Genomic DNA, 112,125 nt, shown 5'->3' on the forward strand with positions numbered 1-112,125 from the left:
GGGAGATTATTCTTTTCCCTCGATGGATCGCCCGTGAGGGAGGCATAAGGTTCGCGGCCAATCTCCCCCCTTGAGGGGGAGATGTCCCGGAGGGACAGAGGGGGGAACTCTCCGCCACCTCAAAAGCCCGCTTCAAGCCGCCAGCGCCACCGCGACCGCCTTGCGGATATCCGGCAGGGTGAACGGCTTGGAGACCACGTCGATGACCTTTCCGGTCAGATTGTCGGCCCGTTCGCGCTGTTCGGCATAGCCGGTCATCAAAAGAATCTTGAGCGATGGAAAGGCGGCGGAGGCACGGTGGACGAGTTCGATCCCATCCATGACCGGCATGCGGATATCCGACAGCAGCAGGTCGAAACCTTCATTGGAAAGGCAGGCGAGCCCCTCGGCGCCATCGGCCGCCTCGACCGTCTGGTGACCATCGAGTTGCAACGCGCGGGCCACGAAACGGCGCAGGCCGTCCTCGTCTTCGGTAATCAGGATCTTCGCCATCATGGCCTCCGTTTCGGCTCCGGTTCCGCCGGGCGGCTCGCATGACACGTCACCGGACCGGCGCGCGGCATCGCCGCAGCGGGCCCAGACCAACAGAGTTTTCTTTGTTTTCCGTAAACGCGAAGAGCCGGCCCGGGGCTCTCCACAGTTCTCTTTGCTATTCCGCGTCGCCGGTGACGATGCCGACGAAGGGCAGCTCGCGGAAGGCATAGGCGACGTCCATGCCATAGCCCACGACGAAATAATCAGGACATTCGAAGCCGACATAGTCGGCCTCGAGATCGGTCTGGCGCTTGACCTTCTTGTCGAGCAGGACGGCGATGGAGACCGATTTTGCGCCGCGCTCGTACATCAGTTCCTTGGCGAATGTGAGGGTGCGGCCCGATTCGAGGATATCGTCGATCAGGAGCACATCGCGGCCGTGCACGTCGCTGTCGATGTCCTTGATGATCTTGACGCCCTGCGAGACCGTGCCGGTTCCGTAGCTCGACAGCGTGATGAATTCGACCTCGGGCGCGAGCCCGGCCGTATGCATCGCCCGGATCAGGTCGGCGGCGAAGATGAAGGAGCCCTTGAGCACCGCGATGACGAGCAGGTCGTTGATCGGCCCGTTTACGATCTTCTCGGCCAGTTCGATATTGCGCGCCGCGATCACTTCGGCGGAATAAAGCGGTTCGATGGTCTTTCCACGGACAACGGGCATGCGGGCAGTCTCCAGAGATATTTTTGTGGAGACGCCGCCTCCGGTTCCTAGCCGCTTAGCACAGACATGACGTCTAATCACTCGCCATGTCTAGGGAAACCGCAACCTCCGGCAGTTTTCCACCTGTGTGTAGAAGCCGGGTGGAAAAGGAACGGCTTTCTCCAGGCTGAAGCACGGTCTCGCCGGACGATATCCGGCTGACGGTCCGCCGCTGGCCGCCGGCGATCACATCGACAAGAACGATCGGTGCCGGCTCGACACGAGGCGAGTGGTTTTCGATGGCGCCGAAGACGGACAACACCTTCATTCCATCGGCGTCGTTCAGCGAAGTGGTGACGCCGGCGAGCGAAAGGGCCGGCGCCGACGCCGATGCCGGCTGATGAGGGGAAAGGCTGGCAAAAAGCAGGAAGACGGGCGCGCAGAGGCAGGTGACCAGGATGGCGAAACCCTTGGGTGATGCCGCCTGGAGCAGGCGCTCAAATCGACCCAAGGCAAGCGTGAAGGCCGTGGCGATCATGGAATCCCGGCTTCGGCTCGGCGTTCTGGATGGCGCGGGGCGCCGATTGTCGTTGAACACCGGGTAAACATTGCGTCGGCTGCCGGCGGGCACCGTCTCGAAATCGGCATCGACGATATCGACGGGGCGCGTCATATTGGCGGCGCGATGAATGCGCACCGGTCGATCGGGCGGCAGGAGATCCATCCGTCGCCGGGCGCCGTTGAAACGGAAAGCGTTCATCGTCTCTCCTTTCGCCGCCCGCCGGGCAGCGCCGGAGTGCCGGCCGGAGACGGCCAGATTCCGGGAATTGAAACAAAGCTTTCCAAAACGTAAATCGAAATGGTTAATGATTTGAAAAGGACGGCCGCGCCGCCTGCGCTTCATGGAAAATTAACCACTGTTTAACCATGTTGAGGCTGTAACAGCGACGATCGCACTCTCATTTCGCACCGCCATCGGCTTGCCTCGAATGCGTGGCAGGCACGCCTGACGAAAAGCTGGACTGACCCGTTGATTCATTTTGAAAATGTCGGATTGCGCTATGGAATGGGTCCGGAAATTCTCCGCGACCTGACGTTCGACATTCCCAGGAAATCTTTCCAGTTCCTGACCGGCCCCTCCGGCGCGGGCAAGACGACGCTGCTCAGGCTGCTGTTTTTATCGCTGCAGCCGACGCGCGGCCTGATCCGCATGTTCGACCGCAACATATCGAGCATCCCGCGCGACGAATTTCCGATGCTGCGGCGCCGGATCGGCATCGTTTTCCAGGATTTCCAGCTGCTCGATCACCTGACGACCTACGAGAATGTCGCGCTGCCGCTGCGGGTGCGCGGCAAAGACGAAACCTCCTATCGCGCCGATGTTCTCGAACTGCTCGGCTGGGTCGGGCTGGGCGAGCGGATCAATGTGCTGCCGCCGGTGCTTTCTGGCGGCGAGAAGCAGCGCGCCGCCATCGCCCGCGCCCTGATCGACCGGCCGGAAATCCTGCTCGCCGACGAGCCCACCGGCAATGTCGATCCGCCGATGGCGCGCCGGCTGCTCAGCCTCTTTCTCGAACTGAACCGGCTCGGCACCGCCGTGGTCATCGCCACCCATGACCTGTCGCTGATGGACCAGGTCGAGGCCCGGCGGATGATCCTTTCCCAGGGGCGGCTCGATATCTATGAGTGATGCACGCGCCACCGACCGACCGCCGCAGGACGCACCGCCGGAGCGCAAATCGGCGCTTCGGGTGCGCCCGACGGCACCGATTGTGCCGCCCGGCAATGTCTCGGGCAATGCGCTGATGCTGGTCATCGCCATCATGGCCTTCCTCGCCTGCCTGACGCTCGGCGCGGTCAGCATGGTGCGTGCGACCGCCCAAAGCTGGCAGAGCGAGATCTCCCGCGAGATCACCATCCAGATCAAGCCGGACGAAAAACTGGACATGGAAAAGGCGCTGGCCGACGCCCGCGACCTGGCGCTGGCCTTCGAGGGCACGACAGACGGCACCATCGTCGACAAGACGGCGACGGCCCGGCTGCTGGAACCCTGGCTTGGCGAAGGCCTCGTGCTCGACGATTTGCCGGTGCCACGCCTCGTCATCATCACCATCGACGAGCAGAACCCGCCCGACTTCGCCGCCATGCGCAAGGCGCTGACGGAGACCATCCCGCAGGCCTATCTCGATGATCACCGGACCTGGGTAGACCGGCTGGTGGCCATGGCGCATACGACGGCGCTGATCGGCACCGGCGTGCTGGTGCTGGTCTTCTCCGCCATGGTGCTGACCGTCATCTTCGCCACCCGCGGCACGCTTTCGGGCAATCGCCACATCGTCGAGGTCCTGCATTTCGTCGGCGCCGAGGCCGGCTTCGTCGCCTCGGAGTTCCAGAAGCATTTCCTCAAGATCAGCTTGAAGGGCGCCGGCGCCGGCGGGCTACTGGCCGCAACCTGCTTTGCCGTTGCCGGTGTCTGGCAGTCACGGTCGTTGGCAACGCCGGAAAGCGACCAGGCGACGGCCATGTTCGGCTCTTTTTCCATCGGCTTCAGCGGCTATCTCGGCATTGCCGCCGTCATGATCATCGTGGCGCTGCTGACCACGCTCACCGCCCGCTTCACGGTGATGCGGACCATTTACGAAATCGACCTGATCAGATCAGATCCGGCACGCATCGACGGCAATCAGGCGTGACGGCAATGATTGCATTGCGTTCCATCCATCCCTTGCCGCAATCTGCCCCTATGGAAGAATCACCATGGCTGGCGGAGTGCCCGAAAACAGAATTGAAGAGGTCATCACGGGACGACGCAAGGGCAGGCTCATGCGGCGGCAGGTAAGCCGTCGCCGCCGGCTCGTGCGGCTGACCTTCTACGTGCTTCTCGTTCTCGCCGGATGCGCCGCCGCGGGGTTCCTCTATTTCGCAGATAGCGTTGCATCCATGCAGCCGCCCGCAGACCCCAAGGCCGACGCGATCGTCGTGCTGACGGGCGGCTTCCAGCGGATAGACCAGGCGGTCGATCTGCTGAAAGGCGGCGCCGGCCGGCGACTGCTGATATCCGGCGTCAATCCATCGACCACCCGCAGCCAGATCCGGCGGAATACCCAGAGTTCGGCGGACCTGTTCAAGTGCTGCGTCGATATCGGCCATGACGCGATCGACACGATCGGCAATGCCAACGAAACGGCCAACTGGATTCGCGATAACGGCTATCGCAGCATTCTGGTGGTCACCAACAATTATCACATGCCGCGCAGCCTGCTGGAATTGCGCCGGGCCAATCCGGACATTGCGTTCATCGCCTATCCCGTCGTCAATTCCGACCTAAAGAGCACCAACTGGCTGCGGAATCCGATGGTGCTGAAGACCATCCTGTCCGAATATGCCAAGCTGACTGTCGCCTCGATCCGCGACAGTATCGGCGCCCATACCGCAAGCGGGCTGCGCAAGGACAAGGACCCAGCCGCGACATCCTCCGAGTAGGATCGCGTGAGGCCCGGACTTGCGACATCCGGACTCGGGGCTGTTTTCCTCCGGGCAATATTCGTGTAGGCAGCGATCTGACCTTTTGTCGATGCGAAAGCCTGCCCGATGATCATCCTGCGTTCCGTCCTGTTCAACATCCTCTTCTATCTCAACCTGATCGCGCAGATGATCGTGATGACGCCCTTCTATTTCCTGGCGCCACGCAAGACAGCCTGGCTCGTTCCGAAAAACTGGGCGAAAAGCAATCACTGGCTGTTCCGGGTCATCGTCGGCACCACCTTCGAGATCGAGGGATTGGAGAATATTCCGAAGGGCGGCTATATCTTTGCGCCGAAGCATCAATCCTTCTGGGATGTCTATGCGCTGCTGCCCTGGCTTTCCGATCCCTTCTTCATCCTCAAGCGCGAGCTTGTCTGGATCCCGCTGTTCGGCTGGTATGTGAAGAAGCAGCGCATGGTGCCCGTCAATCGCGGCGCTCGCGGCAAGGTGATGACGGCGGTGATGGACCGTACCAAAGAGGAAATGGCCACTGGCCGCCAGCTGATCATCTATCCCGAGGGAACCCGCCGGCCGCCCGGCGCGCCGCCAGATTACAAATATGGCATCGCCCGACTATACCGGGATCTCACCGTGCCGGTGGTTCCCGTGGTGATGCATCCCGGCCTGTTCTGGCCGCGACGCAAATTCCTGCGATATCCCGGCCATTTCAAGGTGCAGATCCTGCCGCCGATCGAGCCGGGGCTCGATCCGGACGTCTTTCTCAAACGACTGGTCGATGTGATGGAGAGCGCCAGCGACGCGCTGCTCGTGGAAACAGTGAGGAACAATCCGCATGTGCCGCTGCCGCCGACGGCGGCGCAAAGGCTGCGGGAATTGCAGGCTCAGGCCTGAGAAGGCAGCAGCGCCGCAATCGCCGCCACCTCTTCCAGCCAATGATCGCGAATGCCCATTTCCTTGAGATGCGCCACCGTATTCGTCACATAGTCGCGATTGGCGCCGGATTTCCCCGATGAGGCGGCAACCGTCGCCGCCGCATCCTCTGCGGCGAGGCCGCCGGCATATTGCATATGGGCACGATCGACGATGTAGGTCAGGGCCGGCACGCGCCGTCTGTCGGCAAGCAGCATCGGCATGATCCGTTCCTTGTAGACATGCGTCACCAGTTCGCGCTCACGCAGATAGCCGAGAACCTCGGCCCGGTCACCCGGGGCGACCTTGAACGCCATGCCGCGGCAGGAACCGCCGCGATCCAGCCCGAGGACAAGGCCGGGCCGCGCCTGCGTGCCGCGATGGACACAGGAGCGCACGCAGAGCGAACGCCGGTAGCCGAAAACATGCGCCGTCATCTTTTCGGTAAAGGCAAAGCCGGGGTTCCACATCAGGGAGCCGTAGCCAAAGACCCAAAAATCGTCCATATCCACTGCCATCACGATCACGCCATCCACAAGCGGCCGAACGGCGCGGCACGGAGCCGGCAACGAACCACCCATAAGCTTTCCTAGCGCATCGGCCCGGCGACCGGAATCAAAATCCTCTTTGCCGATCGGGCGAAACGCTTACAACACCCCGTCGTGCCTCAAGGCTGCGGCGTGGATGCCAAGCCAGTTTGGAGCAGACCATGACATCAACCGACACCGCCGAACGTTCGGGCGCAAGCCGGAAAATCCGATGGCTGGCAATCGGCATCCTGCTGTTCATCATTCTTTACTCAGGCGCCTGGTTTCTGGCGGCGCATCTGTTGCAGGGCAAGCTGCAGGCCTTCCTCGGCGATCAGCGGGCGGCACCGGTTTCGGTGGACTGCGGCGGCATGAATGTGGCCGGCTTCCCCTTCCGCATCGGGTTGTTCTGCGACACGGTTCGTCTCGACGACACCGCCCGCGGTGCTTCTGTTTCCCTCGGCGCCCTGCGGTCGGCGGCCCAGGTCTACCAGCCGGGCCACGCGGTGGTCGAACTCGATGGGCCAGCGCAAATCCGCGTTTCGCCCGGCCTCTCGGTCTCGGCCGACTGGTCGCTGCTGCATGCCAGCCTGCGAGCAAGGCTGTCGGGCCTCGACCGCCTTTCGCTGACCTATGACCAGATGGCGGGAACCGCCGTCCTGCCGGCCTTCGACGACGAAGCCGCCCCGGGCGGGACCGACAGGCTGGCCTTCGCTGCCCGGCATGGCGAGGTGCATCTCCGGCAGAACGGCGGTGATCTCGACATGGCGGCAAGTGTCGAGGGCTTCGATGCTAAGCCGGCCGACGGCATCAGCTTCCTGCCACCGCTTGACGGCGGCATCGACCTGACGCTCACCGATCGCGCCGCCCTGATGGAGGCCGGCGGCTTGCGGCCCGGCGCGCTGCGCGGCAGCAAGGGCGAGATACGCAACCTCAAGCTCGACCTCGGCGAAGGCATGGTGGCGACGGCCAGCGGACCTTTCAGCATCGACGATCAGGGGTTGATCTCGGGCGAACTCAGCGTGACGATGAAGAATATCGAGGGCTGGCGGCGCAACCTCGTGAAGACCTTTTCCGACGAGGACGAAACGGCGATGGTCAACAATATCGCCAATATGCTGACGGCGCTGGCGAGTGGCCGGAACGAGGCGACCGTCAAGCTGAACCTGCGCGACGGTATTGCATTCTTGGCGTTCTTTCCGATCGGCGAACTGCCGCGGCTTTGATGCGCGCTTGGAACGCCCCTCATCCGCCCTTCGGGCGCCTTCTTCCCGTTTTGACGGGGAGAAGGGACAAGTGGCAGATTCCAAACTAGTTCCCTCTCCCCGCGCGCGGGGAGAGGGTTAGGGTGAGGGGCAAGCGCTTGAGGACACTTCAGAAAGCCGCTATTTCTGGTCCATCGCATGGCGGCCGAAATCGGCCATCTCGGTGTCCTGGCCGGCCTGGATGATCGAGCGGCGGATAGTGCGGGTGCGGGTGAAGAGATCGAACAGCTTGTCGCCATCGCCCCAGCGGATCGCCCGTTGCAGATAGGCGAGATCCTCCGAGAACCGCGATAGCATTTCAAGGATCGCGTCCTTGTTGTGCAGGCAGACATCGCGCCACATTGTCGGATCGGAAGCGGCGAGGCGAGTGAAATCGCGGAAGCCGGAGGCTGAATATTTGATCACTTCCGATTCGGTCACCGCTTCCAGATCATCCGCCGTGCCGACGATATTATAGGCGATGATATGCGGCAGATGCGAAACGATCGCCAGAACCTTGTCATGGTGCTCGGGGTCCATCTCGTCGACCATGGAGCCAAGCGTTTCCCAGAAATCGCGCAAGCGCGCCTTCGCCGCCTCGTCGGTCTCCGGCAGCGGCGTCAGGATGCACCAGCGCCCCTTGAACAGGCCGATGAAGCCGGCATCCGGGCCGGAATATTCGGTGCCGGCGATCGGATGGCCGGGGATGAAATGCACGCCCTGCGGCATATGCGGCTTCATCTGGGCGATGACCGAGGCCTTGGTCGAGCCGACATCGGTGACGATGGCGCCGGGCTTCAGATGAGCGGCGATCTCGGCCGCAACCGTGCCGGAGGCGCCCACAGGGACCGAGACGATCACCAGATCGGCGTTCTTCACCGCGTCCGCCGCCGATGTCGTGTAACGGTCGCCCAGTCCCAGTTTCCGCGCCCGCTCAAGCGTTTCGGCGCTACGGGTCGAGACGGTGACCGAACCGGCAAGCCTCTTGTCCTTGATCTCGCGGGCGATCGACGAACCGATCAGGCCGATGCCGATCAGCGCGATGGTTTCGAATTGTCCCGCCATCACGCCCGGCCCATGAACTCGGTGAGCGCGGCGATGACGCCCTCATTGGCTTCGGCCGAGCCGATCGTCATGCGCAGCGCATTGGGGAAGCCATAACCGCGCACCGCCCGCAGGATGAACCCGCGGCTAGTCAGGAAGTCGTCCGCATCCGTCGCACGCTTGCCGTCCGTGTCCGGAAAATGGATCAGCACGAAATTGGCCACCGAAGGCGTGACCTTGAGACCGAGCGAGGACAAGGCGCCCGTGACCCTGCCCAGCCATTCGAGGTTGAAATCGACGGCGGCGGCGGCGAAGGCCTGGTCGCGCACCGCAGCCGCGCCGGCGGCAATGGCCGGGGCGTTCATGTTGAACGGCCCACGCACCCGGTTGAGCGCATCGATGATCGCTACCGGCGCATACATCCAGCCGACGCGCAGCGCCGCAAGGCCGTAAATCTTCGAGAAGGTGCGGGTCATCACCACATTGCTGTTGGAGGAGACCAGTTCCAGCCCGGCTTCGTAATCATTGCGGCGGACATATTCCGCATAGGCGGCATCGAGTACCAGGATGACGTTTTTCGGCAGGCCGGCCTGCAGCCGCCTGACCTCCTCGACAGGGACATAGGTTCCCGTCGGATTGCCGGGATTGGCGAGGAACACCATCTTCGTCTTGTCGGTCACGGCGGCGAGGATGGCATCGACCGTGACGCGGCAATCCTCTTCCCTGACGGTGACCGGCGTCGCGCCGGCGCCCATGATCTGGATCTTGTAGACGAGGAAGCCATGCTCGGTAATGATCGCTTCGTCGCCAGGCGCCAGATAGACATGGCAGAGCAGCCCGAGCAATTCGTCCGAACCATTGCCGCAGATCAGGTTGGCGATGTTCAGGCCATGCACAGAGGCGATCGCCTCGCGCAGTTCGATCGCCTGTCCGTCCGGATAGCGCTCGAGATTGCCGGCCGCCTTCCGGAAGGCCTCGATGGCCTTCGGGCTCGCCCCCATCGGCGTTTCGTTGGAGGAGAGCTTGTAGACCTTGGCAACGCCCGGCGCATGTTCCTTGCCCGGCACATAGGCAGCGATATCGAGGATGCCGGGGCGTGGCGAAGGGCTTTGGAGATCAGTGCTCATGGGATCAGCTTTCGGCGACGGGAAATGACGTTCTGCCAATAAAGGGGATGACGGATTTTGTCGAGGGCAGAGCATGTCCGGGGTCGGAGTGTGCAGCATTACCCCCCTCTGTCAGCTACGCTGACATCTCCCCCTCAAGGGGAGATCATTCTTTTCCCGCACATTCCTCAGATTGGGCGTTGTCAGGCGGGCAAATAGGTGCGGCCAATCTCCCCCTTGAGGGGGAGATGTCACGGAGTGACAGAGGGGGGTGACTTGCTCGAAAAGAGATTGTCCTCGAAAAAAATATTGTCGTTACCCCACATCCCGCGTCGTCGGTACACCCTGCGGCGCCAGCACCGGTACGAAGACGCGGCGGGAGGCGCGGGCGGCAACGGGTAGGCCCTGGTACAGCCGTTTCTGCGCCTCAACGATGATGACGCCGGAGAAGACCGGCCAGAGCGAGCGGCCCATCCGCTCGAAGCCGCTGCGCAGATTGAGGACCATCTTCAGCTTCGAAGGCGGAAAGAACAGCGCATCGGCGGACGCGCCGGGCGTGAAATTGGTCTCGCGCAGGAGCGCCGTCAGCTGGCCGCGCGAATAGGGCCGGCCGGAACCGAAGGGCGTATGTTCCATGCGCGCCCAGACGCCGCGACGGTTCGGCACGACGATGATCAGGCGCCCCCCCGGCGCCAGGATGCGCCAGAGTTCCTTCATCGTCTCGCGCGGGTTTTCAGCGAACTCCAGCGAATGCACCATCAGCACCCGGTCGATCGACGAATCGGGCAGCGGCAATTCCTCGTCGAAGACCAGCGCCGTCGAGGACAGTTCGGCGACCGGCCAGTTCACCGCCCCCTGCCCCGCCGGCATGAAGGCGAAGGTTCGCTCCGTATCGCCGCGGAAACGGTCGAGATAGGGAACCGCATAACCGAGCCCGACCAGTCGCTCCTCCGGCAACCGCGCCCAGAGCGAGGACAGCGCCATGCTGATCGATTGCTCGGCAAAGCGCCCGAGGCGGGAATGATAGAACTGGCGGAGATCGACGATATCTGCGTGCATGCCTTGCATGTTAGCCCGGAACGGGTGGACTTCAAGGCACGGCCCGCTACATTCGCGACAAAGCCCTCCCTTTCAGGAACCCAATGATGCCCAATCTCGAAATCGAGCTGTTTTCCTGCCGCACCGACAATTTCGGCGTCCTGATCCATGATCCGGAAAGCGGCGCAACCGCCTCGATCGACGCGCCGGAGGAGCAGCCGATCCTTGACGCGCTGAAACGGCGCGGCTGGACCTTGACCCATATCCTGACGACCCATCACCATCAGGATCATGTCGAGGCCAATCTCGCGCTCAAGGAAGCCTATGGCGCGACGATCATCGGCCCTGAGAACGAGGCGAACCAGATACCGGGTCTCGACATGACCATCGGCGACGGCGGCGATTTCGAGTTTGCCGGCCATAGGGTGCATGTCTATGAGACGCCCGGGCATACGGCCGGACATATCTGCTTTCACTTCCCCGACGACAAGCTGCTGTTTTCCGCCGACACGCTGTTTGCGCTCGGCTGCGGGCGGCTGTTCGAAGGCACGCCGGCACAGATGTGGGCTTCGCTCCGGAAGCTGATGGCGCTTCCGGACGATACGACCGTCTATTTCGGCCATGAATACACGCTCTCGAATGCCCGCTTTGCCCTGACGATCGATCCCGGCAACACCGCCTTGAAAAACCGGGCGGCGGAGATCGAGGCGCTACGCGACAGGGGCGGGTTTACCGCCCCGACGCAGCTTGGCCTAGAAAAGCAGACCAACCCGTTCCTGCGTCCGGATGATGCCGGAATACGCGCTCACCTGCGCATGGAGACGGCCTCGGACGCAGAAGTGTTTGCCGAAATCCGCAAGCGCAAGGACAATTTCTGATGGAGGCTCAACTGCCGCTCTCGGCAAAGGCCGTCATCGACGCGCTGGATATGCAGCGCCACCCGGAAGGCGGCTGGTACATCCAGACCTTCAAGGATGCCGCCGGCGGCCCGCGCGGCCATTCCACCGCGATCTACTACCTGCTGGAGCGCGGCGACCGCTCCCATTGGCACCGGGTTCGCGACGCCGTCGAGATCTGGCACTTCCATGCCGGCGCGCCGCTGGGTCTCAGCATCGCCGAAGAGGGCAAGCCGACTTCAACGATCACGCTCGGCGCCGATATCCTGGCCGGCGAGCGGCCGCAGGCCGTGGTGCCGGCCAATTGGTGGCAATCGGCGACTTCGCTTGGTGCCTGGACACTGGTGGGGTGCACGGTCTCGCCCGGCTTCGACTTCTCAGCCTTCGAGATGGCCCCGGCCGGCTGGCAGCCGCTGCAGACGTAATTATTCGGCCGGCTGGGTGGCGGCTGCGCGACTGCGGAAGATCACGTCCCTGGCCGCCAGTACCGCGCCGCCGGTGACGAACAGGCAGGCAAGTGCGATGCGCAACGACGGCTCGGCAAAACCGAAGACGACAAGCACCAGCGTCGACAGGACCGGCGCCGCATAGCTGGCGACGCCGAGCAACTGGATATTGCCGTTCTTGACGCCATGATCCCAGGCATAAAAGGCGGCGCCGACCGGCAGCAGGCCAAGACCGACAATGGCAAGCCACTGTGTTGCGGCTTGCGGCCAGACGGTCGTTTCGAGACCAAGATGGCAGAGAAGCGACAGGACCGAGGTCGCCAGGCAGAAGCCGGTGACGACATCCGTGGAAACGGCCTCGAAGCGGCGCGTCAGCAATGAATAGGCGGCCCAGGTAAAGGCGCAGGCAAGGGCCGCGCCGTAACCCAGGGCATAGGCCCCGTCGAATTGCACGCCATTGCGCGCCACGATCAGGATCGTACCGGCAAGGCCAAGCACCGCGCCGGCGACATGATGCCAGCGTAGCCGCTCGCCCGGCAAAAGTGCCGAGCCGACGACGATCAGCAGCGGCCAGAGATAGGCGACCAGCCCGGCCTCGACTGCAGGCGCGTTACGAAGTGCTGTGAAATAGAGGAAATGATAACCGAACAGCCCGGCAATACCGACGATCCAGACCTTGGCCGGCTGCTTGAGAAGCGCCAGCCGCGCAGGCTTCAGCGCCAGCACGATCAGGCCGGGAAGACTGCCGATGGCAAAGCAGATGGCCGAAAGCTGGAAGGGCGGCATGGTGCCGGACGCGGCGGTAAAAAGGGCCAGCAAGGACCACATCAGGATCGCCGAGAAGCCGATCAAGCTTGCCTTTGTCTTCATGCCCTGCCCCCGGCGTCTCGAACCTCAGCCGCCGAAGCGCGTGGCCCAGACGGTGACCGGCCCCAACCGCGTCGGGATCCGTACATAGACCGGAGCATATACATTCACCGCATCGGCCTTGGCAAACCAGATTTCCATGGTCTCCAGCTTGCGCAGGTAATCGACATCGTCGCGCCCTTTGCGGTAGCCGGATTTGGGAATGAACTTTATCCCGCAAACGATGACCTCGCCCTCAAAACCATCGGTCTTGAAGGGCTTGGTGCCCTTTGCCGAAAGTTTCAGGTCCATGCGCGATTCGCCGTCGAAGATCGGCACGCTTTTCGGGCAGATGCGCGTATCCGCCGGAAAAATGAGGCCCGACAGCGGATCGACGACATCGCGCATATCGGCGCGGGTGACCGGCACCCAGTTCTTCGGGATCCTCCGCTCCGGCTTCAGCGACGCCGAAAGAACATTGCCGTCACGGAACTGCACATCGATCGCCCGGCCCTTCTTGCCGCTCTGGTAGCGCACCGAATAATCCGATGCGCTCAAGCGGTCGCGGCCGACAATGCCGGAAACCGAGGTCTGGCCGGATGTCTTGGCAAAGATATCGGCGAGACCCGCCGAATTCACCGTGCCGGAGATCGTATAGCGATCATCCTTGAGCTTGGTATGAAAGGATGCTCTGGCCACCGGCAATCCGGCGAGCGAAATCCTGTATTCGGTGTCATGCGTCACATCGGCGGCGCCGGCCGTGCCCGCAAAGAGCCCCGTCGCGGCCGAAACCAGAAGTGCCGAAATAGCGATGCGCCAGTCCATTCCCGGATGTCCTTCCATTGCACCCATATGTCATTAGCGGATATGGCGCGTTTGCGGCATTTCTGCGCCGTCGACGCGCCTTCGTCACAATCATGAACATCGCAAGGAAGAGGGAATCGGACGAGAAAACAACGGCAATGGCGGCGTTAAAATGGGATGGATCACTCACCGGCCGAATATTTACCCGCTTTTCCCAAGAGTTTTCGGCGCGAATGAAGGTTTGGCTTGACGCAACGGCCCTGCCTGACTATAGAACCGCAACTTTCCAATCATGGCCAACGGAATGCGGCCTGGGCTTGATAGCCCGCCAGCGCATGGACCGAAGGCGAAAAGAAAATAGGTGCATCATGTCCCGTAGTTGCGAATTGACCGGCAAGGGCGTCCAGTCGGGCAACAATGTGAGCCACGCAAACAACAAGACCAAGCGCAAGTTCCTGCCGAACCTGTGCAATGTCACGTTGATTTCCGATGCGCTCGGCCAGCGTTACCGTCTGCGCGTTTCGGCTGCGGCCCTGCGTTCGGTCGAACATCGCGGCGGTCTCGACGCGTTCCTGATCAAGGCTGACGAAACCGAACTGTCGATGCGCGCCCGCCTGCTGCGCCGCCAGATCGTCAAGAAGACGGCTGAAGCCGTCGCTGCCTGATCGGCCGATTGCGTCCGACGATTTGAAAGGCTTGCCAGGCAACCGGCGAGCCTTTTCTCGTAGGCGCACGCCTCTCAATCCGTCCGAGAAAATATGAGCCTTGAGCTCTGACATTTCGGGCGTCCGTCCCTCCAACTGGTGGCATCACCCAGGATAAAAAAATGCTGACGAACCGCACTTTCCTTCTTTATGTCGCGCTGATGACCGTTGTGGTCGTCGCCTCCAATGTCCTCGTCCAGTATCCGCTGCCCGGGTCGATCGCCGGCATGCAACTCGGCGATCTCCTGACCTGGGGCGCTTTCAGCTATCCGGTCGCCTTCCTCGTCACCGATCTCACCAACCGTCAGTTCGGGCCGCGTACCGCCCGCAAGGTGGTGGTCGCCGGCTTCGTCGTCGCGATCTTCCTGTCTGTCCTGGTCGCCACGCCACGCATCGCCATTGCCTCCGGCTCGGCTTTCCTGCTTGGCCAGTTTCTCGACATTTCGGTGTTCAACAGGCTGCGGAGGCAAAGCTGGTGGCGCGCGCCGCTGATCGGCTCGCTGTTCGGCTCCCTCCTCGATACGGCGATCTTCTTTTCCTTCGCCTTCGCGTCGGTCTTCGCCCTTTTCGGACCGAACGACCCCTTCGCGCTGGAAAGCGCGCCCATTCTGGGCCTGATGACGGCCGAGGCGCCCCGCTGGGTGTCCTGGGCGCTCGGCGATCTTTCCGTCAAGATCCTCGTCGGCCTGGCGATGCTTTTGCCCTATGGCGCGCTGATGAGCGTCGTGCGGCCAATGCCGGCCGTGAAGGCCCCGGCCTAGACGTTACGAACAAGGCAAAGGCGGCGACTTGGAAAAGTCACCGCCCTTGGTTTGAATGCCGTCCCGGCCCGACGCGTTTTAGGCGCGCTCCTCCCAGACCTTCGCCAGTTCGACCAGGGTCGCTACAGCCTTTTCCATGTCCTGCTGGCTCACCCATTCGAGCGGCGAGTGGAAGGCATGGCCGCCGGCAAAGAGATTGGGGCAAGGAAGCCCCATGAAGGACAGGCGCGAGCCGTCGGTGCCGCCCCTGATGCTGCCGCGCACCGGCTCCATCCCCACACGTCGAATCGCTTCCACGGCGTTGTCGATGATGTCCGGATGACGGTCGAGAACAACCTTCATGTTGCGATATTGCTGCTTCACCTCGAAGCTGTATGAGGAACGCGGATAGCCCGCCATCACCTCCCTGACGATCGCTTCCAGGACCGCCTCCTTGTCCGCGAGGCCCTGTTCGGTAAAATCGCGGATGATGAGGCTGAGGCTGGCCTTCTCCATCGAGCCGGTCACGCCGACCGGATGAATGAAGCCCTGCCGGCTCTCGGTCGTTTCCGGCGCTTCCTCCTTTGGCAGCCGGTCGATGACGGCGCCGGCGATCTTGATGGCGTTCTCCATCTTGTCCTTGGCAAAGCCCGGATGGATGGCGACACCCGTAAAGCCGATCTCGACGCCATCGGCCGAGAAGGTCTCATCCTCGATATGGCCGGCGGTCTCGCCGTCGACCGTATAGGCGAAATCCGCGCCGAGCTTCTTGAGGTCGATCTTATCGACGCCGCGGCCGATCTCCTCATCGACCGTGAACAGGATCTTGATCGTTCCGTGCCTGATCTCAGGATGATCGACGAGATATTGCGCCGCCGTCATGATTTCGGCGACGCCGGCTTTGTCGTCGGCACCGAGCAAGGTGGTTCCATCGGTGGTGATGACGTCGTTGCCGATCTGATCCTTCAGCGCAGGATTGTCGCTGACTCGGATGACCCGGCTCGGATCGCCAACAAGCCGGATGTCGCCGCCCGCATAGTTTCTGACGATCTGCGGCTTGACGCCGGTGCCGCTGAAATCCGGGGCGGTGTCCACATGCGAGCAGAAGCAGATGACCGGGACCGGCTTGTCGGTATTGGCCGGCAACGTCGCATAGACATAGCCATGCTCATCGAGATGCGCATCGGAGAGGCCCATGGCCAGCAGTTCCTCGACCAGCAATCGGCTGAGATTCTTCTGCTTTTCGGTGGAGGGCTGGGCGGGAGATTGCGGATCGGACTGCGTGTCGATGACGACATAGCGCAGGAAGCGTTCGGTAACGGTATCGGTCATGATCGGTCCAGTGCTTTATGGGTGCGCTGGAATGTAACCCCGAGCTGCCTATTGGACCAGCCGGAATTCCAGCATCAGATTGCGCTCGAGGATGGAGTGGTTGTCGTCGGAAACGAGGATGATGCGGATGTCGCCGTCGGGTCCCGCAAGAATGTCGAGGCCTTCCATATTGTCGATCTGATACCCCATATCCGCCTGCATGATCACCTCGCCGTCAACAACGGCGCCCGGCTTGATGTCCTCTCCCCTGATGCGCCGTATCTGCATGCCGATGCCCTCGGCGAAGCTGAAGCGACGCTCCAGCAAAAGCAGGTCGCCATCCGGAAGGAAGGCGCCGTCGGTGACGGCAAAGGGCTCCTTGCGCACGACGCTGAAAACGCCCTTGCGCGGACCGTCGAGGACAGCTGCGTAGAGATGACCGGCTTCGTCGTAGCTCAATTCCGAAACGACCAGCGTGGAACCGCCAAGCGGGCCCGCTGCCGGCGAGACGACGATGGTCTCGAGCCCGCGATTGCTGCGCAGCTCCGCCTGAGGAATGAGGATCGGCAGGTTTTTGAGCGGCCGCGATTGGGCAAAGCCCGGATCGGGATAGACGCTGACCAGATTGGTCTGCTCGAAGCTGACGAGCGCTTCTCCGTCGCGCAGCGCCAGGCCCTCGCTGTCCATGGCCGACTTGACCTGTTCGGTGCGCCCCTTGGCATCGATCATCGAGGTGACCTTGAGGTCGCCGACCTGCGCCAACCGTCCCTCCGCGTCGCGGGCGATCTCGCCTTCCACCCAATGGCCGGTATCCATTACCGCGAGGAAGGATTGCCCATCGGGCCGGAAGCGGATGGAGGATATCGCCCCGAGCAGCGGGCTCGGCGACGAAAGCTCCAGGCCGCCGATGAATTCCAGTTTGCCGAAAACCGTCTGGTCCGAGCCGATCTTGAAGTTTTCGATCTGCCGGCTTCTGACCGGAACAGTCTCCGTCACGGGCAGCGGCGCGGCGACAGCAGGCAGCCCGGCCAAGACCAGGATAAAGGCGGCCGCACAGATCAAGGTCGTTTTCAAGCAAGTCCCTTCCGGCAGGCCCGGGGAGCGGCCGATGCCGCGCCTTGAAAATCAATAAATATAACCATCCGCTCAAACGATCTTCGCCTGGCGAAAACAATATCGCCTAGCCGGCGCGCCGCCGCACCAGTGCCGGACGTCGCCTGGCACTTTCGTCGTCGAACAGCGAGGCCAACTGCTCCGTCATCGCGCCGGCCAGTTCATCGGCATCGACGATGGTCACGGCCTTCCGGTAATAACGCGTCACGTCATGGCCGATACCGATCGCCAGCAATTCCACAGGCGAACGCGTCTCGATCTGCTCGATGACGGCGCGCAGATGGCGCTCGAGATAATTGCCGGGATTGACCGAAAGCGTCGAATCATCGACCGGCGCACCATCGGAAATCATCATCAGGATGCGGCGCTGCTCGGAGCGGGCAAGCAGGCGATTATGCGCCCAGATCAGCGCCTCGCCATCGATGTTTTCCTTGAGCAACCCTTCGCGCATCATCAGGCCGAGATTGCGCCGGGCGCGCCGCCAGGGCGCGTCCGCGGATTTATAGACGATATGGCGCAGGTCGTTGAGACGGCCCGGCGTCTGCGGCTTGCCGCTCGACAGCCATTTTTCCCGCGCCTGGCCGCCCTTCCAGGCCTTGGTCGTAAAGCCGAGAATCTCGACCTTGACGCCGCAGCGCTCCAGCGTGCGGGCGAGAATATCGGCGCAGGTGGCGGCGACGGTGATCGGCCGGCCGCGCATCGAGCCGGAATTATCGATCAGCAGCGTCACCACCGTATCGCGGAAATTGGTGTCCTTCTCGCGCTTGAAGGAGAGCGGCTGCATCGGATCGATGATCATGCGCGTCAGCCGCGCCGAATCGAGATAGCCCTCTTCCAGGTCGAATTCCCAGGAGCGGTTCTGCTGCGCCATCAGCCGGCGCTGCAGCCTGTTGGCAAGGCGGCCGACCGCGCCCTGAAGATGAGCGAGCTGCTTGTCGAGGAAGGCGCGCAGCCGGTCGAGTTCGGCTTCGTCGCAAAGCTCCTCGGAAGAAATGGTCTCGTCGAACTCCTCGGTGAAGACCGCATAATCGACCTTCTCGTTGAAATCGTCGAAGGGATGGGCCGGCCGCTTGGTTTCGCCGGGCGTCTCGCTGTCGTCCTCGCCGTCGTCGGACAGGTCATCCTCGGAAATTTCGGCGCCATCCATCTCGCCTTCGTCCATGTTTTCGTCGGCGGCTTCGTTCTCATCCGCGGGGGCTGCGTCCGAGCCCGCATCCTCGTCGGAACTGTTCTCGTCCTCTTCCTGGCTTCGGGGCTGTTCCTCGTCGGTCGAGCTTTCGGCATCGTCCGGCTCGACATCCTCGTCGCCGTATTTCTCGGCCACGTCCATGGAGGTGAGCATGTCGCGCACGACACGGGCGAAGGCCTGCTGGTCGTTGACGGCGGTGGCGAGGTTCTGCATGTCGCCGCCGGCTTTGTCCTCGATGAAGTCGCGCCAGAGGTCGAGCACCTGGCCGGCAGAGGCCGGCGGCTTCTGGCCGGTCAGCTTCTCGCGCACGATCAGCGCCACGGCTTCCTCGAAGGGCGCATCCGCCTGCTTGTCGATGGCGCCGAAATTGGCGCGCGCATATTTGTCGTCGAGCATGGAGGTGAGATTGTCGGCAACGCCGGCCATTCTCAGCGAGCCCACCGCCTCGACGCGCGCCTGCTCGACCGCGTCGAAGATCGACCGCGCATCGGCGCCTTGCGGCGACATCACCGCATGGATGCGGGCGTCGTGGCAGGCCTTGCGGAGCGCCATCGAATCGCCGAGCCCGCGGGTGACCGAAAGCTCCTGGCGGGTTGGCCGCTTGGAGATTTCCGGCAGCCGAACGCGCTCGCCGGCAAGCCCCGGACGCTCATTGGCAAACACCACCTCGACCTCGGCATCGCCGGCAATCGAGCGGATACAGCCGGTCAGCGCCCGGCGAAACGGCTCGACATCGACGACGCCGGAGGGTCTTGCTTTCGAATTGTCGCCCCGGCCCGCCATGGATCAGGCCGTGGCTTCGAGCACGATATTGGCGGCACTTTCCTTCAGCTCGACGCCGAAGGCGCGCTGGTAATGTTCGGCCACCAGCGCCCGCTCCAGTTCGTCGCACTTGTTGAGGAAGGTGACGCGGAAGGCAAAGGCGATATCGCCGAAGATATGCGCATTCTCGGCCCAGGTGATCACCGTGCGCGGGCTCATGACGGTGGAAAGATCGCCATTGATGAAGGCGGCACGGGTAAGATCGGCGACCCGGACCATCTTCGAAACGGTGTCGCGGCCGCGTTCCTTGGCAAAGCCCTTGACCTTGGCGGCGACGATATCGACCTCGTTGTCATGCGGCAGGTAGTTCAGGGTGGTAACGATCGACCAGCGGTCCATCTGCGCCTGGTTGATCTGCTGCGTGCCATGGTAAAGGCCGGTGGTATCGCCGAGGCCGACCGTGTTGGCTGTCGAGAACAGGCGGAAGGCCGGATGCGGACGGATGACGCGGCTCTGGTCGAGCAAGGTCAGGCGGCCTGAGGATTCCAGCACCCGCTGGATGACGAACATCACGTCCGGACGGCCGGCGTCATATTCGTCGAAGACCAGCGCAACATTGTGCTGGTAGGCCCAGGGCAGGATGCCGTCCTTGAATTCGGTGACCTGCATGCCGTCCTTGACGACGATCGCGTCCTTGCCGACGAGATCGATACGGCTGACATGGCTGTCGAGATTGACGCGCACGCAGGGCCAGTTGAGCCGGGCCGCGACCTGTTCGATATGGGTCGACTTGCCGGTGCCGTGATAGCCGGACACCATGACGCGGCGGTTATGGGCAAAACCCGCCAGGATCGCCAGCGTCGTTTCGCGGTCGAACAAATAATCGGGATCGAGATCCGGCACATAGGCATCGGCCTTGGAATAGGCCGGAACGCGCAGATCGGTATCGATACGGAACACGTCACGGACGGAAACGGTCGTATCGGGAAGATTGGAAATATCGAGGTCTACCTTGCTCATCATGTCTCCAGAACGGAAACCCTGAGCGTTCCCGTGTGTCGCCTGCAATCTCGTGGAAGTAATAAAACGCGTTCCTAGCAGAAGCCAGCCTGTTTTAACAATTGATATGCCTGGATCACGGCGCGAAAACGCTCTTCCGATCCCCTGTCGCCGCCATTTGCATCGGGATGGTGCTTTTTTACAAGCTCCTTGTAGGCGGCCTTGACGTCTGCAGGCGTGGCATTGGCATGCAGGCCGAGCGTTTCGAAGGCTTTTGCCTCCAGCGTCTTCAACTTGCGTAGGCGCGGCTCCTGACGGGGCGCACGCGCCCTTGCCTGCTCGACGAAGCCGAAGGGATCGCGCATCCGCGCCTGGGCGCCCGCCGAACCCGAACGCTGCTGCGACTGCTGCGGCGCATTCTTGGCATTCTTGTTGACGCCCACGGTCCAGGTCGGACGATGGCCGGTGATGGCTTCCTTCTGGTAGCGCGCAATCTCGGTATCGGACAGGCCGGAAAAATAATTATAGCCCTTGTTGTACTCCTTCACATGCTCGAAGCAGAACATGAAGAACTCGTTTTCGGCATTGCGCCCGACCGGTGCCCGATGAACGGCATTTTCCTCGCACCCGTCCCACTGGCATTTGGGTGCCATGGGCTCCGGTTTCTGGTTGACCCTGCGGCGCGTCCGGATTCCGTCGAAATATTTTGAATCAAGTTTCATGTCGCACATTATGGGGTGTGGCGAACGCCACAACAAGAATTGACAAACGGGAATGTTATAGGCTTTGTGAGCCCATTTTGCGTCGCGTGAAACTGAAGCCGGCGCAGGCCTTCCCTAGGCATCGCGCCTATGGAAAAGCCCGAGAAACGGGGCCAAAACATGACACTCCAGAACCACATCGAAACAAAGCTGAGAGCCGCCTTTTCTCCCGAACGGCTGGTCGTGGTCAATGAAAGCCATCTGCATGCCGGCCATCAGCCGGGGTTCGACGGCGGCGGCGAAACGCATCTGCGCGTCCGGATCGTTGCGGATGCCTTTACGGGCATGAGCCGGCTGGAACGCCACCGCGCCATCAACGCGCTCCTGAAGCCCGAGATCGATGCCGGCCTGCATGCGCTTGCGGTCGAGCCGGCGGCGCCCGGAGAGACAACCCGCTGGTAGGGCCTATTTTGCCACCGTTTCCTCGGCCGGGCGAATGCGCAGCTTGGTGATGCGGTTCTTCACCCGTTTCATCACCGTGAAGCGCTTGCCGTAGAAGGTGAAGGCCTGGCGTTCTTCCGGGATGGTCCTTGATTCGTGGATGACAAGGCCGGCGACCGTCGTCGCCTCCTCGTCCGGCAGCGACCAGTCGAGCGCCCGGTTGAGATCGCGGATCGGAACGCTGCCATCGACGACGACCGACCCGTCGGCCTCCTGGCGCACCCCCTGGATCACCAGGTCATGCTCGTCGGTAATATCGCCGACGATTTCTTCCAGAATATCCTCCAGCGTGACCAGTCCCTGTACCTCGCCATATTCGTCGACGACGACGGCGAAATGCGACTTGCGTCGCAGGAAGGCATTCAACTGGTCCTTGAGATTGGTGGTTTCGGGCACGAACCACGGTTTTTGTGCGATCTTGACGATGTCGAGATTTTCCGGCTCGACATCGGGTTCGGCGAGCGCTCGCAGAAGATCCTTGGCATGCACGACGCCGATGATGTTGTCGGCCGAGCCGCGCCAGACCGGCATGCGCGTATAGGGGCTTTCCAGCACGGCCGTGACCGCGACCTGCGGCGGATCGTCGGCATTGATCGCCCGCATCGCCATGCGGTGGATCATGATGTCGGAGACTTCCAGTTCGCCGAGATCGAGCACCCCGCCGAGCCGGTCGCGGTCGGCCTTGATCACCGAGCCTTCGCGATGCAGAAAATCGACCGCGCCGCGCAATTCCTCATGCGCCGTCAGCATCGGCATCTCCGAAGACAGGCTGACGCCGAACAGGCCAAGGATGCGCCGGACGATGCCGTTGACCAGACTGGACAGCGGCCCGACGACGATCAGGATCACCCGCACGAAGGGTGCGACGGCCAGGGCGAAGCGATCCGGCGCGGCAATGGCCCAGCTTTTCGGCAGGACTTCGGAGAAGACCACCAGGAGCGCCGTCATCGCCAGCGTAGCGATCGCCACGCCGGAATTGCCGAACAGGCCGAGAAACAGGCTGGTGGTCAGTGAAGACGCGAGGATGTTGACGAGATTATTGCCGATCAGCAGCGTTCCGATCAGGCGGTCGCGGCGGGCGATCAACGACGTCACGAGTGCCGCGCGCTCGTCGCCATTGCTCTCCAGCGTATGCATGCGGGCGCGCGACGCAGCCGTCAGGGCCGTTTCCGAACCCGAAAAGAACGCCGAACAGACAAGCAGCGCCAGCACCGAGGCCAGTGTCAGCCAATACTCCGAAAGAAAGGCAAGGATCGTCTCAGCGGTCATCCGGATGGTGTTCCTTGAGGAAAGCGCTCACTTCCGATCCCGGCACGTCGTCAGCGACGAAGGCCTGTCCGATGCCGCGCGTCAGGATGAAGGTGAGCTTGCCGCCGCTGACTTTCTTGTCCTGTGCAATGGCATCCATCAGCACGTCCACGGGCGGCAGTGTTCCGGGAATATCGGCTATCCGGGTCGGCAGGCCGACGGCTTTCAGATGCGCCTCCGCGCGGTCCGCATCGTCGGGGCTGGCAAGGTTCATGCGCGCCGAAAACCGGTGCGCCAGAACCATGCCGATCGAGACGCCTTCGCCATGCACGAGCCGCGCACCGTCATAGTGCGTTGCCGCTTCCAGCGCATGTCCGAATGTATGTCCGAGATTGAGAAGCGCGCGTCGGCCGTTCTCCCGCTCGTCGGCCGCCACCACATCGGCCTTGGCCTGGCAGCTGACGGCGATTGCCTCGATACGGGCCTCGCCGCCGGCAAAAACCGCCTGCCAGTTCTTCTCGAGCCAGGCGAAGAAATCCGGCTTGTCGATCAATCCATATTTGGCGACCTCGGCATAGCCGGCCCTGAATTCGCGCGGGCTGAGCGTGTCGAGCACGTCGGTATCGGCCAGCACCAGGTCCGGCTGATGGAAGACGCCGATCAGGTTCTTTCCATGCGGCGAATTGATGCCGGTCTTGCCGCCGACGGAGGAATCCACCTGGGCAAGAAGCGATGTCGGAATCTGGATGAAACGCGAGCCGCGCCGGACGATACCGGCGGCAAAGCCGGTGAGATCGCCGATGACGCCGCCGCCCAGCGCGATCACCGCATCATTGCGCTCGATCCGCGCGCCGAGGATTGCCTCGCAGGCGGGGATCAGATGCTCGAAGCTCTTGGTCTTCTCACCCGCCGGCAGGACCAGAGAGACAGCTTCGATCCCTTTTTCCCTCAGGCTTTCCATCAACGGCGCGAGATAGAGCGGCGCGACATGCGCGTCGGTCACCACCGCCATGCGGCGCCCCTTCAGCCGGCCGGCGATTTCGCCAGCGGCAGCGGAAATCAGGCCCGGGCCGATCAGGATATCGTAGGAACGGTCGCCGAGATCGACGCGGACGGTTTTCTGGGCGGTGGTGCTGGTCATCGGATCACTTCTTCGGCAGGGCGGCGAGAGCGGCAAGGACTTCCTCGACGATCGCCTCCTTCTTCACATCGCGGGAAAGAACGGTCAGGTCCGCCTCGGCATAGATCGGGTAGCGGGCATGCATGAGGTTTTCCAGGGTCTGGCGCGGATTTTCGGTTTTTAAAAGCGGCCGCGTATCGCGCTTGTTGACGCGCTCCCACAGCACGTCCAGATCCGCATTGAGCCAGACCGAAAGGCCCTGCTTCCTGATATGGCGCCGGGTGCGCTCATTGATATAGGCGCCGCCGCCGGTGGAAACGACGCGCGGGCCGGAGTTGAGCAGTCGCTTGATGACGCGGGTTTCGAGTGCGCGGAACTCCTCCTCGCCATAGGCGGCGAACAGATCGCTGATCGTCATGCGCGAGACGCGCTCTATTTCATGGTCGGAATCGATGAAGGGAACGCCGAGCGCCAAGGCCGTCATCCGCCCGATCGCCGACTTGCCGGCGCCCATCAGCCCGACGAAGACGAGGTTCCGCCGTCCGAGCGCGGCTTTCGCCCGTTCGGCCAGCGCTTCGGAAACCGGTTCGGTCACGTCGTTCATGCAGGCTCAATTTCCCCGTTCCGTTCCGGTATCGACAAAACGGCAGGAAGCGTCAAGTCGTGGTCCTTGCGAAACGGCACACAAGACCGGCTGTTCTTGCACTTGCAAACAGGGATGGTCATATAGGCCAAGCCTAGGAGTTCAAAATGCCCACCCTGTTCCGGTTCCTGCTCATCTGCGCCCTGATCGCCGGAGTGATCTACGCGACGATGGTGGCGCTGGTGACCTTCGTCAATCCGGTGGAGCGCGACGTGACGATCCGCATTCCCTCCGAGCGGCTCAACACGACGCCCAAGACCACACCATGACCGATCTCTCCACCGCCCATGTGGAATCCTTCCTGGAGATGATGAGCGCCGAACGGGGGGCCGCCAACAATACGCTCCTCTCCTATGAGCGGGATCTGGAGGATGCATCCTCCTTTCTCAGGCAGCGCGGCATAAGACCGACGGATGCCGCCCCGGATGATCTGCGCGCCTATCTCTCGCATCTTGCGCAGCAGGGCTTCAAGGCCTCCTCGCAGGCGCGCAGGCTTTCGGCCCTGCGCCAGTTCTACAAATTTCTCTATGCCGAGGGACTGCGGACCGACGATCCCACCGGCATTCTCGACGCCCCGAAGAAAAGCCGCGCTCTGCCGAAGGTGCTGAGCATCGACGACGTTTCCAGGCTGATCGGTCAGGCGGAGCAGGAAGCGATCGAGGGCGGGACCGATCCGCTCGCGAGATTGCGGATGCATGCGCTGATCGAGCTGCTCTATGCCACCGGCATGCGGGTGAGCGAACTCGTATCGCTGCCGGCTTCGGTGCTGGCCCAGAACGGCCGTTTCCTAGTCGTTCGCGGCAAGGGCAACAAGGAGCGCATGGTGCCCCTGTCGCATTCGGCGATCCGTGCCATGCAGGCCTATGGCGCCGCCATGACCAGAATGCATGAGACGGAGAAAGAGCCGCCGCCGGATAGCCCCTGGCTGTTCCCCTCCTCAGGCAAGGCCGGCTACCTGCCGCGCCAGGTCTTTGCCCGAGACCTCAAGGACCTCGCCGCCCGCGCCGGCATTCGCGTCGCCGCCATCTCGCCGCATGTGCTGCGCCATGCCTTTGCCAGCCATCTCCTGGCCAATGGCGCGGACCTGCGCGCCGTGCAGGAACTTCTCGGACATTCGGACATTTCAACGACACAAATCTATACACATGTGCTGGAAGAACGGCTGCATCAGCTCGTCCAAAACCATCACCCTCTTGCCAAACAGGCGAAAAAACACGATTAGGAACGCCAAAACCCTTGGCCGGGATACCGGGAGCGTCATGTTCGCGGCCATTGGCGAAATAGGATCGGAAACGCATCACATGCACAATTATCTGGATTTCGAAAAACCCATCTCCGATCTCGAAGGCAAGATTCACGAGCTTAAAAAGATTGCCAGCGAAGACGAGAGCATCGATACGGCGGACGAGGTCGAACGCCTTGAGGTGCGCGCCCGCGAGGCGATGGCCGAAATCTATTCCAAGCTCAATCCCTGGCAGAAGACCCAGGTCGCGCGTCATCCGCAGCGTCCGCACTTCCAGGAATACGCCGCCCGTCTCCTCACCGAATTCACGCCGCTCGCCGGCGACCGCAAATTCGCCAATGACGAGGCGATCCAGGCTGGCCTTGCGCGCTTTCGCGGCACGCCGGTCGCCGTCATCGGCCAGGAAAAGGGCAACGACACCAAGTCGCGCATCAAGCATAATTTCGGCAGCGCCCGGCCTGAGGGTTATCGCAAGGCGATCCGCATCATGGAAATGGCCGACCGTTTCGGCCTGCCGCTGATTACACTGATCGATACGGCCGGCGCCTATCCGGGCATCGGCGCGGAAGAGCGCGGCCAGGCCGAGGCCATCGCCCGCTCGACGGAGATGTGCCTCAACATGCGCGTTCCGATCATCTCGGTCGTGGTCGGCGAAGGCGGCTCCGGCGGCGCGATCGCGATCGCCACCGGCAACCGGGTCTACATGCTGGAACATTCGATCTACAGCGTCATCTCGCCGGAAGGTGCCGCCTCGATCCTGTGGCGCGACAGCACCCGCGCCAAGGAAGCGGCGACCAATATGAAGATCACCGCCGAAGACCTGAAATCTCTGGGGATCATCGACGGCATCATCACCGAGCCCGTCGGCGGCGCGCACCGCGATCCCGATGCCGTCATCGAGCGGACCGGAACGGTGATTGCCGATGCACTCAAGGATCTCTCCGGCCGCAGCGGCGACGAACTACGCTCCGACCGGAGACAGAAATATCTGAGCATCGGACGCCAGCTCTGATCCTGTCAGCCGGGATTTGACCGAAAGCGGGTACAAAGCAGGTGCCGGTCCAACCTTGGCCATATTCTTGCGCTCTGAAACGCTTGGGGCAAGCGGGGTCTGCAAGGTTAAGATTTTGTGAAGTATAAGGACGTAATGATTCCCCGTGACCCGCTGCACGGGACCACGTTCGACAGTTTCTTGATGGGCTTTCCGATGCGTCTGACACATCTTCTTGCCACCGCCGCCATCGCCACGCTGCTTGCGGGCTGCACGAACGACGCCCTCGATAGCGCCGACGTCAATCTCAAGAGCGTTTCCAGCAAGGTCAACTACCAGCTTTCCGGCAAGATCGTCCAGAAGATGCAGGCCATGAGCATGGCCAAGTCCTCGCCGATCATGCTGCGCATCTTCAAGGAAGAAGGCGTGCTCGAGGTCTGGAAGGCCAATGCCTCCAACCGTTTCGAAATGCTGCGCCAGTACAAGATCTGCGCCTGGTCGGGCAAGCTTGGCCCCAAGGTCAAGGAAGGCGACCGGCAGGCGCCGGAAGGCTTCTATCCGCTCTCGCCGGGCCAGATGAATCCGCATTCCAGCTATTACCTGGCCATCAACACCGGCTTTCCCAACCGCTTCGACCAGGCGAACGGCCGCTCCGGCTCCAACCTGATGATCCACGGCGCCTGCTCCTCGTCCGGCTGCTATTCGATGACCGACGAACAGATGCAGGAAATCTTCGCGCTCGCCCGCGACGCCTACAAGGGCGGCCAGCAGACGATCCAGTTGCAGGCCCTGCCCTTCCGCATGACGGCGGAAAACATGGCGCGGCACCGCAATAGCCCCAATATCGAATTCTGGAAGATGCTGAAGCCCGGCTATGACCAGTTCGAGATCACCAAGCGCCCGCCGGACGTCAATATCTGCGAGAAGAAATACGTCTTCAACCAGCAGACGGAAGGAAAGTTCAGCCCGATCGGCCAATGCCCCGCCATGTCGACACCGGCGGTGCTGCAGCCGGCGCTTACGGCCTATAATAGCAAATATAATGCCGAATACGCCAAGGCGATGAACAAGCTTGACGGCATGGTCTGGTACGAGCCGACCGAGGCCGAGCGCAAGGCGATCGTCGCCAAGCAGCGCGTTGGCAAGGAACTCGCCTACGCCCCGACCGGCAGTTCGCTCGATGCCGGCAAGCTGATGAAGGTTGCCGATCTCGAAAAGGAACAGGCCCGCCGACGCGAACTCGAAGAGGCCAAGAAGGCGATCGAGATCCAGAAGGCGGAACTGGAAAAGACCACCAGAAATGGCAAGAACGTGCCTGTGCCCACGGAAAATCCGCTGCCGAAGCCGATCGAACAGGCATCCGTCGAACAGTCGGCGCCGAAGAGAACAGGTCTCTTCAGCCTGTTTTCGAGGAACAGCGCGGACGCACAGGTGATCGAGCCGGCCGCTGCAGCCCCTGTCGAAGTCGAAGCCCAGCAGCAGCCAGCCGATCAGAAGCCTGTCGTAGCGGCCGCAAAGCCGGCCGAAACGGAAACGGTCGCTCCCGCGGAACAGGCGGTTGTCGAACAGCCGAAAAAGCGTCCGTTCTGGAAACTCTGGGGCAATTGATGCCGGCGGAAGATGGGTTGGTCTATGACCTGAAGGGGCTGAAATGCCCCTTGCCGGTTTTGCAGACCCGAAAACGCATGCGCTCGCTTGCCCCTGGCACCCTGGTCACGGTCGAGACCACCGATCCGATGGCCGTGATTGACATCCCGCATTTCTGCAACGAGGACGGCCACAGCCTGGAGAAATCCGAGCCCCTCACCGCCGGCCACCGCTTCGTGATCCGCAAGAAAACGGCAATGTAAGGCTTCAAAGATCGGATTGCCTCAAGCCGCGCCAGAAGTGGCACTATGGCTGGTCTGAAATGTCAAAGCCTGAGCCCCGGCACTGCGAGGGGATTGTCCTCCAGTGCCTGCCGGTCGGGGCGGTCGATGCGCGGCTTGCCGGTGAAGGCGTCGAAGAGATCGCGCACGAAGGCTTCCGTCAGGCCCTTGGTGATCAGGACCATGCGGGTGCGCCGGTCGGCAGGGTCCGGCCAGGCGGCCATGCGCTGCGGCATGTGAAATACGGACTGTACGCCATGCAGCACGAGCGGCCGCTCCGGCTTGTCCGACATGCAGACGATCGCCTTCATCCTCAACAGTTTTTCGCCATGGGCGGAGCGCAAGAGGTCAACGAACATTTCCAGCGCCATCGGATCGATCGGCTGGTCGTGGACGATGCTGAACGAGCGGATATCGTCGCCGTGACGATTTTCCTCGTGGTGATGATGATGGTGGTGATCATGCCCCGGCTGCCCGCAATCACGATCATGATTGTGACCGTGACCATGATGATCATGACCGGCCGCATCCTGCAGCCAGCGGCCGACATCGGCGATCTTGCCCTCCGGATCATAGAGCCCGCATTCGAAAAGCCCGGCCTTGCCGGCCTCCGGCAGATCGCCGTCGATCAGCGGCGCGCGCGGATTGAGCTCCCTCAGGCGCACTGTCAGGGAAGCGACGGCGTCGGGGCCGGCCAGCGTCATCTTGCTGATGACCAGCCGGTCGGCCATCGCCACCTGCTTGACCGCTTCCCCGTGATGATCGAGCGTCGACAGCCCGTTGACCGCATCGACGACCGTGACGACGCCGTCCAACCGGTAATTCTGCGCGATGACCGGATTGCCCATCACCGATTGCAGCACCGGCGCCGGGTCGGCAAGGCCGGTGGTTTCGATGACGACGCGCTTCAACGGCTTGATCCTGCCGGTCTGCATCCGGTCCATCAGGTCGGCCAGCGTATCCACCAGTTCGCCGCGCACCGTGCAGCAGAGGCAGCCGTCCGAAAGCTCGATGATGCCGTCGCTCGACGCCTCCACAAGCAGATGGTCGAGAGAAACATCACCGAACTCGTTGATGATCACGGCGGTATCGGCAAGGTCGGGGTCTTTCAGCAGCCTGTTGAGCAGCGATGTCTTCCCGGCGCCGAGAAAGCCGGTAAGAATCGAAACCGGCACCACATTGAAAGCAGGCGACATTTTTTATCCGATCGGAAGGCGGGACCTAAAGCATGTCACGCAAAACTGTGGAGCGGATTTGCGCGACATGCGTAGAAACAAAGATGAAGTGCGCAAGCGAATCCGGAGACCCGCGACGCGCTTTAGAAGACCGGCCGGGGAAGCGGGATCGGCACATTGGCGACATCGCCTTGTGCATTCGCCATCTTGCCCTGTCCGCTATCCGCCTTGTCGCGCCCCGGAATGAGGCCGGCGGCCACAAGGTTCAAGGGCCGGTTGATTTCGTGGATATAGGGCGAATGCAGCTTCTGGCGGCCCACTTCATCGCGGTTCTCCGACCGGACCTTGGCTGCCTTCGGGTTGCAGATTTCCTTGCTGATATTGGCGACCACATCGCGCGTTTCGCCGTAAGGGGCGATCTGGCCGAGGCCCGGCTTGCCGGCCCCGCTTGATGTCAGGCCAAGCTGCAGGAGCCGCGCCGATTCGTCGGCCCGGTCGGCGAGGCTGTCGCCCCCAAGGACAACCGAGACCACGGAGCGGCCACCGCGCGTGGCCGACGAGACCTGGTTGAACCCGGCGGCGCAGATGAAGCCCGTCTTCATCCCGTCGGCCCCGTCGAAGCGGCCGATCAGCATGTTCAGGTTGGGATAGTTCTTCTTGCCGGTGGTAAAGCCTTCATAGGCGAAATAGGGCGCATATTGCGGGAATTCGCGCTTGATGGTGATCGCCAGCACGGCGAGATCGCGTGCCGTCGTATATTGTCCCGGCGCCGGCAGGCCATGCGGATTGACGAAATGCGACGAGGTCATGCCGATCCGCTTTGCCTCGGCATTCATACGATCGATGAAAGCCGCCTCCGAGCCGGAAACCGTCTCGCCGATCGCCACCGCAATATCGTTGGCCGACTTGATCAGCAGCATCTTCAGCGCGCTGTCGAGCGTCAGTGCCTGGCCGGGCTTGTAGAACATCTTGCTCGGCGGCTCGGCGGCGGCATTCTTCGTCATCACCACCGGCGTTTCCAGCGTCAACTGGCCTGACTTCAATGCACGGAAGGTCGTATAGGCCGTCAAAAGCTTGGTGAGCGACGCCGGATACCATTTCTGGAAGATTTCCTGCTGTTCCAGCACCTTCAGCGAATTGACATCCACCACCAGCCGCGGATTGGCGGCACTGGGCATGGCGGCGGCCAGAAGCGAGGCGCAGGCGCCCGCCATGATGACCCATGCCCTTGCCCCGCCGCCTCTACGAATCACCTTCGTCACCACATCAAACCTCGAAATTTCAGGAATTGCCTCGTATCGTCCGGCTATTTAACCTATATGGCGAGGTGATGGCAAAGACCAATCTTGTGCGCCTCTGCCTAAATCCCGTCCCCATGCCCGCAATGGACCAACAGGAAACCACAATGCCCATCTTGAACCGTGCCGCCGAACTCCAGACCGAAGTCACCGAATGGCGGCGTCACCTGCACACCAAGCCGGAACTTCTGTTCGCCGTCGAGAATACGGCCGCTTTCGTCGAAAGCAAACTGAAGGAATTCGGCGTTGACGAGATCGTGACCGGCCTCGGCCGCACCGGCGTCGTCGGCCTGATCAGGGGCAATCTCGGCGAAGGCCGCACCATCGGCCTGCGCGCCGATATGGACGCCCTGCCGATGACGGAAACCAGCGGCAAGCCCTGGGCTTCGACCACACCGGGCAAGATGCATGCCTGCGGCCATGACGGCCACACCGCCATGCTTTTGGGCGCGGCCAAATATCTGGCCGAGACGCGCAACTTCAAGGGCGCGGTGGCGGTGATCTTCCAGCCGGCAGAAGAAGGCGGCGGCGGCGGCAACGAAATGGTGAAGGACGGGATGATGGAGCGCTTTTCCATCGCCGAGGTCTACGGCATGCACAATATGCCCGGCATGCCTGTCGGCCGGTTCGGCAGCCGCCCGGGCCCGATCATGGCCTCCACCGACGAATTCACCATCACCATCGAAGGCCGCGGCGGCCATGCGGCCCAGCCGCACAAGACCATCGACCCGATCGTCATCGGCTCGCAGATCGTCAATGCGCTCCAGACCATCGCTTCGCGCACCGTCGATCCGCTGGCCTCTGTCGTCGTTTCTGTGACCAAGTTCAACGCCGGCTTTGCCCATAATGTCATCCCCGAGCAGGCGATGCTGGCCGGGACGGTGCGCACGCTGATGCCGCAGGTGCGCGACCTCGCCGAAACCCGCATCAGGGAGATCGTCGAGGGCCTTGCATCGGCCTACGGCGCCAAGGCGAGGGTCTCCTATTCCCGCAATTATCCGGTCACCGTCAATCACCGCGAGGAAACCGTCCATGCGCTGAACGCGGCCGCCAGCATTGCCGGCGAAAGCCAGGTTTCCGGCGAGCTCGACCCGATGATGGGCGGCGAGGATTTTTCCTATATGCTGCTGGCACGCCCCGGCGCCTTCATCTTCATCGGCAATGGCGACACGGCGGGCCTGCACAATCCGGGCTACGACTTCAACGACGAAGCGATCCCGCACGGCATTTCCTATTGGGTGAAGCTTGCGGAAACGCGGCTCGCCGCCTGATCATCAAGGCTGTACCGACCAGGGATCGCGCCGATGCACGACATAGACAAGATCGATCGGCGGATCCTCAACATCCTGCAGGCGGACGGACGGATTACCAATCTGGAATTGTCCGACCGTATCGGCCTGTCGCCCACGGCGACGAGCGAGCGCCTGCGCCGGCTGCTGAAGGACGGTTATGTCTCCGGTTTCGGCGCAAGGCTCGATCCCCACAAGCTGGGGTTCGGGCTCCTGGTGTTTATCGAGGTCATGCTCGACAAGACGACGGCCGAGGTTTTCGACAAGTTCGCGGCCGCCATCAAGCAGGCCCCGGCCGTCCTCGAATGCCATATGGTGGCGGGCGGCTTCGACTATCTGGTCAAGACCCGCTTCGCCGACATGAATGCCTATCGGAACTTTCTGGGGCAGGTTCTCTGGACGCTCCCCGGCGTCAAGGAAACGCGCACCTATGCGGTGATGGAAGAGATCAAGAACGACGGGCCGCTGCCGCTGGTCTAACGGCAGGTGGCAAGCACGGCATCAGAAATGTGCCCCTCACCCTAACCCTCTCCCCGCGAGCGGGGAGAGGGGATGACAGAATTTTCCGCTTGTCCCTTCTCCCCGCACGCGGGGAGAAGGTGGCCGACAGGCCGGATGAGGGGCCTTCGCCCCTACAGCGTTGCCATGTCGATCACGAAGCGGTAGCGCACATCGCTCCTGATGACGCGCTCATAGGCTTCGTTGACCTGGTCCATGCGGATCATCTCGATCTCCGAGACGATGTTGTGCTCGCCACAGAAATCGAGCATTTCCTGAGTTTCCTTGATCGAGCCGATCATCGAGCCGGCAATGCTCTTGCGGCCCGGAACCAGCGAGAAGGCATGCACCGGCACCGGCTTTTCAGGAATGCCGAGCAGCACCAGCGTGCCATCGACCTTCAACAGGCCGAGATAGGCGTTCCAGTCGATTTCCGCCGAAACGGTGCAGAGGATAAGGTCGAAGCTGCCCGCCAGTTTCGTGAAGGTCTCGGCGTCGCCGGTAGCATGATAGTGATCGGCACCGAGCTTCAGTCCATCTTCCTTCTTCGAAAGCGTCTGGCTGAGCACGGTCACCTCGGCGCCCATCGCATGCGCCAGCTTGACGCCCATATGCCCGAGCCCGCCCATGCCGACGATCGCCACCTGCTTGCCGGGGCCGGCGCCCCAGTTGCGCAGCGGCGAATAAAGCGTGATGCCGGCGCAAAGCAGCGGCGCCGTCGCCTCGAAAGGCAGGTTTTCCGGAATGGAAAGCACATAGCCTTCCTTGACGACGATATGGTCGGAATAACCGCCCTGGGTCGGCGTCTTGCCGTCTGCTTCGACGCCGTTATAGGTCACGACGAGGCCGGGCATATATTGCTCGCGATCGACATCGCGGCTGGCGCAGGTCGTGCAGCTATCGACGAAGCAGCCGACGCCGACACGGTCGCCGATCTTGAATTTCGTCACCTTGTCGCCGACTGCGGTGACGATCCCGACGATTTCGTGGCCGGGAACCATCGGGAAAGCCGAATTGCCCCATTCGTTGCGAGCCTGATGAATGTCGGAATGGCAGACACCGGAAAACTTGATGCTGATGACGACATCGTCTTCACGCGGTTCGCGCCGTTCGAAGGTGAACGGCTGTAGCGGCTTCGACGCATCCGTCGCCGCATATCCTCTTGCCAGGGCCATGGGTCACTCCTTTATGTTGTGAGGTGGAACTGGAGGCGCCAAGCGGCCTCCTTCCCATTCCTACTATGCAACGTCGCGCGGGCGGGCGTTAGCGCAATCCTGCAAAATTATTGTACGATCCTGCAAAACATGCGCTCCGCCTTTTGCAAATTTATGGCGAGAGACTACCTGTCGGCTATCCGGAAGAAATCTAAATGGCTGGAAAGACTTTTGATTATGACGATTTCACGAACCCAATCCAGCCGTGAGCTGGCCGATCTCATTGCTCGTTTCGCCACGGAAGACGGTGATCACCCGACAATCATTCCCGGCCTGAGCGTTCACCGTCGCTCGGCAACCGGCGTGAAGGCCTGCGGCTCCTACAAGCCGAGCCTGGCATTGATTGCCCAAGGCGCGAAGGAGGTGCTGCTCGGCGACAATATCTACCGCTATGGCGGCGCCGATTACCTGCTCACCGCGATCGACCTGCCGGTAACCACCCAGATCGTCGAGGCGACGACGGAAAAGCCCTATCTGAGCATGACCTTCCAGATCGACACGGCCCGGATCGCCGGCCTGGTGGAACTGGTGGAAAAACAGACTGGCTCCGCCGCCCCCTCCGCGCGCGGCATGGAAGTCAGCGTCGTCACGCCGGAACTTCAGGATACGGCCATAAGACTGCTTCGGCTTCTCGACCGGGAGGCGGACATACCCGCCCTGCTGCCGCTGATCGAACAGGAACTCGTCTACAGGCTCCTGACCGGCCCGGAAAGCGGCCGGTTACGCCAGATCGCCATGGCCGACAGCCAATCCTATCAGGTCAGCCGCGCCTGCGCCTGGCTCAAGGAACACTACGCCCGTCCGCTGAAGATCGAGGAACTTGCCAATCGCGTCAGCATGAGCGTTTCCTCCCTGCATCATCACTTCAAGTCGATCACCGCCATGAGCCCGATGCAGTACCAGAAGCAGTTGCGGCTGCAGGAAGCGCGCCGGCTCATGCTGGAGGAGATGCTCGATGCCGGATCGGCTGGCCATCAGGTCGGTTACGACAGCCAGTCCCAGTTCAGCCGCGAATATGCCCGCCAGTTCGGCGAACCGCCCCTGCGCGATGTCGGCCGCGTGCGCCGCAGCCTGCTCGACCGGCTCACCGGCGGCGTGGAAATGCTCAGCGAAGGATAGGTGGAGCCGCGCAGCCTAAATTGGCGATTTCACGCCATGATCAAGAAGTGATTCCGTAGAAGCAGCTCGGAAGAGCCGTGCTTTCCTTCACGGAGCAAAAGACATCGCGAATATTAGGGATCGACGTCGAATCGATACGTGGCGAAAAGCCTCCGATCCGGAGGATGAACATCAATGATGCCTGTTACAGTCAAGATGAGCGCATGGCAGCAGGACCAGCTTGTCCGGGAGCCGACCTTGCTGACGGCAGTCGGCCTGCGCGAAACCCTGCTCGTTACGCTCGACTATGACGAGGCCCGGGTCAATTTCGTCTGCCGCCGCGTCGAGGAAACAGGCACCTATGAACTTGAGGGGCTACCGGACACAGTGGTTTATACATTCGAGAAAATCCTGCATTCCTGAACAGCCGAATACGCATATTCCACGACGGCCGGCAATTTCCGAAGTGAAACTGGCGATTATTAGAATTGTCGCATTTTCCCCGATGGCTTCTTAACGGGACAGGCCTATCTTGCGATGGTGTGAGATGAGGATCATGCCATGTCGGACCGATTGAGAGATGCCTATTCGGCCTTTGCGGAAGATCACCGGGAATTCGGCGTTCCGAAAACCGGGCTCGCGCCGACCCTCCGCCTGAAGGCCATTGTCGTGGCCCTCGCGATCGGCGTCGCCTTCTGGGGCGCGGTCGCCTATTTCTTCATCGGCTGACATCAGCGCGCATCGCACCGACATCCAGGCAACGATACCTGCGTGAAGCGGCGCACCACTATTTCTTCCCGACAGACTTCTTCCTGCCGCCGGTCTTCTTCTCCGCAGGGGGCTGGGCCTGCTCCTGGCTCAACCGCAACGCCCTTAGCGTCGCCGTCTTCTTTTCGCGTGCGCGCAGTTCCGCCTGGATGATGCCGAGAGCAGCCTGTGTCGTTTCGTCCGGATTTCGCCTGACGGCGGGTTTGGCCGGGGCCCTGACTGCGTCTTTGTCTGCCAATGTCATCCACTCACATCCTTTTGAAGAAGGTGGAAACCGGACCGCGCATGCAAGCGCATCCACGGGTCTGGTCTCCACATGAAGGGAAATAGGGCTGAGGATCGGAATTGGAAGCAGCGGCGGCCCGTTATCGTCCAATCGGGGTCGCTTCTATCGGCTTTCCACCGAAAGGCTGAGATAGGTCGGGTCGAATTGCGCGAGCTTGATCAGTTGCGGCCAGTCCAGGATGGTCAGCGTCTGGCTTACCCAGGTCAGCAGCCCTTCCTTGCGCAGGATCTGCAAGGTCTTGTTCAGATGCACGATCGAAATACCGAGCACATCCGCCAGTTCGAGTTGCGTCAGCGGGAAATGAAAACTGAAGCCCGTGGTCTGCTGGACGACCCGCAGCCGCACATAAATTTCGCAGAACAGATGGGCGATATGTTCCTTTTTCGATCGCCGCCCCATCGCGACGATCCATTCGCGGTGAATGGCGCCATCGATCACCGTGTCGAGCCATAGAAGACGGGTCAGATGCGGCTCGGTCTCGGTGATCCGCTTCAGGTCCGAATGCTCCATGAAGGCGACATGGCAAGGCGACATCGCCACGATGCCATGATCCATCGTCTTCAACAGAAATGCGTGCAGATCAACGAAATCGCCGGCGACATGCAGAGAGGTGATCTGGCGCGTACCATCGGCCATATATTTATAGCGGGCGGCAAAACCCTCGACGATCAGCGTGCTGTGGGTCGGCCGCGAGCCTTCGGCGACGATATCCTCATCGACTTTGAACCGGCGGTCGCGGGTGATCATGCCCCGCAACAATGCCTGCTCGCGCGGCGACACGATGTCGTGGCTTTCCAGGTTGAGCAGCAGCGATTCTATCAATTTATTTATACCCTTGGAGAAACTGGCGCTTCCGCCTAACCCAAGATGCGGCCGGTCACATTTAACATTGACATAGGAGGGGATGAATACTGTTGTTTTCAGGAACAAACGCTTCACCCGCGGCTTACTTACCGAAGCGTCCACATACCGGCGCGATGCGATACCGAGAGTGACATTTATGAGCCGATATTTTTTCGACCTGCATAATGGTGGTGGACCGACACGAGACGAAGAAGGAGTGGAGCTGAATTCCCGCGACGACATTGCCCGGGTCATCCGGCGCATATTGCTCGATGTCGCGACCGACGAACTGACGGAACTCCAGCGAGGCATGATTTCGGTCACCGTGCGCGATCACACTGGCCAGCCAGTCTGCGTCTCGAGCCTCAGCTTCAACTATGAATGGCTTAAATAGCGGCGCTCGCGAGGGCAATTGCGCGCGTTCGGGCAAGGGGCTAGCATGGCGTCGGCTTTCCTATGCAAGCCGCACGTCCGCAATTTCGATGCCTTCAATTTCGATGCCTTGAGGAGAAACGAGCATGATTCATGTTGTACCCCCGACGCGCCCTGTCGGACATCCGGACCGAACCCTCGATTGTGAGGAAGCGCTCGAAAAAGCCGTGCACGCGCTGGACACGGACGAAACACTGAGCGAGCGGGACATCGAAGCCAAGCTGATCGAAGGCGGCCTGGCGGCCGGGTGGACACGCAAGGAACTCGGCACTGCCATCGCGGACCTGCGCCGCAACGCCGCCGTACAAATGCAGCGCCAGGCGGAATAATGACCGTGAGCATGCGGACCGCCTGAACGGCGCCGCGCGAGGCTATTCCATGATCAGAGCGGACTTCGGACAATCTGCATTAGATGCATTTATTGCATATAACCCCTTCCTGTTGCATGTCTTTGCATTAGACATTCCTCTATTCCGGGCGGTAAATGAGGCTCCTTGATAACTAGGTGACCATCATGAATCTTGCTCGCTTTCCCCGTGTTTCGCTGGCCCATCTGCCCACACCGCTGGAGCGGCTCGACAATTTGACCCGGGCGCTGAATGGCCCTGAAATCTGGATCAAGCGCGATGACTGTACCGGGCTTTCCACCGGCGGCAACAAGACGCGAAAGCTTGAATTCCTGATGGCCGCCGCCCAGGCTGAAGGGGCCGACACCGTCATCACCCAGGGCGCGACGCAGTCCAACCATGCGCGCCAGACAGCAGCGGCGGCGGCAAAGCTCGGCATGGGCTGCCATCTGCTCCTGGAGGACCGCACCAAGAAGACCGAATTCGACTACACCCAGAACGCCAACGTCCTGTTCGACGCGCTCCATGGCGCGGTCATCGAAAGATGCGCGCTGCATCCGGACATGAACGGCGAGATGATGAAAATCGCCGACAGGCTGAAAGCCGCCGGGCACAAGGTCTATGCCATTCCGGGGGGAGGATCCAATCCGATCGGCGCCTTGGGCTATGTCGATGCGGCGATGGAACTCGTCATGCAAGCCAATACCGCGCGCCTCAAGATCGATCACGTCGTTCACGCCACGGGTAGCGCCGGCACGCAGGCGGGCCTCGCGGCGGGGTTTGCCGGACTGCACAGCGACATCAAACTTCTCGGGGTCGGCGTGCGTGCCCCCCGGGAAAGGCAGGAAGCGAATGTCTTCCAGCTGGCCTGCGCCACCGCGGACCTGCTCGGCATGAGCGGTGCCGTGAAGCGGGAGCATATCATGGCGAATTGCGACTATGTCGGCGAAGGCTATGGCTTTCCGGCGCGTAGCACGATCGATGCGATCCGGATGCTGGCGAAACTCGAAGCCATCCTGCTTGATCCCGTCTATTCCGGAAAAGGCATGGCAGGCCTCATCGACCTTGTGCGCAAGGGCTATTTCAAGAAGGGCGAAACCGTCGTCTTCATCCATACCGGCGGGCAGATTGGCCTCACCGCCTATGCAAGCGACTTCCTGACCAATGGCTGAGGCCGCCGCACCAAAGCGCCGCCCCCTTGTCGGCATCATCGGCGGCATGGGGCCGGAGGCAACCGTCGATCTCATGCGCCGCATCATCCTGGCAACCCCTGCCCGGGATGACGCCGACCATATTCATGTGCTGGCCGACAACAATCCGGCGGTGCCCTCACGCATCAAGGCGTTGATCGAAAAGACAGGCCCCAGCCCGCTGCCGGAGCTTGTCAGGATGGCCAAGGGGCTCGCCTCAAGCGGCGCCACGATGCTGGCCATGCCATGCAATACCGCGCATTATTATGCCGGCGACATTGCCGCTGCCGTCACGATCCCGCTCCTCGACATGATCGTGCTGACGGCTGATCGCGTCGCCAAGATGGTTCCGCCAAAGGCGACCATAGGCATGCTCGCCTCGACCGCCGCAATCGATATTGGCCTGTATGAACGGGCACTCCGTGGCCACGGACTGGAGATCAACACCCCCGACCGCCAGGGCGATGTGATGGCGATCATAAGAGCAGTCAAGGCGGGAGATACCGGCACGGCGCAGCGGGAAGACCTGAGCGACATCGCCGATGAACTGATGCAAGCCGGAGCCGACATCGTGCTCGTCGCCTGCACCGAACTGTCGATCCTGACGGACAGCATCACCAAGACCGTGCCCGTCGTCGATGCGCTGACCGTGCTGGCCGAGGAGATCGTCGCCCGCACACGCGCGTAACGACCGCTGTCGAGCCTCAGGCGCCCTCCGGCCTTTGTTCGATCAGAGCCTGGAGATCGACGGATTGCAGGCAATCCAGAGCGGCAGCCGTCAGCGCGCTGGATTCCTGCACGCAGGAATAAACAGCGACGCCCAGCGGATGAAACATCGTTTCCGGGTCGAGCTGCACGATCTGCCCTTGCGCCAGATCATTCAGCACAAGGCTCTTGGGAAGCCAGGCAAATCCCAGCCCCGCCAGCACCATTTCGCGCAATGCGCCGCTGAGCGAACTCACGCAAATGGTTTCGCAGCGATAGCGGGTCATCAACAGTGGCATGGCCTTTTCCCAGATGACCTCGCCGAAGAAACTGCGCTGGGGGTAGGTCAGAAGCGGCACGGCCTGATCCCCTGACGGAACGAGGGCGGCGGGGCCGACCAGGATCATGTCATCCCTGGCACTTGCGACACGCATGGCGGTCGTGGAGGGCATCGGATCCGGCGAGGGATGCATCTCGTAGCAGATCATGAGATCGACCTCGCCACGGATCATCATCTCCACGCATTCGGCACGATTTGCGCAATTGAGATGGTATGCGGGCTGATAACCTTGCCGCCGAAGGTTTTCCACAAAACGCGGGAAAATCGAAAAGGCCAGCGCGTGCTGGACGGCAACTTTCAGGCGCGACGTTCTCGTCTGCTCGCCACGAACCTGGCTGCGCAACTCATAGAGCTGATTGAGCGCCCTCTGGAAGTCGCCATAATTCTCGGCTGCAACAGGCGTGAAGCGATGCGGCCGCACGCTTCTGTCGATCAGCGTGACACCGAGCCAGTCCTCCAGCGATTGAATGCGCCTTGAGAAGGCGGATTGACTGACATTGCGTCGCTCCGCGGCCGCCGTGAAGCTTCCGAGCTCCCGCAAGGCCAGAAAATCTTCAAGCCAGCCAATTTCCATAAATCCTCCTTACATGCAATTCATGCATAATATGTCCCGCTTTTTGTGATTGACCCCCGCCTTTTAGCCAGTACGTATGTATCACAGGAATTGGCCCATTCAAGCGGCTACAGACGACAGACATGCCGAGTTTCGGGTATTCGGCGGGAGAATTCGCGACCGGTGGCGAGACTGACAATAACGGCTACACGCATACAACAAAAAAGGGGAAACATCATGTATCGTTCTGCAACCGCAATTTTTCTATCGCTCCTGATGGTCGGCGCGATGCAACCTGCCATGGCGCAGGAAACGACGGACACGCTGTCCAAGATAAAATCGTCCGGCGAAATCGTGTTTGGCTACCGGGAGACGTCGATACCTTTTTCGTACATCGAAAAGGATCAGACGCCGAAGGGTTATTCGATCGATCTCTGCATGCGGATTGCCGATGCTGTGAAGGAAAAGATCGGCAATTCCGAACTCAAGATCCGCTTCGTGCCTGTATCGCCGCAGACAAGGATTCCGCTCCTCGCGAATGGCACGATCGACATGGAGTGCGGCTCGACGACGAACAATCTGACACGCCAGGAACAGGTCTCGTTCCTGCCGACGACCTTCATTACCGGCACCAAGCTGCTTGTGAAGGCCGATAGCCCGATCAAGAACGTCGATGACCTTGTCGATCATCGTATCGCCCTGCCGCAGGGAACCACGAATGAACGGGCAATCAAGGAATATATCGAAGCGAACAAGCTGGATGTCGATATCCTCAACGTGAAGGATCACGCAGAAGGGTTTCTCGCACTGGAAAGCGGCCGGGTCGATGCCTATTCCACCGACCACATCCTTTTGGCCGGCCTTCTGACAAAGGCGTCTCAGCCCGAGGCCTTCAGGATTGTCGGCGATTTCTATTCCTACGATCCCTATGCCCTGATGATCCGCCGCAACGACGCCGAGTTCCAGTTGCTCGGCACCAAAGTGCTCGCCGGTCTGTTCCGTTCGCACGAAATCGAGAAGATCTACCAGCATTGGTTCCAGCCCTTTCCCAACAACGAGAAGGTGTCCGAACCGCCCAGCGATCTGTTGAAGGCATCCTGGCAGCTGAATGCCCTGCCCTGAGACCGGGCGCGTTACGAGGCGATCACAAGGACGTTGGGAGGTCATATGCACTACAATTGGGACTGGTCCATTCTCCTGCAGGAACCTTATCTGCAATGGTTGATATCGGGCACCGGATGGACAATTGCGGTTTCGCTCGCCGCCTGGGTTATCGCGGTGACGGTCGGTTCGCTGATCGGCATCGCGCGCACGCTGCCAAACCGGATGGTGGCGGGCATTGCGACGGCCTATACCGAAATCTTCCGCAACATCCCGCTGCTGGTCCAGCTGTTCCTCTGGTATTTCGTTCTGCCGGAAATAGTGCCGGAGCCTTTGGGACACTGGATAAAGCGTGACCTGCCATTGCCGGAATATACGACCGCGGTGATAGGCCTCGGCTTCTATACCGCGGCCCGCATCTCTGAACAGGTTCGCGCCGGCATCCAATCGCTTTCCCGCGGCCTCAGCATGGCTGGCTATGCGCAGGGCCTGACACTGACACAGGTCTATCGCCATATCCTGTTGCCGGTGGCATTCCGGCTGATCGTGCCGCCTTTCACCACGGAATTCCTGACTGTCTTCAAGAACTCCTCGCTGGCACTGACCATCGGTGTTCTCGAACTCACCGCGCAAAGCGGGCAGATTTCCGAATATTCCTTCCATAGCTTCGAAGCCTACACGGCGGCCACCGTCATCTACATCCTGATCACGATGGGCGTCACGGCCGTCATGACGGTCATCGAGCGCCGCCTGCCGGTTGCAACCTGAGGGAGAGCGACGATGAAAGATCTCGAACTGATCGTCGATTCGATGCCGTTTCTACTGCAGGGACTGGGCCTGTCATTGCTTTTGGCAGCCCTTGCCGCCGCCGGAGGCATCATGATGGCGGTCGTGCTGGCGCTGCTGCGGCTGTCCAGCAACCGTTTCCTGTCGGGGGCGGCGGCCGTCTATGTCAATTTCTTCAGGTCGATGCCGCTGATCCTGGTGATCTTCTGGTTCTTCTTCCTTGTGCCCATGGTAATCGGCAGACCGGTCGGAAGCTTCTATTCGGCGTTGATCGCCTTCACTCTTTTCGAAGCCGCGCATTACACGGAAATCATCCGGGCCGGAATCCTGTCGGTCTCTCGCGGACAGGGCTGGGCTGCCGCTGCCACCGGCCTCACCTATGGCCAGAGCCTGCGCCATGTCATCCTGCCACAGGCCTTTCGAAACATGACCCCGTTGCTGCTGACGCAGGGCATCATCCTGTTCCAGGATACGAGCCTCGTCTTCGTCGTGTCGCTCAGCGATTTCCTGACCACGGTGACGATCGTCGCGCGCAACGAGGGCCGCCTCGTCAGCATGTATGTCTTCGCCGCACTCGTCTATTTCGCACTCTGTTTTGCCGCGTCACGGGTCGTTGGCGGGCTCCAGAAGAAAGCTATCCGATGATCAAACTGAGCAATATCGACAAATGGTACGGCGCGTTCCACACCCTCAAGGACTGTTCCGTCAATGTTTCGCGCGGCGAAGTCCTTGTGATCTGCGGCCCCTCTGGATCGGGTAAATCCACGCTGATCAAATGCGTCAACGGACTGGAGCCGTTCCAGGGCGGCGAGATCACCGTCGACGGCGTATCGGTCGGCGCCGCCGGAACCAATTTACCCAGACTCAGGGCAAGGATCGGCATGGTGTTCCAGAATTTCGAACTCTACCCGCATATGTCCGTGCTCGAGAATATATGCCTGGCGCAGTTGAAGGTGCTGAAGCGTCCGCGCGACGAAGCCGAAGCGCGGGCATTTGCGCTCCTGGAGCGGGTCGGCCTGAAGGACCACGCCCGGAAACTGCCGTCGCAGCTTTCCGGCGGCCAGCAGCAGCGCGTCGCCATTGCCCGCGCCCTTGCCATGGACCCGATCGCGATGCTGTTCGACGAGCCGACCTCAGCCCTCGACCCCGAAATGATAAACGAGGTTCTCGAGGTGATGGTCCAACTCGCCCAGGAGGGCATGACGATGATGGTCGTCACGCATGAAATGGGCTTCGCGCGCAAGGTGGCCGACCGGGTCGTCTTCATGGACCAGGGAGAGGTGGTCGAGGATGCCGCGACGGACCAGTTCTTCAGCGCGCCCAAAAGCGATCGCGCCAAGAGCTTCCTGTCGAGGATTCTGCAGCATGTCTAAAATCGCCTGATTGGAGCAGGCGTCTTGATGCAGATAGGCGGTGTCGCGGCGGAATGCGCGATCATGTCAGGCTACCCGGTCGATGATCTGCTTTCGCTCCTGATAGGCTTTCACCGCCGCTCCGAACGCGGCGAATATGCCGCGCGAGAGGCTGTTGCCGGCGCCGTCATATTCCGGATGCCATTGCACGCCGAGAATGAATGCCGCCTTCGCCACGCTGATCGCCTCGACCGTTCCATCATCCGCCGTCGCTTCCACGATGAGCCCCTGCCCCAGGCGGTCGATCGCCTGAACATGGACGGAATTCACCGACGATACCCTGTCCCTGGTGAGGCCGTGCAATTGCCCACCCTGCATGATCCGGATCTCGTGGGAGGGGCCGTAGACGATGTGCGGCAGGTCGTTCGGGGTCCAGGCGGGATGGCTATGCGAGTTGGGATCATCGATGATCCCGGCCTTCAAGGTTCCGCCGCAGGCGACGTTGAGTTCCTGCAGACCGCGGCAGATCGCCAGGAGAGGAATATCGCGCTCGATCGCCAGCCGGCTCAAGGCGAGTGCGATGCTGTCTCGGCCCTCGTCGACGGGCGCATGCCGGTCCTGTTCGACGCGCGGATCGAAATGGGCAGGATGGACGTTGGAGACGGCGCCGGTGAAGAGCAGTCCGACCCTCCCCAGCCTTCACCACTATTTATCGATCGATGGGAATAAACGCCCGTCCTGTGAGTCTCCCTCCTGTCACCGCAACTCGTCGGGCCGACGGCGCTCCGATCGCTCACTCGTCCGCCCGAGCACCCGATTCGGTCACGCCGAAGCTCAACCGTCTGAAACCGGGACGCCAAAGAAGAGATTTGACATGCCCATCTATCGTCCACCCAGGATTCCAGCCTCGGAAATCACCCCGCGCGGCATTTATCTGAAACGACGCGACCTTCTCGCCGCCGCAGCCCTGTTCGGCCTCTCGGTGCACGCGGACGCAGCGCCGCTCTCGGTGAAAAGCCGCAAGTCCACCGTTTCCGACGAACCGACGCCGCGCGAAGACGTGACGAGCTACAATAATTTCTATGAATTCGGCACCAACAAGTCGGACCCGGCGGAACATTCCGGCAAGTTCCAGCCATCGCCATGGACGATCGCGGTCGACGGCCTGGTCGCCAGGCCGGGTACTTTCGACCTGGAGCAGATCATCAAGGATTTCCCGATCGAGGAACGCATCTACCGGATGCGCTGCGTCGAGGCCTGGTCGATGGTCATCCCGTGGAACGGCTTTTCGCTGTCGATGCTGCTGGACAAGGTCGAGCCGCTCGGAAGCGCCAGATATGTCGCCTTCGAAACAATCGTGCGGCCCGAGGAAATGCCGGGGCAGAACGGCCTGTTCCAGCCGCTGGCATGGCCCTATATCGAAGGCCTGCGGCTGGACGAGGCGCGCCATCCGCTGACGATGCTGGCGGTCGGCCTCTACGGCGAAACACTTCCCAACCAGAACGGCGCTCCCGTTCGCCTGGTCGTGCCCTGGAAATACGGCTTCAAGGGCATCAAGTCGATCGTCCGCATGACCCTGACCGAGACGCAGCCGGACAATACCTGGAACCTCCTGGCACCGAGCGAGTATGGATTTTACGCCAACGTCAATCCTGAGGTCGATCACCCACGCTGGAGCCAGGCCACCGAAAGGCGCATCGGTACGGGAGGATTTTTCGGGTCCGAGCGACGCCCGACCCTGATGTTCAACGGCTATGGAGAAGAGGTCGCCGGCCTCTATTCCGGCATGGACCTGCGGAAATCCTTCTGATGGCTGCCGGGAAAACGAACGCAGGCCAGCGCAAGAACATCCCGGTCTGGCTGGTCTATAGTATCGGCTTGGCTCCGGCCGTCTGGCAGTTCTGCCGGGGGGCGACCGGAAATCTCGGCGCCGATCCCGTCAAGGCTTTCGAGCTCTTTCTCGGCCTCTGGGCCATCCGCTTTCTCATCCTGACGCTCGCCGTCTCGCCGGCACGCCAGTTGTTCGGCCTGAACTTCATGCGTTATCGCCGCGCGCTCGGCCTGTTGTGCTTTTACTATGCGTCGATGCATCTTGCCGCCTATCTCGTCCTCGATCAGGCGCTGATGTTGTCCGCGATCCTCGAAGACGTCCTGAAGCGCCCGTTCATCATGTTGGGCATGGCGGCTTTCGTTTTGCTCCTGCCGCTCGCGCTGACATCGAATGCCTTCTCCATCCGCCGCCTGGGCAGGAACTGGGTTAGGCTACACCGGCTGGTCTACGCCATTGCCATCTGCGCAGGGGTCCATTTGGCGCTGGCCACCAAGGTGCTGTCCGCCGACCAATATGTCTATCTCGGCCTGATCGCATTGCTGCTCGGCTACCGGCTCTTCCGCCCGGGCCTCAAACCACGACGCAAGCGGGCTTCGAACGCCGCACCGCAGGCCTTCCGGCCTCGCGTTTCCCCCTCAAACACGCAATAGGATTCTAAGATGATCAGCCCGATCGATCGCCGCAATTTTATGGCCATCGCGGCTTTGCTGGCTTCAAGCGCGGCATTGCCGGCCTCTGCCGAAGAGCAGGCCAAGGACGGCCATGAGCAATCCATGATGAAAACTCCGCCCGATGCGCCGAAAGTCGCCATGCTTATCTATCCCAGGATGGTGGCGCTTGACCTGATCGGCCCGATGACGGTCTTCAACATCCTGCGTTTCAACGTGCAGCTTGTCTGGAAAGACAAGGCACCGGTTTCCACCGATGTCGGGCTTTCGTTTGCGGCAACGCAGACCTTCGAGGAGTGCCCGAACGATCTGGACATCCTGTTCGTCCCGGGCGGCATCCTGGGTACGATCGACTGCATGAACGATCCCGAAGTTCGCGCCTTCCTTGCCGATCGCGCCGCGCGCGCCAAATGGGTGACAAGCGTCTGCACCGGCGGGCTCGTGCTTGCGGCAGCGGGGCTTCTCCAGGACTACGACGCGACGGCCCACTGGGCGGTCGCCGATCTCCTGCCTCTCATGGGCGCGCGCCATATCGACAAGCGCATCGTTCGCGACCGCAATCGGATGACCGGCGGCGGCGTCACCGCCGGCATAGACTTCGCGCTGGCGCTGGCCGCCGAAATGCGTGGAGAAGAAGCCGCGCGGCGGGTTCAGTTGATCATCGAATATGCGCCGGAACCGCCGTTCAGGAACGGAACGCCGCAGGAGGCAGGGGCCGAGCGGGTCGCCGATATGCGCAAGAGCCGCAAATGGATGGACGATCAGGCCCGAATGGCGGCCGAACTGGCCGGCAAGCGAATTGGCATCTAGCCGGCGCTCCCACAGCGTAAAAATCAGCGATCGTGATGGCAGCGCATCAACAAAGCCTCGTCTCCGTGTCCCGTCCTGCGGACAGAATAGAGCAAACTGTCGCATTGACGGCATTTGCAGGCAAAGTTAGACAAATGGCGAATGGGAGACAGGAGCGAGATGCGAAATGCATCCGTCATTCTAAGGGGAATTTTACATCTCGCCTGCGTGATGGCGCTGGTGATGATCAGCTTTGCCCACAAGCCCCTTTCAGCCTATCCGCTTGACGCACAAATCCCGAACTACCAGTTGCCCGACGGCAGTTTTGCGTCCATCTGCTCCGACAACCATGCCGCCAAGCCGAACAGTGCGAAGGACTTCGGCTGCGAAGCCTGCCGGCTGGCCAATGGAGTTCCAGTCCCGACGCCGCCCAGCCTGGGCAGTATCGCCTTGGCGTTTTCACAAGAAGTCAGGGTATTCGAGCGGCGCCAGCTTCTTGTCGTGGCGCGCTATCTCCCGAGTTCAGGCCCCCGTGCCCCACCCATCAGCCTGATGTTCGTTTAATCGGCGCAACGGTTTGTCCGTTACGCCAGAGCATCACGCGGCCTGCCTTCAGCGGCTGCCAAGCTGGTATTTATCATGGCAAACCTCACTCTGGATTCCGCCCCCGCAACGAATGTCGGGCAGGTTTCCCTCTATCGCGCGATCTGGCGCTGGCATTTCTTCGCCGGCCTGCTCGTCATTCCGTTTCTGCTGAACCTTTCGATCACCGGCAGTCTCTATCTCTTCAAGGACGAGATCAACGACACCATCTTTGCCTACCGCAACATCGTCGCCGATGGCCCCCGGTCCCTCAAGCCCTCCGAGATCGTTGAAAACGCGACCGCCGCCGTCCCGGGTACCGTCGTGAACTATCGGGAGCCGGCCGACAGCACCCATTCCGCCCTCGTCACCATATCCAGCGATGCCGGAAACACCCTCGTCTTCGTCGATCCGCATGACGGCCGGATTCTCGATCATGTGGCCTCCAACAATGAATTCAACTGGGTGGTCAAGAAGATACACAGCCTCGAATATTTCGGGACCTACGCGAACCACCTCGTCGAGATCGTCGGAGGCTTCGCTCTCATGCTCGTGGTCACCGGCCTCTATCTCTGGTGGCCTCGCCAGCGGACCGGCGGCGTGCTCAGCGTTCGCGGAACGCCTTCCAGGCGCGTTTTCTGGCGCGACACGCATGCGGTCACCGGGGCCGTCGCCGGCCTGTTCATCTTCTTCCTCGCTGCTACGGGAATGCCTTGGTCCGGCTACTGGGGCGCAAACGCCAATGCGTGGCTGACGACAAACGGCTACGGCTATCCCGCCGAACTGTTCGATGCGGTTCCCGCCTCCGCCCTGTCGACCCATCACGTCGTCGAGCAGCCGGGCTGGATCGTCGAGAATGCGCCCGTTCCGGAATCCGATACCCACGCCGGTCATGCCATGGCGCAGCCGATCGGCCTCGATGCCGCAGTCGATATCGCCAGGAACGCCGGCATGGCTGCGGGCTTCGACGTGGCGATACCCGGCGACCGGAACGGCGTCTATACGGCCTCGATCTTTCCCGAAGACCTCTCGAAGGAACGAACGATCCATATCGACCAATATTCCGGCGAGCCGCTGGTCGATATTTCCTACGACCAGTTTCCGACCGTCGGCAAACTGATCGAATGGGGCATCAACGTCCATCAGGGACAGGAATGGGGAAGGATCAACCAGATCCTGATGCTGGTTACCTGCCTGGCGATCATTCTCATGTGCATGTCTGCTATCGTCATGTGGTGGAAGCGCAGACCCTCCGGCAGCCTCGGGGTTCCTCCCATGCCGCCCAGGAAGAGCGTCTATATCGGGCTCTGGACCATCGCGGCCATTTTCGGACTGGCTTTCCCGATGTCCGGGATTGCCATCCTCGTCATGGTTCTGGTCGACCAGGTCGTCCTTCGCCTCGCCCCGCCGCTGAGACGTGCCTTCGCGTGAACCGGCGCGCCCGCCGTTCTGGCGGGCGCAATCCCGTGTCAAACGCTGCTCAGTAGCAGGCTCGTTTCGCTGTTCGACACCCCGTCGATCATCCTGACTTCCCGCAAGACACGGTCGAACTCGCCAAGGTTCGCCGCACGGATATTGGCGACGAGGTCCCAATTGCCATTGGTCGTATGCAGCGCATGCACTTCCGAAAAACCACGCAATTTGCGGATGACCTGCGTGGTCGATTTTCCGACGACCTCGATCATCATGACCGCATGGACCGCATTGTCGTCGTAATCCTCGCGCGCACGCACGGTAAACCCCATCAGGGTTCCCGTCGCGACAAGCCGGTCCAATCTGTTCTGGACGGTGCCGCGGGAGACGCCGACGACTTCCGCGAGTTTGGCCAGCGAAGCGCGACCGTCCACGCGCAGATGTGCGATGATCATCCGGTCCAACTGGTCCGGCCTGTATTTGGCGACATCGTTGCTCATCGCGGAACTTTGGCAGATTTCACAATCGGGTTGATCATATTTTGTATTCGCGGACGTTTTGTAAGGCGTTAATGCGATTTTGTTCAGTATGACTTAGCCTTAGGCTGGCTGCAATGTTCCAGTTGCGCAGGAGAACAAGCATGTCCGCCCCCCTTCCCTCCGAGAAGGCCATGGTTCCTTTCGTCAGTGTCGAAAACATGATGCGGCTTGTTCATCACGTCGGCATCGAGACGATGCTGTTCGAATTGACCGATGTCATCGAAAACGACTTTCGTCGGTGGGAAACATTCGACAAGACGCCGCGGGTCGCCAGTCATTCGCATGATGGCGTCATCGAACTGATGCCCACCTCCGACGGCACGACCTACAGCTTCAAATATGTCAACGGTCATCCGAAGAACATGGCAGAGGGATTGCAGACGGTGACGGCGCTCGGCCTGCTCGCCCATGTCTCGACGGGCTATCCGGTGCTCCTGACCGAGATGACCCTGCTGACGGCGTTGCGCACGGCGGCAACCTCGGCGATGGCCGCCCGTCACCTCGCGCCCCACGGCGCGCGCACGATGGCCATCATCGGCAATGGTGCCCAGGCTGAATTCCAGGCGCTGGCAATGAAGGCCGTCTGCGGCATCAAGAATGTCCGGCTCTTCGACATCGATCCGCGGGCGACGGCAAAGGCAAGCCGCAATCTGGAAGGCTCGGGCCTCGCCATCACCGCCTGCAAAACGGCGGAAGCGGCCATCGAGGGCGCGGAAATCGTCACCACCTGCACGGCGGACAAGCAGTACAATACCATCCTGACCGACAACATGATCGGCGCCGGCATCCATATCAATGCCATCGGCGGCGATTGCCCCGGCAAGACGGAACTCCACAAGGACATCCTGCTGCGCTCCGATACCTTTGTCGAATACCCGCCGCAAACCCGCATCGAGGGCGAAATCCAGCAGATGGACGCCGATTTCCCCGTGACGGAGCTTTGGAAGGTCGTTACCGGCGAGGAGCCCGGGCGAAAGGATCACCGGCAGATCACGCTTTTCGACAGCGTCGGCTTTGCCATCGAGGATTTTTCGGCGCTCTGCTATGTGCGCAACCGCATAGCGGGCACCGACTTCTTCCAGGATCTCGACATCGTCGCAGACCCGGATGATCCGCGCGACCTATTCGGCATGCTGCAGCGCGCCCGATAAGGGTGGATGGCCAGGATGGACAAGCGTCCGGCGATCTTCGCCAGGCCCTGACGTTGCGAATGTGTTGTCTAGGGCGCAACACCTCGTTGCACCCCGGACGGCTAGCACTTTCCGTCGGTTCCCCGATACTCGGCGCGTCCGCAACGGTAGGCGTACAGTTGCCTGGACAGGGGAGGGAAACCTATGACGAAACAACGCGCCGCCTTCAGCGGCATCTATCTTCATTTGACCGTTCTGGCGATCGTGATCGTCGCCGAGCTCATCGGCATCATCAAACTGCCCATCGGCATCGGCACCGTGATTTTTCTGCCGATGCTCTATGCGTTTGCGCTCGGGGTCGTGTTGAACCCGAACATTCTCAAAGCCACCGGCAAGTTCCTCAGCCATGACAGCGTCAAGCTGTCGGGCACGATGATCACCGTCGCGATCATGCCTTTCATCGCCAAATTCGGAACGACGGTCGGCCCGCAGATCGAGGCCGTCATCGCCGCCGGCCCGGCCCTGATCGTGCAGGAGATCGGCAATCTCGGCACCATCGCGCTCGCCTTCCCGGTTGCCGTCTTCCTGTTGCGCATGGGACGCGAAACCATCGGCGCCGCCTTCTCCATCGACCGCGAGCCGAACCTGGCCCTGATCGTCGATAAATATGGCCTCAACAGCCCCGAAGGCGCGGGCGCAATGGGCGTTTACGCGACCGGCACCCTGATCGGCACATTCGTCTTCGCCATCATGCCGCCGCTGGTCCACGGCTTGGGCGTTTTCGATGTGCGTGCCCTTGCCATGTCATGCGGCGTCGGCTCGGGCAGCATGCTCGCAGCCTGCACCGGATCCCTGGTTGCAAGCGTTCCGGACCAGAAGGACCTGATCCTCGCCCTGGCCGCCGCGAGCAACATCCTGACCTATGCCACGGGACTGTATGTCGGCGTCTTCGTCGCACTTCCGCTGACCGAATGGCTTTATCGGAAAGCGCGTCCCAACGACATCGGCAACCCGGCTTGAGGGAGAGATAAGATGAGTGCTGCAGACATCAAAAACACCGAACTTCCAGCCCAGCCCGAGGACGAACGCAAGATCGACATCGCCGGACATTCCGGGCTTCTGCTCGTGGCGGCCGTCATGGGACTGATCGCAAACTGGGTGGCGACGGGGGTCAGCCCTGTGGCTGCCTTGCCGGGCATGGTGATCCTCTATGTCGTCTCCGTCATCGGCCTGGCGCTGGCGCGCTTTGCGCCCTTCTATCTTCCGAGCGTTGCCTGGGTTTCGCTGGTGGCCATCCTGATCACCATTCCGGGCGTGCCCGGCGCAGCCTATGCCACCGAAAAGGTCGAGGCCTTGAACTTCCTTGCCCTGGCAACGCCAGCACTCGCCTATGGCGGCCTCGCGCTGACCCGCAACGAGTTCCAGATCGCCCGCCATTCAGGCTGGAAGATCGTCATCGTGGCGATCTGCGTGATGTTCGGCACCTATATGGGCTCCGTCGTCATCGCCGACCTCATGCTGCGGATCGGTGGCTGATACGTCAGCCCCCAAAGTTCAGAACGGAATGAAACCCATGTTGACGGACGGTATCTCAGCGATCGAAATCGAGGAGGCCGTCCGTTGGCGTCGCCATCTTCATGCCCACCCCGAACTCGCCTTCGAGGAAAACGAGACAGCGGCCTTCATCGCGTCCCGACTTGCCGAATGGGGATATTCCGTTCGGCAAGGATTGGGCCGCACGGGCCTCATCGGTACACTGAGCAAGGGCATGTCGGGCCGGGCGATCGGCCTGCGGGCCGACATGGACGCCCTGCCGATCGCCGAACAGACCGGCCTGCCTTACCAATCCACGCGACCCGGCAAGATGCACGCATGCGGGCATGACGGTCATGTGGCCATGCTGCTGGCGGCGGCGCGTGTGCTGTCGCGCCTCCCGTTTGACGGCACGATCCATTTGATCTTCCAGCCGGCGGAGGAAAACGAGGGCGGGGCGCGCGAGATGGTGCGCGACGGGCTCCTGCGCGAATTTCCGATGGACAGCGTCTATGCCGCGCATAACTGGCCGGCGCTCGATATCGGCTCCTGCGTTGCCCGTGACGGCGCCATGATGGCAGCCTTCGGCACTTTCGAAATCAATGTCATCGGCAGCGGCTCGCACGGCGCCATGCCGCATGAAGGGGCAGACCCTGTGCTTGCTGCCAGCCATGTCGTCGCAGCACTGCAAAGCATCGCCAGCCGCAACATCTCGCCGCTCGATGCCGCGGTGGTTTCGGCGACCCAGATTCACGGCGGCGATGCCTGGAACGTCATTCCCGAACGGGTGGTCATTCGCGGCACCACGCGCTGGTTCTCGGAAGAGGTGGGCAAGAAAATCCCACGACGCATCGCAGACATTGCCACGTCGGTTGCGACCGGCTTCGAATGCCGTGCCGAAACCCTCCACGATGCGCGCTATCCGGCGACGCTCAACGATGCGGGCTGCGCAGCCCTCGTGCGTGCTGCCGCGAAAGACCACGGTCTCACGGTCATCGACGCCCTGCCCAGCATGGCCGCCGAAGACTTCGCCTTCATCCTGAACGAAAAACCGGGATGCTATTTCTGGCTCGGAAGCCGCCGCACGGATCGAAACCCGGGCCTGCATTCGCCCTATTTCGATTTCAACGACGAGCTTCTGCCGATTGGCGCTGCATTCTGGACACGGCTCGTTCTCGCAAGCCTGCCGGCATGAGCATTGTCCGGCAGGAATCACGAGGCATACAGGCGGGTAAAGGGCAAACTGACTTGACCCCATTATCGGCATAAAGCAGATTGAGCCCGTGGAGACTTTGGACGCCAAGGCACTGCGAATCTCTTTATGGCGGTCGTCCGCATGGGATCGATTCGCAGCGCCGCGCAATATCTGGACGTGGCGCCCTCCGTGGTCAGCCGGCAGGTGGCCGACACGGAACGCACGATCGGGCTGCCGCTTTTCGATCGCACCGCCCGTGGCGTCATTCTCACCGAGGCCGGAGAGCTGGTCTTCGAGCACGGCAAGCGGGTACTTGAAGACAATGCCCTTGTCGCCGAACAGCTCGATCAATTGCGGGGCATCCAGCAGGGGCGCGTCCGCGTCTGCTGCGGAGAAGGCTTCCTGTCCGATTTCATCCAGAACGCCCTGCGCGGTTTCGTGGAGGTCTATCCGGCCGTCCGCTATGTCTTGCAGGTTGGCGGCACGGACCGCATCCTCGACGCCATCTCGAACGGCGATGCCGATATCGGCGTCGTCTACGATCCGGTCACCAACACGAAAGTGCGTTCGCTCGCCATCGCGCGCCAGCCGCTGTGCCTGATTGCACCGCCCGGCCATCCGCTGCTTTCCCGGGGGCGCGTCGCGCTGGCCGATTGCCTCTCCGACCGCTTCGCCATCGTCAACAAGAGCCATGGCGTAACCCATCTTGTCGCCCGCGTCGCCGCCGATGCCGGCATTGCCGTGGCGCCGCTGGTGGAATCGGATTCGATCGACGCGCTGATCCGCTTCGTCACCTCCGGGATAGGCGTGTCGTTCCTGCCGCGTTTCGTGGTCGAGGCGGAACTTGCCAGCGGCGTGCTGGGTGCCGTCGAGCTTTCCGACCCGCTGCTTGCCGGCGCCAGCGCCCATGTCATCGTCAGGGCCGGGCGCCGGCTGCCGCTCTCCGTCGATCGGCTGGCCGGCTTCATGACCCGCGAAATGGCGGCGCTGCGCACGCATGATGGACAATAGACGAGCCGGCGCCGATGTTGCGTGCATGGCAACACGTTGTCCCGCCCAAGCCACCTAGCAAGCCGCCTCCACCGATGACAACCTTCCGACCACGGCCACGAGGGGCCATCAGAGGAGGGTTATCGAATGTCCGAAAAAGCTGGCGTCGGAGTGATCGGTCTCGGCAGCATGGGTCTGGGGATGGCTCGGACACTTGCCGCCAAGGGCTTCAAGGTCAAAGGCTTCGACCTCGCCCCCGCACGCAGGGATCTGGCCGCCGAGGGCGGCGTGCATCCGGCACAGACGATTGCCGAAGCGTTCCGCGATGTGAGCTTCGTGGTCTTCTCTCTGCCCACGGCGAGCGACGTCGAAACGGTCGTCACCCAGCATGCGGACCTTTTGGGAGGCGAAGGGCGCATCGTCATCATCGATACCTCCACCTCGGAGCCGGATGTCAGCCGCGCGCTGGCGGAAAAACTCGACCTGGCAGGCCACGGTTTCCTCGATGCGCCGGTCAGCGGCGGCCCCGCCGGAGCGGCGTCTGGCACGCTGACGATGATGATCGGCGGCAAAGACGGCGATCTTGCGCTTGCCCGTCCCGTGATTGAGGCGCTTTCGTCGAAGATATTGCATGTCGGCCCAAGCGGTGCCGGCAATGTCGCCAAGCTGGTGAACAACATGCTCGCCGCCGCGCATATGGTCACGACTGGAGAGGGCCTGAAGCTGGCGCTCGCCGCCGGCATCGATCCCGAAGCAGCGCTGCGCGTCGTCAACGCCGCTTCCGGGCGATCGATGATCAGCGAGGTTCATTTCCCGACATGGGTCATGTCGAACCGCTTCGACAGCGGCTTTTCCATGGGATTGATGCGCAAGGACGTCCGTCTTGCCCATGAACTCGCCCAGAGCACCGGCGCCGTCACCCCCTTGAGCGATCTGGTGGCGAAACTGTGGGGCGAAGGCAGCGAGGAATTGAGCGACCAGGACGACTTCACGCGCATGGGCGCCTTTCGCGCAGACAGATAGGAAGAGACGATGAACACCATGAATCTCCACGGCGAGCCCGAAGCACGGATCCGCAACATCCTGCATTCGTTCCTTCCGGGCAAGGACATCGGCAGTTGGGTGAATGGCGAAGTCCTGCAGGGGAAAGGCGAGAGCCTGACCCTCACCGATCCTGCCACCAGCAAGGCATTCGCGCATTTCAACGATGCCGATCAATCGGTGATCGACGCCGCGATGACGGCGGCCAGGAAGGCGCAACGTGAGTGGGCGGCGCTGACGGCATCGGCGCGCGGCAGGGTGATGTATGAGATCGCCCGCCAGATCCGCGCCCACGCCGCCGACATCGCCGAACTGGAGAGCCGCTCCGCCGGCCGGCCGATCCGTGATATTCGCGGCGAGGCGGTTCGGGTCGCCGAGATGTTCGAATATTACGCCGGCTGGTGCGACAAGCTCCATGGCGAGGTCATTCCGGTGCCGACCTCGCATCTCAACTACACCCGCTACGAGCCAGTGGGCGTGGTCGTGCAGATCACCCCCTGGAACGCGCCGCTCTTTACCGGCGGATGGCAGATCGCCCCGGCCATCTGTGCCGGCAATGCAGTGGTCATCAAGCCGTCGGAACTGACCCCACTCAGCACGCTCATCCTTGGGGTGCTGTGCGAGAAGGGCGGCGCGCCGCGCGGCCTCGTCAACGTGATCGCCGGCCAGGGAAAGACCGCCGGACAGGCGGCGGTTTCGCACGCCGATACCGGCCTTGTCGTGTTCGTCGGCTCGGCCATCGCCGGCTCGGCCATCGCGGCGGCGGCGGCGAAAAACACCGTGCCGTGCATTCTGGAGCTTGGCGGAAAATCCGGCAATATCATCTTTGCCGATGCCGATATCGACCGGGCGCTGGCCGGCGCGCAATCCGCCATCTTCAGCGCCGCCGGCCAGAGCTGTGTCGCCGGCTCCCGCCTTCTCATCCATCGGTCCATCCACCAGGAATTCACGGAACGCTATGCGGCAGCCGCAGAGCGCATTCCCGTTGGCGATCCGATCCTGGAGGGCACCCAGATCGGCCCGATCAACAATGCCCGTCAATGGGGCAAGATCGATGAAATGGTCCGCCAGGGTCTCGGTGAAGGCGCCTCGCTGGTCACCGGCGGCGGCAAGCCGGCAAGCCTTGTGGAGAGCGGCGGCTTCTATTTCTCGCCCACCATCCTCGACAAGGTTACGCCGGCCATGACGATCGCAAGGGAAGAGGTCTTCGGACCGGTCGTCGGCGTGACCCCGTTCGACGACGAGGAGGAAGCCGTCGCCCTGGCGAACGGAACGCCCTATGGCCTTGCCGGCGCCGTCTGGACGCAGGATGTCGGCCGCGCCCACCGCGTGGCTGCAGCCGTCCGGGCCGGGACTTTCTGGATCAACGGCTACAAGACCATCAATGTCATGTCGCCCTTCGGCGGCTTCGGACGCAGTGGCTACGGCCGATCCAGCGGACGCGAGGCGCTGATGGCCTATACGGTGACAAAGAGCGTGTGGGTGGAGACGGCGGCAGATCCAGCCGTGACCTTCGGCTATTCGCCGGATGGCGCGTAGGCGCGCACACCCGGTTGAGGCCGCAGCCAGTGGAAAAGAGGCGTCGGATCATTCAACTTTGGCATCATCTGCGGCAGGCGGACTGAATTCCGGTTCAAAAATTCCGGGTTTTGTTCTATCAGCGCCATCAGGCCCTGTTCGGGCAATCTGCAATCCGGAGATGAAAATTGGTCAAATTGGACGAGAAGCTCGAGCCGATCCTGAATGATGTTCTCAGGCGCAATGCCGGTGAACTGGAGTTTCACCAGGCCGTGCGTGAGGTTCTGGAAAGCCTGGGGCGCGTGATCGCGAAGCGCCCGAACTATGCCGACAATGCGCTCATCGAGCGCATCTGCGAGCCGGAACGGCAGATCATTTTCCGTGTTCCCTGGGTCGACGACAAGAACCAGGTGCAGATAAACCGAGGGTTCCGGGTGCAGTTCAACTCGGCGCTCGGCCCCTATAAGGGCGGCATCCGCTTCCACCCCTCGGTCAATGTCGGCATCATCAAGTTCCTCGGCTTCGAGCAGACGTTCAAGAACGCCCTCACCGGCATGCCGATCGGTGGCGGCAAGGGCGGATCGGATTTCGATCCGCGCGGCCGTTCCGACGGTGAGGTCATGCGCTTTTGCCAGTCCTTCATGACGGAGCTCCACCGCCATATCGGCGAATATACGGACGTACCCGCGGGCGACATCGGCGTCGGTGGCCGCGAGATCGGCTTCATGTTCGGCCAGTACAAGCGCCTGACCAACCGCTACGAGGCCGGCGTTCTCACCGGCAAGGCGCTTTTCCACGGCGGCTCGCGCGCCCGCCGGGAGGCCACCGGTTATGGTGCCACCTATTTTGCCGAGCGCATGCTGGCAACGAAGGGGGATAGCTTCGAGGGAAAGCGGACAGTGGTTTCGGGCTCCGGCAATGTCGCGATCTACACGATGGAAAAAGTCATCGAGTTTGGCGGCAAGGTCGTGGCCTGCTCGGATTCCGGCGGTTATGTGGTCGATGAGAACGGTATCGATCTCGACCTCGTCAAGGACATCAAGGAACATCGTCGCGAACGGATCTCGGAATATGCCCGCCGTAAGGGAACCGGCAGCCACTATATCGAGAATGGCTGCATCTGGGACGTGCCTTGCGACGTCGCCATGCCGTCGGCGACCCAGAACGAACTGACCGGCAAGGATGCAAAAACGCTGGTCAAGAATGGCGTGATCGCCGTTGCCGAAGGCGCGAACATGCCGACGACGCCGGAAGCCGTGCGTATTTTCCAGGATGCCGGCATTCTCTTTGCGCCGGGCAAGGCCGCCAATGCCGGCGGCGTCGCCACATCGGCGCTTGAAATGCAGCAGAACGCATCGCGCGACAGCTGGACTTTCGAGCAGACGGAAAAGCGCCTGGCCGTGATCATGCACAATATCCACGACCTGTGCGCCGCCACGGCCGACGAATATGGCACGCCCGGCGATTATGTGCTCGGCGCGAACATTGCCGGCTTCGTCCGCGTGGCGGAAGCCATGGACGCCCTCGGCGTCATATAAACTCGCCACATGGCCTGTCGCGCAGACTTATGGCAGTCTGCGCGACAGGTTCGATCGCCATTCCGGCCTCATTCGGGTTCCGCACCGGAGATCCTCGGCCTCCTTGTCTGTTCAGGTCTTCATTGCATATCGCCATGCGGCAGGCGTCGTGCCGACGAACGACTTGAACATCCGCGTGAAGTGGCTTTGATCGGCAAAACCGCAATTGATGGCGACTTCCGCCAGGCTCGACGGGGTTCGCGCAAGCAGCGATTTCGAATATTCGACCCGCCGGCGCAGCATCCAGCGGTGCGGCGGATCGCCTGTCGATATTTTGAACGCCCGCACGAAATAGCTGACGGAGAGCCCGCACTCGGCGGCAAGCTCCTTCAGCGAAATATCCTCCGCAAACAAACTCATTGCCTCGGTCGCACGCCGCAACTGCCAAGGCGCGAGCCTTCCGACCCGATCCCGGGCTGGACGCAAGCCCCCGAATGCCTGCGCAAAATAGGTGTTGGCGGCGAGCATGACCTGCTCGGCGTAGAGGCTGCCGACTTCATTCGGACGCTCCAATGCCGGCAGAAGCGCATTTCCAAGATGCCAGACCGTCTCGTCAAACACGCCACCCGGCACACAATAAAGCTGATCGATACGCGCACCCCCACGCTCTCCAGCGATTTCGTCGAGGGCCATCTGTGGAACGGTGAAGATAAGATTGTCAAAAGGGCTGAGCAGGTTTGCGGTCGGTTTTTCCTGATGATTGACGATGCTGGTCGTGCGGGCCGCATAGGCGCCGCGATGGATGCATTTGCCATCCATGAACAGTTCGCGTTTGGTCTGCTCGCGAAGCTGCAGGAGAACCGAGAAGACCCCGCCAAATCGGTAGTCGGGCGGCGCAGCGAGCCCATGGCCGGGCGTATCCCTGCGCAGGCGTGAAACGAGGAGCCGTGCTTTCCCGGGACCGGCAGTCAGCAACTGCGAGACCGAATCCGCCTTGAAGTGGCTGACGAAGCTCTGGCCATAGGAAGGATCGGACTGCACGCATCGCCTCCCGCTGAAAACAGCAAACCTGAATTGAATATTGCTTCGCTAGATCTTCGGCTGGCTCAACTCCGCATATCGCCAGCATTTCTATATCTCATAGTATTCCGTCTGCTCGCTCGGGTCGCGAACATCATGAACTCACTTGAAGAAATCTGCAGTGCAAATATCACGGGCATATGGAGGGCCGCAGTTTATCCGAGGCGCGCATTTTGATCAAGAAAAGCTTCGAACGTTCAAGAAATCCAGGGCGCACTTGAAGAAAATACCTTCTCTCGCGGGAGGTTTATCAATGACGAAAGCCCTACTGACGATTGTCGCGCTCTTTGCTCTTGCCGCGGGCGCGCTCGCAGATTCGACGAGTTTTCCGGGTTCGTTTCGTACCGAGGAAATTGCGGCCAACGGCACGACCATTCATGTGCGCATCGGCGGCAAAGGACCTGCCGTCGTATTGCTGCACGGTTTCGGCGAGACCGGCGACATGTGGGCGCCGCTGGCCGCCGAACTCATGCGCGACCACATGGTTGTCGTGCCCGATCTGCGCGGCATGGGATTGTCGGCCATCGCAACGGACGGCTTCACCAAGAGGAACCAGGCCGAAGACGTGGCGGAGGTCATGGACGCCTTGCAGGTGCCGCAGGCGGATATCGTCGCGCATGACATAGGCAACATGGTCGCCTACGCATTCGCCGAAGCGTATCCCGACCGGACCACGCGTCTCATCGTGATGGATGCGCCCGTGCCCGGCGTAGGGCCCTGGGAAGAAATCCTGAAGAACCCGTTGCTCTGGCACTTTCGCTTCGGCGGCCCCGACATGGAGCGCCTCGTGGCTGGCCGCGAACGCATCTATCTCGACCGCTTCTGGAACGAATTCGCCGCCGACCCATCGCATTTCGCGGAAAGCTCGCGCCGCCATTACGCGGAACTCTATGCGCAGCCCGGACGGATGCATGCGGGGTTCCTGCAATTCGCCGCATTCGACCAGGATGCGATCGACAACCGGGCGGCGGTCGCGAAAGGACGTTTGCAGATGCCCGTGCTGGCGGTCGGCGGCGACCATTCGTTCGGCACTACCATGGCACATGTCATGCGTTTTGCCGCCGACGACGTGCATCAGGAAGTGATCGCCAATTCCGGCCACTGGCTCATGGAAGAGCAACCTCAAGCAACCATTGCCGCCATTCGCGCCTTCCTGGACGGTCCGAATCCGGAGCTGGCATTGAAACCGATGCGTTTGAGCGCCTCTCAGATCGAAGCGCTCGCCAAGGAGCGCGGCGGTGTCGGAACGTCGCAGTTGCAGGGCGTGGACATGATCGTTCTTTCCGGAAATCCGAACGAAAACGGCCCCTACGCGATCGAACTCCGGGTGCCTGCACATACGCGCATCGCCTCCCATACGCATCGTGACAACCGCACTGCGCGCGTCATTTCCGGCCTATGGCATTTCGGCTACGGGCCGAAGGCGGAGGATGCAGCGACCATGGAACTTGGGCCGGGCGGCTTTTACACCGAGCCGGCAAGCATGGCCCATTTCGCCTTTACGGCCAATCAGCCCGCCATCCTACACATCACGGGCCAGGGCCCAAGCGATACCCAGTATGTCGATGCCGCCGACGATCCTTCACATCAATAGGGGAAAGCCATGACGTCGTTTGCGAATCCGAGAGACCCGGGCGGTGATCATCTTCTTACGCCGCAGAATGCAGCAGTCGTCATCATTGATTTCCAGCCCGTGCAGGTGTCGTCCATCGCCTCCCGCCCCAAGCGCGAACTGGTCGCCAACATCAGTACATTGGCGCGCATAGCCAAGCTCTATGAGATGCCGGTCGTGCTCTCGACGGTCAATGTGACGACGGGACGCAACCAGCCCACAATCCATCAGATCACCGATATCCTGACCAATGTCGATCCAATCGACCGGACCTCCATCAATGCCTGGGAGGACGAGGACTTCAATTCGGCGGTGAAGGCGACGGGACGCAAGAAGCTCGTCATGGCTGCGCTCTGGACCGAAGTCTGCCTCGTACACCCGGCGCTCGATGCCATCAATGAAGGTTTCGAGGTCTATCCAGTGGTGGATTGCGTCGGCGGCACGTCACTGGAAGCGCATCAACTGGGCCTGCAAAGGCTCGTGCAGGCCGGCGCCAAGCCGGTCTCTTGGGTGCAATTGATCTGCGAACTGCAGCGCGACTGGAATCGCGAAAAGACGGTGCCCGGTTTTGCCGAGATACTCTTTGCCGTCGAGGGCCACTGAAAACATCCAAGCGCGGGAAGATGACCGGGCATCCGGCTCATTCCACCTGCCGGCGCCGTTCAGAGACGCCCATGCCAGCGCGCCGCAAAAGGGGCGAGATTTGGGATGGTTTCCGTGATGTCCCGAATGTGGACACGAGGCTCGACACCGGCCAGGACGGCCGCGCCAAGCGCGGTTCCGGTCGAGCCCTGGGCGGCGAAGACCGGACGGGCAAGCAGGGTCTTCAGCGCTTGCAGATAAATCCCGTTCGATGCGAACGGCCCCTCGACGATGACAGGACCATCCGCACCGATGAGATCGAGGCAGACAATCGTCATCAATGCCACGTAAAGCGAGGCTGCGGCCCGGATTTCGTGGGCGTCGCCCGGCTGCGAGATCCAGCGTGACGCCACGGCGGGAAATGGCCCGGAGCCCTGCACGACACTCGGCATCAGCATGACATCCCGCGCGAGGACACGATCCAGGGCGTCGGCAAGTTCCTCATCGCCTGAGGGCGGAGCTTCTGCCGTCAGCATTTCGAATTCACGCCCTCCCATGAAGCGCGAGGAGGCAACGGGTCTGCCATAGGCATCGACATTAACCAGCGTATCACGGACAGGATCCAGTGAACCGAAGGCGGCACCGACACTGAAGAGAATGGCCCAGGTTCCCGTCGAGACGACGGCGAAGGGCGGTTGCCGGCCGATCAGATGCGGCAAGAGCGACGCATTCGAATCATGGATGCCGCAATAGACGGGCACGGCTCCGCCAAGCCCGAGCTCGCCGGCCAGGTCGGGCGAGACGAAGCCCAGCGCATCGAAGGCGGAGCGGATGGGCGCCATGAGACCGCGAATGCCAAGCGCGTCGACCAAGCCGGAGAAACGGCCGGCAACCGGCTCCCACAGATCCGTATGGCAGCCGAGCGAACTTGCCTCGTTCGCCCGGACACCCGTCAGCCGGAAGGCCCAATATTGCGGATAGGTGACGATCGACGAAACGCGGGCAAACTCCCGTGGAAACCGCGTCTGCTGGTAGTGCAGCTGCGCACCCAGATTGAGGCCTCCCGTCAGGGCGGGCGAAAAGGTTTCCGAAAAGGCCGGGCGCAGCCGCTGGTAGGCCTCCCGGATCTCCGATGGATAGACGTATTCGTAATCGAGGACAGGCAGGGCAAGCGCCCCATGTTCATCGAGCAGTGCAGCGCTCGCGCCATGCGTGGTGATCGAGATCGCCTGGAACCCCGGGGTTTCGGCAAATTCTCTCAGTGCCTGCCGAACGAATACCCACAAGCCATCGACATCATAGTGCGGGTAAGGTGGCTCATCGACAACATGATTGGCGATCTTGCGCACGGCGATCTCCGCGCCGCTTGCACCGTCGATCACCACCACCTTGGCGTTGGTCTTGCCGATATCGATGACGGCGATATGGCGGTATCGGGGCCGGCGGTCTGCCCCTGTCATGGCAGATGAAACACCGGCACCAGGTCCTTGGCGACCGGCGAATTGTCGGGGTTCGAAGCCATGATGTCGGCCATATGCGCCCACCAGCGTTTCATCACCGGCTCGTCCGGCAGCGCGGCCATCCGGTGGTTCTTCGGTCGCGTCAAAAGGCCGAAGAGAATGTTCGTCTCGGGATCGAGATGGATGGAATAATCGCTGACGCCGGCTCGATGCAGGAGATCGACCAGTTCCGGCCAGATTTCGTCGTGGCGCTTCCTGTATTCGGCCTCCATGCCGGGGTTAAGCTGCATCTTGAAGGCATGTTTCTCTGTGTCGGACATCAGGCTTTACTCGCATCCCTCACCCGGCGGGCGATGATCGGAAGGGCGATGGTAACGATCAGAAGCAGGCCGATGAAGATCGACATGACGATGCCCGGCACGTTCAAAAGGCCAAGCCCAAAGGTTACCAGGCCCATGACGAAAGCGGCAATGACGACGCCGACGATGGTGCCGGCGCCGCCAAGGATGGAGACGCCGCCAAGCACGACCATGGTGACCACCTCGAGTTCCCAGCCCTGCGCGATCGAGGGGCGCGTCGAGCCGAGACGGGAGGTGAGGCAGACGGCGGCGATGCCGCTCATCAGGCCGGTGAGGAGGAAGAGGATGAATTTCACCCGCTCGACCGGGATGCCGGAGAAGCGGGCAGCCAGAGGATTGTTGCCGATGACATAGACATGACGGCCGAAATTCGTCCTGTGCAGCAGGATGCCGAACACCAGCGCCACGGCAAGGAAGAGGACGAACTCGAAGGAGAAGACCCAGAACACATAGCCCTGGCCGAAATAGGCGAAATCGGCCGGATATTTTCCAAAGGCCTGATCGCCCAGCACGATGTAGGAAATACCGCGGAAGAGACTCATCGTGCCGATGGTGACGACGATCGACGGCAGGCGCAGCACCGCCACCAGAAATCCGTTGAAGGCACCGCAGGCGAGTCCCGTGGCGAGACCGATTGCCACCAGTCCCGGTGTTCCGACGCCCATCTGGACGGCATAGCCCATGGCTGTCGAGGCAAGCGCAATGATTGCAGCGACCGAAAGATCGATTTCACCGGCAATGATCAGTAGCGCCATCGCAAAGGCGATCATCGCCTTCTCGGTGAAGTTAAAGGTCGCGTCCGACAGGTTCCAGGCATCGAGAAAGTAAGGCGATGCCAGCGAATTGGCGATGAAGATCAAAACGGCGACACCGAACAGCAGGACCTCCCAGCTGCCGAGCAGGCGGCGCAAGGGCGTTCCCAGCCGATCCGGTATGACGCGTTTTTCGCGGGGTTCCATTTTCCGGATGCTCATGCCGACACCTCGCTTGCGGGCGCGCGGTCGCGCAGGATGATACGGCCCTTCCTGCGCTCGGCACGGGCATTGAAGACGACGGCCAGCACGATCACGATGCCGGAAATGGCCATCTGGGCAAAGGGCGAAATGCCGATGACCGGCAGCGCATTCTTGATGACGCCGAGAAAGAGAGCGCCCAGGACCGTGCCGATGACGGTGCCGATGCCGCCGGCGATCGAGACCCCGCCGATCACATTGGCGGCGACGCTGTCCAGTTCGAAGCCGATGGCGATATCGACATAGGCGACGGCATAGCGCGAGACCCAGAGATAACCGGACAGGCCGGCGAGCGCACCGGAGAGCACGAAGGCGAGGAAGCGGGCGCGGCCGACATCGATCCCGGCATAGGCGGCCGCGACCGGATTGCCGCCCGCCGCATAGGTCGAGCGGCCGAAGGGCGTACGCGTGAGGATGAAGCCGACAAGGATGACGACGACGATCGCGACCCAGGACAGGATCGGCAGGCCCAGCACCAGCATACGCGGAATGCCTAGAAAATCGGGCTGCATCTGGTGCGCATTGACCCAGGCGCCGCCGGACAGGACGAAAGTCATACCGCGATAAATGGTCAGGGTTCCTAGCGTGACGACGATCGGCGGAATTTGCAATATCCATACAAGCAGGCCGTTGATCGCACCGAGCATGGCGCCGATGCCGATCGCCAGCACGACGAGCAGCGCCAGCGGCAGGCCGGGATAGGCCGCATCGAGCATCGCGACCGCCATGCCGGTAAAGGCGAGGTTCGCGGCCACCGACAGGTCGATCGACTTGGTCAGGACGACGACCATCTGGCCCAGCGCCAGAATGATCAGGATCGAGGTGTCGTTGAAGATATTGGCGAGATTGCCCGGCGAGGCAAAATTGTCGGCCCGGGTGGAGAAGCCGAGGATCATGCCCACGATGATCAGTCCCAACAGCAGTTCCCGGTTCTTCAGGAGATTTCTCATGATGCCACCTTTAAGCATTGCCGGTCGCCGCCCTTACCAACGTCTCGGCCGACAGACCCTCGCGCTCGTAGAGACCGGCCGACAGGCCTTCGCGCATGACCAGAACGCGGTCCGACATGCCCAGGATTTCCGGCAGTTCCGAAGAGATCATGATGATCGACAGCCCCTCGCCGGCAAGCTCGGAAATGAAACCGTGGACGGCCGCCTTGGAGCCGATATCGATGCCCTTGGTCGGCTCGTCGAGGATGATGACCTTGGGCGCCGTTGCCAGCCATTTGCCGATGACGACCTTCTGCTGGTTGCCGCCCGATAGCGTACCCACAGGCACCGACAGTGCAGCAGCCCGCAGGTCGAGGCGCTCCGCATAGCGGCGGGCGAGAGCCAGTTCATTGGTCGTTTTCAGAAAGCCTGCCAGGGATGTCCGGATCAGCGAGGGAAGCGACATGTTCTGATAAATCGGCATTTCGAGGGCGAGGCCATGGCGGCCGCGCTCCTCCGGCACATAGACGATACCGGCGGCAATGGCGTCGGCGGGCGAAGAGATCGTGATCGGCTTGCCCTCGAGCGACAGCGATCCGGCGGCCGGTCGGGTCATGCCGAAGAGCGACTGCCCGAGTTCGGAACGCCCGGCACCGATCAGGCCATAGACGCCGAGAATTTCGCCCCGCCTGAGATCGAAGGAAATGTCGCGGAATTCGGTTTCGTGGCTATAGCCCTTAACGGAAAGAACCGAAGGGCCGATCACGGCCGGCATCTTCGGAAAGACATCGTGGACATCGCGGCCGACCATCAGCCGGACGATCTCGCCCTGCGGCGTCTCTTTCAATATTCCGCTTCCGACCATGCGGCCATCGCGGAACACGGCGTAATTATCAGCGATTTCGTAAAGCTCGTCGAATTTATGGCTGATGAAGAGAATGGCCTTGCCCTGGCGCTTCAGGCCTTCGACGATACGGAAGAGATCATCGATTTCCTTGCGCGAAAGAGCGGCCGTCGGCTCGTCCATGATGACGATCCGGGCTTCCACAGAAAGCGCGCGGGCGATCGCCACCAGATGGCGCTGGGCGATCGAGAAATCCTTGAGCTTGGTCGTGGGATCGATGTCGCTCTCCAGCGCCTGCATCAAGATACGGGAGCGCTCGTTGATCTGGCGCCAGTCGATCAGCCCGAAGCGGGTCCTCGGGGCATGGCCGAGAAAAATGTTTTCACCGACGGTCAGTTCATCGAACAGAACCGTTTCCTGGTGAATGGCCGTCACGCCGGCATGGATGGCGGCCTGCGCATTGGCAAAGGTGACCGGCTTGCCGTCGACGAGAATCTCGCCTTCATTGGGGCGGTAGATACCGGTCAGGATTTTCACCAGCGTCGATTTACCGGCGCCATTCTCGCCGATCAGGGCGGTAACCTGGCCGGGATGGAGCGCGATGCTCACGCCGTCCAGTGCCTTGACGCCCGGAAAAACCTGCGAGATGCCGCGCATTTCGAGAATGGGCGTGTCGGCGGGCAAGGCGCCCGTGCCGATTTTTGAAGCTTGAGCGGTCATCGTAACGTGCACCAGAATTGGAAAAGACCCGGCGGCTGGCGCCGCCGGGTGTCAGGCAGTTCGGAGATCAGAAAATCTTCGCGAATTCGTCGATGTTCGACGAATTGTAGACGAAGGGGTCGGCCATGGCGGCTTCGCCATTGTCGCCGATCTTGATCTTGCCCATGCGGCCTGCCTCGATTTCCGCGCCCGGAGCGCCGTCGGTGTCGCCCTTGACGAGGTGATAGGCGATCTGGGTGGCCGAGTAACCGAGGTCGATCGGGTTCCAGATCGCGAATTCCTTGGTGGCGCCGGACTTGATGGCGCCGGCCATTTCGGACGGAAGGCCCAGGCCCGTGACATAGACCTCGCCGATCTTGCCGGCATCCTTGACGGCCTGCGAGGCTGCGAGAACGCCAACGGTCGTCGGCGCAACGATGACCTTGACGTTCGGCTGCGAGGACAGGAGGCCCTGCGCTTCGCGATAGCTCTTATCGGCAAGATCGTCGCCATAGACGGTGGTGACCAGGTTGAGGCCGTCGAAATCCTTCAGCTGCTTCTTCATTTCCTCGATCCAGATGTTCTGGTTGGTCGAGGTGGTGGTTGCCGAGAGGATGGCGAAATCGCCCTTGCCGCCTTCAAGATGATTTGCAGCGAGCTGCAGGCACATCTTGCCGATCAGTTCGTTGGAGGACGGGTTGAGATGAAGGATACGGCCCTCCGCCGCGACGCCGCTATCCCAGGAGATGACCTTGATGCCGCGCTGGGTGGCCTTCTTCAGGGCCGGGACCACAGCGTCCGGATCGTTCGCCGAAATCGCGATGGCATCGACGCCCTGCGCGATCAGCGAATTGATGACTTCGATCTGGCCTTCCGCCGTCGTCGAGGTCGGGCCGGTATAGATGATCTCGACGCCGCCGAGTTCCTTGGCGGCTTCCTCGGCGCCCTTGTTGGCAGCCTCGAAGAAGCCGTTGCCGAGCGATTTGACGACCAGTGCGATCTTCATGTCGGCGGCCTGCGCGGCCGATCCCATGGCGGCGATGGCAAAGACCACGCCAACAAGCAATGTCTTGGACAGTTTCATGATTTCCTCCCAGGTTGATGAACTGCTGAATTCCTCCCCGCCAGCCGCTGAAAATTCAGGCGGCTGACGTGGCATTTGCCTTTTCCGATGAAGCCAACGGCTTCACGGCAATCAGTTTTATGCCGGCATCGGTGACCATGGCGGCCGCCTCGTCGGTAATCCTGTCGTCGGTAATGATGGTCGAGACCTTGTCGAGCGGGCAGAGGATGAGGCTCGAGCGCTTTGCGAACTTGCTGCTGTCGACCATGACGATCAGCTCTTCTGCCTGGCGGACCAGCTTCTGCTCGCTCTGGATGACCAGGGCATCGGATTCCATCACGCCGAGCGCGTTGATGCCTTGCGCGCCGATGAAAATGCGGCGGGCGTAGAAATTGTGGATGGCGTCATTTTCGAATGGCGACAGGATCAGGCTCTGGTCGCGATAGATCGCGCCGCCGGGAACCGAGACATTGCATTTCGAGTGCTTCACCAGATGCTCGGCAATGGCGAAGGAATTGGTCATCACCTGCAGCCGGCGGGCGGACATGAAATGCACCATCTGGAACGTCGTGGTACCGCCGTTGATGATGACCGAATCGCCCTCCTCGCACAGATCGACGGCGGCGCGTGCAATTGCGCGCTTCTTGTCGATATTGACCGATTCAGACACGCGAAAAGGACGGGCAGCGAGGTTTCCAAGCTGCGGCGGATGCACGGCCTCGGCGCCCCCGCGGACACGGCGAAGCTTTCCCTGCACATGCAGGGCTGCGATGTCACGGCGGATCGTGGCTTCGGATGCCTCGGTCAACTCGGCAATATCCTGCACGGTAACCACCGGCTTTTCCTGGATCGCGCTCAAGATGATGCGATGGCGTTCGCGTTCGTGCATGGCTTCCTCCTCAGCGCGATTTAGTCGGATTGCTTTTAAACTGTCAATCAGAAACGATCAAAAAAGATAATATTGCAGCGCACAATGAAAACTGATGATCGAAACTGATTGACAATGGTCGATTTGATGCGCGATATCCTCGAACAAGAAGGAGATGGGTCCGTGCGTTTCGGCCCCCTGCACACTTACCTTGGGAGGATGTCATGACGGGCCAAACCCGCCTTCTCGATAATCGTTGGGATGATGCCCATGCCGAAGGGCTCGGCGAGCCCGGCAAGCTGCTTTATCGCTCGAACCTGCTCGGCGCGGACAAGCGCATCACCAATTACGGAGGCGGCAATACCTCCGCCAAGGTCATGGAAACCGATCCGCTCACCGGCGAAAAGGTCAAGGTGCTCTGGGTCAAGGGCTCCGGCGGCGATGTCGGCACGATCAAACTCGATGGTTTCGCCACGCTTTACCAGGAAAAGCTCGACGCCCTGAAAGGCATATACAAGCGTGTGCATGATGAAGACCGCATGGTCGGCTTCCTGCCCCACTGCACCTTCAATCTCAAGCCGCGTGCCGCTTCGATCGATACGCCGCTGCATGGTTTCGTGCCGTTCACCCATGTCGATCACATGCACCCGGATGCGATCATCGCGATCGCGGCCTCGAAGAGGTCAAGGGAACTGACACAGAAGATCTTCGGCGCGGATATCGGCTGGCTGCCCTGGCGCCGCCCGGGGTTCCAGCTCGGCCTCGATCTCGAGGCCTTCGTGAAGGCCAATCCGACGGCCCGGGGCGTCGTCCTCGAAAGCCATGGCCTGTTCACCTGGGCAAACGATGCCAAGGACTGCTACCTGCTGACGCTCGAGATCATCAACAAGGCGATCGAATGGTTTGCCAAGGAGACGGAAGGCAAGACGGTTTTCGGCGGCCCGGTCGCTACGAGCCTGCCCTTGGCGGAACGCCGTGCCATCGCGGCGCGGCTGATGCCGGAAATCCGCGGGCGCATCGGCAAGGCCGAGCGCAAGCTGGGCCATTTCGACGACCAGGACGCCGTGCTTGAATTCGTCAATTCCAGCGACCTGCGGCCGCTCGGGTCTCTCGGCACCTCCTGCCCGGACCATTTTCTGCGCACCAAGATTCGTCCGCTGATCGTCGATTTCGACCCGGCAAAGCCGGATGTCGATGCGGTTCTGGCCGGCCTCGACAAGGCGCTCGAAGAATATCGCGCCGACTACACCCGCTATTACGAGGCCTGCAAGCACGACAATTCGCCGAAAATCCGCGACCCCAATCCGGTGATCTTCCTGGTGCCCGGCGTCGGCATGCTGTCCTTCGCCAAGGACAAGGCGACGGCCCGGATCGCCGGCGAATTCTACGTCAATGCGATCAACGTGATGAAGGGCGCCTCGACGGTTTGCGAATATCAGGGCCTGCCGGAGCAGGAAGCCTTCGATATCGAATACTGGCTGCTGGAGGAAGCAAAGCTTCAGCGCATGCCCAAGGCGAAAAGCCTGGCCGGCAAGGTAGCACTCGTCACCGGTGGTGCCGGCGGCATCGGCCGGGCGACGGCCGAGCGTCTTTTATCGGAAGGTGCCTGCGTCGTGCTGGCCGATATCGATGCCAAGGCGCTCGCCGACACCACGGCTGATTTTACCAGGCGGTATGGCGGCGACGCGGTGCGCTCAGTCCAGCTCGACGTGACCAAGGAAGATGCGGTCCTGCAAACCTTCGTCGACGCGTCGGTCGAGTTTGGCGGCGTCGACATTCTGGTCTCGAATGCCGGCATCGCATCCTCGGCGCCGGTCGAAGACACGACGCTTGCCATGTGGAACAAGAATATCGACATTCTCGCAACCGGCTATTTCCTGGTCTCGCGCGAGGCCTTCCGCCTGTTCCGGCGCCAAGGCCTTGGTGGCAATGTCGTCTTCGTCGCCTCGAAGAACGGTTTGGCGTCGTCGCCGAACGCTTCGGCCTATTGCACGGCAAAGGCCGCGGAAATCCACCTGGCCCGGTGCCTGGCACTGGAAGGCGCCGATGCCGGTATCCGCGTGAACACCGTCAATCCGGACGCTGTGCTGCGCGGCTCGAAAATCTGGAACGGCGAATGGCGCGAGCAGCGTGCGGCCTCCTCCAAGATCGAGGTGGATGATCTCGAGGAGCACTACCGCAAGCGCTCCGTGTTGAAGCTGAACGTCTTTCCCGAAGACATTGCCGAGGCGATCTACTTCCTGGCGTCCGACGCATCGGCGAAATCGACCGGCAACATCATCAATGTCGATGCCGGAAACGCCCAGAGCTTCACGCGCTGAGCAGGCTTAGGTTTCGCCCGCCGCCGGTCCCTCCCATGATCGGCGGCGGGCGCCTACGGGAACAAACGAGCGTTCCGGCCTCTCCAAGAGCGCGGAACTGAACGGGCGGGGAAGACAATGACCGATCAGACAATCGCAGCCGACATCGTCTCGGCAGACAATGACAAGCGCCAGCCCGCGCTGGCGGCCGACTATGCGGCGCTGGGCGAAAAGCTCGCGCGCGATAACAGCGATATCGAGGCGATCACGCAGAAGGTATCGGAGTTCTTCGTCGCCGTGCCCTCCTGGGGCGTCGGCACCGGCGGCACGCGCTTCGCCCGCTTCCCGGGCTTCGGCGAACCCCGCCATATCTTCGACAAGCTGGACGATTGCGCGGTGATCCAGCAACTGACCCGGACAACGCCGACCGTGTCGCTTCATATCCCCTGGGACAAGGCGGACCCGAAGGAACTGAAGGCCAAGGCGGATGCGCTCGGCCTGCGCTTCGATGCGATGAACTCCAACACCTTTTCCGACCAGGCGGACCAGGCCCATTCCTACAAGTTCGGCTCGCTCTCCCATGTCGACGCCGGCACCCGCCAGCAAGCCGTCGAGCACAATATCGAATGCATCGAGATCGGCAGCGCGCTCGGCTCCAAGGCGCTGACGGTCTGGGTCGGTGACGGCTCCAACTTCCCCGGCCAATCCAGCTTTACGAGAAGCTTCGAGCGCTATCTGGACTCCATGCGTACGGTCTACAAAGCGCTGCCTGACGACTGGCGGCTGTTTTCCGAGCACAAGATGTACGAGCCGGCCTTCTATTCCACCATCGTGCAGGACTGGGGCACCAATTACCTGATTGCGCAAACGCTGGGCGACAAGGCCTTCTGCCTCGTCGATCTCGGCCACCACGCGCCCAATACCAATATCGAGATGATCGTGGCGCGGCTGATCCAGTTCGGCAAGCTCGGCGGCTTCCACTTCAACGATTCGAAATATGGCGACGACGACCTCGATGCGGGATCGATCGATCCCTATCGCCTGTTCCTCGTCTTCAACGAACTGGTCGATGCGGAACATCGTGGCGTCAAGGGGTTCCACCCGGCCCATATGATCGACCAGAGCCACAATGTGACGGATCCCATCGAAAGCCTGATGTCCTCGGCCAACGAAATCCGCCGCGCCTATGCGCAGGCGCTTCTGGTGGATCGTGCCGCTCTGGAAGGCTTCCAGGACGGGAATGATGCGCTGATGGCGAGTGAAACGCTGAAGCGCGCCTACCGCACCGATGTCGAGCCGATCCTGGCGGAAGCCCGCAGGCGCGCCGGCGGCGCCATCGACCCGGTCGCCGCCTATCGGGCCAGCGGCTATCGCAAGTCCGTCGCGGCACAGCGCCCGGCGGTCAAGGGTGGCTCGGGCGGCATCATCTGAGACCGAAGAGCGGCATCCTGCGCAGGATCGCGGCGGCATCCACGCCGGCCGCGATCAGGACGCTGCCGCCTTCACGCCTGTTGCCGCTTCCTAAGCATGAAACGGGACAGCACGACGACAAACCCGACCAGGAGTGTCGCGGCAATGAAGAGGAAGGCTGCTGCCGCAATCGCCGGGCTGATGTTTTCGCGAATGCTGGAGAACATCTGCCGCGCCAGCGTGCGCTGGTTGGGCCCTGCGACGAAGAGCGTCAACACCACCTCGTCGAGCGAGGTTGCGAAGGCGAGCACCGCGCCGGAGAGCACGCCGGGCATGGCAAGCGGCAAGGTCACGCGTCGGAAAACCGTTGCCGGCGAAGCGCCGAGGCTTTCCGCGGCGCGCTCCACCCGCTCGTCGATGCCGGCAAGCGCGCCGGTGATGCTGACCACCACGAAAGGCACGGCGACGACCGTATGGGCGATAATGACGCCGGCATAGCTGTTGGCAAGACCGAAGCGCGCGAGCAGCACCTGCATGCCGACCCCAAGAACGACGGCCGGCACCACCATCGGCAGCAGGAAGAGCGTGCGGATCGAGCCGCGGAAGAAGATGAGACGGTTGCGCAGCCCAAGCGACGCGGCGGTGCCGAGCACGGTGGCAAGCAGGGTCGTGCCCGTGCCGATGATCAGGCTGTTGATGATCGCCCGCCGCCAGGCATCCGCCGTGAACAATTCCTCGAACCAGCGCAATGACCAGGACGGGATCGGATAGGTCAGGATGACGCTTGAGGTGAAGGCAAGCGGCAGGATGGCGATGAGCGGCGCGACGAGAAAGAGGATCGCCAGCACCGCAAAGACAAGTTTGCCGAGCTTGATTGCCATGGTCTATCGCCTCCCCGGCTCTTCGGCAGAGAGCCGCGCGTAGACGCTGTAGAGCAGAAGCGTTGCGACAAGAAGCACGACGCCAAGCGCGCCGGCCATGCCCCAATTTGCAGAACCGGTGGCGTAGAAGGCGATGATCGAGGAAATCATCTGATCGCCCGGCCCGCCGATCAGCGCCGGCGTGATGTAATAGCCGATCGCCGAAATGAAGACGAGCAGGCCGCCCGAGGCGACGCCGCGCAGGCTGAGCGGCAAAAGCACCCGCAGGAAGGCGCGCAGCGGATGCGCGCCAAGCGAAGCCGCCGCCGGCATCAGGTTCCTTGGAATGGTGATCAGCACCGAGTAGATCGGCAGCACCATGAACGGGAGGAGCACATGGGTCATGGCAATGATGACGCCCGTGCGATTGAAGATGAGCCGCAGCGGCGCTTCGATGAGACCGGTCGCTCTCAGGAAATCGTTGATGAGACCCTGGTCCTGCAACAGGATGAACCAGGCGGCGGTACGCACCAGAAGCGAGGTCCAGAGCGGCAGGAGCACGGCGGCAAGCATCACGTCGCGCTTCCAACCGTCTAGCGATGCCGCGATGATGGCATAGGGATAGCCGATGCAGGCGCAGGCGAACGTGACGAGGGCAGCGATCCAGAAAGTGCGGATGAGAATGACGCGGTTGACCGACTGATCCGCCGACAGATGCTCGATCTCACCGGCGGCGTTGCGACCAAGATCGACGGCGGCGAGCAGGTTTCGATCGGTATAGGGTGAGAGCGCGCCGGCGATCGCCCGCCAGAATTCGGGCTTCTCCCAGCGTTTGTCGATGGACACCAGATCGGTCGGTGGGTTTGTCGTATCATCAAGCGCACTCATCGTCTTCGACATCAATGTGCGAAAGCCCGACCGGGCGCTGTTGAGGCGGCGAACCATGTCGCCGAGCGCCTGGTCGTCGTCGACGGTTTTCAAATCCTCCATGAGCGCGGTCTGCATGGGCATGGTCGGCGGCGACTGGCGGTCCCAATCTGGAAGCACTTCGGCACTGCGCGGCAGCAGGCGCAGCACGGCCGGATCCGATACGGCCTGCGACATCATGCTGAACAGCGGCCAGACGAAGAAGCCGAACAGGAAGACCAGGAGCGGCGCCAGCAGAAGAAGCGACCGGCCGGTCCGCGCAGAGCCCGTACTCATGACGCGACAACTCGGCAGTCACGGGCGGAAAAGGCCGCATAGACCTTGGTCCCCGGCTGGAATTCGCGCGATTTCCGGCCAAGCTTGGCAATCAGCGGATGGGCGGCATTCTGCAATTGCACGCGCAGGTGATCGCCCTGATAGACGGAATCCGTCACCTCCGTTTCGAGCACGTTGCGTGCCTCGCCCCGGGTCTCGGTGAGATCGACCCGTTCCGGCCGGATGGAGAGAAGCACGGGTTGACCTGAGGTAACGGCGCCGGAAATCGCCGAGACGATCTGCACCCCCGAGGGCAGGCGCACGGTCGCCTCTTCACCCTGCACGGTTTCGACGACGCCTTCGACCAGATTGGTTTCGCCGATGAATTCGGCGACAAAGCGCGTCGCCGGCTCGTCATAGACCTGCCTCGGCGTACCGATCTGCTCGATCTTGCCCTTGTTGAAGACCGCGACGCGGTCCGACATTGTGAGCGCCTCCGACTGATCGTGCGTGACGAAGACGATCGTAAGGCCCAGCCGCCGATGCAAATCGCGGATATCCAGTTGCATCTGCTCGCGCAACTGCTTGTCGAGCGCGCCCAGCGGCTCGTCCATCAACACGACGCGCGGCTCGAACACCAGGGCGCGGGACAGCGCCACCCGCTGCTGTTGCCCGCCCGAGAGTTGCGATGGCCGGCGGTCGGCGAGCGCGGAAAGCTGGACCATGTCGAGCGCCCGCGCCACCCGCTCACCGATCTCCGCCTTGCCCATGCCGCGCATCTGCAGCGGAAAGGCGACGTTTTCGCCGACGGACATATGCGGGAAAAGCGCATAGCTCTGGAAGACGACGCCCATATCCCGCTTGTGAGTCGGGACATCGTTGATGGCGACGCCGTCCAGCAGGATAGTGCCGGCGGTCGGTTGCTCGAAGCCGGCGAGCATCATGAGGATCGTCGTCTTGCCGGAGCCGGAGGGGCCAAGCAGGCTGACGAACTCGCCCTTGTCGATGCCAAGGTCAAGGTTTTCGACCACGCAGAGCGGGCCGTAGAATTTGGTGATGCGGTCAAATCGAATGAACTCGGCCACAGAGGTCTCCATCGCTAGAGGCGAAGGATGCGCTACGCCGGAAAGCCCGTGAATACACACCCAGCCGGGCAGAAGGGCGCCGGTTGTCCGAGCGCCCCTCACCGAGGTGTTCTTACTGGGCAAGCCAGGCGTTGAAGCGCTGCGTCAGCGTTTCGGCATTGTCGATCCAGAAATCGACATTGAGCGCGATCGAATCCGTCATGTTCGCCGGATCGGTCGGCAGGTCCTTGGCGAATTCGGCCGGAACCTGTGCCGCCGCTTCCTTGACCGGCAGGCCGTAGGCGACGAATTCCGGAAGCTTGGCCTGATGTTCGGGCAGGCTCGCAAAGGCGATGAAGTCCTGCGCGGCATCCTTGTTTTCCGCATCCTTCAGCACGACCCAGCTGTCGACGGCATAGATGCTGCCCGGGAAGACCACCTTGAAGTTCTTGCCTTCGGACCGGTTGATACCGGTGATGCGTCCGTTATAGGCGGAGGTCATGGCCACTTCGCCAGAGGCGAGGAACTGCAGCGGCTGGGCGCCGGATTCCCACCAGACGATATTCGGCTTCAACTCGTCGAGCTTCTTGAAGGCACGCTCGACGCCTTCGTCGGTTGCCAGCACGTCGTAAAGCTCGTCCTTCGAGACGCCATCGGCAAGCAGCGCGAACTCCATCGTGTATTTCGGCCCCTTGCGCAGCGAACGCTTGCCGGGGAATTTTTCGACGTTCCAGAAGTCCGCCCAGGAGGCCGGGCCTTCCTTCAGCTTGTCGCCGTCATAGGCGATCGCGGTCGACCAGACGATGGCGCCGACGCCACAGTCGTTGACCGCGCTGTCGAGGAACTTGTCCTTGCCGCCGATCTTCTCCCAGTCGATCTTCTCGTAGAGACCATCGGCGCAGCCAAGCGCCAGTTCTTCCGCCTCCACCTGCACGGCATCCCAGTTCGGCGCGCCGGCCTTGACCTTCGACTGGATGACGCCGATGCCGCCGTCCCAGGCTTCATCGAGCACCGGCTTGCCGGTCTTCTCGGAGAAAGGCTTGAAATAGATTTCGCGCTGCGCGTCCTGATAGTTGCCGCCCCAGGAGACGACGGTCAGGTCCCGCGCGAAAGCCGGCGCGACAAGGCTGGCGGATAGCATGACGGCAGCGGCGGTCAGAATTCCGGATTTCATGAAAGTCTTCATTGCACTCCCCTTTTCTTCGTTTGTGAAGGAACCGGAAGGCCGGCTCCGATGACGATCCCATGCGGACCGCTGGCCTGCCCTCGCCTTTGGCGTATCGGCGGTGCTGCGGCCTCTCCGGTCGTCGCGCTCTTTCCCCTGGGCGTCTCGACCAATTGATGCATTCTGGTCATTGCCAGTCAACGGGATTTTCCCTTTTTGACTGCTGTCAGACGTGCTGCCCTCCATTGATGTGGATTTCAGCGCCGTTGATGTAGGACGATGGTTCCGTGCAGAGGAAATAGATGGTCTCCGCCACCTCGCGCGGATCTCCGAGCCGGCCCATCGGCACTTCCGCCGCCACCAGTTCATCCGTCCCCGGCGAAAGGATCGATGTGTGGATTTCACCGGGCGCGATGGCATTCGCCCTTACGCCGCGGCGGCCGAATTCATGCGCCATTTCCCGGGTCAGCGAACCCAGCGCCGCCTTGGAGGCCGCATAGGCGACGCCCGCGAAGGGGTGGACACGGGTCCCAGCGATCGAGGTGACATTGACGATCGATCCCTTCGCTGCCTCCAGTTCCGGCATCAGCGCGCGGGCGATCAGCGCCGTCGAGACGACATTGACGTTGAGGACCTGCGTCCAGGCATCGGCATCCGTTTCCATGACGCCGAGGCGGCTGCGGTCCGGGCCCTTCGGCGAGATGCCGGCATTGTTGACGAGCGCGTGCAGCCGGCCGTTCGGCAGTCGCTCTCGCACGGTCGCGGCCAGGCGATCGATCTGGGTTAGGTCGGCAAGGTCTGCCTGGATGTGGCTTTCGCGGGCGGACGGCCAGGCGCATTCTTCGGAAAAGGCTTGGCGGGAAACGGTGAGGATGCGCCAGCCTTTCGACTGGAACAGCTTGACCGTCGCATGGCCGATGCCGCGGCTCGCTCCCGTCAGCAACATGTAGCGGCGTTCTTCGGTCATGCGAGCATTTCCCTTTGATGCTTGATACATCGTAATCGGCGGCTCGCGAAATGCAAGCCCCTCTTCAAGCCGGCATCAGGCGCGGCGCGCCTCACGTTCCTGGCCCCGTTCGATACGCTCCAGGATCGGCTTTCCGCCAAGCAGGATATCGTCGACGATCGCCATGGAAGCAGCAGCTGGATCGTGCCGCTTCAGCGCCTCGATGACGGGATAATGATGGTCGATCATCGCCCGGCCGCCCTCGATATAGGCATCGGAAATATGCGGCCCCATCTGCAGCCAGAGCCGCCGCAAAATGGTGTTCAGGACCGGAAGAGCGGCAATTTGCGGCAGCATGAAGTGAAATGCCTGGTTGAGCTGCGTGCCCTTCAGGCGATCTCCGACCTCGATAGCCCGCTCGTTCTCCCGTAAAATGTCCTCTAAAGCCTGGATATCGGCGCTTGTCGCGACCTGCGCGGCTGTTTCGGCCGCTAGGCCCTCCAGCCGGATGCGGATCGCCCGGATTTCCCGGTAGCGGGTTTCGCTCATTTCCGGAATGCGGATGTCGCGCGGCGACCGGAAGGTGATGGCCTCGTCATTGGCGAGACGAAGGATCGCATCGCGGATCGGCGTGACGCTCGTGCCGAACTGTTCGGCGAGAGCACGGATCTTTAGCCGGTCTCCGGGCTGAAAGCGGCCCTGCATCAGGGCATCACACAAAGCACCATAGACGACGCTGTTGAGGTTTTCATGTTCCAGTGTCGTGAATTCAGCCATGGAACTTGCCCGCAAAAACAAATAATAAGATACTTGATGCATCTTTTTTGATTTATTTCAAGCTTGCCACGCCTTCACCCTCATTGCGGAAGCGATTTGGCATCGCAGGCACCGGGTAGCAGGCAGGGGTAGGACGGATGAGGAATATGCCGGAAACCGCGCGAAGGGAGCAGGAATGACGCAACAGCCGGCCGCCAAGAAGACCGATTCCATGTCGGCGACATGGAGCGAGACATCGCTGGCCGACGCGGCGGTCGCGACGGCGGAAGTCTATGGCTTTCACGGCACGGCAAAGCGGCTTTCCAGCGAGCGCGACGAGACCTTTCTCTTTATCCGCACGGACGGAACGGATTTTGTTCTGAAGATCGCCAATCCCGCAGAGGACCCGGCCGCGCTGGAATTCCAGGACGGCGCGCTCCTGCATCTGGCATCCGTGGCACCTTCCGTGCCGGTGCCCCGCCTCGTTCTCACGAAAGAGGGCGCGCCGAGCCATATGCTGTCCACGGCGGACGGTCCGCGTATCCTTCGTCTGCTGACTTTCCTTGGCGGCGAATTGCAGTACCGCACACCCGCATCCGAAGCGCAGAGCCGCAATGTCGGGCGTGCGCTTGCGGAGCTTGGCCTTGGCCTGGAAGATTACGATGGACGCCCGCCGGCCGGAAAACTGATGTGGGACATTTCCCACACGCTCGATCTTGCAGCCGTCGTCGGCGATGTCGCTGCTGAGCGTCGCGCGCAGGTGGAGGCCGTGCTTGCCGAATTCGAGCGGTCGCTTCCGGCCATCTGCGCACTGGAACGCCGGCAGATCATCCACAATGATTTCAATCCGCACAACATTCTGCTCGATCCGGCGGAACCGGCACGGGTCGTCGGCATTATCGATTTTGGCGACATGGTCCATGCCACGCTGATCAATGACCTCGCCGTCGGCATCTCCTATCACATGGCGACCGACAACTGGGCCGCCCGCACCCGCGCCTTCCTTGAGGGCTTCCGTTCGGCGCGTGCCCTGCAACCGGCCGAAATCGAGCTTCTGCCTCTTCTCATGCGCTGCCGCCTCGCCATGTCGATCATCATCGCGGAATGGCGTTCGGCCCGGTTCCCGGAAAATCGGGCCTACATCATGCGCAACCATGCCACCGCCTGGCGCGGCCTGCAAAATATTGCCGATCTTACTGCGGCCGGGCTGAAACAGCTCGTGCCCAACCTTTCCGAGGCCTGAATCATGTCGATGGTGAATGCGTTTTCGCGTGAAGATTTCGAACGGCTCGACGAGACCGAACGGGCACTGATTGCCCGCCGGGAAAAGGTGCTCGGCCCCGCTTACCGCCTGTTCTACGAAAAGCCGCTGCATCTGGTCCGCGGCGAAGGCGTCTTCCTCTATGACACGGCAGGCGAAAAATATCTCGACGCCTATAACAATGTCGCCTCGCTCGGCCATTGCCATCCCCGCGTAGTGGAGGCAATCACCAGCCAGACGGCGGTGCTCAATACCCATACCCGCTATCTGCACGAAGGCATCGTCGATTATGCCGAGACCCTGACCGCCACCTTCCCGCAGGCATTGAGCCAGGCCATGTTCACCTGTACCGGCAGCGAGGCGAACGACCTTGCCCTGCGCATTGCCCGCCATGTCACCGGCGGCACCGGCATCATCGCGACGGACCTCGCCTATCATGGCCTGACGGGCGCGGTTGCCGAATTCTCGCCCTCGCTCGGGGAATCCGTAACACTTGGCGCGCATGTGCGCACCGTAGCCGCGCCAGACAGCTACCGTCATTCGCCGGAAGAGATGATGGAGAAGTTCGGCCGCGACGTGAAGGCGGCGATCGTCGACCTGAAACGCCACGGCATCAAGCCGGCCATGCTGATCACAGACACGATCTTTTCCAGCGATGGCATCTTTGCCGGGCCGAAGGGATTTTTAAAACCCGCGGTGGATGCAATCCACGAGGCGGGCGGCCTCTTCGTCGCCGATGAGGTGCAGCCGGGTTTCGGCCGCACCGGCGAGGCGATGTGGGGGTTCGAGCGCCACGGCGTTTCGCCCGACATGGTGACGATCGGCAAGCCGATGGGCAACGGCTACCCGATGGCCGGCATCGTGCTGCGACCGGAAGTTATCGCGGAGTTCGGCCCGCGGGCCCGATACTTCAACACATTCGGCGGCAATCCGGTCGCCGCCGCCGCCGGCAAGGCGGTGCTCGATACGATCCGCATCGAGGGCCTGCAGCAGAATGCACTGGAGGTGGGCGGCTACCTGATGGACCGCCTGAAGAGCCTTTCCAAGCGCAATCACGCCATTGGCGACGTTCGTGGCACCGGCCTCTTCATCGGCGTCGAGATCGTCACCGACCCGGCTGCCAAACGCCCCGATGCGGCGCTGACAACGCGGATCGTCAATGGCCTGCGCGAACGCCGCGTCCTGATCAGCGCCTCCGGCCCCAACGGCAACGTCCTGAAAATCCGCCCGCCCCTGGTCTTTTCGCGGGAGAATGCGGACATGCTGGTGGATGCGCTGGGCGAGGTCCTTCAGTCGCTCTGACGCCAAACGGCCGCCTGGCTCGCTTTTGGCACGGGCGGCCATTTCGCATCACCGGCATTATCGATGGACGTTTTCGCGGAATATCGTCACGGCGTCCGCCACGAGGCCCGCATTCCCTTCGGCAAATTCACCTGTAACGCAAAGGCAGCCATCCTCCAGACCGACGCGCGTGGACCAGCGGCGCTCACGCGCGCGTTTCACGAAATGCCAGACGGTGGAATCGACGCCGTGCAGGAGGATCGGACGGGCTACGGCCGCCGCCTGGAGAACCTGGATGATCCCGTCGCAGGCCCTGTCTGCCGCACCCAAATCCTGCTCCCCGATTTCGATCAGGATCCGCATCACGTGGTGGCAATCCGGCAGGCCGACAAAGCGCCTGGCATCCTCTATGGTCGCGAGCCCAGCCTCGACGCCGACACCCATATTGCCAAGCAGGGAGAGGATGGCCGGCGAGTCCCGTTCCGAAAGATTGACGGAAGCGTAATCGGGGAGCATCCGCCAGGAGGATATGTATCTTCGTGTGAGAGCCTCGTCCGCCTCGATCCAGGCGCCTGTGGAAACACCCACAAATGTCCCGGGACAGCTGTTGCGCACGGCGGCAATGAGCGCGTCAACGGACGCCAGGCTTTCGCGTCCGTCCAATCCGCGCGGATGGATATGAAGCTCGGCGGCCCCGGCATCGAGACAGGCCATGCTGTCCCGCACCATCGCCTCGGTCGTCAGCGGCAAGCGGGGGTGATAGCCGATTGGGCGGGCGCCATTGATGCATGCCTGAACGATCATGAATTCCCTCCACATCTTGGCCGTAGGATATCATGGTCCGGCAGGTCGTATCAGTAGGCCTCGGCCTGAGCCGCCGATTTGCGAAACGCGGTCAGCAGGTCCTGCACGGGCGCCCGCAAAGGCTCGTTTCGCCTGTGGAACGCGATGATGGAGACATCCGGAATATCGGCAATCGGGCGCCAAACCAGCCCGTGCATTGTATAATCGCGCGCCGTCATGGCATCGACGATGCCCACGCCGCCGCAGGCGCGGACCAGGCTGCATACATTCGCGCAAAACGGCACAGCGCAGGCCGGGTCGTAGCTGAGCCCCCGCGCCGCAAAGGCATCCCTGATCATGCTGCCCATGGGGGACCAGTCGGCATTGTAGCAAACCAGGGGATGCAGGGAAATTGCCAGGCAGGTCAGCGTTTCGAACCGCGCCAGCGGATGATCTGTCCGAAGGACCGCCACGAGAGGCGTCTGCCCGACCTTGTGCGCCTGGAATTCGGCCTTCGGCGGCAGGGCCATCTGCAGGCCGATATCCGCATCCTCCCTGCGAAGATCGTCTTCCGGGGAGTGAACCCTCATCACGATACGCTTTTTCCAGTTCTGATATCCCGCACGAATAAGGATCGGGCCGATAAAGCTTTCGACAAGAGCCGGCGTTGCCGAAACCGACACCGGCCGCGAGGCCAGATTGCGCAATGTCGGCAGTTTGGAACGAACAAGCGCATGCGTATTGAAGATCGGGATGGAGAGCGCGAAAAGCTCGTTGGCCTCATGCGTCGGTTCCAGCCGGTTTCCAGTGCGGTGAAAAAGGGAGAAACCGAGCCTGCTTTCCAGCCGTTTCAACTGCCCGCTGACGCTGGGCTGGGAAATACCGAGAAGCCGCGCTGTTTCCGTGGTGGTGCCGACACGCATCAATGTGCCGAAAAGTTCAAGTTCGCGAAGATCCATTATCAACCTGCTGATAGAAGCCAATGTATTTATTATTATTCGAAGACAGTTCCGTTGTCTAACATCGATCCGGTCAACAGAAGGCGGCGGCGCAACCCGCAAGATCGCTTCAAGACGTCCCACGCAAGGTTAGGAGGACCTTCATGCTTCCCCGACTCAATTTGAAATGTCTGCTGCTTGCCTCGGCGTTTTCGCTCGCGGGTATGGTCGCCCATGCGGAAACACTGCGCGTTGCGATCGGCTATGATCCCATCAGCCTCGATCCGATCGCCACCAGCGACAATGGTTCGATCTGGACGCAGCTCCTGATCTTCGACACGCTCATCCGCCCCGACAAGACCGGCGAGGGCCTGGAGCCTGGACTGGCGGAAAGCTGGACCGTTTCGGACGATGGGCTGACGCTGAATTTCAAGCTGCGCGACGCAAAATTCTCCGACGGCACCCCGGTCACCGCCGCGGATGTCCAGTTCTCGATCGAGCGCGCGGCTTCGGAAGCCTCCGGCTGGGGACGTTTCTATCGTCCGATCACCAGCTTCGAGATCATCAGCGATCGCGAGATCACCATGAAGCTTGCCGAGCCCTTCACACCGGCCTTCAACAATCTGGCGCTTTTCGCCGCGGCGATCCTGCCGAAGGCACAGGTCGAAGCCAAGGGCGATGCGTTTTTCGATGCCCCGGTCGGCTCGGGCCCGTTCATGCTCACCTCCCGGGTCCGCGGCTCGCGCGTCAATCTGGCCAAGAACCCGCATTACTGGCAGCAAGGCAAGCCCTTCGTGGACGAAGCCGTGCTCGAAGTCGTCACCGAGCCATCGGCCCGCGTGATCAAGCTTGAAGCCGGCGAAGTGGACGTGGCGCTGGATCCGCCATTGAACCAGCTCAAGGAACTGGATGCCAAGGATGGGATCAGCGTCGGCCAGACCATTCCCTACCGCGCCGACTTCGTGCAGTTGAACACCACCCGCAAGCCCTTCGATGACGAGCGGGTGCGCCTGGCCTTGAACCATGCGGTCGACAAGAACGCCCTCGTGCAGGGTGTGCTTTTCGGCGCGGGCAAGCCTGCAGCCTCCGCCATGCCGGTCATGGCCTATGCCGATCAGAACCTTGCGCCCTATGACTACGATCTGGCTAAGGCCAAGCAGTTGCTGGCGGAAGCCGGTTACGCGGATGGGTTCGAGGCGCAGCTCGTCGTCGATTCCGGCGCCGCCACCAGCCGCAACGCCGCCATCGCGCTGCAGGCCATGTTGCAACAGGTCGGCGTCAAGCTGAAGATCCAGATGCTGGAAGGCGGCACGCAGTGGGAAACCACCAAGGCCGGAAACTACGACATGTCGGTCTCCTACACCACGTCCGACACGATCGACCCTGACCAGATCATCGGCTTCGTCGCGGTCAATCCGGAGCGGGCGAACGCCTATCATACGGAGTGGAAGAGCGACCGCCTGAACGCGCTTTACGTCGAGGAACGGAAGACCGTGAACGGGGACGCGCGCGGCGCCATGTTCAAGGAAATGATCCAGATCCTGCACGACGGCGCGCCCTATATCTTCCTCTATCATCCGGCTTCGGCCTGGGCGGTGCAGGACAAGGTGAAGGGCTTCGAGATTCTGCCGACCTCGAACTTCCGCCTCGAAGACGTTCAGATCGAAAACTAAAGCGACCGCCTCCGCCCCCGCCAGGGCGGAGGCCCCGTTAACCGCAGCGGCTAACCGCCGGTAGAAAATTCATGTTCCTCGCCATCTCCAAACGTCTGCTGATGCTTATACCGGTGCTGATCGGGATAACGATGATCAGCTTCCTGCTTCTGCAGATCATGCCGGGCGATCCCGCCTCGCGCGCCATGGGCACAAGGGCCAGCCCCGAGGAACTGCAGGCCATGCGGGAACTCTGGGGACTGGGGAAGCCGCTCTGGGTCCAGTATCTCTATTTCCTGCGGGACTGTGTGACCGGCAGCTTCGGCATGTCCATCTTTCACAAGCAGCCGATCATCGATCTCGTGGCGGAGCGCCTCCCCTTCACGCTGGCCATCGTCGGCTATTCGACGGTGATCGCGCTTCTGATCGCCCTGCCCTTTGCCATCCTCGCAGCGGCAAACCGCGGGCGCATGCTCGACAATGTCATCCGCCAGATTTTCGTCGTGGTGGTCGCCATGCCGCCCTTCTGGCTGTGCTACGTCCTGATCCTGTGGCTGGCACTCCGCATGGGCTGGTTTGCGACCGGCGGCGTCGGCGATGGTTTTGTGGCCAATATCGGCCGGCTGTTCCTGCCCTCGCTCGTGGTCGGCCTTTCCACCGCAGCCCTGATCCAGCAAAGCCTGCGAGCGGCGCTGATCGACACGATGAAGGCCGATTATATCGACACCGCAAGGGCCAAGGGCCTGCGCGGCCGCGAGGTCTTCCTGCGCCACATATTGCCCAACAGCCTGATCTCGACGATCTCGATCATCGGCGTGCGGGTGAGTTGGATCATTGGCGGAACCGTGGTGGTGGAAAAGATCTTTTCCGTACCCGGTCTCGGCAGCCTGCTGATCGACGCGATCGTTTCTCGGGACCTGCCGGTGATCCGGGGGCTGACCGTGTTCTTCGCCATCATGGTGGTGATCGTCAACCTGATCACGGACATCTGCTACGCGCTGGCCGATCCGCGCGTTCGGCTGGAGTAGACGATGCCCATGCTTCGCAAATTGTTGCGCACACCCGCCGGCGCCATCGGCCTGCTGATGCTGGCGATCACCCTTGCGGCAACCCTCATGACCCCGATCCTGTCGCCTTACGATCCGCTGGCGCTGGATTTTGCCGCCGCCATGCAGCCGCCCTCGGCCACGCACTGGTTCGGCACCGACAATTTCGGGCGGGACATCTTCACGCGCATTCTTGCTGGTGCGGTCTTCGATCTCAGGCTGGCGCTGATCTGCGTCTTCGGCCCGATGATTATGGGCGTCATGATCGGCCTGATTGCCGGCTTCTACGGCGGTATCGTCGATGCGGCGCTGATGCGGCTCACCGATGTCGTCTGGGCCTTCCCCTTCTATGTCCTGATCCTTGCGATCGTCGGTGTGCTGGGGCCGAGCGAGGCCAATCTCTACATCGCCTTCTTCATCGTCAATTGGATCGGATATGCCCGCATCGTGCGCGGCGAGACGCTGCTGGTGTCGCGGCTGGAATTCATCGAGGCGACGCGCGTCCTGCGCTTCGGCAAGCCCAGGGTGATGCTGCGTCATATCCTGCCCAATGTTGTCACCCCCGCGCTGGTCTATTCCATGTCGGACGTGGTGCTGACGGTGCAGGCGGTGGCGGCCATGTCCTTCTTCGGCCTTGGCGTACAGCCGCCCGCGCCCGAATGGGGACTGCTGATCGTCGAGAGCATCGATTACATGCGGGAAGCACCGTGGATGGCCATTTTCCCCGGCCTCGCCATCGTCTGGATCGGCATCGCCTTCTCGCTGCTTGGCGAGGGTCTCGCCACAGCCCTGAAGCCGAAGGGGTAATGTCATGAGCCTTCTGTCCGTACGCGATCTGATCACCGAATTCGAAAGTCCCTCAGGCACGGCAAGGGCGGTGGACGGTGTCAGCTTCGACGTCAAGCCCGGTGAGATTTTCGGCATTGTCGGCGAATCCGGCTGCGGCAAATCCGCGACCTGCCGGTCCATCCTACGCCTGTTCGGCGGTGCTTCGGCCCGGATCGCCAATGGCCGGATCACGCTGGAAGGCGCCGGGGATCTGGCGCAGATGCGTGAGCGCGATCTGGCCCAGGTGCGCGGCCGCGACGTCGCCTTCATCTTCCAGGACCCATTGTCCGCGCTGAACCCGACGATGCGGATCGGCAAGCAGATCGGCGAGGTGATCCGCCGCCATCGCAAGGCTTCCCGCGCCGAGGCGCGGGCCGCCGCCTTGCAGCTCCTGCGCGACGTGCATGTCACCTCGCCCGAGCGCAGGCTGGATGCCTATCCGCACGAACTGTCCGGTGGATTGAGACAGCGCGTCGTCATCGCCATGGCGCTTGCGCTGCGTCCGCGCCTCATCATCGCCGACGAACCGACGACGGCGCTCGACGTCACGGTCCAGGACCAGATCCTGCGCCTTTTGAAAGAGCGGTGCGACAGCCTCGGCACATCGATCATCCTGGTCACCCACGATCTCGGCGTGGTCTCGCAGATCTGCGACCGGATGGCGGTGATGTATGCGGGGCGCGTGGTGGAAACGGGCGCGGTGCGCGATGTGCTCGACGCGCCGTCCCATCCCTATACCCGCGCGCTGCTCGCAGCCTTGCCGGGACAGGTCAGCCGCGACAGTCAATTGATCCCGATCAAGGGCGCGCCCCCGAGCCTGATTGACCCGCCGGCCGGCTGTCGCTTCGCACCCCGCTGTACCTTTGCCCAGCCGCAATGCACCATCGGCACGGCGCCGGGCTTGCATCCGCGACCGGCCGCTGCCGAGGGACATTTCGACGCCTGCATCCTGAACGAGGTGTCCCATGCCGCTGCTTGATTTCCAGAAGGTCGAGCGACGCTTCCCGGTGAAGCGCAGTTTTGGCGATCTGCTCGCCAACCGCAAGCAGATCTATCTTCACGCCGTGCGGGGTGTCGATCTGGCTGTGCATCAGGGCGAGATTCTCGGCATTGTCGGCGAGTCAGGCTGTGGCAAGAGCACGCTGGCACGCATCGGGATAGGCCTTCAGCCCAGCGATGGTGGACAGGTTCTGTTCGACGGCCGGCCGCTTGAAGGGCCGGATCGCGAAGGCCGCCTGCAAATGGTGTTTCAGGATCCCTATTCCTCGCTGAACCCGCGCATGACCATCGGCGCCCAGTTGGAAGAGGTGGTTGCGCGTTATCGCCCGCAAATGCCGCGCGCCGACCGGCAGGTAGAGGTGCAGCGCATTCTGGCCGAAGTCAGTCTCGTCCCGGAAACCGCGCTGAAATTCCCGCATGCCCTTTCCGGGGGGCAGCGTCAGCGCGTATCCATCGGCCGCGCCCTTTGCGCCGATCCGCAGATGCTGATCGCGGACGAACCGGTTTCGGCACTCGATGCCTCGGTGCAGGCCCAGATCATCAATCTGCTGAAGGGCCTCAACCGGGACAAGGGCCTGACGATCGTCTTCATCTCGCACGACATGAATGTGGTGCGTTACCTCTGCGACCGCGTGGCGGTGATGTATCTCGGCGAGATCGTCGAACTGCAGGAATGCGCCAGCCTCTTCGCGGCGCCGCGGCACCCGTACACGCAGGCGCTGATCGAGGCTGTGCCGGATGTGCGCCGGCCGCAGTCCCTGCGCGAGCCGATTACCGGCGAGATACCCGACCCCTTCGCCGTCCTGCCCGGCTGCCGCTTTGCGCCGCGCTGTCCGCTCGCCGAGGCGGCCTGCCAGGCGCCTCAGCCGATGCAGCCTCTCGACACCGGCGGTCTTGCCCGTTGCTGGAAGACCGCCCGCCTTCTTGCGTGATCCGTTACCCGTAGAAAGAACTTCCGATGTTTTTCAAATCCAATGCCGATTGGTCCGGCCGTTGCGAAAGCATTTCCTCTCGTCTCCTCACCCAGTTTGGCGAACAGGGCCTGACCTCCGACAATTTTGGTTTTGTCGCCCTGCGGGAAAATGGCCTCGGCGAAATGCCCGATGGCTTTGCCTATCGCGGCGACTGGCGGTGCTATCCCTGCAGCCTCGTCAAGGTGTTCCATCTCGTGCACGCGCTGAACGCCATCGATACGGGCCGCGTCGCCGATCATGAGGAATTGTCACGTGCGATGCGCGACATGATTCTCTGGTCGTCTAACACCGGCACCAATTACGTGATCGACGCGATTACCGGCACGAGCGGCAACACGCTGCTCGACGATTCCGAGTTTCAAGGTTGGCGCGAGAAGCGCGAGGCGCTGAACCGGTTTTTCCAAGATCTGGGATGGCCCGAATTCGAAACCTGCAACATCACGCAGAAGCTGATGGACGATATTCGATACGGCCGCGAGGCCCAGTATGCCGGCCGCTCCGGCGAGTATCTGAACGCCCTCACACCTCTGGCTGCGGCACGGCTGTTTCACGAAATCTTTTCCGGTGCGGTTCCGCTCTCCGATGCGTCGCGCGCCCGCGCGCAAAAAATCCTTCTTCGCGACCGTGAAAGCATGGAAGCAAGGCAGCCGCACTTTCAGGTCAATGATTTCCTCGGTGGCGGCGTGCCGGCCGAGGCCGATATCTGGAGCAAGGCCGGGAAGAATTCCTGGACGGGCGATCCTCGCGCGTCCTACTACAAGCATGATCTGATCCGTATCGCCGCGCCGGGCAAGCCAGCCATCATCGTCTGCCTGATGACGCAGGGAAAAGGGATATGCGAGGATCATCCGAAAGTCTTTCCGGAAATGGGGAAGATTTTTTATGAGATACTGCTGAACTGATGCGGCAGGACAAGATGTCCTGTTCTGACCATGAAACGCCCGGGATGAGCGCGATGCACGAGAAGCGAACAGTCTATCTGAATGGGGAATATCTTCCTGAAGACGAAGCCAGGATTTCGATCTTCGATCGCGGCTTTGTCTTCGCCGATGCCGTCTATGAGGTAACCTCGGTGATCGATGGCAAGCAGCTGGATTTCGACGGCCATGTCGCCCGGCTCAAACGGTCTCTCGCGGAACTCGATATTCGCGAGCCTTTGACACGCGAGGCCCTGCTGGACATTCACCGCGAGCTGGTGGCCAGAAACGACATCACGCAAGGCCTGATCTATCTGCAGATTTCACGCGGCAATCCGGGCGATCGCGATTTCCTCTTCCCCTCCGAGGACGTGGCGCCGACCGTCGTGCTGTTTACCCAGTCGGTGCCCAATCTGGTGGATGCGCCCAAGGCACGCACCGGCATCAAGGTCATTTCCATACCCGATCTGCGCTGGGACCGCCGCGACATCAAGACCGTCCAGCTGCTCTATCCCTCCATGGCGAAAATGATGGCGAAGAAGGCCGGAGCCGACGACGGATGGTTCGTGCAGGACGGCTTCGTGACCGAGGGCACGGCCAACAATGCCTATATCGTCAAGGACGGCACGATCATCACCCGTGCCCTGTCGAACGATATCCTGCACGGCATCACCCGCGCCACTCTGTTGGACTATGCCCGCGAAGCGCAGATGAAGATCGTGGAACGGAACTTCACCATCGAGGAAGCGCAGAGCGCCGATGAGGCATTTATCACCGGTGCCTCGACCTTCGTGACGCCGGTCGTCGAAATCGACGGTACAGCGGTCGGCAGCGGTGAGCCCGGCCGCATCGCCATCCGCCTGCGCGAGCTTTACATCCAGGAAGCACGCAAGGCCGCGATCTGACCTGCGGGACACGCAGGATCGGCAAAGCGGTCAATGCATGAGGAGGAAGCCAAACCCGGTTTGGCTTCCTCCATCGGCCTAGATCAGGGTCAGCAATTTTGCCGCGCGCGCGCCTGACTCGAGCGCTCCATTGAGCGACGCGAAATGCGTATGCTCCCCGGCAAAGGCAATCCTGCCGACAGCTTGGCTGAACACATTGTCCTGTTCGGGTTCCCAATCCAGCCCCGGCATGGAATAGGCGCCGCCGGTATGCGGATTGGTGCCCCAGTTGGTGAGGATGTAGTCATCGCTAACATTGAGGTCGGTTCGATAGCGACGGGCCTGTTCCAGCCAGTATTTTCCGCCGTCATCGAGACGCAGCGTGTCCATCGTCGCCTTGCCGCCGGCATAGACGGTCAGCGCGCCGCGGGCCTTGTAGCCTTCATTCGCCTCCGTGCTCCAGGACCACCATGGCGCGCCGGGCGCCTGCATGCCTCTCGGCGGCGCATCGCCGCTGACGACGATGTTCAGCTTCGCCGCCGCCCCCATCACGCGCCCCTCGATCGCCATGCGCATCAATGGCGGCAGATCCACCGTGCCGATCAATTTCTGCAGGCGCGGCAGCGGCACCGCAATGACGGCCTGGTCGCCGCGGAAAACCTCCCCGGAGGCGGATGTCATCCGGACGCCAGTATCATCCTGGGTGATCTCGACGATCGGCGTATTGAAACGGACAATGTCACCGATACGACGATGGATTTCCTTCGCCACGGCATCATTGCCTGCCATGACCCTGCCCCGGTGCTCGATATATCCCTTGGAATGCCCCTGGAACATTCTGGCGATGGCGATACCATTCACCTTGTCCGGGTCGCAGGTGGTGGTGGCGAACAGCTTCTGGCAATAGGGAAGGCTTGCATAGTCGGGTCCGTAGGCCTCGCGCGCAACCTCGCGCAACGAGGTCCGGTAACCCTGCTTTTCGACCAGCCGTTCCGCCGCCTCGGTCAGGTTGCGGATATTCTCCGCAAGCTCGCCGGAAGACATGATTGTGCCATCGACCTGCCAGCGACGATCGAACGTGATCCCCAGCGACACGATCGGCAGACCGAATTCAGCGCATAGCCGGCGTATCGTATGGTCGTTGACGTCGATGAACTCGCCGCCATGCTCGATCACTTCGCCGTTCGACAGCGTTTCCGACCAGCAGCGCCCACCGACGCGATCGTTGGATTCAAATACTTCGACGGAATGCCCCGCCTTGACCAGTTCCCATGCCGCGTTCAGCCCGGCCAGACCCGCACCTGCTACCAGAAATTTCATCTTACCTCTCCTTCGCTTTCACCGCGATCGTTTGCGTTGCCGTTTGATATGAAGTAAAAATTGCGCAACCTATCAGTATAGCGACGCCAACAAAGGTTGCCCTGTCAGGGAATTCATTGAAAAACCACAGGCCCGCCAGCGTTGAACTGACGATTTCAGTATAGGAAAGCGGCGCGATCAAAGAAGCTTCGCCGAATTCATAGGCTTTTATGATGAGGAATTGCACCGCGAGCCCCAGCAGTGTCAGTTCGCCAATGAGCAACCAACTCCCCCGGTCCATCGCGTCCCAGGCGAAGAACATAAGAGGGGCTGCAACAACCGTTGCCGCCGCATGGGTATAAAACGTCGTGGTGAGCGCCGAGTTTGATCGGGTAGTGGTTCGCACCGTGATCGCATAGAGAGCCATGAAGGCGCCGGACAGCAGGGGGAGAATGCTTGCCGGCTCGAACGCGTCGGAACTGGGGCGGATGATGATCAGGGTTGCCGCAAAGCCGATCGCCACCGTCAGCCAGCGCCAGGTGCTGACATGCTCCTTCAGAAAATACTTGGAGAGAATCGTCACCAGAAACGGCTGGATGAACGTAATCGCCAAGGCGTCGGCTATGGCAAGAAATTCGAGGGACAGGAAGAAGAACGTCGTCGCGCCGACGATCGACAGACCCAGCACCAAAACCGGCAGCGGCTGAGCGACCTTCCCCAGTGCGCGGGGATTGTAGATCCTGACCAGCGGGAGCAGAAGGATCGTTCCAAACAGCATCCGCAGAAATACGGTCTGCAGCGGAGAAACTCCCTTTTGCACCAGGATTTTGGCCCCCACATCCGCGAGGGGCACCACGAACATCGCGATGCACATCAAAATGATGCCGAGGACCGACCGCGAACCGGCCGTCGGGTTTGCTTGATTGATCACGGAGGTGCCTTTTCAGACGGTTAGTCGCGCCACCGCGCCGCCTTGTCGAGAAAGCGGTAATAGGTTCCGACCATGGGCAAGAACCAGGGATGCCCGTTGTAGAAATAAAGCCGCGGGAAATGGGTGTTGACGACACCCCGATCATGGCCGGGAAGCCCAAGCAGCATTTCCGCGCTCCGGTGGCCGAGATAGGTCATCATGGAGATGCCGCCGCCATTGCAGCACGACGTATAATAGGTGCCGTCCGGCATCTTCCCGACATGCGAGCAGAAATCATAGGCAAAGCACACATTGCCGAACCAGGAATGGGTGATCCTGGCCTTTTCCAGCGACGGGAAGGTGTGAAGCATGAACTCCCTCAGGCCCACGGCCGATTCCTCGGCCGTCGAGGTACGGAATTTGGCCCGGCCGCCAAACAGGATCCGCGTTCCATCGGGCGAGCGGCGGAAATAGTAGAGAATGTGTTTCGTATCCCCAACGACGCGGTTGCCGGGGATAAGCTCTTCCATCTGGGCCAGAGGCAACTGCTCGGTTGCGATCATATAGCTCTGCACGGGGATTGTGCGCTTGCGCAGCCAGGGCAGTTCCGAACCGGCATAGCCGTTCGCGCCGATCAGGACCTTTTCGGATGAAATGGTGATCGATTTCCGGTTCGCGACAGCCTCCAGACGGACATCGTGCCGCCCGGCATTGTTCGACACGCCCATATAGCGGAATCCGGTGAAAATGCGGACACCCAGTTCGCGGGCACGATTTGCCAGCGCGCGAACATATTTGGCGGGATGGATCGAGCCCGTATGATGATTGATCATGACGCCGCGATAGATATCGGTCTTCAACGCCCGATGCTCCTCGCCTTCGCTCAGGATCTCCAGCCCCTTCCGCTTTTCTTCATCGACCCCGTTGCGATAGGCGATCAGGTTTTTCAGATCCTTGCGGGAATGGGCGCCGACGATGCTGCCGCACATCGACAGATCGAAAGGGTCCTTGAGCGTCTTCGCCCGTTTCAGCAGGAAATACATGGACTGGTCATAGTCATCCATGATCTCGCCTGCCCGTTGCGCGCCGAACCGTCGGGTCGCCTCGGCCAGGCTGAATTTCGGGTTGTTGCCAATCTGGCCGCCATTGCGCGAGCTTGCGCCCTCGCCGATCCTGTGGGCGTCGACGACAAAAACATCCTTAACCCCGGCCTCGGCCAGGGTGATGGCGGCACTGAGCCCCGAGTAGCCGGACCCGACGATGAGGACCGAACAGGTGTTCGTATCGAAATGGCGTTCACCGTGGGCCGGCTCGGCTTCGTCCCACCAGAAAGGCGTGGTTTTCATGGTTGTTCCTATGATATCGGCGCTGTTCAGGGATTACTGGCGCTGCCAGCGGGTTTAAAATTCGACGAAGAAATAGACTTTCTTCACCGTGGAGATCGTCCGCCAGGTGCCGCGGAAATTCGGCTCGATCACGACAAGATCGCCGGCGCCGAAGCGCTTCGGCTGGCTGCCTTCCTCGGTCAGTTCGACCTCGCCTTCCAGAATGTAGAACTGCTCGAGGCCGGTCTCATCACGTTCGACCTTGTGCAGGCCCGGTGTCGCAGCCCAGATTCCGGTATGGACCTTGCCGCCATCCCGGCACGGCCAGCTTCTGAATTCCGGATTGCCTTCAAGCAGTTTTTCCGGCCCAGGCCTGTCGACGATCGGTTCGCCGGCATCGGAGGGGCGGAGATGTTTCAGTTTCGACAAGAGATGTCCTTTCGAATTTCAACCAAGGAGAATTGTATTTTCGGGTGCAAAGCCGGCGAACACATCCGCACCGTTCGCATGAACCCCGGAGCGGGCATTGCCGTAGGCAATGAAATGGGTTCCGTCAGCGAGCGTGAGTGTGTAGAGCGCGCGGTCTCCGGAATAAGTGGAACTGGCAACTTTGGCGGACAGGAATACGCGACCGTCCGTCACCGGGGCGGTGAAGATGTCGGCATCTTCGGGGCGCACCATCAGCGAGACATTGCCGGCTTCCATGGCGGCTACCGGATCGATAACCGGCATCTTGAAATTGGCCGACGTGAAGACGCAGGCATTTCCGGGTTCGCTGGAAATCCTGCCTTGAAAGATATTCGACTTGCCGACGAATTCGGCCACGAACCGGGTCTTCGGCTTGCGATAGAGGGCATGCGCGGTATCGTAAGCCTCAATCCGGCCCAGGTTCACGACAGCGATGCGATCAGACATATGCATCGCCTCTTCCTGGTCATGGGTCACGTTGATGAAGGTCGTGCCAAGCGTGCTGTGAATATCGCGCAGCTCCTCCTGCAGGTCGTGGCGAAGCTTCTTGTCCAACGCCGACATCGGCTCGTCGAGCAGCAGAAGATCGGGCTTGAAGACCAGCGCCCTGGCGAGAGCCACGCGTTGCTGCTGCCCGCCTGAAAGCTCCTGCGGCTTGCGGCCGGCATATTTTCCCAGCTGCACCAGCTCCAGCAGCGCCTTGACGCGCTCGTCTATTTCCGCCTTTGGCCGCCGCCGCACGCGCAACGGATAGGCGATGTTGTCGTAGACCGACATATGCGGAAACAGGGCATAGCCTTGAAACACAAGGCCGAAATTGCGCTTTTCCGGCGGCAGCGAGATGATGTCGCGCCCTTCCATCATGATGGCCCCGGAAGAGACCGGCTCGAACCCGGCCAGGATCTTGAGCAAGGTCGTCTTGCCGGAGCCCGACGGTCCGAGCAGCGTTACAAATTCCCCCTTGCGAATGGACAGGGAGACATCATGCAGCGCCTGGAAAGCGCCGTAGTGTTTGCAGATATTCTTGATTTCTAGCGAAGACATGAAGGTCACTCCTGGAAATGCTGGTCACAGCACGGTTTTGGTGCCGCGCTTTTGCAGCCTGTTGATCAAAACAAGGACAACAAGGCTCATGAGTGACAGCAGCAGAGCCACCACGACAATACTGGGTTCAAGCCGGTCGCGCAGGCCGGCAAAGAGGGCGATCGGCAGCGTTGTCGAGCCCGGGTCGGCCAGGAAAAGCGCCATAACGACCTCATCGAACGATGTAATGAAGGCAAAGAGCGCACCGGCCGCAAAGCCCGGCGCCGCCAAAGGCAGCGTGATGGTGGCGAACCGGTAGATGCGCGACGCCCCCATGGAGGCGCCTGCCAGATCCAGGTTGGGGTCCAGTCCGCGCAGCGATGTGATGACCGACAGGAATACAAGCGGCGCACCAAGGATGGAGTGCGCCAGCATCAGCGCGATATAGCCGCCACCGATCCCCACCCGACCGAAGGCATAGGCGAAAGCGACGCCGAGAACGACGGTGGGCACCACGATCGGCGAAACGAACAGCACGCTCAGCACCATCTGGGTGCCGCGCCGGGTCAGCATCACGCCGATCGCAGCAAGGCCACCGATCAGCACAGCGAAGATCATCGACCCGATGGCGACCTTGGTGCTGTTGAGCAGCGCATTCGTCCAGGTCGGCTCGGTCAGCACCTTCCTGAACCAATCGAGGGTAAAACCCTCCATCGGATAGGTGAGGAACGAACTTGTGTTGAAGGCCAGCGGCCAGACCAGCACGAGCGGAAGGATCATGAAGCCGGTGCAGAAGCAGACGCTGCCCCAGTATATGACGCGCGACATCACGCAATCCCCTTTCTATTGGACATCATCCATTGGCCGATGCGGGCAGCCGCAACCAGAAGGACGACGGTGGACAACAGCATCACCGAAAGGGCCGAAGCCATTCCCCAGTTCAGGGTCTTGTTCACGAAGTCGGCAATGAAATAGGCCAGCATCTGGTCATTCGGGCCGCCGGTCAGCGCCGGAGTCACGTAGAAGCCGAGCGCCAGGATAAAGACCGTGCCTCCGCCGACCAGGACGCCGCGCAGGCTTTGGGGGAAATAAACCCGCAGAAAGGTCTCGATCGGCCCCGCGCCAAGGCTGCGCGACGCATCGGATTGCGATTTTGGAATGGTCCGCATGACATTCATCATCGGCAGGATGGCGAAGGGCAGCAGAACATGCGTCATGGCGACAAGGGTTCCGAACCGGTTGAAGATGAGCTGCACCGGCTCCGATGTCAGCTTCAACCCGACAAGCAGCGTGTTGATCAAGCCGTTGGTCTGCAGCAGCACGACCCACGCTGTGGTGCGCACCAGAACCGAGGTCCAGAAGCTCAGGAGAACAATGGCGAGGATGGTCCCACTGACGCGGCGCGTGCCATTGGTCACGCCGTAGGCGAGCGGGTAGCCGATCAGAAGTGTAAGGATCGTGACCTGCAGCGTTATCAGCAGGGTGCGGCCCATGACCCGAAGATAGATGTCGTCACCCTTGCTGATGGTGAGATCACCATTCGCATCCACTTTCAGACCCGTCGCCTTCTGATAATGGCGCCAGGTGATCTGGCCGATGTTCCGATCGATAATTCCCCAATATTCCTGATCAGCCCATCTCTTGTCGAAACTGACGAGCCCATCCATCGTCGGAGCGATGGTGTCGGCCTCTTTCCCCGTTTTCAGGATCAACGAGCGGAACCCGGTCTTTTCCTGATTGAGCATACGCGCGGTTTCGCCCAACTGCTTCTGCTCCATGGCTCCAAGATCGGTAAGGAGCGCCTGGGCACGCCGGTCGGCATCGCCATCCTCGGTCGCTGCCCGCAAAGTCGCAAACCCCGTGCCCAGCGCCGAATTATCGAGACTGAGGGACACCACCGAGGCCAGCGGCGTAAGGAAGACAAGGATATAGAGAGCAACCGGTATAGACAGCAGAATCAGGGCTGCCAGCCGGCTGCCGTGCGGATTACGCAGAGCGTTCGACATTATGCGTCCTAGCTTTTGGGGAATTCCCGGCCGCCAGCAAGCTGGCCTGGCCGGGGGAACCAGACGGCACTGGGATCAGAGGCTATTGGACGACCCAGTTGCTCCAGCGCTCTTTCAGCGAATCGTAGTTTTCAATCCAGAAACTGTCGGAATAGGGCAGCGCTTCCGCGATATTCTCGCCCACCGGCAGGTCTTTGACCGTTTCCGGCGACATCAGCTTGCCGGCATTCACATTGGTCGGACCATAGGGCATTGCGGCGGAGAATTTCGCCTGCGCTTCCGCAGTGTTGGCGATTTTCAAAAACTCCAGCGCCTGCTCCTTGTAGGGCGCCCCCTTGGGAATGGCCCAGACATCGATGTTATAAATGTGATTCTTCCACACAAATTCGAGCGGCTTGCCTTCCTTCTTCGCCGTAATGATACGGCCATTGTAGGCGCTGCTCATGGCGACGTTGTTGGCAACGAGCCATTCGACCGGCTGGGATCCCGCTTCCCAGAATTGCAACTCGGACTTGATCGTGTCGAGCTTTGCAAAGGCACGGTCCACGCCCTCGGGCGTCGAAAGCACCTCATAGATCTGATCGAGGGGAACACCATCGGCCATCAGGGCCGATTCGAGATTCATATAGGGATTGTTGATGAGCCCGCGCTTGCCGGGAAACTTCTCGAGATTGAAAAAGTCCGACCAGTCCTTCGGCGCTTCTGCAGCGAATGCCTCGGTATTATAGGCAAACCCGTTGCCGATAACGACATTGCCCGCCGCGCAAGGCTGGACCGCCGCCGGAAGCAGCTCCTTGCCGCCGCCCAGAGCATCCCAGTCGATTTCCTCAAGGAGCCCCTCGTCGCAGGCGAGCTGGGCGTCGGTGCCGCCAGACATGACCAGATCCCAGGTGACATTCCCGGTATCGCCCATCGCCTTCAATTCGGCCAGGCCGCCCAGATAGGTGGTTTCGACGAATTTAAGACCCTGCGCTTTGGCAAAAGGATTGAAATAGGCCTCGCGCTGCGCATCCTGGTAGTTTCCGCCCCAGGCCGCGATCGTGAAATCACGCGCCATCGCCGGGCTTGCACAAAGTGAGACGACAACGCTTATCCTGGCAACCTTCAGATAATTCATAGTTTCTCCTCCCTCTATCGATGATCCGCTTCGCCTCATCGGCAGGCGGACGCCGAGCTTGAGCCCGACAACTTCTCCTCCACCGGAAGACGCCGAGCGCGTCGCTGTCGCCTCACACGACAGCAAATAAATGATAGCCAGACTAAAAAATTTGTAAAGTTATTTTAGTATTTCTTTTTTCCGCGCCACAGATATGATTGGTCGTCCTCTAAACCCGGGGTAGGTGCGATAGGTGATGACGAAGTTGGCCTGTGAAGATGGAAGCGGAATGGTGCGGTGCCTCGACATTCCTGTCGTTGACATGCCGGCCAGTCATTTTGAGTGTAGGCAAGCCAGCGCGGATTCTACGACTTTGGCAAAGCTTGCCGTCTGAGCTATGTCGTTTTGGTGCTGACCAATTTCCATTTGGTTCTGTCGCCACGATAACTGCGCTTGCTTGACGAATTTTTGAAACGGATATTTTGGTTTGGACCTTATGACGAAGGCAATTCATGGCGACGATAAACGTCGGATCGGCGAGCGACTGAGACTTCGCCGCAAACTGCGCGGCATGGCATTGAAGCATGTCGCTGAAAAATCAGGACTTTCCGTCGGCATGCTGAGCCAGGTCGAGCGCGGGCTGATAACGCCATCGATAAAATCGATGCGCTCCATCTGCGACGCCCTGGAAATGCCGGTTATCTGGCTCTTCGAGGGTCCGGCGGAACAGTCGGACGATGACATAGAATTTGTCGTGCGCCGCCCGTTTCGTCGGGACATCTCCTATGAAAACGGGGCGATCCTGAAGGAAATCCTGACGCCGGATACCCAGCCCAAGATACAGATGCTCCGCTTTGTCCTCGAGCCCGGCGCCGATTCAGGCGAGCCCTATTCCAATGCCGAAGGCGGCAAATGTGGACTCGTCCTGCGAGGCACGCTGGAACTGGAGTTGAACGGTCGCAGGTTGAACATTCGCGAGGGTGACAGCTTTGCATTCCCCGCGCAGGCCCTCGTCCGATTTTGGAACGAAGGGCAGCAGCCCTGCGAGGTGATCTGGGTGGTTGCCCCAGCCACCGTTTGACGTCTTCACAGGCGGAAGCGCGTCGGCCCTCCGCAGCAGGGCTCGGGTCGGAGGAGCGCGTGATGCGGGGGTGCCTACTCCGCTGCCTTCGGAACATATCGGGCGGCGGGTTTATCCCGGGACAGGTGCGGAGCGAGGGCTTGTCTCGCCTCGTCGAAAGACGACCACAGGCCGTCATCGTCGAGCGAGGGGATCGTGACGATCTCGCCAATGTCGAATCCTGCCAGCGCGGCATCCACCATCCGGTCCGCGTCCATCATCATGCTCGCCGGAATGCCGGAACTGTCGACGCCCGCCCGCTCGAATATCTCTGTCCGCGTAAATCCGGGCAGCACGGCCTGGATGCGCACGCCCTTGGGATCGAGTTCTAAGGCCAGCGACTGCGTAAGCGTCAGGACGAAGGATTTGGCGGCGGCGTAGCTCCCATTGAATTTCTCTGGCATGAGCGCGACGACCGACGCCAGATTGACGATCGCTCCACGGCCACGGGCACTGAACGCCTTTGCGGCGGCGGCCGTCAGAGCATGCAGGACATCCACGCCGAGAAAGACCATTCGGTCCAGATCCGCCTCGGATGACGCGAGCACGCTGCCTGAGGCAGCCACCCCGGCACTGTTGACGAGGAATTCGATGCCGCTGTCTTCACGGAGCCGCCAGGCGACCCGTTCCAAATCCTCCGGCTTGCCAAGGTCGGCGGGCAGCGGCATGGCTGCGACACCGTGTTTCTCGCTCAGTCTGTTGGCGCTCGCGCGTAGCCGCTCGAGATCGCGGGCGACAAGGATGAGATCATAGCCGCGCGCCGCCAGACGGTCTGCGTAGACGGCCCCTATTCCCGAGGAGGCGCCTGTTATCAATGCGATGGGCCTGGTCATAAGGGTCTACTCCTGTTCGAAGACGATGGTGAGGGAAATCCCCGGCGAGTGCGGTCCTGGCCCACACATTGGATCGGTGCGTAGCCGCCCGGGCGTCAGCCGACCGGTTTCAGATCGCCTATGAGTGTCGGCACGAGTTCCGAGACCGTCGGATGGATGGGCACTGCCCATCGCAGCGTTTCCGTCGTGGCCTGCAGATTGATGGCGTCCAGTATGCTGTGGATCGCCTCGTCCCCTCCAGTACCGAGAATGGCCGCACCGAGGATGCGGTCGGTCTCGTAGTCGGCGACCAGCTTCATGAAACCCTTCGTCTCGCTCTTTTCCACGGCTCGGCCCACCCGGCTCATCGGGCGGGTCGAGACCTTGATCTTGTGGCCCGCTTCCCTGGCCTGGCGCTCCGTCATCCCAACGCGGCCGAGCGGCGGATCGATGTAAAGGCCATAGCCGAGGATGCGGTCGGACAGCTTGCGATCGCCGCCATCGAGCAGGTTGGCCGCCACGATTTCGAAGTCGTTGTAGGAGGTGTGCGTGAACGCGCCCCGGCCGTTACAGTCGCCAAGCGCCCAGATTCCCTCGACATTGGTGGACAGACGATCATCGACGGTGATGTAGCCGTGTCGGTCGGCTTCGATACCCGCGAATTCAAGGCCGAGGTCGTCGGTGTTCGGCTGCCTGCCGAGGGCAACGAGAACATGGCTGCCTTTTACCTCGCCCTGGTCCGTCCTGACCACAATGCCGCCGCCGGCCCGCCCCACGGAAACCAGTTCGTGGTTGCGCAGAACGTCAATGCCGTCGCTTATGAGAATGTCGGCGATTGCTTCGGATATGTCTTCGTCTTCGCGGGATGCCAGTTGCGCGCCACGTTCGATGACCGTTACCCTTGCGCCGAACCGCCGATACATCTGGGCGAATTCAAGTCCTATATAGCTGCCGCCGAGCACGACAAGATGTTCCGGCAATTCCTCGAGCGCGATGATCGACGTGCTCGTCAGATAGGGTATGTCGCTCAGCCCAGGCACATCTGGAATGTGAGGCCGCGCGCCGACATTGATGAAGATTTGCGGGGCCGTATAGTGCTCGCCGTCCACGGACACCGTCTTCGGGGCCACGAACCTGGCCTGACCGAAGATGACATCCATGGACGCGAGGCCTTCGAACCAGGATGTGAGGTTGTTTCGCGCATCCTCCGTCACCTTTCGGGCCCGGGCGGCGACGGCGGTCATGTCGACCATGATCTCGCCTGCGAGCTTGATCCCGTATTCCGACGAGCGCCGCGCGACCTCGGCGGTCTTGGCGCTGGCGACCAGCGCCTTCGTCGGCATGCATCCGGCGTTGACGCAGGTGCCGCCGAGATATTTCTGTTCGATGAGGGCCACCTTACGGCCCATAGACGCCATGCGCGCAGCAAGGAACGGTCCAGCCTGGCCGGCACCTATGAAAATTGCATCATACGTCCTCATGACACGGCCGCCGCGGTGATCGCTGCAAGAGCGATGGCGACGACATCCTCGATGAGGGCGGCCGGAAGATCGCGGCCGAAGCGATTTGCCAGAGAGGCACGGCCCGCTGCGCCGGCATAAGTGCCGACCACGGCACCGACGATGCCCGCGACAAGGCCGCCTGCAAGCCCGCCGCCTGCAGCGGTGATCGCAGCGCCGCACAGTGCGCCCATGACGATACGGGCACCAAACTGCATCGGCACCTTGCGCGACGGGGTGCCGGGAAGCTGGTCGGTCACGAGTTCCACGACTGCGAGTATCGAGAAGATTGCGACGGCCCATATCGAGCCCATGAACGCAAGGGGGCTCTGGGAAATGTCGAACCATCCGAGATAGGCACCCCAGGCGATGGCGGCGGGCGCGGTCATGGCACGCAGGCCGGCAACGACACCGATGAGTATTGCGAGAAGTATGAGCATCTGAAATTCCCCTTGTTTGAAACACCGTCGCCGACAAACGAGGAAATGTGCCGCGGATACGCGGTCAGCGGGCGGAAATGCAGTCTAACATCCGCGGCACGTTTCCGGACAACGAGCGAGCGTCAACTCTGGAAGAAAGCGAGAAGGTCGGGGTTCGCCACATCCGGATGGGTCGTGCACAGGCCGTGCGGCAGGCCCTTGTAGGTCTTCAGCGTGCCGTTCCTGAGAAGTTTGGCGGCGAGCGGCGCCGAGTCGGCATAGGGTACGATCTGGTCGTCGTCGCCATGCATCACGAGCACGGGCACCTCGATCTGCTTGAGGTCTTCGGTAAAGTCGGTTTCCGAAAAGGCCTTGATGCAGTCGTAATGGGCTTTCGCGCCGCCCATCATGCCCTGCCGCCACCAGTTCTGGATGACGCCTTCGAAAGCCTGGGCATCGGGGCGGTTGTAGCCATAGAAGGGGCCGGCCGGAACGTCGCGGAAGAACTGGGCGCGGTTGGCGACCAGTGCAGCGCGGAAGCCGTCGAACACCTCGATCGGCAGGCCGCCGGGATTTTTCTCGCTCTTGACCATGATCGGCGGGACGGCACCGATCAGCACCGCTTTGGAGACACGGCCGGGCTTGGCACGGGCGACATAGCGGGCGACTTCGCCACCTCCCGTGGAATGGCCGACATGGATCGCGTTCCTGAGGTCGAGCTTTTCGGCCAGTTCGATGACGTCGGCCGCATAGGTGTCCATCTCGTTTCCGCTATCGGTCTGCGTCGAGCGCCCATGGCCACGGCGGTCATGAGCGATGACGCGGAAGCCCTTCTCCAGGAAGAACATCATCTGGTTGTCCCAGTCGTCGGCTGACAGCGGCCACCCGTGATGGAAGACGACGGCCTGCGCGTCTTTCGGACCCCAATCCTTGTAGAAGATCTCCGTGCCGTCCTTGGTGGTGATAAATCCCATCTGCATATTCCCCTGTTCGATTGCGGTGGACTGAATGGCGGCCGAGGCCCATTTCGGAAGTAACGCAGCGACCAGCGCCGCCCCTCCAGCCAGGAGGATATCACGCCGGGTGGTGCTCGGTTCTATTGCGAGGACGATGCTGTTCATCTCTGTCTCCGTGGAAGCAATGCCTCTATTGACGAGGTCAAACATGCCCGACAGACGGCCGTAAAACGAGTTAAGCGTCGTAAATTGATGAAAATCAGAAATCTCGCCGTTGCGAGGGCAAGCAAGGGACAGGAACCGCCCCTTGGGACAATATGGATATTTCAGGCAGATACAAATTTATAGGCATCGCCACGACGCTCGGCATAGCCGACGCCGGGATAGGTCCAGTGGTAACCGAGCAATTTGAGCTTTTCGGACGCCGCGCGGTCCAACAGCTTTTGGCGGCTGGCGAGCGCGGCCTCGGTATCCGTATCGAAGCCGAAATGCCAGTCCGGTCTGGCGAAGAAGATCGTGTCGCTGGTGCAGGCATCCCCCGTTATGAGCAGATTGTCCCTGCCCTCGAGTTCGAGGGAGATGTGACCCGGCGTATGACCGGGCGTCTCGACGACAGACATTCCGGGAACGATCTCGTCGCCCTCCCGGACCCGTATGATCCGGTCGTCCACTGCAAACAGGTCGCGCTGGGCGCCCTTGGCGAAGCCGTGCAAACCCGCCGGCCTGCGAGCCTCGAATTCCTTGTCGGTCCAGAAATCCCACTCGGCCTGGCCGACATAATACCGGGCGTTGGGATAGAGCAGCTTGCCGTCGATAGTGGTCGTCGCCCCCGAATGATCCGGGTGGACATGGGTGAACACCACCTTGGTGATCTGTTCCGGGGAAATACCCAATGTTCCAAGATTGCCCACCAGCTTGCCGGCCGTAGGCTGGAAGTTGGTTCCCGATCCGTTGTCGATGAGAATGAGGTCCTCGCCGTGACGGATCAACGGGATGTTCGCCTGCACGGCAGCACCCTTCTCCCCGGCTCCGAGGCGCTTCAGAAAGTCCGCCCGCTCTTCAGGCCCGGCGTCCGGAAGCAGGACTTCGGGCGGAAGAATAATGAAGCCGTCGCTAACCACGGTGACATCGAAAGCTCCATGCTCGAATCTGTGGAACGAAGCGGCGAAGACATCACGGGGCAGAGCCATCGCGGCGGCGACGGCGGCAGAGCCGGCGAGCAATTGCCTCCTGGTGGCGTGAACATTGGTGTCGAAGTCGAACATGCCCTGTCTCCTTTTGCGTTCGCCGATCGATCGGATCATGGGGTCGAGATGCCGAAGCGTAGGCGCGGGCGCGGCTGCGGGCGAGTTAAGCGTCGTAAATTGGTGAAAAGCCCAGATGCAAGAGCGGTCAGACACCGCCGCCGCGGCGCATGTCTGCAACGACGTTGATCAAGGCGCGCGCGGCGCAGTGCGGCGAGTCGCCTTTGTCGCCGAGGATCAGCAGCCCGTTCCCCGCGCCCTCCGGCGCGACGAGCAGATGTTTTCCGGGGATCAGGGCCACAGGTTTGCCGGCGCTCAGGAATGCCCTGACCAATCCGGCAGCGCCTCGGTCGTCATCCGTCCAGATCGGTCCGGAGAGACCAATGCTGAAGGCCGCCGCGAAATCCTCGACGACGATCTGATCAAGGGCAAGGGTGTCGGCCAGTTCGTCGCGGGCAGCCCGATCGCTCTTGAACCTTCGTACCGCGTGATCCGATACCTCGGCAGACCGCATTCCGTCCATGATCAATGGCGAGCCGCCGAGCGGTGTGGCCATGACGACCTCCGAACCGAAATCCTTGAATGCGTAATATGGCGGGGCGATCCTCGCCAGGTCCACCTCGGCATTGCCAACCTCTTCCTCACCTTCGACGATCAATATCAGAAAGCGGATGGCGGCCTCGTTCATATCGTTCTCCTGCTCTGCGCTTATCATCAGGCGTGCGAGACAGTAGAACGAGTTTAGAGTTGTAAATCCGTGTAAATTCGCGGCCCCTCAGGGCGCTCAAACATTGCCTTTGGCGGAGGAGCCGATGCCGGCGTTACACAAAGACAGGGTCGCCAGATCGCGATCGATACGTCTTTTCCAGGCATGAGCACCATCCTGGCATCCAGCCTCGGCGCCCTGCGCTAGATGCTCCATTGCCAGCGCAACTGCGTGATCGGCATCCTGCGACAGGAGTATCTGCGCCTTCACTCGATGGGGTTCGGGCAGGCACCAGCGTTCGCCGGACCTGCCGGAATGCCCGATGGCCTCGTCGATCAGCCGCAGGGCTTCCGAATGGCGCGAAAGTCTGGCCATGGCGCTGGCGGCGATCGACTGGAAGTAGCTTTTGAACAGGGTGAAGCCGGCTGATGACAGCGTTTCCATTCCCGCTGTCAAAGTCCGGAGGCATTCCTCCGCCCTGCCCTCTCGCATCATCAGTTCGGCCTCGAAACAGTCGGCGTAGCAGTGCCAGACATCGAGCGAGAGCGCCTTGGTGTGCTCCCTCAATTGCGAAATGTAAACGGTCGCGAGATCGTCTCGACCCGAGAGGAGTGCGATCGGGCACGCGGCTTCGGCCAGGACATTGGAGAGGGACAGGGTATGGCCGATGTCGAGAGCATATTCGACGGTCTCGCGCACCTCGCCAAGCGCCTCTTCCCCCTCGCCCATGGTCCACATCGCCCGTGCCAGGATGATGCGGGCGGTCACGCGCTGGTCGAACTGGAACCGTATGGAATGCCGGCTTCCCCGCAGGCCTGAATATGCGCTCAGCATTTGCCGCAGTTCGTCACGAGATTCCGCATGGCGGCCAAGCCAGTGCAGCGTTGCACCGCGCATACGCCTGCCTATGATCGCGTCGGCCGGATCGGTCGAGGCTCGCGCAAGTTCGGTGAATTTCTCGGCGAAATCCATGCCCAGCAACGGTTCGGCACGATTGACGGCATCGACCCACAAGGCCCAGACGGCACGCAACTGATGGTCGAGGTCGCCGAGTTCCCCGGCGATCTTGAGCGCGGTGGACCAGGCCTGGATTCCGTTTTCAGGCGCCTCGGTGGCCCGCATCTGCGGCCAGCCAAGTGCGGCATACAGTTTCATGCGGCTATGCTCATCCAGTCCCGGACGCGATTCCAAGACGTTGATCGCCCGGGTGACCGCCACGAGGCATTCGTCCAGGAGAGACTGCCGGAACAGGAGGGGGAGCCCCGCCACGGTGAGCCTCACTCCGAGCAATTGATCGCCCTGTTCGCCGAACGACCAGTCGAGTGCTGCTCGCAGGTTCGCCACCAGCGAGGCATAATCTTCCGACCAATCGTCCACGGCAACGGAATAAAGCTCCTGCTCGGCGCGGGTCAGCCTGCCTTCCAGGTACTCCGCGAGCCGTGACATCGCGCGGTCCACGCCGTTGCTCTCCGTCAGTTTCTGGGCGGCGTAGATGCGTGTCGTGTCGAGAAGCCGATAGCACGTACCGGCGGATTGCGTGTCCGCGCTCACAAGCGACTTCGACACAAGCGAAGCGAGATCGTCGTCGGGCAATTCGCCCGACATCACCTCGACCGCGGCATCTCCGCCGAACCAACCCCGGAAAACAGAGAGCTCCTGCAGCGCCAACCGCTCCGACGGCGAAAGTATGGCATAGCTCCAGTCCAACGTCGCCCGGAGGGTCTGATGCCTGGGCAAGGCGGTGCGTCGCCCGCGCGTCAGCAATCTGAAGCAGTCCGACAGCGAGGCCGCCAGGCCCCGCACGCTGATCGCCTCCAACCGTCCCGCGGCCAGTTCGATGGCGAGCGCTATCCCGTCCAGCCGCGAGCAGATATCGACGACATAAGGCGCGTCCTCATCGGTGAGCTCGTAGCTCCCGAGGCAGGCGTCGGCCCGCTCGACGAACAGCTGGACCGCAGGAGATGCCAAGGCCTCGCTTGCGCCGCCGATCTTTGACGGCAGCTCCAGCGGCGGCAGCCGATGAACGCGCTCGCCCTCCGCTCGAAGCGGTTCTCTGCTGGTGGCGAGGATGCGCGCGGACGCAGACATGGCCATGATGGCCTCGACCGTGGGCGCGACGCCATCAACCAACTGTTCGCAACTGTCGAGCACCAGAGTGACATCGTTGCCGGCGAGATGGTCGACAATATCGCAGATGATATCGTCGCTCCTGGTCGGAATACCCAGCGCCGACGCGATCGCAGTCGGGATCAGGCCTGCATGGGAGACCTCCGAGAGATCGATCCAGACTGCATCGGGCATGGCGCCGCTCGCCATCGCCGCACGCGCCACCGTGGACTTTCCGATGCCACCCGGCCCGACAATGGTCAACAGGCGAGACCGGTGCAACTGGGTGGCAATCAGAGCGATGGACTGCTCCCGGCCGAAAATGCGGGGTGCGGATGGAAGATGTGCCGGGCGCTGGAGTGAAGCCGCCATCCGGGCACTGTGTTCGTCCGTGTCGAAGGACAATTCTGCGACAAAGGTGTAGCCCCGTCCGGGAACGTTCGCGATGACCTTCGATACCCGCTGGCTGTCGTCCAGGGCCTTTCTCAATGCAGAAATATGGACGCGGAGATTTGCCTCCTCGACGAACGTATCGGGCCAGACATGCTTGACGATTTCGGCATTGGTCTTCAGCTCACCGGGATGCGACGCGAGGAAAATGAGAATGTCGGCCGCACGGCTGCCAAGCGGCATCACCTGCCCGTCGCGCAGGAGTGCGCGCCGGGCAGGCACAACCGTGAACGGTCCAAAACATATGTCGCTCACCGTTAGTCTCTCTCAAGGACAGGAACGGATTTCTCGATCTGTGATGTGCATCGATCAGTCGCCGGCATCATTGCAAGCCCGCATACGGAGTTGCAACGGGAACAATGGAAATTGGACGAAAGTCTTATGTTACTGGGAGCCCTTTTGTACTTTCGGTCGTCCGAGCAGGGGCTTCCGCCCTCTCGCACGAAGACACCACGGGACTCATTTTCCGCGCCACGCAGATTCGACGCGAAAATAGTCCGCTTCCGCGCTCCTATACGCATTTCGATATCCGGCTTTGAACGACAGGCGCCACTACAATCGCAGCAGCGTTTTTCAGGAGCCGCAGCATGGATCTCGTCCCGATCATCGACATTATCGGAGAAAACAACACGGCTCTCGCCGGCGGTGCGGTTCTCGGCCTGCTCTTCGGCTTTTTTGCCCAGAAGACGGCATTTTGCACGCGTTCAGCCGTACTGGACCTGACCCGGCATCGGGGCGTCTCGGCGCTTGCCATCTGGTTCATCGGTTTCGCCGTCGCCATTCTGGGCGTACAGGGTCTCCTGTCGAAAGGTGCGCTCGATGTTACGGAAACACGCTTCTTCTCGACCGCGCAGAGCCTGTCCGGCGCCCTTGTCGGCGGCCTTGTCTTTGGCGTCGGCATGGTGCTGGCTCGCGGCTGCGTTTCGCGGCTGCTGGTGCTCGGCGCCTCCGGCAATCTGCGCGCGGCTTTCACGATCCTGATCACCGCACTGGTCGGTCTCGCCACCTATGACGGCCTGCTCGTGCCGCTGCGCGATGGCATTGGCGGCCTGTGGAACACCGCCGCCATCGGTGGCAACGATCTGCTTGCCCATGCCAACCTGCCCTCCTCCGCCGGCCTTTGGATCGGCATCGTTCTGGCGCTCGGTGCGCTGGCGCTTGCCGTCACGGCGCGTCTTCCGGCATGGAAGGTTGTCGGCGCGGCCGTCGTCGGCCTCACCATCGTTGGCGGCTGGTACTTCACCTATACGCTTTCGACCCAGGTCTTCGAGCCGATCCAGGCCGAAAGCCTTTCCTTTATCCGTCCACTCGCCACGACCGGCGCTTTGGCTACGGGTGCATCCGCTGGCTTCGGCCTCGACCAGGGCCTGCTGATCGGCACGATCCTCGGCGCGTTCGCGGCAGCCCTCGTTTCACGCCAGTTCCGCATCAAGACCTTTTCGGAAGCCGGCTCGCCGTCCATCGCCCGCTACGCCGTCGGCGGCGTGCTGATGGGCTTTGGCGGCATTCTGGCAGTCGGCTGCACCATCGGTGCCGGCCTGACCGGCGGTTCCGTGCTCGCAGTCTCTTCCCTCACCGGCCTTGCCGCCATGATCATCGGCGCAGCCGTCGCCGACCGGGTCATCGACGGGGTGCTGAGCGCACCCCGCATCGAAGCCTATCCGCACGCCGCCGAATAGCCAGCATCTTGCTTCGGCCATCGGGTCGGCCTTATACACCATGATCTAAATATATCGATCGGGAGTAGAGGGCTTTGCAAATTTGCATGCATAACGCATACGCCAAATCGATGTCGCCCCAGCCTTCGGCATCCAACAGGCGGAATTGCTCAGTTGGTCTCTAGGGCAGCACTCAAAGAAATCGAAACTTTCGCAATCCGCCGCAAGGCATGACACATCACTGCGCTCTGGCCATCCAGAAAAGCAACACAGTTGTGGCCATCTGCCGAGACCGCCGATGCACTGCAGACCGGCCGTAAAAACTTCGCGAAAACACCGAAGATCGGTCGCTGGACGACCAACGCGCTGGATACTTGGCTGGTCAGGGAAGAAAAGCCCGACTCTACGGTGAAGTTCGCTGCCGCTCGATAATCGGGCTCCAAAAAATCCTCGACCATTTTTAAATATCGTCTAAAGTACGTCTTTCTTAAATTCCGTACTGATCGAGAAAATAACCACTGGGAGGATCACGTCATGGCATGGCAGTTTCCAGCAAGCTTTTCTACGAATGTAACGGCGGTGGATCTCGGCACGACCGATGATGTCTATATCGGCACCAATGTTTCCATCGCAACCACGTCTACCTATACCATCCGCGGGACAGGGTCGGGACATGAGGTCGAGATCGATGGGTCTGTCGCCGGTTCCTATGCAGTTTACCTGGGAAATTCCAGTGACATCGAGCATGATCAGATCATCACCGTTTCCGAAACCGGACGCATTTTTGCACTCAGCTATGGCGCCATTGCTGTCGGTTATCATTCAGAAATCAACAATGACGGATCGATCAAGTCCAAGACGACCGGGGTCTATTTCAGTGGCTCGCCCGCCGACCTCACCGTTGAATCGACATTCAACAACAGCGGCGTAGTTGACGCCAGATTTTATGGAGTCGAGGCCTACGGCACGCAAAAGCTTCACACCGAGAACACCGGCATCATAAAAGGCGGCTCGTATTCGTATGTCGGCGGGAATGGCGTGGATGAAATCTTCAATTCCGGGAAGATATACGGTGCCCTTTCCATGGGGAGCGGCAACGATTATTACGACGGTCGCCAAGGCTTTGTCGACAGCGACGTCACGGGTGGCAGCGGCAACGACAAGATCTATGGCGGAACGGAAAACAATCTCTTCCACGGCGGAGCCAACAATGACCGCCTCTATGGCGGCAAAGGCGCTGACAAGCTCTACGGCGAAGCCGGCGCGGATACATTTGCGTTTCGGGCCATAGCCGAGTCGACAACAAGCGGGGTTGGTAGAGATACGATATACGATTTCTCTCACGCCGACGGCGACAAAATCGACCTGGCAAACATTGACGCCAATACCACCGCGTCGGGAAATCAAGCTTTCAAATTTATCGCCAATTCAGCCTTCACAGGGAAAGCTGGCGAGTTACAGGACTATACGTCTGGTTCCGGGCATTTCATCAAAGGTGATGTCAACGGAGACGGTCTCGCCGATTTTGCAATTCAGATCACCACGAACAATGTGTTTGTGACAGGTGACTTCATTCTTTAGCTCTTGGGACCAATCGTGCGGCGGCATTGCTACCGTTTGCTGAACCTAAGCTGGCCCCGCTCGCCCACGAAGCAAGCGGGGCCTTGTCTTGTGAAGACCAATCCTCCGCCGGCCAGTCAACAATATCGTGCAGCACGATATTACGCGCAACGCCTCGCACTCGGGCGGTTCAGCAAACGGTTCGTTGGCGACAAACTTCATGGCGGCCTGTAGAAATGCGTCATCCACTGCCCGAAGATATCGGCTCGACATAGGCAAACTTCCTGCCAGCATCGCCCCATGCCACCGACGATGGCAGAGACCTTGCTGATCATTGCTCCACCGCCTCCTTGATTGACCGGACGGGGCGAACAATCCATTCCCGCCGAGCAGCATCAACGCCACGCGGTCGTAGCGATCCATCGGTGGACAGTTTGACGAAACGGTGCGATCTTCCGAAATTACCTGAAATCACTCTTGGCTCCATATGAAGGCGGCACGAAGTGGGCGTAGAGAAACCATTCAAGCTCGTCGTCCTTGCGACATTTGATATCGATGACGAAGGCTGCCTCAGGCCCGCGGTTGAGCCACAGCAGATCGAAACGGAAGAACGGGCCGTCCGATTGGCAAAGCTGTTGGCGTCCAAGCACGCTGGCGTGGTGGTGTGGAGCCGGACCGCGGATTCGACCTTGGGGGAGTATGGACCTCCAGAAGTACTGTTCCGGAGCGGCGAGATACCGGAAATGGCTTAATCACAGTTTTCCATCTGGAAATTGAGGCACTGCTTGATGCACAAATAAAAGGGTGCAATCTATGCGCCGCGTGAGAAACCATTTTATCAGGGGACCGGAATGAAGCGTGCACCACTCGCAGCGGCGATCAAAAACTGGAAAGGCGGCGACAACGGGAAAGACGCGGTTTTCCGCATTGGCCAGGTCTTGAAGGATCGAAAGCACATTCTCCCTGGCTGGTCTCCCGCTTATCTTGCCAATCTTGGAAACATCAAAACAGTCGTCGATGTCGGCGTGCTGCGTGGGAC

115 protein-coding genes and 1 pseudogene (1 of these 116 cut by a window edge) are annotated in these 112,125 nt (G+C 61.4%); 58 read left to right on the forward strand and 58 right to left on the reverse strand.

Features of this window, described 5'->3' with window-relative positions:
- Positions 1-132 precede the first annotated feature (132 nt).
- From ASD31_RS22300 to ASD31_RS22310, 3 genes are all read right to left on the reverse strand, one after another.
- Positions 133-492, reverse strand: coding sequence for a response regulator (locus tag ASD31_RS22300; protein WP_056339464.1), 360 nt, complete (start codon positions 490-492; stop codon positions 133-135).
- Positions 493-649: 157 nt separating this feature from the next.
- The gene (hpt, locus tag ASD31_RS22305; protein WP_056339262.1) at positions 650-1,195 is read right to left on the reverse strand and encodes a hypoxanthine phosphoribosyltransferase; all 546 of its coding nucleotides are present in this window, start codon (positions 1,193-1,195) and stop codon (positions 650-652) included.
- 73 nt (positions 1,196-1,268) lie between these two features.
- A complete protein-coding gene (locus ASD31_RS22310) occupies positions 1,269-1,934 on the reverse strand; it encodes a hypothetical protein (protein ID WP_056339264.1) in 666 nt (221 codons plus the stop codon).
- 270 nt (positions 1,935-2,204) lie between these two features.
- Here ASD31_RS22310 and ftsE point away from each other — a divergent pair, with 270 nt between their 5' ends.
- The 4 genes from ftsE to ASD31_RS22330 all read left to right on the forward strand — a co-directional run bounded on the left by ftsE (position 2,205) and on the right by ASD31_RS22330 (position 5,551).
- Positions 2,205-2,864, forward strand: a complete 660-nt coding sequence (gene ftsE / locus ASD31_RS22315) for a cell division ATP-binding protein FtsE (RefSeq protein ID WP_082520667.1) — start codon at positions 2,205-2,207, stop codon at positions 2,862-2,864.
- A complete protein-coding gene (locus tag ASD31_RS22320) occupies positions 2,857-3,867 on the forward strand; it encodes a cell division protein FtsX (protein WP_056339267.1) in 1,011 nt (336 codons plus the stop codon). Before ftsE ends, ASD31_RS22320 begins: the two co-directional genes overlap by 8 nt.
- 64 nt (positions 3,868-3,931) lie before the next feature.
- Entirely contained in the window at positions 3,932-4,657 is a 726-nt protein-coding gene (locus ASD31_RS22325; protein ID WP_413813829.1) for a YdcF family protein, read from the forward strand.
- Positions 4,658-4,765: 108 nt separating this feature from the next.
- The gene (locus ASD31_RS22330; RefSeq protein WP_056339270.1) at positions 4,766-5,551 is read left to right on the forward strand and encodes a lysophospholipid acyltransferase family protein; all 786 of its coding nucleotides are present in this window, start codon (positions 4,766-4,768) and stop codon (positions 5,549-5,551) included.
- On the opposite strand, the gene ASD31_RS22335 is transcribed toward ASD31_RS22330, so the two are convergent.
- Positions 5,542-6,087: a gamma-glutamylcyclotransferase gene (locus ASD31_RS22335; RefSeq protein WP_056339468.1), complete on the reverse strand. Its 546-nt coding sequence runs from the start codon at positions 6,085-6,087 to the stop codon at positions 5,542-5,544. The genes ASD31_RS22330 and ASD31_RS22335 overlap by 10 nt on opposite strands.
- A 191-nt stretch (positions 6,088-6,278) precedes the next feature.
- Between ASD31_RS22335 and ASD31_RS22340 the strand changes: the two genes are divergently transcribed.
- Positions 6,279-7,322 (forward strand): DUF2125 domain-containing protein, encoded by a 1,044-nt coding sequence (locus ASD31_RS22340; protein WP_056339272.1) that lies wholly within the window; start codon positions 6,279-6,281, stop codon positions 7,320-7,322.
- Positions 7,323-7,481: 159 nt separating this feature from the next.
- Here ASD31_RS22340 and ASD31_RS22345 read toward each other — a convergent pair whose 3' ends face one another.
- The 3 genes from ASD31_RS22345 to ASD31_RS22355 all read right to left on the reverse strand — a co-directional run bounded on the left by ASD31_RS22345 (position 7,482) and on the right by ASD31_RS22355 (position 10,558).
- Positions 7,482-8,408: a prephenate/arogenate dehydrogenase family protein gene (locus ASD31_RS22345; RefSeq protein WP_082520668.1), complete on the reverse strand. Its 927-nt coding sequence runs from the start codon at positions 8,406-8,408 to the stop codon at positions 7,482-7,484.
- Complete coding sequence (hisC, locus tag ASD31_RS22350; RefSeq protein ID WP_056339276.1) at positions 8,405-9,511, reverse strand: histidinol-phosphate transaminase; 1,107 nt, start codon at positions 9,509-9,511, stop codon at positions 8,405-8,407. The genes ASD31_RS22345 and hisC overlap by 4 nt, the downstream gene beginning before the upstream one ends.
- 294 nt (positions 9,512-9,805) lie before the next feature.
- The gene (locus tag ASD31_RS22355) at positions 9,806-10,558 is read right to left on the reverse strand and encodes a class I SAM-dependent methyltransferase (protein WP_156392764.1); all 753 of its coding nucleotides are present in this window, start codon (positions 10,556-10,558) and stop codon (positions 9,806-9,808) included.
- Positions 10,559-10,635: 77 nt separating this feature from the next.
- On the opposite strand from ASD31_RS22355, the gene gloB reads away from it, so the two are divergent.
- Together gloB and ASD31_RS22365 are read left to right on the forward strand one after the other, a co-directional pair.
- A complete protein-coding gene (gene gloB / locus ASD31_RS22360; RefSeq protein ID WP_056339472.1) occupies positions 10,636-11,406 on the forward strand; it encodes a hydroxyacylglutathione hydrolase in 771 nt (256 codons plus the stop codon).
- Positions 11,406-11,849, forward strand: a complete 444-nt coding sequence (locus ASD31_RS22365) for a cupin domain-containing protein (protein ID WP_056339278.1) — start codon at positions 11,406-11,408, stop codon at positions 11,847-11,849. The genes gloB and ASD31_RS22365 overlap by 1 nt, the downstream gene beginning before the upstream one ends.
- Here ASD31_RS22365 and ASD31_RS22370 read toward each other — a convergent pair whose 3' ends face one another.
- Positions 11,850-12,740: a DMT family transporter gene (locus tag ASD31_RS22370; RefSeq protein WP_056339280.1), complete on the reverse strand. Its 891-nt coding sequence runs from the start codon at positions 12,738-12,740 to the stop codon at positions 11,850-11,852.
- A gap of 24 nt (positions 12,741-12,764) precedes the next feature.
- A complete protein-coding gene (locus ASD31_RS22375; RefSeq protein ID WP_082520669.1) occupies positions 12,765-13,541 on the reverse strand; it encodes a DUF3108 domain-containing protein in 777 nt (258 codons plus the stop codon).
- A 347-nt stretch (positions 13,542-13,888) separates the two neighbouring features.
- Here ASD31_RS22375 and rpmB point away from each other — a divergent pair, with 347 nt between their 5' ends.
- Entirely contained in the window at positions 13,889-14,185 is a 297-nt protein-coding gene (gene rpmB / locus ASD31_RS22380; RefSeq protein WP_056339282.1) for a 50S ribosomal protein L28, read from the forward strand.
- A gap of 161 nt (positions 14,186-14,346) precedes the next feature.
- Positions 14,347-14,985, forward strand: coding sequence for a queuosine precursor transporter (locus tag ASD31_RS22385; RefSeq protein WP_056339283.1), 639 nt, complete (start codon positions 14,347-14,349; stop codon positions 14,983-14,985).
- A gap of 78 nt (positions 14,986-15,063) precedes the next feature.
- Here ASD31_RS22385 and pepT read toward each other — a convergent pair whose 3' ends face one another.
- The 5 genes from pepT to ASD31_RS22410 all read right to left on the reverse strand — a co-directional run bounded on the left by pepT (position 15,064) and on the right by ASD31_RS22410 (position 21,069).
- On the reverse strand, positions 15,064-16,296 hold the full coding sequence (gene pepT, locus ASD31_RS22390) for a peptidase T (protein ID WP_056339285.1): 1,233 nt from the start codon (positions 16,294-16,296) through the stop codon (positions 15,064-15,066).
- 48 nt (positions 16,297-16,344) lie between these two features.
- Complete coding sequence (locus tag ASD31_RS22395) at positions 16,345-17,337, reverse strand: esterase-like activity of phytase family protein (RefSeq protein ID WP_162251177.1); 993 nt, start codon at positions 17,335-17,337, stop codon at positions 16,345-16,347.
- Between the two features lie 118 nt (positions 17,338-17,455).
- Positions 17,456-19,360 (reverse strand): cobaltochelatase subunit CobT, encoded by a 1,905-nt coding sequence (gene cobT / locus ASD31_RS22400; protein WP_056339287.1) that lies wholly within the window; start codon positions 19,358-19,360, stop codon positions 17,456-17,458.
- A 3-nt stretch (positions 19,361-19,363) separates the two neighbouring features.
- Entirely contained in the window at positions 19,364-20,359 is a 996-nt protein-coding gene (gene cobS / locus ASD31_RS22405; protein WP_056339289.1) for a cobaltochelatase subunit CobS, read from the reverse strand.
- A 74-nt stretch (positions 20,360-20,433) separates the two neighbouring features.
- Positions 20,434-21,069 carry a J domain-containing protein gene (locus ASD31_RS22410; protein WP_056339291.1) on the reverse strand — a complete coding sequence of 212 codons (636 nt, stop codon included), beginning with the start codon at positions 21,067-21,069 and terminating at the stop codon, positions 20,434-20,436.
- Positions 21,070-21,219: 150 nt separating this feature from the next.
- Between ASD31_RS22410 and ASD31_RS22415 the strand changes: the two genes are divergently transcribed.
- Complete coding sequence (locus tag ASD31_RS22415) at positions 21,220-21,501, forward strand: BolA family protein (RefSeq protein WP_056339479.1); 282 nt, start codon at positions 21,220-21,222, stop codon at positions 21,499-21,501.
- 3 nt (positions 21,502-21,504) lie between these two features.
- On the opposite strand, the gene ASD31_RS22420 is transcribed toward ASD31_RS22415, so the two are convergent.
- The 3 genes from ASD31_RS22420 to ASD31_RS22430 are packed head-to-tail and all read right to left on the reverse strand — an operon-like array spanning position 21,505 to position 24,512.
- A complete protein-coding gene (locus ASD31_RS22420; RefSeq protein ID WP_056339292.1) occupies positions 21,505-22,809 on the reverse strand; it encodes an HlyC/CorC family transporter in 1,305 nt (434 codons plus the stop codon).
- Positions 22,799-23,929 (reverse strand): 3-dehydroquinate synthase, encoded by a 1,131-nt coding sequence (aroB, locus tag ASD31_RS22425; protein ID WP_056339294.1) that lies wholly within the window; start codon positions 23,927-23,929, stop codon positions 22,799-22,801. Before aroB ends, ASD31_RS22420 begins: the two co-directional genes overlap by 11 nt.
- A 4-nt stretch (positions 23,930-23,933) precedes the next feature.
- Complete coding sequence (locus tag ASD31_RS22430) at positions 23,934-24,512, reverse strand: shikimate kinase (RefSeq protein WP_056339295.1); 579 nt, start codon at positions 24,510-24,512, stop codon at positions 23,934-23,936.
- A gap of 146 nt (positions 24,513-24,658) precedes the next feature.
- Here ASD31_RS22430 and ASD31_RS26395 point away from each other — a divergent pair, with 146 nt between their 5' ends.
- The 5 genes from ASD31_RS26395 to ASD31_RS22450 all read left to right on the forward strand — a co-directional run bounded on the left by ASD31_RS26395 (position 24,659) and on the right by ASD31_RS22450 (position 28,635).
- Positions 24,659-24,820, forward strand: coding sequence for a hypothetical protein (locus ASD31_RS26395; RefSeq protein WP_156392765.1), 162 nt, complete (start codon positions 24,659-24,661; stop codon positions 24,818-24,820).
- Positions 24,817-25,773 (forward strand): site-specific tyrosine recombinase XerD, encoded by a 957-nt coding sequence (gene xerD / locus ASD31_RS22435; protein WP_056339296.1) that lies wholly within the window; start codon positions 24,817-24,819, stop codon positions 25,771-25,773. The genes ASD31_RS26395 and xerD overlap by 4 nt, the downstream gene beginning before the upstream one ends.
- A gap of 79 nt (positions 25,774-25,852) precedes the next feature.
- Entirely contained in the window at positions 25,853-26,806 is a 954-nt protein-coding gene (locus tag ASD31_RS22440; RefSeq protein WP_056339481.1) for an acetyl-CoA carboxylase carboxyltransferase subunit alpha, read from the forward strand.
- A 195-nt stretch (positions 26,807-27,001) separates the two neighbouring features.
- The gene (locus tag ASD31_RS22445; RefSeq protein ID WP_056339483.1) at positions 27,002-28,393 is read left to right on the forward strand and encodes a L,D-transpeptidase family protein; all 1,392 of its coding nucleotides are present in this window, start codon (positions 27,002-27,004) and stop codon (positions 28,391-28,393) included.
- On the forward strand, positions 28,393-28,635 hold the full coding sequence (locus tag ASD31_RS22450; RefSeq protein ID WP_056339298.1) for a sulfurtransferase TusA family protein: 243 nt from the start codon (positions 28,393-28,395) through the stop codon (positions 28,633-28,635). The genes ASD31_RS22445 and ASD31_RS22450 overlap by 1 nt, the downstream gene beginning before the upstream one ends.
- 62 nt (positions 28,636-28,697) lie before the next feature.
- Here ASD31_RS22450 and ASD31_RS22455 read toward each other — a convergent pair whose 3' ends face one another.
- Together ASD31_RS22455 and ASD31_RS22460 are read right to left on the reverse strand one after the other, a co-directional pair.
- On the reverse strand, positions 28,698-29,849 hold the full coding sequence (locus ASD31_RS22455; RefSeq protein ID WP_056339299.1) for a CobW family GTP-binding protein: 1,152 nt from the start codon (positions 29,847-29,849) through the stop codon (positions 28,698-28,700).
- 122 nt (positions 29,850-29,971) lie between these two features.
- Positions 29,972-31,045: a D-alanyl-D-alanine carboxypeptidase family protein gene (locus ASD31_RS22460; protein ID WP_056339485.1), complete on the reverse strand. Its 1,074-nt coding sequence runs from the start codon at positions 31,043-31,045 to the stop codon at positions 29,972-29,974.
- Between the two features lie 188 nt (positions 31,046-31,233).
- Here ASD31_RS22460 and ASD31_RS22465 point away from each other — a divergent pair, with 188 nt between their 5' ends.
- Complete coding sequence (locus tag ASD31_RS22465; RefSeq protein WP_056339301.1) at positions 31,234-32,397, forward strand: M20 aminoacylase family protein; 1,164 nt, start codon at positions 31,234-31,236, stop codon at positions 32,395-32,397.
- A 33-nt stretch (positions 32,398-32,430) separates the two neighbouring features.
- Entirely contained in the window at positions 32,431-32,895 is a 465-nt protein-coding gene (locus ASD31_RS22470; protein WP_056339305.1) for an Lrp/AsnC ligand binding domain-containing protein, read from the forward strand.
- 152 nt (positions 32,896-33,047) lie between these two features.
- Here ASD31_RS22470 and ASD31_RS22475 read toward each other — a convergent pair whose 3' ends face one another.
- Positions 33,048-34,088 (reverse strand): NAD(P)-dependent alcohol dehydrogenase, encoded by a 1,041-nt coding sequence (locus ASD31_RS22475; protein ID WP_056339306.1) that lies wholly within the window; start codon positions 34,086-34,088, stop codon positions 33,048-33,050.
- A 216-nt stretch (positions 34,089-34,304) separates the two neighbouring features.
- Between ASD31_RS22475 and ASD31_RS22480 the strand changes: the two genes are divergently transcribed.
- The 3 genes from ASD31_RS22480 to ASD31_RS26120 all read left to right on the forward strand — a co-directional run bounded on the left by ASD31_RS22480 (position 34,305) and on the right by ASD31_RS26120 (position 35,954).
- Entirely contained in the window at positions 34,305-35,246 is a 942-nt protein-coding gene (locus tag ASD31_RS22480; RefSeq protein ID WP_056339308.1) for an AraC family transcriptional regulator, read from the forward strand.
- A 174-nt stretch (positions 35,247-35,420) separates the two neighbouring features.
- Complete coding sequence (locus tag ASD31_RS22485) at positions 35,421-35,648, forward strand: hypothetical protein (RefSeq protein ID WP_056339310.1); 228 nt, start codon at positions 35,421-35,423, stop codon at positions 35,646-35,648.
- 138 nt (positions 35,649-35,786) lie between these two features.
- Positions 35,787-35,954, forward strand: a complete 168-nt coding sequence (locus ASD31_RS26120; RefSeq protein WP_156392766.1) for a hypothetical protein — start codon at positions 35,787-35,789, stop codon at positions 35,952-35,954.
- 58 nt (positions 35,955-36,012) lie between these two features.
- Here the strand turns inward: ASD31_RS26120 and ASD31_RS22490 are convergent, their stop codons facing one another.
- Positions 36,013-36,237: a hypothetical protein gene (locus ASD31_RS22490; protein WP_056339312.1), complete on the reverse strand. Its 225-nt coding sequence runs from the start codon at positions 36,235-36,237 to the stop codon at positions 36,013-36,015.
- A 144-nt stretch (positions 36,238-36,381) separates the two neighbouring features.
- Positions 36,382-37,101, reverse strand: coding sequence for a Crp/Fnr family transcriptional regulator (locus ASD31_RS22495; protein ID WP_056339315.1), 720 nt, complete (start codon positions 37,099-37,101; stop codon positions 36,382-36,384).
- Positions 37,102-37,279: 178 nt separating this feature from the next.
- Here ASD31_RS22495 and ASD31_RS22500 point away from each other — a divergent pair, with 178 nt between their 5' ends.
- From ASD31_RS22500 to ASD31_RS22515, 4 genes are all read left to right on the forward strand, one after another.
- Positions 37,280-37,516 carry a DUF6894 family protein gene (locus ASD31_RS22500; protein WP_056339317.1) on the forward strand — a complete coding sequence of 79 codons (237 nt, stop codon included), beginning with the start codon at positions 37,280-37,282 and terminating at the stop codon, positions 37,514-37,516.
- A 124-nt stretch (positions 37,517-37,640) separates the two neighbouring features.
- Positions 37,641-37,883, forward strand: coding sequence for a hypothetical protein (locus tag ASD31_RS22505; RefSeq protein ID WP_056339319.1), 243 nt, complete (start codon positions 37,641-37,643; stop codon positions 37,881-37,883).
- A 185-nt stretch (positions 37,884-38,068) separates the two neighbouring features.
- Positions 38,069-39,073 (forward strand): D-cysteine desulfhydrase, encoded by a 1,005-nt coding sequence (locus tag ASD31_RS22510; protein WP_056339487.1) that lies wholly within the window; start codon positions 38,069-38,071, stop codon positions 39,071-39,073.
- Positions 39,066-39,779, forward strand: a complete 714-nt coding sequence (locus ASD31_RS22515; RefSeq protein ID WP_056339321.1) for an aspartate/glutamate racemase family protein — start codon at positions 39,066-39,068, stop codon at positions 39,777-39,779. Before ASD31_RS22510 ends, ASD31_RS22515 begins: the two co-directional genes overlap by 8 nt.
- A gap of 16 nt (positions 39,780-39,795) precedes the next feature.
- Here the strand turns inward: ASD31_RS22515 and ASD31_RS22520 are convergent, their stop codons facing one another.
- Complete coding sequence (locus ASD31_RS22520; RefSeq protein ID WP_056339323.1) at positions 39,796-40,710, reverse strand: LysR family transcriptional regulator; 915 nt, start codon at positions 40,708-40,710, stop codon at positions 39,796-39,798.
- Positions 40,711-40,926: 216 nt separating this feature from the next.
- On the opposite strand from ASD31_RS22520, the gene ASD31_RS22525 reads away from it, so the two are divergent.
- Genes ASD31_RS22525 through ASD31_RS22540 form a run of 4 tightly spaced genes read left to right on the forward strand, consistent with a single transcriptional unit; the run spans position 40,927 to position 43,949 of the window.
- Positions 40,927-41,811, forward strand: a complete 885-nt coding sequence (locus ASD31_RS22525) for an amino acid ABC transporter substrate-binding protein (RefSeq protein WP_056339325.1) — start codon at positions 40,927-40,929, stop codon at positions 41,809-41,811.
- 45 nt (positions 41,812-41,856) lie between these two features.
- Positions 41,857-42,558, forward strand: a complete 702-nt coding sequence (locus ASD31_RS22530; RefSeq protein WP_056339328.1) for an amino acid ABC transporter permease — start codon at positions 41,857-41,859, stop codon at positions 42,556-42,558.
- Positions 42,559-42,570: 12 nt separating this feature from the next.
- Positions 42,571-43,221, forward strand: coding sequence for an amino acid ABC transporter permease (locus ASD31_RS22535; RefSeq protein ID WP_056339330.1), 651 nt, complete (start codon positions 42,571-42,573; stop codon positions 43,219-43,221).
- Complete coding sequence (locus ASD31_RS22540) at positions 43,218-43,949, forward strand: amino acid ABC transporter ATP-binding protein (RefSeq protein ID WP_056339332.1); 732 nt, start codon at positions 43,218-43,220, stop codon at positions 43,947-43,949. The genes ASD31_RS22535 and ASD31_RS22540 overlap by 4 nt, the downstream gene beginning before the upstream one ends.
- 66 nt (positions 43,950-44,015) lie before the next feature.
- On the opposite strand, the gene ASD31_RS22545 is transcribed toward ASD31_RS22540, so the two are convergent.
- On the reverse strand, positions 44,016-44,624 hold the full coding sequence (locus ASD31_RS22545; protein ID WP_082520670.1) for a gamma-glutamyl-gamma-aminobutyrate hydrolase family protein: 609 nt from the start codon (positions 44,622-44,624) through the stop codon (positions 44,016-44,018).
- A gap of 178 nt (positions 44,625-44,802) precedes the next feature.
- Between ASD31_RS22545 and msrP the strand changes: the two genes are divergently transcribed.
- The 5 genes from msrP to ASD31_RS22570 all read left to right on the forward strand — a co-directional run bounded on the left by msrP (position 44,803) and on the right by ASD31_RS22570 (position 49,229).
- Entirely contained in the window at positions 44,803-45,738 is a 936-nt protein-coding gene (gene msrP / locus ASD31_RS22550) for a protein-methionine-sulfoxide reductase catalytic subunit MsrP (RefSeq protein WP_056339337.1), read from the forward strand.
- Positions 45,738-46,409, forward strand: coding sequence for a protein-methionine-sulfoxide reductase heme-binding subunit MsrQ (gene msrQ / locus ASD31_RS22555; RefSeq protein WP_056339339.1), 672 nt, complete (start codon positions 45,738-45,740; stop codon positions 46,407-46,409). Before msrP ends, msrQ begins: the two co-directional genes overlap by 1 nt.
- A 9-nt stretch (positions 46,410-46,418) precedes the next feature.
- A complete protein-coding gene (locus ASD31_RS22560) occupies positions 46,419-47,237 on the forward strand; it encodes a DJ-1/PfpI family protein (protein WP_200952249.1) in 819 nt (272 codons plus the stop codon).
- A 159-nt stretch (positions 47,238-47,396) separates the two neighbouring features.
- Complete coding sequence (locus ASD31_RS22565) at positions 47,397-47,780, forward strand: hypothetical protein (RefSeq protein ID WP_156392767.1); 384 nt, start codon at positions 47,397-47,399, stop codon at positions 47,778-47,780.
- Positions 47,781-47,855: 75 nt separating this feature from the next.
- Positions 47,856-49,229 (forward strand): PepSY-associated TM helix domain-containing protein, encoded by a 1,374-nt coding sequence (locus ASD31_RS22570; protein ID WP_056339342.1) that lies wholly within the window; start codon positions 47,856-47,858, stop codon positions 49,227-49,229.
- 38 nt (positions 49,230-49,267) lie between these two features.
- On the opposite strand, the gene ASD31_RS22575 is transcribed toward ASD31_RS22570, so the two are convergent.
- Entirely contained in the window at positions 49,268-49,711 is a 444-nt protein-coding gene (locus ASD31_RS22575) for an Lrp/AsnC family transcriptional regulator (protein WP_056339345.1), read from the reverse strand.
- A 140-nt stretch (positions 49,712-49,851) separates the two neighbouring features.
- On the opposite strand from ASD31_RS22575, the gene ASD31_RS22580 reads away from it, so the two are divergent.
- The 7 genes from ASD31_RS22580 to ASD31_RS22610 all read left to right on the forward strand — a co-directional run bounded on the left by ASD31_RS22580 (position 49,852) and on the right by ASD31_RS22610 (position 57,178).
- Positions 49,852-50,901 (forward strand): ornithine cyclodeaminase, encoded by a 1,050-nt coding sequence (locus ASD31_RS22580; RefSeq protein ID WP_056339348.1) that lies wholly within the window; start codon positions 49,852-49,854, stop codon positions 50,899-50,901.
- Positions 50,902-51,084: 183 nt separating this feature from the next.
- Positions 51,085-51,900: a DUF3100 domain-containing protein gene (locus ASD31_RS22585; RefSeq protein WP_056339350.1), complete on the forward strand. Its 816-nt coding sequence runs from the start codon at positions 51,085-51,087 to the stop codon at positions 51,898-51,900.
- 12 nt (positions 51,901-51,912) lie between these two features.
- Positions 51,913-52,416: a hypothetical protein gene (locus ASD31_RS22590; protein ID WP_056339352.1), complete on the forward strand. Its 504-nt coding sequence runs from the start codon at positions 51,913-51,915 to the stop codon at positions 52,414-52,416.
- Positions 52,417-52,453: 37 nt separating this feature from the next.
- Positions 52,454-53,608: a M20 aminoacylase family protein gene (locus tag ASD31_RS22595; RefSeq protein WP_056339354.1), complete on the forward strand. Its 1,155-nt coding sequence runs from the start codon at positions 52,454-52,456 to the stop codon at positions 53,606-53,608.
- Between the two features lie 141 nt (positions 53,609-53,749).
- Positions 53,750-54,619 (forward strand): LysR family transcriptional regulator, encoded by an 870-nt coding sequence (locus ASD31_RS22600; protein WP_244483939.1) that lies wholly within the window; start codon positions 53,750-53,752, stop codon positions 54,617-54,619.
- Positions 54,620-54,745: 126 nt separating this feature from the next.
- Complete coding sequence (locus tag ASD31_RS22605; protein ID WP_056339356.1) at positions 54,746-55,621, forward strand: NAD(P)-dependent oxidoreductase; 876 nt, start codon at positions 54,746-54,748, stop codon at positions 55,619-55,621.
- Positions 55,622-55,630: 9 nt separating this feature from the next.
- On the forward strand, positions 55,631-57,178 hold the full coding sequence (locus ASD31_RS22610) for an aldehyde dehydrogenase family protein (RefSeq protein ID WP_056339358.1): 1,548 nt from the start codon (positions 55,631-55,633) through the stop codon (positions 57,176-57,178).
- On the opposite strand, the gene ASD31_RS26125 is transcribed toward ASD31_RS22610, so the two are convergent.
- Complete coding sequence (locus tag ASD31_RS26125; RefSeq protein ID WP_156392768.1) at positions 57,157-57,324, reverse strand: hypothetical protein; 168 nt, start codon at positions 57,322-57,324, stop codon at positions 57,157-57,159. The two genes, ASD31_RS22610 and ASD31_RS26125, sit on opposite strands and share 22 nt — an antisense overlap.
- A 21-nt stretch (positions 57,325-57,345) precedes the next feature.
- Here ASD31_RS26125 and gdhA point away from each other — a divergent pair, with 21 nt between their 5' ends.
- Entirely contained in the window at positions 57,346-58,695 is a 1,350-nt protein-coding gene (gdhA, locus tag ASD31_RS22615) for an NADP-specific glutamate dehydrogenase (RefSeq protein WP_056339360.1), read from the forward strand.
- Between the two features lie 111 nt (positions 58,696-58,806).
- Here gdhA and ASD31_RS22620 read toward each other — a convergent pair whose 3' ends face one another.
- Positions 58,807-59,715, reverse strand: a complete 909-nt coding sequence (locus ASD31_RS22620) for a helix-turn-helix domain-containing protein (protein ID WP_056339362.1) — start codon at positions 59,713-59,715, stop codon at positions 58,807-58,809.
- A 292-nt stretch (positions 59,716-60,007) separates the two neighbouring features.
- Between ASD31_RS22620 and ASD31_RS22625 the strand changes: the two are divergent.
- A pseudogene (locus ASD31_RS22625) lies at positions 60,008-60,916 on the forward strand (alpha/beta fold hydrolase); the annotation flags it as partial.
- Between the two features lie 441 nt (positions 60,917-61,357).
- A complete protein-coding gene (locus ASD31_RS22630; RefSeq protein ID WP_056339366.1) occupies positions 61,358-61,969 on the forward strand; it encodes a hydrolase in 612 nt (203 codons plus the stop codon).
- A gap of 59 nt (positions 61,970-62,028) precedes the next feature.
- Here ASD31_RS22630 and ASD31_RS22635 read toward each other — a convergent pair whose 3' ends face one another.
- The 7 genes from ASD31_RS22635 to ASD31_RS22665 form a co-directional block, all read right to left on the reverse strand.
- A complete protein-coding gene (locus ASD31_RS22635) occupies positions 62,029-63,408 on the reverse strand; it encodes an FGGY-family carbohydrate kinase (RefSeq protein ID WP_056339369.1) in 1,380 nt (459 codons plus the stop codon).
- Positions 63,405-63,728 (reverse strand): L-rhamnose mutarotase, encoded by a 324-nt coding sequence (rhaM, locus tag ASD31_RS22640; protein ID WP_056339371.1) that lies wholly within the window; start codon positions 63,726-63,728, stop codon positions 63,405-63,407. Before rhaM ends, ASD31_RS22635 begins: the two co-directional genes overlap by 4 nt.
- Positions 63,728-64,741: an ABC transporter permease gene (locus tag ASD31_RS22645; protein ID WP_056339373.1), complete on the reverse strand. Its 1,014-nt coding sequence runs from the start codon at positions 64,739-64,741 to the stop codon at positions 63,728-63,730. The genes rhaM and ASD31_RS22645 overlap by 1 nt, the downstream gene beginning before the upstream one ends.
- Positions 64,738-65,730, reverse strand: a complete 993-nt coding sequence (locus tag ASD31_RS22650) for an ABC transporter permease (protein WP_056339491.1) — start codon at positions 65,728-65,730, stop codon at positions 64,738-64,740. Before ASD31_RS22650 ends, ASD31_RS22645 begins: the two co-directional genes overlap by 4 nt.
- A 10-nt stretch (positions 65,731-65,740) precedes the next feature.
- On the reverse strand, positions 65,741-67,273 hold the full coding sequence (locus tag ASD31_RS22655; protein ID WP_056339374.1) for a sugar ABC transporter ATP-binding protein: 1,533 nt from the start codon (positions 67,271-67,273) through the stop codon (positions 65,741-65,743).
- Between the two features lie 67 nt (positions 67,274-67,340).
- Complete coding sequence (gene rhaS / locus ASD31_RS22660) at positions 67,341-68,336, reverse strand: rhamnose ABC transporter substrate-binding protein (protein ID WP_056339376.1); 996 nt, start codon at positions 68,334-68,336, stop codon at positions 67,341-67,343.
- Between the two features lie 55 nt (positions 68,337-68,391).
- Positions 68,392-69,204: a DeoR/GlpR family DNA-binding transcription regulator gene (locus tag ASD31_RS22665; protein WP_056339378.1), complete on the reverse strand. Its 813-nt coding sequence runs from the start codon at positions 69,202-69,204 to the stop codon at positions 68,392-68,394.
- A 203-nt stretch (positions 69,205-69,407) separates the two neighbouring features.
- Between ASD31_RS22665 and ASD31_RS22670 the strand changes: the two genes are divergently transcribed.
- Together ASD31_RS22670 and rhaI are read left to right on the forward strand one after the other, a co-directional pair.
- Positions 69,408-71,504, forward strand: coding sequence for a bifunctional rhamnulose-1-phosphate aldolase/short-chain dehydrogenase (locus ASD31_RS22670; RefSeq protein ID WP_056339379.1), 2,097 nt, complete (start codon positions 69,408-69,410; stop codon positions 71,502-71,504).
- Between the two features lie 117 nt (positions 71,505-71,621).
- The gene (gene rhaI, locus ASD31_RS22675; RefSeq protein WP_056339381.1) at positions 71,622-72,914 is read left to right on the forward strand and encodes an L-rhamnose catabolism isomerase; all 1,293 of its coding nucleotides are present in this window, start codon (positions 71,622-71,624) and stop codon (positions 72,912-72,914) included.
- 71 nt (positions 72,915-72,985) lie between these two features.
- Here rhaI and ASD31_RS22680 read toward each other — a convergent pair whose 3' ends face one another.
- From ASD31_RS22680 to ASD31_RS22705, 6 genes are all read right to left on the reverse strand, one after another.
- Positions 72,986-73,774, reverse strand: a complete 789-nt coding sequence (locus ASD31_RS22680; protein WP_056339383.1) for an ABC transporter permease — start codon at positions 73,772-73,774, stop codon at positions 72,986-72,988.
- A gap of 3 nt (positions 73,775-73,777) precedes the next feature.
- Positions 73,778-74,956: an ABC transporter permease gene (locus tag ASD31_RS22685; RefSeq protein WP_056339385.1), complete on the reverse strand. Its 1,179-nt coding sequence runs from the start codon at positions 74,954-74,956 to the stop codon at positions 73,778-73,780.
- The gene (locus ASD31_RS22690) at positions 74,953-76,032 is read right to left on the reverse strand and encodes an ABC transporter ATP-binding protein (protein WP_056339387.1); all 1,080 of its coding nucleotides are present in this window, start codon (positions 76,030-76,032) and stop codon (positions 74,953-74,955) included. Before ASD31_RS22690 ends, ASD31_RS22685 begins: the two co-directional genes overlap by 4 nt.
- A gap of 100 nt (positions 76,033-76,132) precedes the next feature.
- Positions 76,133-77,185, reverse strand: coding sequence for an ABC transporter substrate-binding protein (locus tag ASD31_RS22695; protein WP_156392769.1), 1,053 nt, complete (start codon positions 77,183-77,185; stop codon positions 76,133-76,135).
- Between the two features lie 205 nt (positions 77,186-77,390).
- The gene (locus tag ASD31_RS22700) at positions 77,391-78,131 is read right to left on the reverse strand and encodes an SDR family NAD(P)-dependent oxidoreductase (protein ID WP_056339391.1); all 741 of its coding nucleotides are present in this window, start codon (positions 78,129-78,131) and stop codon (positions 77,391-77,393) included.
- Between the two features lie 75 nt (positions 78,132-78,206).
- On the reverse strand, positions 78,207-78,887 hold the full coding sequence (locus ASD31_RS22705) for a GntR family transcriptional regulator (RefSeq protein ID WP_056339392.1): 681 nt from the start codon (positions 78,885-78,887) through the stop codon (positions 78,207-78,209).
- 175 nt (positions 78,888-79,062) lie between these two features.
- Here ASD31_RS22705 and ASD31_RS22710 point away from each other — a divergent pair, with 175 nt between their 5' ends.
- Positions 79,063-80,109 carry a phosphotransferase enzyme family protein gene (locus ASD31_RS22710; protein ID WP_056339394.1) on the forward strand — a complete coding sequence of 349 codons (1,047 nt, stop codon included), beginning with the start codon at positions 79,063-79,065 and terminating at the stop codon, positions 80,107-80,109.
- 3 nt (positions 80,110-80,112) lie between these two features.
- A complete protein-coding gene (locus ASD31_RS22715) occupies positions 80,113-81,429 on the forward strand; it encodes an aspartate aminotransferase family protein (protein WP_056339396.1) in 1,317 nt (438 codons plus the stop codon).
- A 57-nt stretch (positions 81,430-81,486) separates the two neighbouring features.
- Here the strand turns inward: ASD31_RS22715 and ASD31_RS22720 are convergent, their stop codons facing one another.
- Both ASD31_RS22720 and ASD31_RS22725 read right to left on the reverse strand, forming a co-directional pair.
- Positions 81,487-82,212, reverse strand: coding sequence for a 3-keto-5-aminohexanoate cleavage protein (locus tag ASD31_RS22720; RefSeq protein WP_056339398.1), 726 nt, complete (start codon positions 82,210-82,212; stop codon positions 81,487-81,489).
- A gap of 50 nt (positions 82,213-82,262) precedes the next feature.
- Positions 82,263-83,150, reverse strand: coding sequence for a LysR family transcriptional regulator (locus ASD31_RS22725; RefSeq protein WP_056339400.1), 888 nt, complete (start codon positions 83,148-83,150; stop codon positions 82,263-82,265).
- Between the two features lie 143 nt (positions 83,151-83,293).
- Between ASD31_RS22725 and ASD31_RS22730 the strand changes: the two genes are divergently transcribed.
- The 7 genes from ASD31_RS22730 to ASD31_RS22760 all read left to right on the forward strand — a co-directional run bounded on the left by ASD31_RS22730 (position 83,294) and on the right by ASD31_RS22760 (position 90,450).
- Complete coding sequence (locus ASD31_RS22730) at positions 83,294-84,802, forward strand: ABC transporter substrate-binding protein (protein ID WP_056339403.1); 1,509 nt, start codon at positions 83,294-83,296, stop codon at positions 84,800-84,802.
- A gap of 71 nt (positions 84,803-84,873) precedes the next feature.
- A complete protein-coding gene (locus tag ASD31_RS22735; RefSeq protein ID WP_056339406.1) occupies positions 84,874-85,809 on the forward strand; it encodes an ABC transporter permease in 936 nt (311 codons plus the stop codon).
- A gap of 3 nt (positions 85,810-85,812) precedes the next feature.
- Positions 85,813-86,634, forward strand: coding sequence for an ABC transporter permease (locus tag ASD31_RS22740; RefSeq protein WP_056339407.1), 822 nt, complete (start codon positions 85,813-85,815; stop codon positions 86,632-86,634).
- 4 nt (positions 86,635-86,638) lie between these two features.
- A complete protein-coding gene (locus ASD31_RS22745) occupies positions 86,639-87,634 on the forward strand; it encodes an ABC transporter ATP-binding protein (protein ID WP_056339408.1) in 996 nt (331 codons plus the stop codon).
- A complete protein-coding gene (locus ASD31_RS22750; protein WP_082520671.1) occupies positions 87,621-88,586 on the forward strand; it encodes an ABC transporter ATP-binding protein in 966 nt (321 codons plus the stop codon). The genes ASD31_RS22745 and ASD31_RS22750 overlap by 14 nt, the downstream gene beginning before the upstream one ends.
- Positions 88,587-88,612: 26 nt before the next feature.
- Positions 88,613-89,530: a serine hydrolase gene (locus ASD31_RS22755; RefSeq protein ID WP_056339410.1), complete on the forward strand. Its 918-nt coding sequence runs from the start codon at positions 88,613-88,615 to the stop codon at positions 89,528-89,530.
- 44 nt (positions 89,531-89,574) lie between these two features.
- Positions 89,575-90,450, forward strand: a complete 876-nt coding sequence (locus tag ASD31_RS22760) for a D-amino-acid transaminase (protein WP_413813830.1) — start codon at positions 89,575-89,577, stop codon at positions 90,448-90,450.
- Between the two features lie 78 nt (positions 90,451-90,528).
- Here ASD31_RS22760 and ASD31_RS22765 read toward each other — a convergent pair whose 3' ends face one another.
- The 8 genes from ASD31_RS22765 to ASD31_RS22800 all read right to left on the reverse strand — a co-directional run bounded on the left by ASD31_RS22765 (position 90,529) and on the right by ASD31_RS22800 (position 98,577).
- On the reverse strand, positions 90,529-91,749 hold the full coding sequence (locus tag ASD31_RS22765; protein WP_056339412.1) for a flavin monoamine oxidase family protein: 1,221 nt from the start codon (positions 91,747-91,749) through the stop codon (positions 90,529-90,531).
- Between the two features lies 1 nt (position 91,750).
- Positions 91,751-92,659 (reverse strand): DMT family transporter, encoded by a 909-nt coding sequence (locus tag ASD31_RS22770; protein WP_056339415.1) that lies wholly within the window; start codon positions 92,657-92,659, stop codon positions 91,751-91,753.
- A gap of 20 nt (positions 92,660-92,679) precedes the next feature.
- Positions 92,680-93,984 carry an NAD(P)/FAD-dependent oxidoreductase gene (locus ASD31_RS22775; protein ID WP_056339417.1) on the reverse strand — a complete coding sequence of 435 codons (1,305 nt, stop codon included), beginning with the start codon at positions 93,982-93,984 and terminating at the stop codon, positions 92,680-92,682.
- A gap of 54 nt (positions 93,985-94,038) precedes the next feature.
- Positions 94,039-94,392, reverse strand: coding sequence for a cupin domain-containing protein (locus tag ASD31_RS22780; protein WP_056339419.1), 354 nt, complete (start codon positions 94,390-94,392; stop codon positions 94,039-94,041).
- Positions 94,393-94,410: 18 nt separating this feature from the next.
- Positions 94,411-95,475 (reverse strand): ABC transporter ATP-binding protein, encoded by a 1,065-nt coding sequence (locus ASD31_RS22785; protein WP_056339421.1) that lies wholly within the window; start codon positions 95,473-95,475, stop codon positions 94,411-94,413.
- 24 nt (positions 95,476-95,499) lie between these two features.
- The gene (locus ASD31_RS22790) at positions 95,500-96,282 is read right to left on the reverse strand and encodes an ABC transporter permease (protein WP_056339423.1); all 783 of its coding nucleotides are present in this window, start codon (positions 96,280-96,282) and stop codon (positions 95,500-95,502) included.
- Positions 96,282-97,460, reverse strand: coding sequence for an ABC transporter permease (locus ASD31_RS22795; RefSeq protein WP_056339426.1), 1,179 nt, complete (start codon positions 97,458-97,460; stop codon positions 96,282-96,284). The genes ASD31_RS22790 and ASD31_RS22795 overlap by 1 nt, the downstream gene beginning before the upstream one ends.
- An 82-nt stretch (positions 97,461-97,542) precedes the next feature.
- Positions 97,543-98,577: an ABC transporter substrate-binding protein gene (locus tag ASD31_RS22800; RefSeq protein ID WP_056339427.1), complete on the reverse strand. Its 1,035-nt coding sequence runs from the start codon at positions 98,575-98,577 to the stop codon at positions 97,543-97,545.
- A gap of 475 nt (positions 98,578-99,052) precedes the next feature.
- On the opposite strand from ASD31_RS22800, the gene ASD31_RS22805 reads away from it, so the two are divergent.
- Positions 99,053-99,637 (forward strand): helix-turn-helix domain-containing protein, encoded by a 585-nt coding sequence (locus ASD31_RS22805; RefSeq protein WP_056339429.1) that lies wholly within the window; start codon positions 99,053-99,055, stop codon positions 99,635-99,637.
- Between the two features lie 74 nt (positions 99,638-99,711).
- Here ASD31_RS22805 and ASD31_RS22810 read toward each other — a convergent pair whose 3' ends face one another.
- The 7 genes from ASD31_RS22810 to ASD31_RS22840 all read right to left on the reverse strand — a co-directional run bounded on the left by ASD31_RS22810 (position 99,712) and on the right by ASD31_RS22840 (position 108,051).
- Positions 99,712-100,509, reverse strand: coding sequence for an SDR family NAD(P)-dependent oxidoreductase (locus ASD31_RS22810; RefSeq protein ID WP_056339431.1), 798 nt, complete (start codon positions 100,507-100,509; stop codon positions 99,712-99,714).
- 95 nt (positions 100,510-100,604) lie between these two features.
- A complete protein-coding gene (locus ASD31_RS22815) occupies positions 100,605-101,969 on the reverse strand; it encodes an FAD-containing oxidoreductase (protein ID WP_056339433.1) in 1,365 nt (454 codons plus the stop codon).
- The gene (locus ASD31_RS22820) at positions 101,966-102,427 is read right to left on the reverse strand and encodes a DUF4126 family protein (RefSeq protein ID WP_056339434.1); all 462 of its coding nucleotides are present in this window, start codon (positions 102,425-102,427) and stop codon (positions 101,966-101,968) included. Before ASD31_RS22820 ends, ASD31_RS22815 begins: the two co-directional genes overlap by 4 nt.
- Positions 102,428-102,549: 122 nt before the next feature.
- Positions 102,550-103,380, reverse strand: a complete 831-nt coding sequence (locus ASD31_RS22825) for an alpha/beta fold hydrolase (protein WP_244483944.1) — start codon at positions 103,378-103,380, stop codon at positions 102,550-102,552.
- 308 nt (positions 103,381-103,688) lie between these two features.
- Positions 103,689-104,627 carry an MBL fold metallo-hydrolase gene (locus tag ASD31_RS22830; RefSeq protein WP_056339438.1) on the reverse strand — a complete coding sequence of 313 codons (939 nt, stop codon included), beginning with the start codon at positions 104,625-104,627 and terminating at the stop codon, positions 103,689-103,691.
- Between the two features lie 127 nt (positions 104,628-104,754).
- The gene (locus tag ASD31_RS22835; protein WP_056339440.1) at positions 104,755-105,294 is read right to left on the reverse strand and encodes a hypothetical protein; all 540 of its coding nucleotides are present in this window, start codon (positions 105,292-105,294) and stop codon (positions 104,755-104,757) included.
- A 96-nt stretch (positions 105,295-105,390) separates the two neighbouring features.
- Positions 105,391-108,051, reverse strand: a complete 2,661-nt coding sequence (locus ASD31_RS22840; RefSeq protein WP_056339496.1) for an ATP-binding protein — start codon at positions 108,049-108,051, stop codon at positions 105,391-105,393.
- Between the two features lie 404 nt (positions 108,052-108,455).
- On the opposite strand from ASD31_RS22840, the gene ASD31_RS22845 reads away from it, so the two are divergent.
- Complete coding sequence (locus ASD31_RS22845) at positions 108,456-109,547, forward strand: YeeE/YedE family protein (protein WP_056339443.1); 1,092 nt, start codon at positions 108,456-108,458, stop codon at positions 109,545-109,547.
- A 149-nt stretch (positions 109,548-109,696) separates the two neighbouring features.
- On the opposite strand, the gene ASD31_RS22850 is transcribed toward ASD31_RS22845, so the two are convergent.
- Positions 109,697-109,984, reverse strand: coding sequence for a hypothetical protein (locus ASD31_RS22850; protein ID WP_056339445.1), 288 nt, complete (start codon positions 109,982-109,984; stop codon positions 109,697-109,699).
- A gap of 76 nt (positions 109,985-110,060) precedes the next feature.
- Between ASD31_RS22850 and ASD31_RS22855 the strand changes: the two genes are divergently transcribed.
- Positions 110,061-111,107, forward strand: a complete 1,047-nt coding sequence (locus ASD31_RS22855) for a calcium-binding protein (protein ID WP_056339447.1) — start codon at positions 110,061-110,063, stop codon at positions 111,105-111,107.
- A gap of 830 nt (positions 111,108-111,937) precedes the next feature.
- Positions 111,938-112,125, forward strand: the 5' end (the start) of a protein-coding gene (locus ASD31_RS22865) for an FkbM family methyltransferase (RefSeq protein ID WP_056339451.1). 865 nt of this gene lie beyond the right edge of the window; the window shows 188 of its 1,053 coding nt (coding positions 1-188); its start codon is at positions 111,938-111,940; the stop codon falls past the right edge of the window.

Origin of the sequence: Rhizobium sp. Root482 (assembly GCF_001426565.1) — a bacterium.
GTDB lineage: Bacteria > Pseudomonadota > Alphaproteobacteria > Rhizobiales > Rhizobiaceae > Pararhizobium.

Excerpts from the sequence above, each read along its gene's own strand:
- ASD31_RS22300 (WP_056339464.1), bottom strand. The coding sequence starts at position 492 with ATGGCGAAGATCCTGATTACCGAAGACGAGGACGGCCTGCGCCGTTTC.
- hpt (WP_056339262.1), bottom strand. The coding sequence starts at position 1,195 with ATGCCCGTTGTCCGTGGAAAGACCATCGAACCGCTTTATTCCGCCGAA.
- ASD31_RS22310 (WP_056339264.1), bottom strand. The coding sequence starts at position 1,934 with ATGAACGCTTTCCGTTTCAACGGCGCCCGGCGACGGATGGATCTCCTG.
- ASD31_RS22320 (WP_056339267.1), top strand. The coding sequence starts at position 2,857 with ATGAGTGATGCACGCGCCACCGACCGACCGCCGCAGGACGCACCGCCG.
- ASD31_RS22325 (WP_413813829.1), top strand. The coding sequence starts at position 3,932 with ATGGCTGGCGGAGTGCCCGAAAACAGAATTGAAGAGGTCATCACGGGA.
- ASD31_RS22330 (WP_056339270.1), top strand. The coding sequence starts at position 4,766 with ATGATCATCCTGCGTTCCGTCCTGTTCAACATCCTCTTCTATCTCAAC.
- ASD31_RS22335 (WP_056339468.1), bottom strand. The coding sequence starts at position 6,087 with ATGGCAGTGGATATGGACGATTTTTGGGTCTTTGGCTACGGCTCCCTG.
- ASD31_RS22340 (WP_056339272.1), top strand. The coding sequence starts at position 6,279 with ATGACATCAACCGACACCGCCGAACGTTCGGGCGCAAGCCGGAAAATC.
- hisC (WP_056339276.1), bottom strand. The coding sequence starts at position 9,511 with ATGAGCACTGATCTCCAAAGCCCTTCGCCACGCCCCGGCATCCTCGAT.
- ASD31_RS22355 (WP_156392764.1), bottom strand. The coding sequence starts at position 10,558 with ATGCAAGGCATGCACGCAGATATCGTCGATCTCCGCCAGTTCTATCAT.
- gloB (WP_056339472.1), top strand. The coding sequence starts at position 10,636 with ATGCCCAATCTCGAAATCGAGCTGTTTTCCTGCCGCACCGACAATTTC.
- ASD31_RS22365 (WP_056339278.1), top strand. The coding sequence starts at position 11,406 with ATGGAGGCTCAACTGCCGCTCTCGGCAAAGGCCGTCATCGACGCGCTG.
- ASD31_RS22370 (WP_056339280.1), bottom strand. The coding sequence starts at position 12,740 with ATGAAGACAAAGGCAAGCTTGATCGGCTTCTCGGCGATCCTGATGTGG.
- ASD31_RS22375 (WP_082520669.1), bottom strand. The coding sequence starts at position 13,541 with ATGGACTGGCGCATCGCTATTTCGGCACTTCTGGTTTCGGCCGCGACG.
- rpmB (WP_056339282.1), top strand. The coding sequence starts at position 13,889 with ATGTCCCGTAGTTGCGAATTGACCGGCAAGGGCGTCCAGTCGGGCAAC.
- ASD31_RS22385 (WP_056339283.1), top strand. The coding sequence starts at position 14,347 with ATGCTGACGAACCGCACTTTCCTTCTTTATGTCGCGCTGATGACCGTT.
- pepT (WP_056339285.1), bottom strand. The coding sequence starts at position 16,296 with ATGACCGATACCGTTACCGAACGCTTCCTGCGCTATGTCGTCATCGAC.
- cobT (WP_056339287.1), bottom strand. The coding sequence starts at position 19,360 with ATGGCGGGCCGGGGCGACAATTCGAAAGCAAGACCCTCCGGCGTCGTC.
- cobS (WP_056339289.1), bottom strand. The coding sequence starts at position 20,359 with ATGAGCAAGGTAGACCTCGATATTTCCAATCTTCCCGATACGACCGTT.
- ASD31_RS22410 (WP_056339291.1), bottom strand. The coding sequence starts at position 21,069 with ATGTGCGACATGAAACTTGATTCAAAATATTTCGACGGAATCCGGACG.
- ASD31_RS22415 (WP_056339479.1), top strand. The coding sequence starts at position 21,220 with ATGACACTCCAGAACCACATCGAAACAAAGCTGAGAGCCGCCTTTTCT.
- ASD31_RS22420 (WP_056339292.1), bottom strand. The coding sequence starts at position 22,809 with ATGACCGCTGAGACGATCCTTGCCTTTCTTTCGGAGTATTGGCTGACA.
- aroB (WP_056339294.1), bottom strand. The coding sequence starts at position 23,929 with ATGACCAGCACCACCGCCCAGAAAACCGTCCGCGTCGATCTCGGCGAC.
- ASD31_RS22430 (WP_056339295.1), bottom strand. The coding sequence starts at position 24,512 with ATGAACGACGTGACCGAACCGGTTTCCGAAGCGCTGGCCGAACGGGCG.
- ASD31_RS26395 (WP_156392765.1), top strand. The coding sequence starts at position 24,659 with ATGCCCACCCTGTTCCGGTTCCTGCTCATCTGCGCCCTGATCGCCGGA.
- xerD (WP_056339296.1), top strand. The coding sequence starts at position 24,817 with ATGACCGATCTCTCCACCGCCCATGTGGAATCCTTCCTGGAGATGATG.
- ASD31_RS22440 (WP_056339481.1), top strand. The coding sequence starts at position 25,853 with ATGCACAATTATCTGGATTTCGAAAAACCCATCTCCGATCTCGAAGGC.
- ASD31_RS22445 (WP_056339483.1), top strand. The coding sequence starts at position 27,002 with ATGCGTCTGACACATCTTCTTGCCACCGCCGCCATCGCCACGCTGCTT.
- ASD31_RS22450 (WP_056339298.1), top strand. The coding sequence starts at position 28,393 with ATGCCGGCGGAAGATGGGTTGGTCTATGACCTGAAGGGGCTGAAATGC.
- ASD31_RS22455 (WP_056339299.1), bottom strand. The coding sequence starts at position 29,849 with ATGTCGCCTGCTTTCAATGTGGTGCCGGTTTCGATTCTTACCGGCTTT.
- ASD31_RS22465 (WP_056339301.1), top strand. The coding sequence starts at position 31,234 with ATGCCCATCTTGAACCGTGCCGCCGAACTCCAGACCGAAGTCACCGAA.
- ASD31_RS22470 (WP_056339305.1), top strand. The coding sequence starts at position 32,431 with ATGCACGACATAGACAAGATCGATCGGCGGATCCTCAACATCCTGCAG.
- ASD31_RS22475 (WP_056339306.1), bottom strand. The coding sequence starts at position 34,088 with ATGGCCCTGGCAAGAGGATATGCGGCGACGGATGCGTCGAAGCCGCTA.
- ASD31_RS22480 (WP_056339308.1), top strand. The coding sequence starts at position 34,305 with ATGACGATTTCACGAACCCAATCCAGCCGTGAGCTGGCCGATCTCATT.
- ASD31_RS22485 (WP_056339310.1), top strand. The coding sequence starts at position 35,421 with ATGATGCCTGTTACAGTCAAGATGAGCGCATGGCAGCAGGACCAGCTT.
- ASD31_RS26120 (WP_156392766.1), top strand. The coding sequence starts at position 35,787 with ATGTCGGACCGATTGAGAGATGCCTATTCGGCCTTTGCGGAAGATCAC.
- ASD31_RS22490 (WP_056339312.1), bottom strand. The coding sequence starts at position 36,237 with ATGACATTGGCAGACAAAGACGCAGTCAGGGCCCCGGCCAAACCCGCC.
- ASD31_RS22500 (WP_056339317.1), top strand. The coding sequence starts at position 37,280 with ATGAGCCGATATTTTTTCGACCTGCATAATGGTGGTGGACCGACACGA.
- ASD31_RS22505 (WP_056339319.1), top strand. The coding sequence starts at position 37,641 with ATGATTCATGTTGTACCCCCGACGCGCCCTGTCGGACATCCGGACCGA.
- ASD31_RS22510 (WP_056339487.1), top strand. The coding sequence starts at position 38,069 with ATGAATCTTGCTCGCTTTCCCCGTGTTTCGCTGGCCCATCTGCCCACA.
- ASD31_RS22515 (WP_056339321.1), top strand. The coding sequence starts at position 39,066 with ATGGCTGAGGCCGCCGCACCAAAGCGCCGCCCCCTTGTCGGCATCATC.
- ASD31_RS22520 (WP_056339323.1), bottom strand. The coding sequence starts at position 40,710 with ATGGAAATTGGCTGGCTTGAAGATTTTCTGGCCTTGCGGGAGCTCGGA.
- ASD31_RS22525 (WP_056339325.1), top strand. The coding sequence starts at position 40,927 with ATGTATCGTTCTGCAACCGCAATTTTTCTATCGCTCCTGATGGTCGGC.
- ASD31_RS22530 (WP_056339328.1), top strand. The coding sequence starts at position 41,857 with ATGCACTACAATTGGGACTGGTCCATTCTCCTGCAGGAACCTTATCTG.
- ASD31_RS22535 (WP_056339330.1), top strand. The coding sequence starts at position 42,571 with ATGAAAGATCTCGAACTGATCGTCGATTCGATGCCGTTTCTACTGCAG.
- ASD31_RS22540 (WP_056339332.1), top strand. The coding sequence starts at position 43,218 with ATGATCAAACTGAGCAATATCGACAAATGGTACGGCGCGTTCCACACC.
- msrP (WP_056339337.1), top strand. The coding sequence starts at position 44,803 with ATGCCCATCTATCGTCCACCCAGGATTCCAGCCTCGGAAATCACCCCG.
- msrQ (WP_056339339.1), top strand. The coding sequence starts at position 45,738 with ATGGCTGCCGGGAAAACGAACGCAGGCCAGCGCAAGAACATCCCGGTC.
- ASD31_RS22560 (WP_200952249.1), top strand. The coding sequence starts at position 46,419 with ATGATCAGCCCGATCGATCGCCGCAATTTTATGGCCATCGCGGCTTTG.
- ASD31_RS22565 (WP_156392767.1), top strand. The coding sequence starts at position 47,397 with ATGCGAAATGCATCCGTCATTCTAAGGGGAATTTTACATCTCGCCTGC.
- ASD31_RS22570 (WP_056339342.1), top strand. The coding sequence starts at position 47,856 with ATGGCAAACCTCACTCTGGATTCCGCCCCCGCAACGAATGTCGGGCAG.
- ASD31_RS22575 (WP_056339345.1), bottom strand. The coding sequence starts at position 49,711 with ATGAGCAACGATGTCGCCAAATACAGGCCGGACCAGTTGGACCGGATG.
- ASD31_RS22580 (WP_056339348.1), top strand. The coding sequence starts at position 49,852 with ATGTCCGCCCCCCTTCCCTCCGAGAAGGCCATGGTTCCTTTCGTCAGT.
- ASD31_RS22585 (WP_056339350.1), top strand. The coding sequence starts at position 51,085 with ATGACGAAACAACGCGCCGCCTTCAGCGGCATCTATCTTCATTTGACC.
- ASD31_RS22590 (WP_056339352.1), top strand. The coding sequence starts at position 51,913 with ATGAGTGCTGCAGACATCAAAAACACCGAACTTCCAGCCCAGCCCGAG.
- ASD31_RS22595 (WP_056339354.1), top strand. The coding sequence starts at position 52,454 with ATGTTGACGGACGGTATCTCAGCGATCGAAATCGAGGAGGCCGTCCGT.
- ASD31_RS22600 (WP_244483939.1), top strand. The coding sequence starts at position 53,750 with ATGGGATCGATTCGCAGCGCCGCGCAATATCTGGACGTGGCGCCCTCC.
- ASD31_RS22605 (WP_056339356.1), top strand. The coding sequence starts at position 54,746 with ATGTCCGAAAAAGCTGGCGTCGGAGTGATCGGTCTCGGCAGCATGGGT.
- ASD31_RS22610 (WP_056339358.1), top strand. The coding sequence starts at position 55,631 with ATGAACACCATGAATCTCCACGGCGAGCCCGAAGCACGGATCCGCAAC.
- ASD31_RS22630 (WP_056339366.1), top strand. The coding sequence starts at position 61,358 with ATGACGTCGTTTGCGAATCCGAGAGACCCGGGCGGTGATCATCTTCTT.
- ASD31_RS22635 (WP_056339369.1), bottom strand. The coding sequence starts at position 63,408 with ATGACAGGGGCAGACCGCCGGCCCCGATACCGCCATATCGCCGTCATC.
- rhaM (WP_056339371.1), bottom strand. The coding sequence starts at position 63,728 with ATGTCCGACACAGAGAAACATGCCTTCAAGATGCAGCTTAACCCCGGC.
- ASD31_RS22645 (WP_056339373.1), bottom strand. The coding sequence starts at position 64,741 with ATGAGCATCCGGAAAATGGAACCCCGCGAAAAACGCGTCATACCGGAT.
- ASD31_RS22650 (WP_056339491.1), bottom strand. The coding sequence starts at position 65,730 with ATGAGAAATCTCCTGAAGAACCGGGAACTGCTGTTGGGACTGATCATC.
- ASD31_RS22655 (WP_056339374.1), bottom strand. The coding sequence starts at position 67,273 with ATGACCGCTCAAGCTTCAAAAATCGGCACGGGCGCCTTGCCCGCCGAC.
- rhaS (WP_056339376.1), bottom strand. The coding sequence starts at position 68,336 with ATGAAACTGTCCAAGACATTGCTTGTTGGCGTGGTCTTTGCCATCGCC.
- ASD31_RS22665 (WP_056339378.1), bottom strand. The coding sequence starts at position 69,204 with ATGCACGAACGCGAACGCCATCGCATCATCTTGAGCGCGATCCAGGAA.
- ASD31_RS22670 (WP_056339379.1), top strand. The coding sequence starts at position 69,408 with ATGACGGGCCAAACCCGCCTTCTCGATAATCGTTGGGATGATGCCCAT.
- rhaI (WP_056339381.1), top strand. The coding sequence starts at position 71,622 with ATGACCGATCAGACAATCGCAGCCGACATCGTCTCGGCAGACAATGAC.
- ASD31_RS22680 (WP_056339383.1), bottom strand. The coding sequence starts at position 73,774 with ATGGCAATCAAGCTCGGCAAACTTGTCTTTGCGGTGCTGGCGATCCTC.
- ASD31_RS22685 (WP_056339385.1), bottom strand. The coding sequence starts at position 74,956 with ATGAGTACGGGCTCTGCGCGGACCGGCCGGTCGCTTCTTCTGCTGGCG.
- ASD31_RS22690 (WP_056339387.1), bottom strand. The coding sequence starts at position 76,032 with ATGGAGACCTCTGTGGCCGAGTTCATTCGATTTGACCGCATCACCAAA.
- ASD31_RS22695 (WP_156392769.1), bottom strand. The coding sequence starts at position 77,185 with ATGAAGACTTTCATGAAATCCGGAATTCTGACCGCCGCTGCCGTCATG.
- ASD31_RS22700 (WP_056339391.1), bottom strand. The coding sequence starts at position 78,131 with ATGACCGAAGAACGCCGCTACATGTTGCTGACGGGAGCGAGCCGCGGC.
- ASD31_RS22705 (WP_056339392.1), bottom strand. The coding sequence starts at position 78,887 with ATGGCTGAATTCACGACACTGGAACATGAAAACCTCAACAGCGTCGTC.
- ASD31_RS22710 (WP_056339394.1), top strand. The coding sequence starts at position 79,063 with ATGACGCAACAGCCGGCCGCCAAGAAGACCGATTCCATGTCGGCGACA.
- ASD31_RS22715 (WP_056339396.1), top strand. The coding sequence starts at position 80,113 with ATGTCGATGGTGAATGCGTTTTCGCGTGAAGATTTCGAACGGCTCGAC.
- ASD31_RS22720 (WP_056339398.1), bottom strand. The coding sequence starts at position 82,212 with ATGATCGTTCAGGCATGCATCAATGGCGCCCGCCCAATCGGCTATCAC.
- ASD31_RS22725 (WP_056339400.1), bottom strand. The coding sequence starts at position 83,150 with ATGGATCTTCGCGAACTTGAACTTTTCGGCACATTGATGCGTGTCGGC.
- ASD31_RS22730 (WP_056339403.1), top strand. The coding sequence starts at position 83,294 with ATGCTTCCCCGACTCAATTTGAAATGTCTGCTGCTTGCCTCGGCGTTT.
- ASD31_RS22735 (WP_056339406.1), top strand. The coding sequence starts at position 84,874 with ATGTTCCTCGCCATCTCCAAACGTCTGCTGATGCTTATACCGGTGCTG.
- ASD31_RS22740 (WP_056339407.1), top strand. The coding sequence starts at position 85,813 with ATGCCCATGCTTCGCAAATTGTTGCGCACACCCGCCGGCGCCATCGGC.
- ASD31_RS22745 (WP_056339408.1), top strand. The coding sequence starts at position 86,639 with ATGAGCCTTCTGTCCGTACGCGATCTGATCACCGAATTCGAAAGTCCC.
- ASD31_RS22750 (WP_082520671.1), top strand. The coding sequence starts at position 87,621 with ATGCCGCTGCTTGATTTCCAGAAGGTCGAGCGACGCTTCCCGGTGAAG.
- ASD31_RS22755 (WP_056339410.1), top strand. The coding sequence starts at position 88,613 with ATGTTTTTCAAATCCAATGCCGATTGGTCCGGCCGTTGCGAAAGCATT.
- ASD31_RS22760 (WP_413813830.1), top strand. The coding sequence starts at position 89,575 with ATGAGCGCGATGCACGAGAAGCGAACAGTCTATCTGAATGGGGAATAT.
- ASD31_RS22765 (WP_056339412.1), bottom strand. The coding sequence starts at position 91,749 with ATGAAATTTCTGGTAGCAGGTGCGGGTCTGGCCGGGCTGAACGCGGCA.
- ASD31_RS22775 (WP_056339417.1), bottom strand. The coding sequence starts at position 93,984 with ATGAAAACCACGCCTTTCTGGTGGGACGAAGCCGAGCCGGCCCACGGT.
- ASD31_RS22785 (WP_056339421.1), bottom strand. The coding sequence starts at position 95,475 with ATGTCTTCGCTAGAAATCAAGAATATCTGCAAACACTACGGCGCTTTC.
- ASD31_RS22790 (WP_056339423.1), bottom strand. The coding sequence starts at position 96,282 with ATGTCGCGCGTCATATACTGGGGCAGCGTCTGCTTCTGCACCGGCTTC.
- ASD31_RS22795 (WP_056339426.1), bottom strand. The coding sequence starts at position 97,460 with ATGTCGAACGCTCTGCGTAATCCGCACGGCAGCCGGCTGGCAGCCCTG.
- ASD31_RS22800 (WP_056339427.1), bottom strand. The coding sequence starts at position 98,577 with ATGAATTATCTGAAGGTTGCCAGGATAAGCGTTGTCGTCTCACTTTGT.
- ASD31_RS22805 (WP_056339429.1), top strand. The coding sequence starts at position 99,053 with ATGACGAAGGCAATTCATGGCGACGATAAACGTCGGATCGGCGAGCGA.
- ASD31_RS22810 (WP_056339431.1), bottom strand. The coding sequence starts at position 100,509 with ATGACCAGGCCCATCGCATTGATAACAGGCGCCTCCTCGGGAATAGGG.
- ASD31_RS22815 (WP_056339433.1), bottom strand. The coding sequence starts at position 101,969 with ATGAGGACGTATGATGCAATTTTCATAGGTGCCGGCCAGGCTGGACCG.
- ASD31_RS22820 (WP_056339434.1), bottom strand. The coding sequence starts at position 102,427 with ATGCTCATACTTCTCGCAATACTCATCGGTGTCGTTGCCGGCCTGCGT.
- ASD31_RS22825 (WP_244483944.1), bottom strand. The coding sequence starts at position 103,380 with ATGGGATTTATCACCACCAAGGACGGCACGGAGATCTTCTACAAGGAT.
- ASD31_RS22830 (WP_056339438.1), bottom strand. The coding sequence starts at position 104,627 with ATGTTCGACTTCGACACCAATGTTCACGCCACCAGGAGGCAATTGCTC.
- ASD31_RS22835 (WP_056339440.1), bottom strand. The coding sequence starts at position 105,294 with ATGAACGAGGCCGCCATCCGCTTTCTGATATTGATCGTCGAAGGTGAG.
- ASD31_RS22840 (WP_056339496.1), bottom strand. The coding sequence starts at position 108,051 with ATGCCGCTTGGCAGCCGTGCGGCCGACATTCTCATTTTCCTCGCGTCG.
- ASD31_RS22845 (WP_056339443.1), top strand. The coding sequence starts at position 108,456 with ATGGATCTCGTCCCGATCATCGACATTATCGGAGAAAACAACACGGCT.
- ASD31_RS22850 (WP_056339445.1), bottom strand. The coding sequence starts at position 109,984 with ATGGTCGAGGATTTTTTGGAGCCCGATTATCGAGCGGCAGCGAACTTC.
- ASD31_RS22855 (WP_056339447.1), top strand. The coding sequence starts at position 110,061 with ATGGCATGGCAGTTTCCAGCAAGCTTTTCTACGAATGTAACGGCGGTG.